An 84,693-nucleotide genomic window follows, 5' to 3' on the forward strand; every position below is an offset into this window, starting at 1 on the left:
GATGATCGTCGGGCGCGACCCGGACCAACTCGACGAGGCGGGTGTCGCCCGCGCGGCGATCGAATCCTGCGCCGAGAACGCCGCCGACGGGGTGACCGCGCCGGCACTGTGGTTCCTTGTTCTCGGCCTGCCCGGGCTGATCGCCTACAAGGCGGTGAACACGGCAGATTCGATGATCGGCCACCGGACCGACCGGCACCGGGCCTTCGGCTGGGCCTCCGCCCGTTTCGACGACCTGGTGAACTGGCCGGCGGCGCGCCTGTGCGGACTGGCGATGGCGGTGACCGCGCCGCTCTCCGGGCGCTCCGTCACCGAATGCATCGCCGTGATGCGCCGCGATGCGCCCAAGCACCGCTCGCCCAATGCCGGCTGGCCGGAAGCGGCGATGGCGGCGGTGCTGGGACTGGCGCTTGCCGGCCCGCGCGCCTATCCCGGCTATACGGTCGACGATCCGTTCATGAACGAGGACGGACGCAGGCAAGCGACGGCCGGCGACATTTCTCGGGCGCTCAAGGTCTTCCGCCACGCAATGGCGTTGCAGGCCGGCGCCGTCGCGCTGCTCGCCCTTCTCGTATTGTTGCTGTGAGGTCCGAAATGCTTCCCTTCGCCCCGTCGGCCGAGCGCAACAAGGACCCGATCCTGGCGGGCCTTGCTCCCCATCTGGCCGGGTGCCGGCGCGTTCTGGAAATCGGCAGCGGAACCGGCCAGCACGCCGTTCACATGACGCAGGCCCTGCCGCATCTCGTCTGGCAATGCAGCGACCTGCCCGACGCCGTTGCCGGCATCGCGGCGCGGCTGGAAAGCGAGGGAAATGAGCGTACCCCGCCGCCGCTCGCCCTTGACGTCGCCGCCCCGCCCTGGCCGCTGCCGGCAGCAGGCGCGGACGATGCCTTCGACGCGGTCTACACGGCGAACACGCTGCACATCATGTCGTTTGCCCGTGTCGGGCAGTTCTTCGCCCGCATCGGCGAGTTGCTGGCGCCAGGCGGGGTGTGCTGCGTCTACGGGCCGATGAAATATGCCGGCGCCTTCACCACCGACAGCAATGCCGCCTTCGACGCGCAGCTCAGGGCCGGCAATCCGGAGAGCGGCATCCGCGATTTCGAGGCGCTGGATGCACTGGCGAAGGATCAGGGGCTGGCGCTGGTCGAGGACATGGCCATGCCGGCGAACAACCGGCTGATCGTCTGGCGGCGGGCCGCCGGGTAGCGGGTGATCCGCCTCAGGCGGTCTCCTCGCCCGGGCGCCATCGCCGGATCGCCCGCAGCATGCCGGCGACCTTGCCGGGCCCGACCATCAGCAGGATGCCGACAAGCACCACGATTAGACTGGCGACAAGCCCCGGCAATTGCTCAAGCACCCAGTCGTTTGCGGCGAGATGGCGCATGTCCCCGAAGGTGAATGTCAGCCACGCCACCGTCCACAGGACGATGGCCTTCATGCCGACAAGAAAAACGAAGAGGCCGAGCAACGACACGCCCACCGTCTCGACCCGTTCCGAGATCGGGGCGGCTTTCGCATCCGCCGTCTCGAACCCCAGCCCGGCGACGAAAATGCGCGGAACAAGTACGAGCAGCAGGCAGAAGAGGAAGGCGGCGACCAGAAGAGTGGAGGAGATGGCTCCCGCAAGCCCTGTTCCGGCTCCGTAGCTCAGCGACAACGCATGAGGGAGCGACGGCAGAAAGACGACGAGCGCATAGGCAGCGAAAAGCCTGACCAGCAGCAATGCATAGGGCATGAATCAAGTCCGATCCGTTGAGGTTGGAAGGCCTCGAAAGCCCAAACCTACCCGGCACGGTTGCACTGGACAACCGTCAGCGGACAGCAATCTCCAGGGTCGCGTCGATGCCGAGGGCGCAATCGGGGGCAAGGCCCGGCAGAGGATCCGTCACGCCCCGGTGAGCCGAAACGCATGCCCGGGACAGCCCTCTCCTTGCGGCCCTTTCGGTGCGGCGAGGCGGCGGATCTAAAGCCCCGCCGCCGCCTTTCCGAAGAGCGTTTTTGCCCGCTCCGCCGTGTAGCGACCGAGGCGCACGTCCTCGGCGACAAGCGCCGGATCGCGCTCCTGCGGATCGCCGTAGCCGCCGCCGCCAGGCGTTTTCACGCGCACCCGGTCGCCCGGCTCCAGAGGAATGTCCTGCGCCTTGGACAGATGCTCGGGCACAATCGCCGTACCCCCTTGCCAGACGGTGACGGAATTGGGCTCGCCGTCCTCGCCGCCAAGCGCGCCCTGCGGGCCGAAGCGGCCGTGATCCATCACGAAACTTGCCGTGGCGTGGCCGCGCAGCAGCTCGATCTCGTAATCGAGCCCGAAACCGCCGCGATGGCGTCCAGCGCCGCCCGAGCCCTCGCGCAGGGCGTAGCGGTGATAGAGCACCGGGAACTGCTGCTCCATGATCTCCACCGGCGGGGCCTTGGAAATGCCGATGGTGGAACAGCCGTTGGAAAGCCCGTCGTGATCCGAGTTGCCGCCATAGCCGCCGCCCGAGATCTGGTACATGACGAAGCCCGCCCCGCGCGCCGGATCGACGCCGCCAAGGGCGAAGTTGCCTGAGCTGCCAGCTGGCGCGGCCGTCACCCGGTCGGGCAGCGCCTCGACAAGGGCGGCGAAGACCGCCTCGGCGATGCGCTGGCTGACTTCGGCGGCGCAGCCCGAGACGGGGCGCGGATAATGGGCGTCGAGGAAGGTGTCCACGGGACGGACGATGGTCAGCGGCTCGAAGGCACCGGCCGATATCGGCACGTCGGGGAAGATGTGGCGCATGGCGAGGTACACGGATGAATGGGTCGTCGCCAGCACCGAGTTCATCGGCCCCCGGCAGGGCGGCGAGGAGCCCGCGAAGTCGAAGGTCAGTTCGCCATCCTTTGCCGTGATCGCAAGCCGGATCTCCAGCGGCTCGTTGACGACGCCGTCGCTGTCCACATAGGCGAGCGAGCGGTAGGTGCCATTGGGAATGAGCGCGACATTGGCCCGCATCTGCGCGGCCGCGCGCCGGCGCAACTCACCAATCGACTCGCACACCACATCGTCGCCATAGCGGTCGAGAATGCGCGCCAGACGCTCCGCCCCCACCAGGAGGGCCGCGGCCTGGGCCTTCACGTCGCCGATGCGCTGTTCCGAGACACGGATGTTGGAACAGATGATCGAGTAGATCTCCTGGTCGAGCACCCCCTTCTTGAACAGGCGCACGGGGGGAAGACGCAAGCCTTCCTGCTCCACGGATGTGGCCGATGCGGAAAAGCCACCCGGCACCGCGCCGCCGGTGTCCGGCCAGTGGCCGGTGTTGGAGAGCCAGCAGAAGATCTCGCCGTCCCGGTAGAAGGGCATGGCGAAGCGCACGTCCATCAGATGGGTGCCGCCGAGATAGGGGTCGTTGACGATGTAGATGTCGCCCGGCTCGGGAGCCGGCACGCGCCCCTCGCGGATCATCCCGATCAAGGTGCGGGTCGAATACTGCATGGTGCCGACGAAGACCGGCAATCCGCCCGCCCCTTGCGCGATGAGCGAGCCGTCCTCGGCCGAATAGATGCCGTCGGAGCGGTCGTTCGCCTCGGCGATGACCGGCGAGAATGCGGCACGCGAGAAGGTGAGGTCCATCTCGTCGCAGACCTGCTGCAGGCCCGACTGGATGACGCTCAGCGTGATCGGATCGATGCTCATGCGCCTGCTCCGCCGGTGCTGCCAAGGGTGATGATGATATTGCCGTCCCGGTCCTGTACCGCGTGGTCGCCCGGTTCGATGACGATGGTGGTGTCCATCTGCTCGACGATGGCGGGGCCCGCGATCTCCGCCGACAGCGGCAGGTGGTCGCGCCAGTAGACCGGCGTCTCGCGCCAGCCGTCGAACCAGACGGGACGCGTGCCGGTGCGTGCATCCTCAAGCGTCTGCCGGCGTCCGTCCGGATCGATCAGAAGGGCGAGGTCGATGCCGGGGCGGCGGCCGATGACGGAGGTGTTGACGTTGACGAGGCTGGCCTTGATCTCGGGAAGTTCGACGCGGAAGCGGCTGAAATAGGCTGCCTCGAAGAGGCTCTGCAGCTCGTCCACGCTCGGCGCGGGACCGGGCAGCGGCACCCGCAGCAGGTGAGTCTGGCCGATGAACTGCATGTCGACCGAAAAGATCTCCTTCAGTTCGTCGATGGGCACGTTCTCCTTTTCCACGAGCGCCCGCCCCTCCTCGCGCTGCTGGGAAAAGAGCGCATGCACCTGGGCGATGTCGAGCACGGCCAGCGGCCGGTTGACCGTGTTGACGAAATCGTGCCGCAGGTCGGCGACGACGCAGCCGAGCGCGTTGGTGATGCCCGGACGCGAGGGAACGAGAACACGCGGCACGCCGAGTTCGCGGGCAATCGCGGTCGCATGAAGCGGGCCGGCGCCGCCGAAGGCGAAGAGCGCATAGTCGCGCGGGTCCTCGCCAAGGCTGATGGAGACCATGCGCACCGCCTCGGCCATGCGGGTGTTGGCGATGCGCAACACGGCGGAGGCGGCCTCCTCGGCGCTGACGCCGAGCGGGGCGCCCAGCCTGGCGGCGAAGATCGCCACGAGATCCTCCCGCGAGACGCCGTTCGAGACGGAATTGAGCTTGTCCGGGTTCATCCGCCCCAGAAGCAGGTTGGCATCCGAGATGGTCGGCTCCGTGCCGCCGCGTCCGTAGCAGATCGGCCCGGGCACCGAACCGGCACTGTCCGGACCGACCTGGAGCAGGCCCGCCCGGGTGATGCGAGCGATCGAGCCGCCGCCGGCACCGACCGTGCGCACGTCCACCATGGGGACGTGGATCGGCATGGCGTATTCGATCTCGATCTCGTTGGAGACCGCAGGCTCCGCGTCGCGGATCAGCGCAACGTCCGTGGAAGTGCCGCCCATGTCGTAGGTGAGAAGGTTGGCGATGCCGGCGCGGCGACCGGTATAGGCGGCCGCCATGACGCCGGAGGCGGGCCCGGACATGACCGTCTTGGCCGCTTCGGCTGCAACGCGGCGGGCCGAGACCATGCCGCCATTGCCGTTCATGACAAGAACGTCGTGGCGGTAGCCGTCGCGGGCCAACTCGTCCGCCAGCCGCTCGACATAGCGGCGCAGGAGCGGCTGCACCGAGGCGTTGATCGCCGCCGTCACCCCGCGCTCGAACTCGCGGCTTTCCGACAGCAGCGCGTGGCCGAGCGTCACGTTCTCGTTCGGCCAGACCTCACGGGCGATCTCGCCGGCTCGCAGCTCGTGCTCCGGATTGGCGTAGGAATGCAGGAAGTGGATGACGAGCGCCTCGCAGCCCTTATCGAGCAGCGCCCGCATGGCCGCCTTCAGCGCGTCCTCGTCGAGGGGAACCCGCACGCTTCCGTCCGCGTGAAGCCGCTCGGGCACCTCAAGGCGCAGGTCGCGCGGGATGATCGGACGGAACTCGCCCTTCATGCCATAGGCATTCGGGCGGGTGCGACGGCCAAGTTCCAGCACGTCGCGAAACCCTTGCGTGGTGATGAAGCCGGTGCGGCAGAGATTGCGCTCCAGCACCGCATTGGTCGTCGTCGTGGTGCCGTGGACGATGAGGTCGATGGCGGTGAGGTCGGCGTCCACCAGCTCCAGCGTCGTGCGCACGCCGACGGCCTGGTTCTGCAGCGTCGTCGGCGTCTTGGCGAGGCGGACCCGGCCATGGGCGGAATCGAACAGCACGAGGTCGGTGAAGGTGCCGCCGACATCGATGCCGGCGACAAGCGCGGTGCGCCCCGCCGCGTCGGTCTCTTCCGGTTTTTCTGCGTCGGCGATCGACGGGGTCATGTTCATGGACGCCTCTTTGCTATCGACATCGTGCGGCGAAGGATGATGGGGCTACGGGCCGGAGGACGCATGTCAGGCCGGGCGACTGCGGATTGCGGCAAGAACCTTGTCGGGCGTCGCGGGAAGGTTCGTGACCCTGGCCCCGCAGGCATCGGCAATGGCGTTCAGGATCGCCGGCGCGGTCGGGATCAGGCAATGCTCGCCGAGCCCCTTGGCGCCATAAGGCCCGTGCATGTCGCCGGTCTCGATGATCAGCGTCTCGATCGGCGGCACGTCGCCAATGGTCGGGATCAGATAATCATGCAGGTTTTCCGTGCGACCCGGCAGGAACTCCTCCATCAGAGCCATGCCGATGCCCTGGGCGATGCCGCCCTGCACCTGCCCCTCGACCAGGAGCGGATTGATCGCCTTGCCGACATCGTGGGCGGCGGTGATCTTCAGGAGCCGCACGGTGCCGAGCTGCATGTCGACCTCGAGTTCGGCGATCTGCGCGGCCGTGCCGAAGACGGCATAGGGCACACCCTGGCCGTTCTCATCCAGCGGCGAGGTCGGCGGGTCGTAGGTCTCGACCGCCTCGATCACATAGGCCGGGCTGTCCGGTGCAAGGTCGGCGAGCGCGATGGTGCGCCGTCCGTCCTTGTCCGAAAGCCGGATCTCGCCGTCCGCGACGTCGATTTCCGCCGTGTCCGACACGTTGCCGAGGCGCAGGAGACGGGCACGCAGCGCCTCGCCGCAGAGACGTGCCGCATTGCCGGTGACGAAGGTCTGACGGCTCGCCGAGGTCTTGCCCGCATCCGGCGTCACGTCCGTATCCGGCCCGACGATGGCAATCGCCTCGACGGAAACGCCGAGCGCGGTGGCGAAGATCTGGGCGATGACCGTGTTCGACCCCTGGCCGATATCGGTCGCGCCCTGGTGCAGCACCACGCGGCCATCGGCCGTTATTCCGGCGCGGATCGTGGAAGGATTGCTCATGGACGTGTTGCCACAGCCGTACCAGCCGCCGGCGATACCGACGCCGCGACGGAGGTGTCCACCCCGCGCGTTGAACGCTTCCGCCTCCGCAATCGCCGCATCCCAGCGCGGTTTCAGCGCGTCGAAACACTCGATGATGCCCATGCCGCGCTCGAAGACCTGGCCAGTGACGGTCGGATCGCCATTGGCGAGCGCGTTGCGGCGGCGGAACTCAAGGCGGTCGATGCCGAGCCGGTCGGCCAACTCGTCGTAAAGCGGTTCCTGGGCCAGAGCCGACTGGGGCACGCCGAAGCCTCGGAAGGCGCCGGCGGGAGCGGTGTTGGTGTGGATGCCGGCGCTGCGGGCGACATAATTCGGCGTCCGGTAGGGACCGGAAGCGTGGATCGGCACGCGGTTGGCGACCGTCGGACCCCAACTCGCATAGGCACCGGTGTTGAACGTGCCGTCGAACTCGACGGCGACGATGCGCCCCTCGGTGTCCGCACCGATGCGCATGCGGATCTCGGACGGGTGGCGCTTGGTGGAGGTCGCGATCGACTCGACCCGCGAATAGGTGACCCGGACCGGCCGGTTCAGGATCCAGGCGGCCAACGCCACATAGGGCTGGGTGGTCAGATCGAGCTTGGAGCCAAAGCCGCCGCCTGTTGCCGTCGGCACGACACGCACAGCCTCCTTCGGCAGACCGAGAAGTCCGGCGATGCCGTCGCGGTTCATCACGGGTGCCTGGGTACAGCAATGGACCTCTATCCGGTCCCCGATACGCCGGGCGAAGGCGGCCTCGGGTTCGATATAGCCATGCTCGATGAAGCCGGTGGAGAATTCGCCCTCGACCACCACCGCCGCGCGCTCCATGGCGGCTTCCGGCTCGCCGCGCCGGACGAAGCCACGGCACATGACATTGTCGCCGCGCTTCTCGTGCAGGTTGGCGATGCCGCCGGCATCGGCCGGAAGAAGGGCGGCGGGCAGTTCCTCGTAGGCGACGGGGAAATCGGACAGGTCGAGCGCATTGACGAGATCGGCCGGACCGACGATCGCCGCGACTGCCTCGCCGCGAAAGCGGATCTCCGCTTCAGCGAACATCGGCTGGTCCTCGAAGCCCGGAATGACGCCAAAACGGTTCTCACCGGGCACGTCTGCCGCCGAAAGCACCAGATCGAGCCCGCGCGAGCGCGCCCAGCCACCGATGTCGCCAAGGGTGAAGCGGGCGCGGTGATGGGGGCTTCTGACAAGGCGCAGGGTGAGCGCATCGGCGGGCGCAACGTCATCTCCGAAAAGTTCGGTGCCCGTCACCTTGGGCCAGCCGTCGACGCGCGCCATGGCCGCGCCCACGCCGCCGGCGGCCGGCATGCCGGTGCCACCGGCATCGAGCACCGCGTCGATGATCTTGCGGTAGCCGGTGCAGCGACAGAGAACACCGCCGAGCGCGTCGCGCACGGCCTCCTCACACGGCTCCCCGTCCTCGCGCAGGAGGGCGAGCGCGGACACCATCATGCCGGGAGTACAGATGCCGCACTGGGCGGCCTGGTGGCGCTGGAAGGCGCGGGCGAGCGCTTCGGCCTTCGGATCGGAGGCGATGAGCCCGGCAAGCGTCTCGACATCCGCGCCCTCGACCTGGCCAAGCGCCGTCGTGCAGGAGCAGACCGGCCTGCCGTCGACAAGCACGGTGCAGGCGCCGCAGTCGCCGGCATCGCAGCCGACCTTGACGTCGCGGACCCCTGCCCGCTCGCGCAAGGCCAGCGACAGTCGTTCGACCGGATCGGCGACAATGTGCGCCGGCTTTCCGTTGAGGACGAGGGACACCCCGGTCCTTTCCTCGATATCCGTCAGCGCCATGCTTTCCCTCCCCGCTCAATGGCCGCCATCACGGTGCGGGCAACAAGCTCGCGCGCCGCATCGAGGCGGTATTCGGCGCTCGCACGGACATCGTTGATTGGCGAAAGTTCCGCGAAGGCGGCATCCGCCAGCGCATTTCGGACCGCCGTTCCGGAGGCCTCGACCCCGCGAAGGGCGGCCTCGACGCCGGCAAGGCGGCACGCCACCGCGGAGCATGCTCCGACGGCGACACGTGCCTGGCCGATCCTCCCCGCGCCATCGAGCGACACGGCGGCGGCGACCATGGCAATGGAAATGACCAGATAGCGCCGGGCGCCGAGTTTCAGGAAATGGGTCCGGTCCGCGCTCCAGTCCGGAACGAGGATCGCTGTAACGATCTCGCCGGGGGCCAGGGCCGTCTTGCGAACGCCCAGAATGAAGTCGCCAAGCGGCAGTTCGCGCAAGCCCTGCGGGCCGGCAAGCTCGACACGGGCCTCCAACGTCAGAAGCGGGGGAACGCCGTCAGCGGCCGGCGAGGCATTGCAGAGATTGCCGGCGATGGTGCCCGCGTTCTGGATCTGGATCGAGCCGACCTCGCGGGCGGCAAGCCGCAGACCGTCAAAAAGCGGCGGGAGGTCCGCCCTCGCGATGTCCGTCCAGGTGGTCATGGCGCCGATGCGCCAACCATGGTCCCGCCGCGAGATGCCCCGGAGCGCCGCGATGCGGCCGAGATCGACGACGGGAGCCAAAGGTCTCCGCCCGCCCAGCGCGGGGAAGAAATCGGTCCCCCCCGCCAACACACGTGCCTCGCCCCAGCTGAGGAAGGAAAGCGCGCCATCCACCGTGTCCGGCCTGTGAAACTGCATCGGCACCCTCAATGGATTTCGTTTGCATACTAACAACGTTACCGCTCAGTCGAAATTCCTGTCAAGCACTCGGATGCGCCATTCCGATCAAAGTTTCATCATGCATTTTTTGGTTGCGCTTGCCGATTTTTTTCGTTTGCATGCTAACGATAAACATCTCGTCCTCCCTTTCGCAAGGAGCGCCCAGATCATGACGGACACACTCGCAGACGACCGCCCGATCCTCGCGGGCGCCCCCTCCCCCTTCGCAGTACCGGCCGGCTGCCACGCGCTCAGCGTCACCGAGGTGCAGCACTATACGGACACGCTGTTCCGCTTCCGCATCACCCGGCCGCAGGAGTTCCGCTTTCGCTCGGGCGAGTTCGTGATGATCGGCCTGCCGAACGCGGAAAAGCCTGTCTTCCGCGCCTACTCCGTGGCAAGCCCTGCCTGGGACGAGGAGCTGGAATTCTATTCGATCAAGGTGCCGGACGGTCCCCTGACCCAGCATCTGCAGAAGATCCGCCCCGGCGACACGGTGCTCATGCGCAAGAAGGCGACCGGCACGCTGGTCAACGACGCGCTGCTTCCCGGCAAGCGGCTGTGGATGTTCTCCACCGGCACGGGAATCGCCCCCTTCGCGAGCCTCATCCGCGACCCCGAAACCTATGACAAGTTCGAGGCCATCCATCTCGTCCATGGCTGCCGGACCGTCGCCGAGCTGAAATACGGCGAGGATCTCGTCGCGGCACTGCGCTCCGATCCACTGATCGGCGAGATGGTCGAGGGCCACCTTCACCACTACACGAGCGTGACCCGCGAGGCCTTTCCCCGCCAGGGCCGGGTCACCGACCTGATCAGCTCCGGGAAGCTCTTCGACGATCTCGGCGTGCCGCGCATGGGACCGGCCGAGGACCGCGCGATGATCTGCGGCTCGATGGCGATGCTCAAGGACACGAAGGAGCTTTGCCTCGGTCACGGGCTCGAGGAAGGCGCAAACAACAAACCGGCGCAATTCGTGGTTGAACGGGCCTTCGTGGACTGACCCGACCTGCCGCGGCGCGCGGCAGCGCTGCCCGATAAATCAGCGCGGGGCGCGCTCAAATCCGATTGACACCAAAATCCCGCATATGTTTGCATACTAACGAAGCGAGCATACGTGCCAGCAGGAGTCACGACGTTGACTGCAGCCGATGGAAAGCCTGAAAAGATCAGGTGTGATGCCTGCCCGGTGATGTGCTACATCGCCGAGGGCCGCTCCGGCGCTTGCGACCGATACGCCAATGACGGCGGCCAGCTCGTCCGTCTCGATCCGCTGACGATCCTCCGGCAGCGCGCCGAAAGCGGCGGCGAGGTCGTGCCTTTCCTCGACAAGGAATGGGACGGCGACATCCTCCCTTCCGAGGGCGGTTTCGTCACCGCGATCGGCGCGGGAACCACTTATCCCGACTACAAGCCCGCTCCCTTCATCGTCGCCTCGAAGGTCGACGGCGTGGACATGGTCACCGTCGTGACGGAGGGCATTTTCAGCTATTGCGGCGTGAAGCTGAAGATCGACACCGACCGGCATCTTGGCGACGAGTGTTCGCCCGTTCGCGCCGACGGCGAGGTCATCGGCCACGTGACCACCTCGGAATACGGCAGCCAGATGCTGTCGCTCGGCGGGGTTCACCACCTGACCGGCGGGTCCAAGAAGGAAGGCCGCGTCACCTGTTCCTCCATGCTGGCGCTGTGCAACGGCGAGGCGGTCGAACTGACCATCGACGGTGGCGCCACGCTGACCGTGCAGGCAGGCCAGGCGCCCGTCATCAACGGCCAGACCGAGGAACGCATGCGCGTTGGCTGCGGCTCGGCGACCGTCGGCATGTTCGCCGCCCAATGGAACGGGCTGGTCGACGAGGTGGTCGTCGTGGACGACCACATCACCGGCGTCATTTCCGAGCATCAGGCCGGCAAGGTGATCGGCTGGGCGCCGACCGGCATCCGCATCAAGGGCCGCCGCTCGACGCCGGGTCGCTACTTCCAGGTCGCCGACCCGGGCACGGGCTGGGGCGGCACCAACCTCACCGATCCGCTCGCGATCCTGGGCACGTTCGACCCGAAGGCGGCCCGCCCGGGCCTCTCCATCCTGATGGTGTCGACGACGGGCGAGCACTCCGCCTATTTCGAGCTCGACGAGGCGCTGTTGCCCGTCGAGAAGGACATGCCGGCGCGGCTCGCGCCCTCGGTCCAGAGGATCGCCGACAATTGCGAGCCGGCGCTCACCTCCGTGATCTTCATGGCCGGCGCCGGCGGGTCGCTGCGCTCGGGTGTGACCGAGCACCCGGTCGGGCTTACCCGCTCGGTGCAGGGCGCCCTCACCTATGTGAGCTGTGGCGGCGCGCCGGTCTATGTCTGGCCGGGCGGCGGCATCACCTTCATGGCCGATGTCACGCGCCTGCCGAAGAACGCCTTCGGCTACGTGCCGACACCCGCGCTCGTCGCGCCGATCGAGTTCACCATGCGCGCCGAGGACTACCAGGCGCTCGGCGGCCACATGGACTATGTGATGCCCCTTTCGGAGGCCCTGGAGGGCAAGACCGGCCGGCAGAACGACCACATCCTGAAGGGCCGGCGCGGGGTGCAGCCATCCACGGGCAATCCCTGGCCGACGGGATCGGACAATTTCCCCTGGCGGGGGCGCTCGGCATGACCGCTCCGGCCCGGATGCATGGTGCGACCGCGCGGCTTCTGGCCGATGGTCGCCGATTGCATCTCCAGCACGGGCCGATCGACCTGGTGATCGAGGCAAGCGGCAGGGCCGACGAGGTGGCGCTTGCCTACCGGCAGGCCTGCGAGGCCTTCGGTCCCGTTCTCGACGAGCTCGTCGCCGAACTGCCAAGGCTGCGCGCGCCCTCGGGTCCCCTTCCCGACGGAGCTGTCGCACGCCGCATGGCGGCTGCGATCGCCCCGTTCACGCCCGTCTTCGTCACCCCCATGGCGGCTGTGGCCGGCAGCGTCGCGGACCATGTGCTCGCCGCCCTGGTCAAGGGGCGCGATCTGGACCGCGCCTACGTGAACAATGGCGGCGACATCGCGCTTCACCTTGCGCGAGGGACATTCCGCGTCGGCATCTGCGAGGATCCGGTGGCGGGAACGGCGGGTGGCATCGTGACGCTCTCGCCCGGAGACGGGATCGGCGGCATCGCCACCAGCGGCTGGCGCGGACGCTCGCACTCTCTCGGCATCGCCGACGCGGTGACCGTGCTGGCCGAAACGGCGGCCCGCGCCGACGCGGCCGCGACCCTGATCGCCAATGCCGTCGACCTTCCCGGCTCGCCCCGCGTGACCCGGACGCCGGCCAGCGACCTTGCTCCCGACAGCGACCTGGGCGCCCGTCCGGTCACCGTCGCGGTCGCGCCGCTGTCACCGCCGGAGATCGACGAGGCCCTCGCCCGTGGCGAGGCGGCCGCCCGTGCCCATGAGCGCTCCGGGCTGATCCGGGCCGCCTTCCTTGGCCTGGCCGGAGAGCGGCGAACCGTTTCCGGCGCCCACCCTGCCGGGGCCACCCTTTCTTTCGCTTCCTGGAGGACCAAAGCCTGTGCCTGAGCCGATCCTGCGCAAGAGCGCCATCATCGTTGAGGAAATTTTTCATGAGGGCGGACCGGTCGCGTCCGTGCCGCTGAAGCGCGCAGCCGCGCTCTGCGTCATCCAGAACCCGTTCGCGGGTCAGTATGTCGAGGACATCACCCCCTTCATGGACGATCTGAAGCCGCTCGGCCTGAAGATGGCCAGGGACCTGATCGACGCGCTCGGCGGCGATCCCTCCGTGGTCGAGGGCTACGGCAAGGGCGCCATAATCGGCGCGGCCGGCGAGTTGGAACACGGGGCCCTCTGGCACGCACCGGGCGGTTATTCGATGCGCGAAGTGCTGCCGAACTCCATGGCGATCGTGCCGTCGACGAAGAAGATCGGCGGTCCCGGCACGCGGCTCGACGTGCCGATCACCCACACCAACGCCTCCTATGTGCGCTCCCATTTCGACGCCATGGAGGTCGGCATGAACGACAGCCCGCGCGCCAACGAGATGATGCTCGTCCTGGTCATGACCACGGGCCCGCGCATCCACAACCGCGCCGGCGGCCTGAAGGCTTCCGAGGTCGTCGGCAAGGACGGCCTCAGATGAGCCTGCCGGTCCGCAAGATCGTGACCCATTGCGAGGTGACGCGGCAAGAGATGGGCCAGGCGGTGACACCGCCGGCCCGCCGTGCGGTGGCGGCGGCGATCCTCGCCAACCCCTGCGCCGGGCGCTTTCATGCGGACCTCTCGCCGCTGATCGACATGGCTACCGAGCTCGGCGACCTTCTGACCCGCCGAGCGCTGGCCGCGCTCGGCATCGAGGCCGCCGCCATCCAGAGTTTCGGCAAGGCGGCCATGATCGGCGAGAACGGCGAGCTGGAACATGCCGCCGCGCTGCTGCATCCGAGCCTCGGCGCGCCGATGCGTGCAGTGCTCGGCGGCGGCAAGGCGCTCGTTCCCTCGGCAAAGAAGATGGGCGGACCGGGCCAGTCGCTCGACATCCCGCTCGGCCACAAGGACGCGGCCTATGTGCGCTCCCATTTCGACGCGGTGGAAATCCGTGTGGCCGACGCCCCGCAGCCAAACGAGGTGCTCGTCGCCATCGCGCTGTCGCCGGGCGGGCGGCCAATCCCCCGTGTCGGCGGGCTCGTCCACGGGGAAATCAGGGGTGACGACGGCTTGAGATAGCTTCGGTCAAAGGGAGAACTGCCATGGAATTCGTGCGGAACGCCTGGTACGTCGCAGGCTGGTCGTCGGAAATCGACCAGGAGCTGCGGCGCTTCACGATCCTCGACGAGCACATCGTTCTCTTCCGCAAATCGGACGGGACGGTGGCCGCGCTCGAGGACCGGTGTCCGCACCGGCTTCTCCCGCTGTCCCTGGGCAAGCGTCTCGGCGACACGGTCCAGTGCGGCTATCACGGCATGACGTTCGATGCCTCCGGCATGTGCGTGCGCATCCCCGGCCAGTCGAACCTGCCCCCCTCGGCCTATGTGGAGAGTTATCCGGTCGAGGAACGTCACAACATCGTCTGGATCTGGATGGGCGATCACGACAAGGCCGATCCGGACGAAATCTTCGACATGCCGGAGTTTTCCGATCCGGCCTGGGCCGCGCATCAAGGCGACGCGCTGCACCTGAAGGCGAACTACATGAACGTGGCGGAGAACCTGGTCGATCCGGCCCATGTGAGCTTCGTGCACCCGACCACGCTCGGCAACCCGGCATCGGAGAACGTGCCGGTGCATGTCTCGACAGAAGGCAAGGTGATCGTCGCCTGGCGCTGGATCCGCGACAGCGAACCGGTCGGCTTCTTCAAGGCCTTCGGCGGCTTTACCGAGAATGTCGACCGCTGGCACTACTACTATCTGCACACGCCCTGCACCGCCGTGATCGACTTCGGCAGCGCCCCGACCCGCGACGCGATCGGGGAGGACGAGCGCGACAGGGGCGTGCGCGTCTTCGCCCTGCATTTCATGACGCCCGTCACCGCCAACTACACGATCGATCGCTGGATGCATCTGCGCAACACGGCGCTCGACGACGACACCGCCGCCGACACGATGGACACCCTGCTGCGCAAGGCGTTCCAGGAGGACAAGTCGGTGCTCGAAGCCATCCAGGAGCAGGAGGAGCGCCCCCAGAAACGCAGGCCCATCCGCATCGCCATCGACAAGGGACCGATGGTCTACCGCAAACGCATTTCCGAACTGATCGAGAAGGAGCGTACGCAGGACCTCGCGTCCAACCCGACCCCCGCCTACGTCTACCACGACTGAGGCATGCGGTTTTCCAAGGCGCGCAAGCGAGCCGAAAACGATATAAGAATCAATAAAATGAACGGCAAAGACCGTCACAAACCAACCAGAACGAGGGACAGATGAAGAGCATGAAAACCTGGACGGCCGCAGCCGTCGCGCTTCTCTCCATGAGCACCGCCACCTTTGCCGCCGACACGATCAAGATCGGCGAAATCAACCACTACAAGCGCATGGCCGCCTTCGCCGAGCCCTACAAGAAGGGCATCGAACTGGCGCTAAAGGAGGTCAATGATGCCGGCGGCGTGCTCGGCAAGCCGCTGGAGTTCATCTTCCGCGACGACGACGGCAAGCCGGGCGACGCGGTCAAGATCGCCGAGGAACTGATGACGCGCGAAGGCGCGGTGATGCTGACCGGCACGATCCTGTCCAATGTCGGCCTCGCCATCTCCTCCTATGCGGGCGAGAAGGGCTACATCTACCTTGCCTCCGAGCCGCTGGCCGACGATCTCGTCTGGAAGTCGGGCAATCCCTACACGTTCCGCCTGCGCACCTCGACCTATGTCCAGGCGGCGATGCTCGCCGAGGAAGCCGCCAAGACGGACGCGGTCCGCTATGCGACCATCGCGCCGAACTACGCCTACGGTACGGCGGCGGTGGAAGCCTTCAAGGAGAACCTGAAGCGCCTGAAGCCCGAAGTCGAGTTCGTCACCGAGCAGTGGCCGGCGCTGTTCAAGATCGACGCCGGCGCCGAGGTGCAGGCGATCGAGCGCGCCAAGCCCGACGCGATCTACAACGTCACCTTCGGCACCGACCTGCAGAAGTTCGTCCGCGAGGGCACGACCCGCGGCGTGTTCGAAGGCCGCAAGGTCTACGGTCTGCTGACCGGCGAGCCGGAATACATGGATCCGCTCGGGGAGGAGTCGCCGGAAGGCTGGGTCGTCACCGGCTACCCCTGGTATGCGATCACCGACGGTCCGGGAAAGACCTTCGTCGACGCCTACATGGCCGCTTTCCCGGGCGAGACCCCGAAGATCGGCAGCCTGGTCGGCTACATGACGGTCGAGAGCATCGCCGCCCTCATCAAGAAGGCCGGTTCGACCGAGACGCCGGCCCTGCTCGAGGCGTTCAAGGACCTCAAGGTCGCGACCCCGATGGGCGAGATCACCTACCGGGCGCTCGACCACCAGTCGACCATGGGTGCCTATATCGGCGTGACCGCGGTCGAGAACGGCAAGGGCGTGATGCGCGACTGGTCGTACAAGGACCCGGCGCCCTACATGCCGAGCGACGAGGCGATCGCGGCGATGCGCCCGGCCAAGTAAGCCGGACGCTCCCGCCTACCTGACAGGCCCGCCGCCCGACGCGCGGCGGCGGGCACCGCCCCCCTTATCTCGAACAGAAAGATGGCCATGGGTCTCTTTGTGGCACAGCTCCTCACCGGGCTTGCGAATGCGGCAGCCTTGTTCCTCGTCGCTTCCGGACTGTCGCTGATCTTCGGCGTGACGCGTATCGTCAACTTCGCGCACGGATCGCTCTACATGATCGGCGCCTATGTGGGCGTTACCCTGATGAACGTACTTCCCGGCCATTTCGGCTTCTGGGGATCGATCGTGCTCGCCGGCCTGATCACCGGCCTGATCGGCGTCGTCATCGAGATGTGCGTCCTGCGCCCGGTCTACAAGGCGCCGGAGCTGTTCCAGCTGGTCGCGACCTTCGGCGTCATCCTCGTCATCCAGGACCTGGCCCTGATGATCTGGGGCGCGGAGGACAAGCTCGGTCCCCGGGCACCGGGGCTGAAGTCCGTCGTGCGCATCCTCGGCGAGCCGGTGCCGCAATACGACCTCGCCCTCATCGCGATCACCCCGTTCATCCTCTTCGCGCTGTGGTGGCTCATCACCAAGACGCGCGTCGGCATCCTGGTCCGCGCGGCGACCCAGGACCGCGAGATGGTCGGCGCACTCGGCGTCAACCAGGCCTGGCTCTTCACCGGCGTCTTCTTCCTCGGCTCGGCGCTTGCAGGTCTGGGCGGCGCGATCCAGCTGCCCAAGGGCGGTGCCGACCTGCTGATGGATCTCAACATCATCTCCGCCGTCTTCGTCGTCGTCGTCATTGGCGGCATGGGCTCGATCACCGGCGCATTCCTGGCCTCGGTGCTGATCTCCGTGCTCAACGTGTTCGGCGTCACCTACCTGCCCCAGAGTACACTCGTGCTCATGTACGTGGTCATGGCGGTGGTGCTGCTGGTGCGTCCCTACGGCCTGTTCGGCCGCGAGGAGAAGGCCGGCGAGCACGGCCAGGTCGGCGAACCCGACCGCCCGATACGCCCCTTCGGCAAGATGGGCATGGCACTCACCTCGCTCCTGCTGCTCGGTCTCGCCCTCGTTCCCTTCCTGGGGTCCAGCTTTGCCCAGGTGCTGATCGTCGACATCCTGATCTTCTGCCTCTTCGCCGCTTCGCTGCAGTTCATCCTGAGCACCGGCGGCCTCGTCAGCTTCGGCCACGCGCTGTTCTATGGCGGCGGCGCCTATGCCGCGGCCCTGCTGATGAGCTATGCCGACACGCCGATGGAGGTGGCCTTCATTCTGGCGCCGATCTCCGCCGGTCTCCTCGCCCTTGTCGTCGGCTGGTTCTGCATCCGGCTCAGCGGCGTCTACTTCGCCATGCTGACGCTGGCCTTCAGCCAGCTCGGCTGGTCCCTCGTCTTCCAGTGGAACGAGGTCACCGGCGGCGATGACGGGCTCGTCAACATCTGGCCCTCGGCCTGGCTCTCGGACACCACGACCTATTACTATTTCGCGCTGGTCTTCGTGACGGCCGGCATCCTGTTCCTGCGCCACGTCATCCACGCGCCCTTCGGCTACGCGTTGCGGGCGGCCCGCGACAGCGCCCGCCAGGCGGAGGCAACCGGCATCGACGTGCGCAAGGTGCAGTGGATGTCGTTCGCACTGGCCGGGGCGATCGCCGGTCTTGCGGGAGCCCTCTTCGTCTTCTCCAAGGGCTCGATTTTCCCGAACGAGCTGCAGATATCCAAGAGCTTCGACGCGCTGATCGTGGTCTTCCTCGGCGGCGTGAAGACGCTTTCGGGCGGCATCGTCGGCGCCACGTTCCTGGAGGGCGCCAAGGACTGGCTCATCCGCCTCGAATACTGGCGGCTGGTTCTGGGCCTCGTCATCATCTTCGTCGTCATCATCGCGCCGGACGGCATCGTCGGCACCCTGCGCAGGCTGGGCGAACGCCTCGGCCTGCGCCGGCAAGAGGAGTTCATGCGATGACCGCCGTCCTCAAGGTCACGGACCTCGTCAGGCATTTCGGCGGCATCAAGGCCGTCAACAATGTCAGCTTCGAGGTAGCGCCTGGCGAATTGCGGGCGCTGATCGGACCAAATGGCGCCGGCAAGTCCACCTGCTTCAACATGCTCATGGGCCAGTTGAAGCCGACCGCCGGAAAGGTCTTCCTCAACGGCGAGGACATTACCGGACGACCGCCCCGGGAAATCTGGCGCTTGGGCGTCGGACGCACGTTCCAGATCACCGGCACGTATCAGAGCATGACGGTGGCCGAGAATGTGCAGATGGCGCTGATTTCCCACAACAGGAAACTCTTCTCCGTCCTGCCGCGCGCGCACCGGCTCTACCGGGAGGAGGCACTGGACCTGCTGGAGACCGTGGGCATGGTCGACCAGGCCGACCGGGCCTGCGCGATCCTTGCCTATGGCGACCTGAAGCGCCTGGAACTTGCCATCGCGCTCGCCAACTCGCCCCGACTGCTCCTGATGGACGAACCGACCGCCGGCATGGCGCCGCGCGAGCGGATCAACCTGATGCAGCTGACCTCCGACATCGTGCGCGACCGCGGGGTCAGCGTCCTCTTCACGGAGCATGACATGGACGTCGTCTTCGCCCACTCCCACCACATCATGGTGCTCAACCGCGGCGAGTTGATCGCCGAAGGCTCGGCGGCCGAGGTGCGCGCCGATGCCCGCGTACAGGAAGTCTATCTCGGCGGGGGCACGCTGTTTGCTGCGGAGGACGCCCATGCTTGAGGTCAGCGCGCTCAACAGTTTCTACGGCAAGGCCCATATCCTCAACGACCTGAGCTTCAAGGTGGAGCGCGGCGAGGTCGTCGCCCTTCTCGGGCGCAACGGCGCCGGCAAGACCACCACCATGAAATCGCTGATGCAACTGGTGCGGCCACGTTCTGGCCAGGTGATCTTCGACGGAACGAGGATCACCGGCCTGCCGGCCCACAAGGCGGCGCGCCTCGGCCTCGGCTATGTTCCCGAAGAGCGGCGGATATTCTCCGACCTCACCATCCTGGAAAACCTCGAGGTTGGCCGGCAGCGCCCGCGCGAGGGAGCGCCCGCATGGACGCTGGAGGCCCTGTTCGAGCTCTTTCCCAATCTCTGGGAGAGACGCAACAACCGGGGCAAGGCCATGTCGGGCGGCGAGCAGCAGATGCTGACAATCGCCCGCACGCTGATGGGCAATCCGAAGCTCCTCCTGCTCGACGAGCCGTCGGAGGGCATCGCCCCGGTGATCGTGGAACAGATGGCGCGAACCATCGTGCGCCTCAAGAACGAGGGGCTGACCGTCATCATCTCCGAGCAGAACCTTCATTTCGCGCGCATGGTGGCCGACCGCGCCGTCATCATCGAAGGCGGCGAGAAGAAATTCGACGGGAGTTTCTCCGAACTTGAAAAGCATCCGGAGATCCGCGATGCCTACCTTTCTGTGTGAGACCGGCCCTCGGGCGGCTGCAAGCGGGAAGACCATGTGAACGATCGCAGCGACGATACGGACAAGGGAACGGCCGCGCCGCTTCCCGACCACGGCTATGTCATCGACGAACAGGTCGGCTATCTTCTGCGCAAGGCCTACCAGCGCAACGCCGTGATCTTTTCCGAACACATCGGCGACCTGACGCCGACGCAGCTTGCCATGCTCGCCCGGCTGACCGAACTCAGGTCCGTCTCCCAGAACCGGCTCGGGCGCAAGGTCGGTCTCGATGTCGCGACCACGAAGGGCGTCGTCGACCGGCTGACGGCGCGGGGCCTGCTTCAGCTCGACCGGGATCCTTCCGACCGCCGCCGCCAGCTCGTCTCGCTGACCGAGGAAGGCTGGCGGGTGTACCAACACGCCGCCCCGCTCGGGCTCAAGGTGAGCGAGGAGACGCTGGCCCCGCTGACCCAGGCCGAGCAGCGCACCCTCCATCGCCTGCTGAAGAAGCTGCAGTAGACCGGCTCGCGGCCGCCCCGAAAGCCGCAGCGGAGAGCCAAGACCCGCCCGGGACCTTCACCCGGCAATCGTCAGCGCCCGGCGATCTCCAGGATCGCGTCGATGTCGAGGGACGCCTCCAGATGGGCGGCAAGGCGGTCGAGCGCCGTCTCGATGCCGCCTTCATAGGCAAGCCGCGAGGCCGCGCCGAACCGCGCCAGGAAGGCGGCGCGGAAGGCATCGGAGGCAAACAGCCCGTGCACATAGGTGCCCATGACGAGGCCGCTTGCGCAGACCGCCCCGTCCGGGTGCGGCGCGTCGGTGCCTGTCGCGACCGAGGCGAAGGGCCGGGCGCAGTCCGCACCTTGCGTGCGGCCGATATGGATCTCGTAGCCGGAAAAACCCTCGCCGCTGGCCAGATGCCGGCCCGAGACCTCGACCAACCGCTTGTCCGGCGTCAGCACGGTGTCGACGTCAAGCAGGCCGAGGCCGGCGACGGTGCCGGGCCTGCCCTCGATGCCGTCCGGATCGGCAATGGAGCGCCCCAGCATCTGGTAGCCGCCGCAAATGCCGATCACCTGACCCCCGCGCCGCACATGGGCGGCAATGTCGATGTCCCAGCCCTGCGCCCGCAGGAAGGCGAGATCGCCAACGGTCGACTTGGAACCGGGGAGCAGGACGAGATCGGCATCGCCGGGCAGCGGCTCGCGCGGGCCGACCAGTTCCAGCGTCACGCCGGGCTCCAGCCGCAGCGGATCGAGATCGTCGAAATTGGCGATGCGGCTGATCACCGGCACGGCGATCTTCACCGACCCGTCGCCCTCGCCCTCCTCCAGCCCAAGCGCGTCCTCGGCCGGCAGGCGGTGGGCATCGGCAAACCAAGGCACGACGCCGAGCGGGCGCCAGCCGGTGCGCGCGGCGATCTCGCGCACGCCTTCATCGAAGAGCGACACATCGCCCCGGAATCGGTTGACGAGAAAGGCCTTGATGCGGGCCCGCTCATCCTCGGGCAGGATTGCATGGGTGCCGACGAGCGAGGCGATCACCCCGCCCCGGTCGATGTCGCCGCACAGCGCCACGGGAATGTCGGCGGCCTGCGCAAAGCCCATGTTGGCGATGTCGCCGGCGCGCAGGTTGATCTCCGCCGGCGAGCCCGCCCCTTCCACCAGGACGAGGTCGGCACCGTCGCAGACGATGCCGAAGCTCTCCAGAACCCTGGGCAGCAGCTCGGCCTTGCGGCTGCCGTATTCGCGCGCCCGCATGGTGCCGGCTCGCCTGCCCTGCACGATGACCTGCGCCCCGACATCGGTCTCGGGCTTCAACAGCACCGGGTTCATGTGAACCGACAGCGGCACGCGCGCGGCGATCGCCTGCAAGGCCTGCGCCCGGCCGATCTCGCCGCCGTCACTGGTGACGGCCGCGTTGTTCGACATGTTCTGCGGCTTGAAGGGGCGGACCTTCAATCCCCGGTCGGCGAAGAGACGGCACAGGCCGGCGACGATCAGGCTCTTGCCGACATTGGAGCCGGTACCCTGGATCATCAGGGCGGGGGTGCGGCGGGCGATCACCCCGCGCGCTCCCGGTCAGCGCCATAGGGGCGGAACTCGTCCGGCACCGGCAGTCTGGTCAGGTGCAATTCCAGCGCAAGCCGGATGGTCGGCCTGACGGCAAAGAGGATCGAGCCGATCAGGAACAGCCACGTGCCGGCGAACAGCAGGCTGTCGTAGAAGAAGAACACGCTGCCGACGACGAACAGGACGGCCGCGAGAAATTCCACCAGCGTGCGAAACAGCTCATAGCGGCGCACCAACTCGGCATGATCGGGCGAGGCGCGGCGAAGGTCGGAGCTGAAGAATTTCATGAAACCCCACTGCGCAATACGCATGATATCCTTTTAGGCTCAGGAGTCCGCTTCTGAAAGCAACCCCATCATCATTTTAATCATTCTTAATATATTCAATCAGATTTTTTGAAATACTTTTACATTGAATATCAGTTGACTCGACAATGTTATAGGGGAGCGAAATCATATAGTACTTACCAGTGGGCGGCCAATTGACATGCCCCGGGGAGCAGCGTGGAAACCCACCATCCACCTTCCTTGAAATATCGTTATGTATTATTCCCAATGTATCGAGTACGTCGGGTGACACCCCATAATTCAGGCAATCATAGGTCGCACCATCAGGTCCCATAAAAAGTATTGGGAACCTGCTTCCCGTTTGTGCAATCGCCTGCTGCACCTCTGACACATAGGGCGCCCAGGCTAACGGGCACCTGGGTCCAGCGCTATATGCAGGGTGCGTAAGCATTGAGACCGCCATCAACGCGAACATCGTCAGACGGGAAAGTTTCCAAGAAATGCCCATGCCATCACTTTCAAAAAAACCATCGAAACGCATCAGAACTCGATCCCCTCCTGCGGCTTCACGCCGGAGCGGAACGGGTGCTTGATCTGGGTCATCTCGGTGACGAGGTCGGCGATCTCGATCAGCTCGTCCTTGGCGTTGCGCCCGGTGATGACGACATGCACGTCCTCGGGCTTCTCATCCTTGAGGAAGGCGACGACCTCCTCGATCGGCAGGTAGTCGTAGCGCAGCACGATGTTCAGCTCGTCGCACAGCACGATCCGGTGCTCGCGCGAGCGGATCAGCTCCTTGGCGGCCTCCCAGGCGGCGCGGGCCGCGTCGATGTCGCGCTGGCGGTCCTGGGTCTCCCAGGTGAAGCCCTCGCCCATGCGCTTGATGGTGACGAGGTCGGAGAAGCGCTCCAGCGCCATGCGCTCGCCGGTCTCGATGCGGCCCTTGACGAACTGCACCACGGCGACCTTGTGGCCATGGCCGAGCGAGCGGAAGACCATGCCGAAGCCGGCCGTCGACTTGCCCTTGCCCTTGCCGGTATGGACGATCAGGAGGCCCTTCTCGATGGTCTTGGTGGCCATGATCTTGTCGCGCGCCGCCTTCTTCTTGCGCATCTTGTCGGCATGGCGGGCGTTGAGTTCCTCTTCGGTCATTTCCGCCTTCTTGTCGCTCATCCGGTCGTCTCCCTTTCCTCAGGCCCTGGGGCGTCGATGCCCTGGCCGTCAATGTTCAATGCGGCGCGTGTCGAGTTGCGGCGCGGGCGCCAGAGGCCCCGCTCGACCGCCTCGCGGAACCGCGCCTTGATTTCCTCAAGCGCCTTCGGATTGGCCTCGGCGAGAAACGCGCGCACCGTCTCGTCGTCCAGATAGGCATCATAAAGCTGGTCGAAGTGATGGTCGCCGACCGCGTTGGTGGTGGCGGAAAAGGCGAAGAGATAGTCCACCGTCGCGGCGATCTCGAAGGCGCCCTTGTAGCCGTGGCGCATGACGCCGGCGATCCATTTCGGATTGGCTGCGCGGCCGCGCACGACCCGGCCGATCTCCTCGGCAAGCGAGCGGATCACCGGGCGCTCGGGGCGCGAATGGTCGTTGTGCCAGACCCGGGGCGCGGCGCCCTTCAGCGTCTCAACCGTGGCGGCAAGCCCGCCCTCGAACTGGTAGTAGTCGTCGCTGTCGAGCAGGTCGTGCTCGCGGTTGTCCTGGTTGTGCAGGACCGCGTCGACCTGCGACAGGCGCGTCTCGAAGGCGGACCGCGCGCCCTCGCCCGACGCCCCGCCGCCATAGGCGTAGGAGCCCCAGGCAAGGAAGGCGTCGGCGAAATCGGCGCGGCTCTCCCAGATGCCCTCGTCGATCAGCGCCTGCAGCCCGGCGCCATAGGCTCCCGGCTTCGAGCCGAAGACGCGGAAAAGCGACCGGCGGCGGGCGTCGGCAGGTGCGAGCCCTTCGCCCTCCAGCCGGGCGGTCTCGGCGCGGGCGCGGGCGGCAAGCGGATTGGCGTCGTCCGGCTCGTCGAGCGCGGCGATGGCAGCCACCGCCGACTGGAACAGGTCGATCTGGTGCGGGAAGGCATCGCGGAAGAAGCCGGAAATGCGCAAGGTGACGTCGACGCGGGGACGGCCGAGTTCAGCAAGGGCCAGAATGTCGAATCCGGTGACGCGGCCCGAACCCGGCTCCCATTTCGGCCGGGCGCCGATCAGGGCCAGGGCCTGGGCGACATCGTCGCCGCCGGTGCGCATGTTGGCCGTGCCCCAGCATGTGAGCACGAGAGCGGCTGGATACTCGCCCTCCTCCTGGAAATGGCGCTCGACGAGCCGTTCCGCGCTCGCCGCCCCGATACGCCAGGAGGTTTCGGTCGGCACGGCGCGCACATCGACGGAATAGAAGTTGCGGCCAGTCGGCAGCACGTCCGGCCGTCCGCGCGTCGGCGCGCCGGACGGGCCCGGAGCCACGAAACGCCCCGACAGGCCGGCAAGGACGCCGGCGGTTTCCGCCTCGCCCGACGAGGCAACGGCCGGGCGGATGCGGCTTTCGATCTCCTCCAGCACGGCGGCGGTGGAGGCAAAGCCCTCCGGCGCGCGTCCCTCCGCGACCAGTCGTTCGGCGAGCAATTCCAGCCGCTCGACCGTGTCGCCGCAGGTGCGCCAGGGACTGTCGAAGAGCGTGGCGAGCCTTTCGGGGCGCGGGCCGGTCCAGGGCAGCTCGTAGGCGCAGGCAAGCGGGTCGAAGTCCTCAAGCCCCAGATCGCGGGCCAACGCCCGCGTGATCCCTTCGTGCGCCGGCCCCTCACCGCGCGGCACGCGGGTCAGCGCCACCAGCAGCGCGTCAAGCAGGGTCCCTTGCGGCGCCGCACCCAGCACATGCAGCCCGTCGCGGATCTGCATCTCCTTGAGGTCGCACAGATGCGCGTCGAGCCGGGCAAGGCGGGTTTCCTCGTCCATCTCGCCGGTGATGCCGATGTCGCGGTCGAGGCCGTGACGGGTCGCGGCCTCGAGAATGTCGCGGGTCAGCGCCTTCAACCGGCGCGGATCGACGCCCTGGGCGAGATAATACTCGTCGAGCAACACCTCAAGTTCGGCGGCAACGCCGTGGCTTTCGGCGCGCGCCAGCGGCGGCGTCAGGTGGTCGACGATGACGGCGGAGGTGCGGCGCTTGGCCTGCGCCCCCTCGCCCGGATCGTTGACGATAAAGGGGTAGATGTTGGGCACCGGGCCGAGCACCGCCTCGGGGAAGCAGTTTTCCGACAGCGCCAGCGCCTTGCCGGGCAGCCATTCGAGATTGCCGTGCTTGCCCAGATGCACGACCGCATGGATGCCGAACACCTCGCGCAGCCAGATGTAGAAGGCGAAATAGTGATGCGGCGGCACGAGGTCCGGATCGTGATAGGTCGCCTTGGGATCGATGTTGTAGCCGCGCGCCGGCTGGATGCCGACCACCGCGTTGCCGAAGCGGGTGACGGCAAGGCGGAAGGCACCCTCCTCCACATGCGGATCGTCTTGCGGCGCACCCCAGCGGGCGGTGACGGCCTCGCGCACCGCCCGCGGCAGGCGGGCGAAATGCGCCGCATAGTCGGCAAGCGGCAGCGCCGCGCCGCCATGGCGGACACGGCGAGAGGCGAGATCGTTGGTCGGCCCGTCGCTGATCATCGCCATCAGCGCGGCGGAGTCCTCCGGCGCGCCGTCGATGCGGTAGCCGTCCGATGACAGCGCCCGCAGCAGGGCCGCACAGGAGGCGGGCGTGTCGAGACCGACGCCATTGGCGAGCCGGCCGTCCTTGTTGGGGTAGTTGGCAAGGATCAGCGCGACCTTGCGCCCGGCGGCGGGTGTCGCGGAGAGACGCGCGATGCGGGCGGCCTGCGCCGCGACGAAGGCGATGCGGTCGGGTTTGGGCACGAAGCGCATGGTCGAGGACTGGGTAAGCGGATCGCGCGGCGCCTGCTCCTTGAAGGAAACGGCGCGGGTGAGAATGCGCCCGTCGACCTCCGGCATCACCACATGCATGGCAAGGTCGCGGATCGACAGGCCCTGGTCGGCGTCGCGCCAGCCTTCCTCCGACGAGGAGGAGAACACCACCTGCAGAACCGGCGCGCCCGGCGCGTCGAGCGGGGTCGGCCGGTGGTCGCGCCCGGCACTGCCGACGGCGAAGGCGGTGGCGTTGAGCACCACGGCGGGCGGCGCCTCGTCAAAGAGCGCGGCAAGGACGGCGGCGGATTCGGCCTCCTTCAGCGAGGAGACGAAGACGGGCAGCGGGTTGACACCCTCGGTTTTCAGGGCCTCGCACAGCGCCTCGACCGGCTCGGTCGCAGCCCCTTGCATGAGTGCCCGGTAGAAGACGATGGCGGCGACGGGTGCGGCCGGGTCGGTCCATGTCGCCTTCAGGTCGGCGAGCGTCGGGCGGGAGCGGCCCGGCAGGAACAGGCCGGCGCGCGGAAGGGCGCGCGGCGGATCGGGCTCGGCCGCGCCGTCGAGCAGATGGTGGGCGTAGCACAGCAGATTGCCAAGGTTCTCCGCGCCGCCCTCGGCGAGATAGCGCCAGAGCCGCTCGACCGCTTCCAGCGGCAGCGTCGAGCGGGCGGCAAGGGCCTCGTCCCAGCGGTCATCGCCCGGCAGGATCGCGAGATGCAGCCCCTCGCCGCGCGCCACCTCGGTCAGCCGGTCGACGCCATAGGGCCAGTATTCCGCGCCGCCGAGCAGGCGGACGATGACCAGCCGCGAGCCGGCAACCGTCGCCCCGGCATACATGTCGACCGAATAGGGATGCGACAGTGCCATCAGGTTGGCGAGGCGCAACGAGGGACCGTCCGCCCCCCGCATGGCAGCGACACTCGCCAGCGAGGCGAGCTCGGTGTCGGCCGCCGACAGGAAGACGATGTCGGCCGGCGACTGACCGAGATCGACCGCCTCGTCACCCTGGTCGATGCGTCCGCTGCGTCCGGCGAGAATATGCATGCCGCTACCTGTCCTGTCCTGCGGGGGGCTGCCCGGTCACGCGGCTAGCGCGTTGGCGAGCAGTCCCTCGACGCGAGCAAGGTCGAAGCCGGCAAGGCCGATGACGACGACGCGGCCCGGCGCGCGGGCGTCGCGGGCAAACCATGTCTCGACGCGCGGGCCGACCGCCTGGACCATGGCCGGCGCGGCCTTGCCCTCGACGGCGACCGCGCCCTTGATGCGCAGCACGCCGGGGACCGCCATGGCGGCGGCGACACGCGCCTCCAGGTCCTTGAGCGAGGCGAGCTGCGGCAGCGCGATCACGTGGCTGGCGAACTCGTCATGGTCGTGGTCATGATGATGGTGGTGGTCGTGATCATGGTCGTGGTCATGATCGTCGTCGTGATCATGGTCGTGATCGTGATGGCTCTCGTGATGGCTTTGGCGGCCATGCATGTCCTCTTCCGAGGCGCTCATGCGTCCAAGCAGCACGTCGGCGGCCAGCACGCCCTTTTCCGCCGTGACGATCTCCACCGCCGGACGGACGCGGGCCGCCACTTCGGCGCGGACGCGGGCGAGCGTCTCGCCGTCGACAAGGTCGGCCTTGTTCAGCACAACCAGATCGGCGCAGACGAGCTGGTCCTCGAACAGTTCCTCGATCGGGCTTTCATGGTCGAGCGCCTCGTCGGCGGCGCGCTGCGCGGCCAGCGCCGCCTCGTTTCCGGTGACCCGGCCTTCGGCGACGGCAGCCGCATCGACAACCGTGACGACAGCATCGACCGTGACCCTCGTCCTGACGCTCGGCCAGTTGAAGGCACGCACCAGCGGTTGCGGCAGGGCAAGGCCCGAAGTCTCGATGACGATGTGGTCGGGCGCTTCGTCGCGGGCGATCAGCATTTCCATGGTGGGGAGGAAATCATCGGCGACGGTGCAGCAGATGCAGCCGTTGGTCAGCTCGACCACATCATCGGCGGCGCAGTCGGGATCGGCGCAACCGTCGACCAGCGAACCGTCAAAGCCCATGTCGCCGAACTCGTTGACGATGAGGGCGATGCGCTTGCCCTTGGCCTCGCGCAGCAGGTTGGCGAGCAGCGTCGTCTTGCCGGCTCCCAGGAAGCCGGTGACGATGGTGGCCGGGATCTTGCCGGGGGTGTTGCCCGGGGTATTGGCGGTGGTCATAGACGGATCTCCGGTTGCGCAGGAGCGGGTTTGAGAACGAGCGGCAGGCCGGCGGCGACGAGCACGACGGCATCCGCGATTTGGGCAATATGACGGTTGAGGCGGCCCTGTTCGTCGCGAAAGCGGCGCGCGAGCGCGTTTTCCGGCACGATGCCCGAACCGACCTCGTTGGTGACGAGAACGACCGGACCGGCGGCGGAGCGCAGCGCATCGGCAAGACGGTCCGTTTCGGCCGGAATGTCGGCCTCGGCAAAGAGCAGGTTGGACAGCCAAAGGGTCAGACAGTCGACGAGAACGGCCCGTGCGGGCCCTGCTTCGCGGCCAATCACGGCGGCGATGTCGCGCGGTTCCTCGATGGTGGTCCAGCCCTCACCCCGCTGCTCGCGGTGGCGGGCGATGCGGGCGCTCATCTCGGCATCGAACGCGGCGCAGGTGGCGACATAGACGGGATCGCGGGAGCTGGCCGCGACCAGTCGCTCCGCATGCAGGCTCTTGCCGGAGCGGGCGCCGCCGGTGACGAGCACGGTGCGGGGGGAATGAGCGGCGCTCACGGCGTGCGTCCGCGACTGTCCACGTCGCAACAGATGCGGGAGCGGTTTACGGCGCCTGCGCGACACCGGCCCTTGAGAGGGACCTGGCCCTTGAAAGGGATCATCTGGCCTCCTGCCGTCCACCCGACGGCGCGTGACGTTTCGGGCCGGAACCCGCACGGGTTCCGGATGGTCCGGCTCGTCTCCTGGCTCGCGGGTCAAAGCCTTGCTCCTGCCCTTCCCGGCCCCTGAAAGGGCCAGTGGTTTTCGCAGGAAGGCTCGCCGCTCACAGTTGCGGGGGCAGCTGCGGATTCGGGATCCCGAGTTGGGTCCTCCCCCACCGCATTCCGAATTTCCCCTCTTCCTCGGGCTTCGCCCGTCGAAGAGGACCGGACGTCCTTCTTAACGCGGCAGCCGGCTCACAACAAGCGCAAGCACGAACGACAACGTGCGGCACGCGCGGCGGTTGAAAGAGCTCCCGCACCATCGCCCCGCGGTCCGCCCGGCAACGGCGCGCGCCGCGGCGCAAGGCGCTCTTGTGGAAAAGTTTTGCGACAAAGTGCTTGGCAAGGGTAGGATGCGTTTGCTATACGCCTCGCACCGACGCGATGGATGCCATCGCATCGCTACGTGATCCCCGGTAGCTCAGTGGTAGAGCAAGCGGCTGTTAACCGCTTGGTCGCTGGTTCGAATCCGGCCCGGGGAGCCACCGCCTTTTCTACGCTGCGAAACGAAGCAACGCGACACGGTACGCGGCTATTCATACAGACTTCGGTGTCGAGTGGCGCTTCACGAGATCATTCGAGACAGTGTCGATGATTTCACCGGAAAGTGCCGGATCGGGCACCACGCGGGATAGGACAACCGATCCTATCATCTCTGCGAGAGCGGCGATCGCTCCACTCCGCTTAGCAATCGGGTCTCCTCCTGGCACGAGCGCGGTGAGAAGCTGGATATAGTTACTGACGATGCTGCCGAAGAACTCCCGCAGCGCCGGATCGTCGTGCCGGGCCGCGTCGGCAGCCAGCGACGCGAGGCTACACCCGTGTCCCGGGTCATCCCGGTGATAATCCGAAACGTAGTGGCGCACGAGCGTCTGCAGCGGATCATCACTAGCAGCAAGACGGCGCGCCAGGTCCTCGCTCATATCGTCATAGGCCCGCTTGACGGCTTGAACGACGAGGTCGTCCTTCGACTTGAACTGCCGGTAGAAGCCTCCGTGGGTGAGCCCGGCCGCTTTCATTAAGTCGACCACGCCAATCCCGTCGAACCCTCGTTCGCGGAAGAGCCTTGCGGCGGTGTCAATTACCCGCTCGCGATTCTGCTCGACCGTTTCCTTGCTCACTTTCACGACCGCATTCCTCATTTAATGATGATGACCGACATATAAGCCGGGTGTGACTCCTTTCGCCAGATCAGGTGTCCGTCCCAAAATGGCGCTTGACAATGATTACGACCATAATCATATATCTCAATGATGTCGAACATAATCATTATAGTTCATTGAAGAAGGAATTCGAAATGGCCCAGGGTCAATCGCGCGCGACGAATGAAAAGGTCGCCCTTATCACTGGGGCATCCGGCGGAATTGGACTGGCAGCGGGGCAGGCCCTCATTCGCGCGGGGTATCGGGTGTTCGGCACCAGCCGCCACGCGACGCCTGGCGAGACGCGTCAGGGCATTCAGATGGTCCGGTGTGACGTGACCAATGCCGAGTCCGTCAAGCAGGTGGTCGCAGACGTGGTCGCGGCTGCAGGTCGCATCGATGTGCTGGTCAACAATGCCGGCCGCAGCCTGATCGGCGCCGCCGAGGAATCATCGCTGGAGCAGGCGCAAAGCCTGTTCGACATCAATGTCTACGGCATGCTGCGGACGACTCGTGCGGTCTTGCCCACCATGCGCAGCCAGCGCAGCGGCCGTATCATCAACATCAGCTCGGTGGCCGGCTTTCTGCCCGGTCCTTACACCGCGCTCTACAACGCCACGAAGCACGCCGTCGAAGGCTATTCCGAGTCCCTCGATCACGAGCTTCGTTCGTTCGGAATCCGTGTGTCTTTGATCGAACCCGTCTTCACCCGCACCGCGCTGGAAGAGCATGGGGAAAAGCCGGACCAGATTCTGAGCGTCTACGACAAGGGCCGCGCCGCAGCGATTTCGACGTGGCGCAATGGCATCGCCAATGGCGATCCGGTCGAAGCCGTCGCGGACAAGGTGGTGCAGGCGGCCACGGATAAAGAGCCAAGCATCCGCTACACGCCTGGCAAAATGGCTGGCCGCCTCCGTCTCATGCGGCGGTTCGTGCCGGAGAAGATGTTCGAAAAAAGCTTCCGCAAGCAGATGGGCGTGGTCGACTAAGCGGTCGACCGCCCCCGCCTGGCTTTCAAGGCTGCGACATGACCGCCCACGCAGCCAGATGCCCCTCCCGCAAACCTTTTCCTCCAGGAGATTTAGAAATGCCGCAGGACACAGTTCAAAAGACCCGCGCGCTGCTCGCCAATCCGGGCCGCCGCCAAGCAATGATCGCAAGCGTCGCGGCGCTCACCGCGCTTTCATTGCCCGCGCCGATACGAGCGCAAACGGTGACATCCTCAAGCGTGGCCACGCGCTTTGTCGATGTTGATGGGCGCAGGCTCGCCTATCGTTCGGTCGGCGAAGGCAAGCCTATCGTGTTGGCCCACCGCTTCCGGGGCGTCCTGGGGCTTTGGGATCCAGCCTTCATCGACGCCTTGGCGGCCCAGGGCTTTCAGGTCGTCACCTTCGACCATTCCGGCTTTGGCCTCTCGACCGGCCAGAGGTCGTACAATCCCACCTCTCTGGTGAAGGACGCCAAGGATTTGATCGACGCCTTGGGCCTCAGGGATGTCGTGATTGGCGGCTGGTCCTTCGGTGCGATTGTGGCGGAAATCTATGTGGCGATGTTCGGACCCACGGTCAGCCACGCGGTGCTGATCGCAGGCACGCCGCCGGGGCCGCTCGTCAAACCCGGGCAACAGCGCTTCTACGACCTGGCGGCGCAGGATCACGCGACCCTCGAGCAGTACACCGGCATGTTCTTCGATCCGGATGACGCGGCCAGCCGCGCCGCGTCGAAGCGCTCGTTCGATCGGATCTATTCCAGCGCGAACGTCCGTAGCCCGGACATTCCGGCCGATTGGGCGATCGCGCAGGTTCCTCGCACCCCGCCGAATCCGGTGTTTCCGTCCAACGATGTGCTGAATGCGTTGAAAAACACCAACGTTCCCATTCTGCACTTGAATGGCGACCGTGACCTCTCGTTCCCCGTCGAGAACTGGTACGCGCTGAACGGGCAGTTCCCGACCCTTAGCTTAATCACCTACCCCCGAGCCGGACACGCAGCACACTTTCAATATCCCGAACTCGCTGCGACTCACATCGCCGCCTTCATCCGCGACACGAAGAAAATCTGACGCTGCGGGCATTGGGCAACCCACCCGCTAAGCCGACCTTCGCTCGTCCAAACGCTACCCAGTCATAGGAGTGATCCATGAAATACTACCTCTGCAAATACATTCCCCCGCGCGAAGATTTCCTGCCGACGATGACGGACCAGGAGAAGCAATGGATGGCCCAGCACGGTGCTTTTCTGGACGATCTGCTCAGCAAGGGGACCGTCGTCGCCCATGGCCCCGTCATGGATCCGAACGGAGGTTATGGCGTCTCGCTCTACCGGATCGCCGACGACCAGGACATCGAGGCCTTCACCTCGCAAGACCCGATCGTGAAGAATGGCGCCGGCCACTACGAGCATCATCCGATGCTTCATCTGAAGGCGCGGGACTGACGCCCGCCTCGACCAATTTAACCTCAATACTCAACAAAGGCTTCGAGCTGTCCGCAGTTCGATGTGGAGAATAGCTATGTCCACCGCACTCATCACCGGCGCTTCTAGCGGCATCGGCGCCGTCTATGCGCGCCGCCTGGCCGCCCGCGGCCATGATCTGGTCATCGTCGCCCGCGCAACCGACCGGCTGAACACGCTCGCCGAGGAGCTGCGCGCCGCCCATGGCGTCGCAATCGAAGTTATCACCGCCGATCTCACCGACGGAGCCGAACTCGAACCCGTCCTCGAGCGCCTGCGCTCCGATCCGCCGATCGACATTCTCGTCAACAATGCCGGCGCGGGCCTGCTTGGAAATTTCGCGACCGCGAATCCCGACGAGATGTACAAGCTGCTGCGCCTGAACGTCCTCGCGCCGACCTTGCTCACCTCCGCCGTGATCGGCGGCATGGTCGAGCGCGGCAGCGGTTCGATCATCAATGTCGCGTCGGTGCTGGCGCTTCTGCCCGAATATTCCGCCGGCATCTACGCGGCGACCAAGTCCTATGTGCTGACGCTGTCGCAGAGCCTCGCGGCCGAGGTCAATTCGAAGGGCGTTTATGTGCAGGCGGTGCTCCCCGCGGCCACGCGCACGGAAATCTACGATCGCGCAGGCGGCGACATCAGCAAGGTTCCAGACGTCATGGAGGTCGACGACCTGGTCGATGCGGCGCTCGTCGGGTTCGACCGGAAGGAACTGGTGACGATCCCGCCGGTGCCCGACGTCGCGGCGTGGGATTCCTTTGAGCAGGCGCGCGGCGTTTTGGCGTCAGGTTTCAGCAACTCCAAACCAGCCGCGCGCTATCGAGGCTGAAGCGCATGGCCGGCCCCATAGATTCCGTGGCCAATTCTTATAAGCAGGCCCTCTTCACACATGCGGGCCAGGTAGCAGCGAGGGACGCCGATGTTCGTCAGGTCGCGCGTCCGCACCACGCCGCGCTCGTTCGCCAAGGCGACGGCTCGGTCCCTCAGCGAGGGTTTTGGGCCGCCGGCGAAGCGTAGCGCTTCTGCGCGATCCCGGTCTCGCTTGCGCATTTTGGGCAGCTCTGGCGTAGTTGGGAGTAGGGAAATCGAGAACTCGTAGTTCGCGTCTTCGCCGACCCCGGCGAGCCACTCCTTCTTTCTCTTCCCCCTCCCGACAGCCTGAACGCCTCCCTCGCCTCCCGCAGGGCACGGGTCCTTTCGTTCGGCGCCCGTCCCCCGCCTGTTGCGCCCATTCTCACGTCTTTCCGGCGAGCGCATGGGCGACCAGCGCGTTGGCATGGCCGTGGCCAAGGCCATGGGTCTGCTTCAGCCAGTTCACCAGTTCCATGTGCTTCATGCCGTCCTGCGCGTGGATCAGCGCGATCCACTCGCCGACAGGCCGGCCGTATGTCTTCTCGATGGAGGGGAAGTAGGAGGCCGGCCCCTTGACCTTCGGCTTTTCGTTCGATGTCGACATGATCTTGTCCTTTCAAGAAACATGCGGCGCGCGGGTGCTCACAGGTCCTGCTGCCAGATGGTGTCGCTCGGATGGATGCAGATGATCTCGAGCCTGTCACTGCCGACATTGAGGAAACGATGCGGAACATCGGCCGGGGCGACGACGATGTCGCCGGCCGTGGCACGGATGCGCTCCTTGCCGACGGTGAACTCCGCCTCGCCCCGCTGCACCACCCAGGTCTCCCGATAGGGGTGCAGGTGAAGCCCCGAGCCCTTCCCCGGATCCTTGCGCGACAGGAACATCGACACCGGCGAGGCGAAATCGCGCCCCTCGAAACGCACGGTCTGGCTCTCGCCCGTTTCCAAACGATGGTGACGCTTGACGCGGGCAACGATCATGGCAACCTCCACTTGTCTTTGCGGGAAGATAAATGACAAGGATTTATCTTTGTGTAAAGATAAACCTCTCCGCGCCGAGGGAGTGCGCCACGTGCCCACGCCCGCTATAGCTGGAACGAGCGGACAGGTGCGGCCCACAAAATGGCGAGGCGACCGGGCAGAAGGGAACGAGGATGACGGGGAGCGCGATGGCGGATCATGTCGACAGGTTACGGGCACAATGGGCGCGGGAGATTCCCGGTCTCGACACCGAGCCAATGGCGATCCTGGGCCGTGCCCGGCGGCTTTCCCTGCTGGCGTCCGGCGGCATCGAGCGGACCTTCGCGAGCTTCGGACTGGATCGCGGCGAGTTCGACGTGATCTCGACCCTGCGCCGCGCCGGAGCGCCCTACCGGCTGACCCCGACGGAGCTCTATTCGACGCTGATGATCTCCTCGGGGGGCCTGACACACCGCCTCGCCCGGCTGGAAAAGGCCGGGCTCGTCCTGCGCGAGAAATCGTCCAGCGACGGGCGCAGCCTGGAGGTCGTGTTGAGCGAGGCGGGCATCGCGCTTGCCGAACAGGCCTTCCGCGCCGACATGGCGGACGAGATGCGCCATCTCGCCCATCTAACCGCGGAGGAGCGCGAGATGCTGGCTGGCCTGCTGCGCAAGCTGCTCGCTGGCGTGGAGCACGAGGCGGACGGCGGGAGTTGACGCTCCCGCCGCGGGCCTATCGGCGGAGGCCGCCCCGCCCTGTCCTGAGTTCAGCCTGCCCGTATAAGCACCCGCGTGCCCCAGGGATCGTCGAGCCGGAGTTCGCCCTCCCCCGCGACTGCTTCCAGGCCGGCGGCCGCGGCCTTCTCGGCAAGGGCCTCAAGGCGCTCCCCGTCGCCGACCACGATCTCAAGCATCTCCAGGCCGGCATGGCCCGGCTTTCGCGGCGGCGCGCCACGGCTGTTCCAGATGTTGCCGGCAAGCTGGTGGTGATAGCCGCCCGAGCCGAAGAAGCTGGCGCCAGGGTAGCGCTTGGCAATGTCGAAGCCGAGAAGGCCGGCATAGAAGCGCTCGGCCTCGGCCGTGTCGCCGACCTGAAGATGGACATGGCCGACAATGGTGCCAGCCGGCGCGCCGGCCCACCGGGTCCCGGCCGCCTCGGCGAGCAGGCTCTCCACATCCAGCGGATCGGTCGACATCTCGATATCGCCATTGGAGTCGGTCCAGCCGGCCGGCGGCCGGTCGGCATAGATCTCGATGCCGTTTCCTTCCGGATCGGCGAGATAGACCGCCTCGCTGACCTTGTGATCGGACGCGCCCTGAACACGCAGCCCCGCCTGCGCCGCGAATGCGAGCCAGCGGCCGAGATCGGCACGAGCGGGAAGCAGGAAGGCGGTGTGGAAGAGGCCGGCTCCGCCGCGCGGCGTGGCCTGCAAGGCCGGATCGCCATGCAGCTCCAGAAAAGGCGTGCCTCCGGCACCGAGCAGATGTGTCTCGCCGCGATCCTCGGCAAGCACCAGGCCGAGCGCGTCGCGGTAGAAGCCCGAGACGCGTTCAAGATCGCGCACGGCGAGGCGGACGCGGCCGATGCGCATGGGGGCGGCAGCCATGTCGAAACGGTCTGCCGGGGCAAGGGTGGTCGCGGTCATCGTCGATCTCCGGTCAAAAGGCGCAGGTGTGACACCGGCACCAATCCTCTTGTCCGGAAATCTGGTTTAATCGACAAGCAAATACAATACCGCGATCAATGACAGCATCGTTCGAGAAAGGTGAACGATGCACCTTGACCCGCCAGGCGGACCGCCCTGACCAACGCCAATCCCAGCCGATGCGGCCGGCGCACCTCAGGCGGCCGCGAACCGGGCAAGGAATTCGTCGACGGAGGCGCGAAGGCTGGCCGCCTCCCGGTGCACGGTCCGCGACAGTTCGCGGACGGCGGCCGCGCTCTCACCGGAATGGTCAATGGCGGCGGACATCTCACCCATGGTGTCGGCCACCTCGCTGGTGCGCGCGGAGGCCTGCTGCGCGTGCTGGCTGATATCGTTGGTCGCGCCGCCCTGCTGGGCGACGGCCTCGGCGATCGAGCCGGTGAACCCGTCGATGTCCTGCATGGTGCGGGTGATCTCGCCGATCGCCTCGACCGCCTCGTCGGTGGAGGCCTGGATGGCGGCAATCTGCGAACCGATCTCTTCCGTTGCCTTCGAGGTTTGCGTCGCCAGTTCCTTCACCTCCGCAGCGACGACCGCGAACCCCTTGCCGGCCTCGCCGGCGCGCGCCGCCTCGATGGTGGCGTTGAGGGCGAGAAGATTGGTCTGTTCGGCAATCGCCTGGATCAGCGTCACCACTTCGCCGATCTTGGTGGCGCCCGCGGCAAGATGCGAAACGGTCTCGTTGGTCTTGTGGGCATGGCCCGAGGCACGGGTCACGACTTCCGTGGTGGAAGACACCTGGCGCGCGATCTCCGAGATCGAGGAACTCAGCTCCTCCGCCGCCGCGGCCACCGTCTGGACGTTGTCCGACGCGTGTCGCGAGGAACTCGTCGTGCTTTGTGAAAGCTCGCTGGACCGCTCCGTCATCCGGTCGAGCGTATCGACGGCACCGAGAAGACTGGCCGCGGCGCTATCGAGACTGTCGAAATAGGCCTGTGTCGTCTCGTGGAAGGCCTCGGCCGTCTGCTTCTGGAGCGCCTTCTGCTCGGTCGCGCGATGCGCCTCGCTCTCCGTCGCCCGGGCGGCAAGCTCGCGCTGGTGGACAACACCTTCCCGGAACTGGCCCAGCGTCTCGCGCAGTCGCCCAAGTTCGTCATTGGCCGTCCAGCCGGGAACCGGCCGGTCGGTGTCGCCATCCGCATAAGCGCGCGCCACCTTGTCCAGGTCGCGCAGACGCGAGGCAATGAAGCGCTGTATGTAGAACAGGCCGCCGAGAAGCACGGCCAGCATCATGCCGAACCCGGCAAGACCGATGACACGGGCGGTCTCCGTCTCGCGGCGCAGATCGGCAAGGCTTGCCGCCATCTGCCCGTGGATGAGTTCCTCGGCCTCGTCGGCGCGGGCGATAAACCGCTCGAAGGTCTGGTCGAAGAGCTCATCGGCCTGCGAACCGGCAGCCTCTCCGCTGTCCTGTCCCGCTGCCAGCGACGAATATCGCTTGCGCGCGACCTCCTCGAACACGTCGATCTGCGCGCCGACATCCTGCATGATCGCGCGAACCGCCGCATTGTCACTCGGATAGAACGTCCCCTCGTCGTTGCGCCCGCCCTCGAGAACGGCTTTCGCGTAGAAACGCGCCTCGCCGATCAGCCGCCAGACCTCGTCGATGCTCTCGCCGTCATCGCCGGACATGATCTCCTCGAACAGGAGATGCGCATGCGTTGCCGTCAGCTTGATCTCCATCGCCGCATCGGCGAGCGGCGCTTCCCGTTCACCAAGGGAGATGCCGTTCTCGCCAACGCGCTGGGTCGCGTTGAACGACAGCAGGCTGGCGACGACGGACACACCGATGAGAAGGACCATCGTCGCTCCCATCTTGTGCGCCACTCCGATATTCAGGCTGATTTTCCGCATATTCTCCGCTCCGGTCATCGCACCGCAACGTCAAGGTTCCGGAGAAATACGTAAAGAAGCGGTAAAATGCCGCAAGGGCAGAACAAACGTCTGTCCGATATGACAGAATCGGTGCCATCCCCAGATTCGTTCGAATCAGGGCTTTAAAAAACACGATTTCCCGGCCAAGGGGCGAAACACGGCCACGCGGGGAGAGGCAAGCATGTCTCCCCGCGCGGCCGACCGCCGCGCGCCCGCGCCAGGGCGCGCGGTGGGTCTCTTCGTGACCTGAAGCGCGGGCCTTACGAGGCCGGCAGCAGCACGGTGTCGACCACGTGGATGACGCCGTTCGACTGGTCGACATCGGCGATGGTGACGGTCGCCATGTTGCCCTGGCCGTCCTCGATCATGATCTTGCCGTCCTTGGTGCGAGCGGTGAACTCGCAACCGCCGACGGTCTTGACCGGATGGGCTCCGCCATCATCCGCGATCATCTTGTTGATCGCCGAGGACATGGCATCGGCGGCCACCACGTGGCAGGTCAGGATCCTGGTGAGCTGGTCCTTGTTTTCCGGCTTCAGCAGCGTGGCGACTGTCCCCTCGGGCAGCTTGTCGAAAGCGGCATTGGTCGGGGCGAACACCGTGAACGGCCCCTCGCCCTGCAGCGTCTCGACGAGGCCGGCGGCCTTGACCGCGGCGACGAGGGTCGTGTGATCCTTCGAGTTGACGGCATTCTCGACGATGTTCTTTTCCGCATACATCGGTGCGCCGCCGACCATCGGGTTGTCGGCGAAGGCGGCAGGGGCGGCCAGCGTGGCGGCGAAGGCGGCGGAAACGAGAAGCTTTGCAGAACGCGTGAACATGAAGTTTCTCCTGTGAATTCGTTTTGACGGTGCCGGGCGGCGGCTTGGAGCACGCCTTTTCCCGACACATCAGGAGCTACCGGAGGATGTCCGGAAAGGTTTCAGTCCGAACGATCACGGGTTCGTGAGATAACGAGGCAAGCAGCCACGGGACGGGGAGCACGACGCACGCGTCGTCCCGCCGGGATACCGGCGGCGGCTGTCACGAGATGGTTCAGGAAGCTCCGCGCCGGCCGTCAGTCGCGGATCAGCTGACCGGAATAGACGACGGGGCCTGTCGGGGCGCCGGTCGCCGACCCGCCCGCCGGCTCGACGCTGACCGCAAGCACGGCATCTTCGGCGAGCGATCCAAGATCGAGATCGGCGGTCACCCGGTGCTCGGCATCGATCACGCCGAGCGAACGGGGCTGCGCACCGGGTGCCACATACCAGAGCTCGAGATCGCGCCCCTCGGGCTTTTCCGCCGCGACCGGGCGGACGCTGACGGTGCCGGAGGCAAGGTCCACGCGCACGATAAGCGCCGGCAGGCCGGCATCGCGATTGACCACGGCGACATAGTTGCCGCCGTCGCCGGCGGGTACAGCGGCAGGGTCGAAGAGCGGGCGTGCCATGTAGCCGCCGCCAAGTCCGAGGCAGAGCGCGATGATACCGGCGAGCCAGACCGGCGCGGCTGCGGACGGGCGCGCGGATGGCACGGGAGCAGGAGCACCCGGGAATGCCGGTTCGCCCGCACGGGCGCCGGACGACTGCGGGTCCGCCCCGATCTCGGCAAGGACGCGTTCCAGGATGCCAGCGGGCGGCGCGATCTCCACGGTGCCGGCGCCAAGGGGCCCAAGCCGGTGTTCCCACATGCCGATCTCGGCGTCGAGACGGTCGTCCCCGGCACGCAGGTGCTCGACCCGGCGGCGCTCCGCCAGGGACAGCGTGCCGAGCACATACTCGCCGGCCAGGATTGTGCGTTCCTCGTCCGTCATCGGTCACCCAAACAGGCTTTCAGGGCGATCAGGCCCCGATGCAGCCATGTCTTGATCGTTCCGACCGGACGGTCGAAACGCTCGCTCAGATCCTCGCGGGAATAGCCTTCGTAATAGGCATAGAGGACGCAGCGCCTCTGGTCCGTCTCCAGAAGATCGAGGCATGCCCGCAGCGCGCCCAGATCCCATGGAGCGGGATGTTCCGTCTGGTCGGCGAGGCGTTCGAGGATGTCGCCATCCTCGGCCCCCTGCCCGTCCCCCGATGCGCCGGTCGTGGTCAGCGCGCCCGGGAGGCCTGTTCTTGCACTTGTTCGCAACTCATCGATCGCCGCATTCCGGGCAACGGCCGCCAGCCAGGATATCGGCCGGGCGCGCGCCTCGTCGAAGCTGTCCGCATAGCGCCAGATCCGCACATAGGCGTTCTGCAACACATCCTCGGAAATGCTCCTGTCCCTGCAGATACTGACGATGACGCCGAAAAGTTTCGCGCTGGTTCGCGCGTAAAGCGTCTCGAAGGCCGCACGCTCTCCCGCAGCGACACGGGCGAGCAGCACGGCAAGGTCGTCGCCGGCGGAGGCGCCAGTCGCGGAACGCGGTTTATCGGGATTGTCGCCCGGCGAAAGGGTCATGAACAGATGGCTCCAGAACGCACAATCTATGACAAGAACGGCCCGGGTGTCGATCTTGCGCAAAGCGCAAGGCCCGTCCCCGTCTTTCCCGATACGCGGCGCGGAACCGAGCGGACCTAATTCACATCGCGCGCCGTCGGGATTTTTTTCCGCCTTGTTGAAACCTTTTCCGCCACCGGCCGGTAACTAAGCCAAGCACGGAGGAAAACCGCTGCTTTCAAGAACACTTAAGTGCAAGCAAACACAGGAGTTGTCATGAAACGCATTCTTCTCACCCTCGCCCTGGTCACCGCCGCCGGCACCGCCTCCGCGGACATGGGCAAGATGGGCGTCGAGGCTATGGACCAGTCGGTCGCCAACGGCATCGTTTCCGCGGCCAAGGTGACCGCGACCGACAATGGCTGGCTCGTCGTCCACCGCACCGACGACACCATGAAGCCGGGGCCGGTTGTCGCCTATGCACCGATCCGCTCGGGCGAAACCATGGACGTCGCGGCAATCCTGACCGAGCCGGTCGCCTCGGGCGACAAGCTGATGCTGATGATCCACGGCGAGGACGGCGGCATGAAGACCGGCGCGTTCGAATACACGCTGGGCGCCAAGGAAGACGGCCCGGTGCGTGTCGACGGCAAGCTGGTGATGACCGTCATCACCGCCCAGTAAGGCCGACACGGACAGCCTGTCCGCGCGGGGCACGCCCCATCGGCTCCTCCTCCAGAGACCTCGCGCCGGCCGGCAGGGAAAGGGCGATCCGCAAGGATCGCCCTTTTCGCATTGCCGCCGCCCCGACACGCCGCTGCCCGGAACCCTGTCCAGATTTTGCCCTGAAACGTCCCTATGCTGACCGGCAAGCGCCTTGAGCCAACAGGCGCGCCGAACAACAAGGGGCCCGGAAGCGCATGAGTTTTTCCCGACAATCCGGTATTCGCGCCGTCATGGTGCTGGCACTCGCGGTCACAGGCGGGGCAACGGGAACCGCCTGGGATCGGGCCCTTGCCTCAGAGACGGCCTTCAAGGAGAAGCCGGTGAAGATCATCGGAACCGCCGCCTATCGCGAGCGTATCGCGGTGAGCAGCGACGCCGAGCTTGTCGTCGAGCTGCGCGAAAGCCCCTCGCTTGGCGACGATCCGGAAGCCGGCCGCCTGATCGCCAGCCGCAGCAGCCGCCTGGAAGGCCGGCAGGTTCCCGCCCCCTTCTTCCTCAAGGTCGACAGCACACTCCTTGTCCCGGGAACGCCCTACGCGTTGCGGATCGAGCTGTCGGATCCCGGGCAGCCCGGCTGGGAATCGCAACCGGTCAAGGTGGTGCCCCGGAGCGGCGAGGAACACGACACCGGCGCGATCACGCTGACGCGTACCGAGGCCCTTACGTTCACCTCGACGCTGGTCTGCGGCGATATCACCGCCCGGTTCGGAATGCGCGACGAGCGTCCCGTGCTGCAGGTGGCGGACGAGGAATTCACACTCCGGCAAGTGGAAAGTGCCTCGGGGGCGAAATACGAGGCGGAGGGCGATCCCAGCACGGGTTTCTGGAGCAAGGGCGAGACGGCGCTCGTTACCCTGCGCGGCAAGCAACTGCCCGAATGCGAGTTGACCGCAACGAAGACACGGGCACCGGCCGGACTGGATCTGCTGCCCGGTTCCGACTGGGTGGTGGAGGACATCGCCAAGGGCGGGATCATCGACTTCTCGCGGGTCACGCTGGCATTCACGCGCGAGGGCACGCTTGGCGGACGGGCGACCTGCAACAGCTATTCGACCCGCTTCGCCACCAACGGAGAGCGCATCTCGGTCGATCACCGGACGGTGGCGACGATGATGGCCTGCGCGCCGGCATTGATGAACCAGGAGGCGAAGTTCCTGTCCCTGCTGCCGACCGTGACGGACTGGCGGATCGACGAGACCGGCGCGTTGCTGCTTTCAGCCGGCGAGGAACTGGTCGTCAAGGCGCGCCGCGACGGATAGGGCCCGCCTCCGCCGGCCGGCCGTCAATCGGTCGCCAGCATCACCTCGGACGCCTTGACGATAACGTGCACCTCGCCGCCGACGGCGATGCCCAGATCCGCCACCGCATCGGAGGTGATCATCGAGGTGATGACGTTGCCGGCGCCGATATCGACACGAACCTGGCTGTTGACCGGGCCTTCCTTGATCTCGAGAACCTTGCCCTTGATGACGTTGCGGGCGCTGATCTTCATCTTCCATTCTCCTGTGTGAGTGTCGCAGAACCTGCGCCGCGCCTGATACGCACGCGCACAGCCTCCGCCGCCAGACCGGCGGCGAGACCGGCGAGCGCGCCGAGGCCCCAAGTGGCCAGCGCGGCGACGGCGATCACCGGCCGGCAGTCGGGCCGGGCATCGACGAGACGACGGCTGGCGAGCAGATCGACCGCCGCATAGGCAAGCAGCGCCCCGACGAGGGAGGAGGGAATGCGCGCGAGCAGCGCCGGCACCAAGTCTCCCGAAAGCGCCGCAAGAGCGCAGAGCAAGGCGAGCAGCAGCGGCGCCGCCAGGCTGCGCGCGCCGAACCGGTGATGGCCGGCAATGCCCCCTGCCCCGTGGCACATGGGCATGGCGCCGAACGGGGCAAGAAGGAGGTTGAGCGCGCCGGAGGTCGCGGCAAGCCGGCGCTCGCTCACCCGCCGCGCGCCCGGGCCATACAGCGTGCGGGCAACGGCGGCGGCGACCACCACGGCGTTGAGCAGCGTCAGCGGCAGCTGCGGCAGCACGCCGGACACAAAGGCGTTCCAGGGCGATGCGGCATGCCCGTCCGGCGAGGCGCCGGCCAGGGACATGTCGAGCGGCGCCCCTAGCGAGGGACCGAAGGCGACGGCGACCGCGACGAGCGCGAGCGCAAAGGGGCCGCGCGGCCACACCCATGTCAGCGACAGCAAGGCCAACGCCGGGACGGCGAGCAGCCAGTCGCCCCCCATCAGACGCGCGGCAACGGCGAGCAGGACCAGCCCGAGCCCCGCCTGCAGGCCGGTAACGACCGATTGCGGGATCACCCGCGCGGCGCGCAGCAGCAGTGGCGAGGCGGCGAGCGTCAGCAGGATCGCCCCGAGCATCGCGCCGGCCCACGCGACCTCTCCGCCCGACAGGCCCCCGGCCAGGATCACGGCGCCGACTGCCTTCATCGGCTGGACGGCAACAGGCAGGCGATAGACGATGGCAACAAGGAGATAGCCGGCGGCAAATCCGGCAAAGACCGGGGCCGGAGACAGGAGACCCGCACCGATGGCGACGATCACGTAAGGGAGGAAGGTTCCAAGGTCGCCGAAGGCGCCGGAAACATCTCCAAGCACACCGCCGCCAGCCCCGGCGAGGCGCTGGCGCCATCCGCTTTCGGGGAGTTGCGGCGCGTTCGTCATGCGTTCCCTGTCATTATCATGCGTTTTCCTCCAGACCCTGAGGAACCCACTGATCCAACCCGGCTGTAACTGTCTCGAAAACGGGCGCAAACCGCAATCCTTCTCTGGTGAATAGGTTTGCAAAACAAGGCCGACCGAGCCGCTGGATGGTAGATTTTGCGATGTTTTTGTGTATTCCTTCCCTTCAGAGGGAGCGAACGCACAAATGAAGGACTTCACGTCCATATTGGCGGAGGCCATCGGCCTGATTTTCGCCGGCGATGCGGATCTGATCGAGATCATCGCGTTGTCGCTGAAGGTGACGCTGAGCGCCGTGGTCATTGCCTGCCTGATCGGCCTGCCGCTCGGCGCTGCCGTCGGCGCCTTCCGGTTCCCAGGCCGCACCCTCGTCACCATCCTGCTCAACTCGCTGATGGGCCTGCCGCCGGTTGTCGTCGGCCTGGTCGTCTACCTGGCGCTGTCCAATGCCGGCCCGCTGGGCCCCTTGCAGCTTCTCTACACCCCGACCGCCATGGTCATCGCGCAGACCATCCTGGTGACCCCGATCGTGGCGGCCCTGACGCGGCAGGTGATCGAGGATCTCGACACCGAATATTCAGAGCAGTTCCGCTCGCTCGGCGTCGGCCCGCTGGAGCGGATGAAAGCGCTGCTGTGGGACGCCCGCTACAGCCTGCTGACCGTGGCGCTGGCCGGTTTCGGACGCGCCGTCGCCGAAGTCGGCGCCGTGATTATCGTCGGAGGCAACATCAACCACGTTACCCGGGTGATGACGACGACGATCGCGCTGGAGACGTCGAAGGGCAACCTGGAGCTGGCGCTGGCGCTCGGCGTCGTGCTGCTGGTCATCGCCGTCATGGTCAATGCCGCCGTCATGGGACTGCGGGCCTCGGCCGTGAGGTCCGCCTATGCGTGAAGCGCTGCAGACCTTGAGCGAACCGCTGACGGAGGTCCCGGACGCCTCGCGCCCGCCCCTTGCCGAACCTTTGCTCAGCGGGCGCGGGCTGACGCTGGAGATCGGCGGACGGCGGCTTCTCGATGCGATCGACATCGACATCCGCCCCGGCCGGAGAACCCTGGTCATGGGAGCGAACGGCGCCGGAAAGAGCCTGTTGCTGCGGGTGCTGCACGGGCTCGTCTCGCCCACCTCGGGCCACGTGCACTGGCGCGGCCGGCCACTCGACAAGGCGGCGCGACGCGCCCAGGCCATGGTCTTCCAGCGGCCGGTGATGCTGCGCCGGTCTGTCGTCGCCAACCTTTCCTTCGCGCTCGGTGTGCGCGGCCTGCGTGGTGCCGAGCGCGGCCGGCGCATCGCCGAGGCGCTGGAGCAAGCCCGCCTCGGCGACCTGGCACGGCGGCCGGCACGCGTGCTGTCGGGCGGCGAGCAGCAGCGGCTGGCGCTGGTGCGCGCGCTCGCCTGCGACCCTGAGCTTCTGTTTCTCGACGAGCCGACGGCAAGCCTCGATCCGGCCTCGACCCAGGCCATCGAGCGCCTCGTCGACGACGCCCATCAACGCGGCGTCACCATCGTCATGGTGACCCACGATCTCGGCCAGGCCCGGCGCCTGGGCGACGATCTGGTCTTCCTGCATGGCGGCCGCGTTGCCGAAACCGGCCCGGCCCAAAAGCTGCTCGATGCTCCGGCATCGGAGGCGGCCAGGGCCTGGCTCGAGGGACGCCTCTATCTGGGCGACCCCGGCATGACGACCTGAAACGTAAAATCGAGGGAGAATGCACATGTTCCGACGTCAGTTCCTGACCATCGCCGCCGCCGGCCTGATCACGGCCGGCCTGGTCGCGCCGCTCAAGGCGGAAGAGAAATTCATCGTCGTCCAGTCGACGACCTCGACGCAGAATTCCGGCCTGTTCGAGTTCATGCTGCCGAAATTCACGGAGAAGACCGGCATCGAGGTGCGCGTCGTGGCGGTGGGCACCGGCCAGGCGATCAAGAACGCGGCCAATGGCGACGGCGACGTGCTCTTCGTCCATGCCAAGCCGGCGGAAGAGAAGTTCGTTGCCGACGGCAACGGCGTGAAGCGCTTCGACGTGATGTACAACGATTTCGTCATCGTCGGCCCGCCATCCGATCCGGCCGGGGTCGCCGGCTCCAACAACGTCACCGATGCGCTCCAGAAGATCGCGAAAGCCGAAGCTCCCTTCGCCTCGCGCGGCGATGACAGCGGCACGCACAAGGCGGAGCTGCGCCTGTGGAAGGCGGCCGGCATCGACGTCAAGGGCGCATCGGGCGGATGGTACCGGGAGACCGGTTCGGGCATGGGCGCGACGCTCAACACCGGTACGGGCATGGGCGCCTATATCATGACCGACCGCGCCACCTGGATCTCCTTCGGCAACAAGGGCGAGTACAAGGTCGCCGTCGAGGGCGACGACAAGATGTTCAACCAGTACGGCATTATCCTGGTCAGCAAGGACAAGCACCCGAACGTCAAGGCCGACCTCGGTCAGCAGTTCGTCGACTGGGTGGTGTCGAAGGAAGGCCAGCAGATCATCGCTGACTACAAGATCGACGGCCAACAGCTGTTCTTCCCGAACGCCGCACCGAGCGGCAGCTGATCCCTCACGGAGGTCCGGACCGGCGCCGCTTGCGCCGGTCCGATCAACGTCACATGCGGGAGACATCAGGAATGCTGAGGCACATCGCGGCCGCGACCTTGCTTGTCGCGGCAATCACGGGAATTTCGCAAGCCATGGCGGAGACCACCGTCAGACTGCACGCAGCCGGCAGCCTCAAGGCCGCGATGGGCGAGGTCGCCGACGCCTTCGAGGCGGGGCACGCGGCCACGGTGATGCGCGCCTTCGGCCCCTCAGGCCTGCTGCGCGAGCGGATCGAGGGCGGAGAGGCGGCCGAGGTCTTCGCCTCCGCCAACATGAAACATCCGACAACGCTTGCCGCTGCCGGCAAGGCGGCCCCGGTCGTGCTCTTCGCCCGCAACAGGCTTTGCGCACTGGTGCAACCCGGCATCGAGACAGACACATCGAGCCTGCTCGAAACGATGCTGCGCGAGGACATCCGCGTTGGCACCTCGACACCGAAGGCCGATCCGTCCGGCGACTATGCCTTCCAGGTCTTCGACAAGGCCGAGGCGCTCGCGCCCGGCGCGACGGCAGCCTTGAAGGCCAAGGCGCTGCAGCTGACCGGAGGCAAGACCAGCGAGAAAGCGCCGGAAGGGCGCAACACCTATGGCTGGGTGATGGACAGCGGCAAGGCGGACATTTTCCTGACCTATTGCACCAACGCGCTGCTGGCGCAGAGCGAGGTGCCGTCCCTTGCCATCGTGCAACTTCCGCCCCAGCTCTCCGTTGGCGCCGACTACGGCCTGACCGTGATGGACGGCGCCTCGCAGGAGGCCTGGGCGCTGGCGCTGCACATCCTGTCGCCGGCCGGACAGGCGATCCTGGCGAAATACGGTTTCGACGCGCCGGGCGTCACGCAATAGCGCCGCGGCCACACGCAGCACCAGCCGGAGGACCGGGATGACGCGCCTGCAACATGCGGTTCTCGGGCTCGCCGCGCTGGCAACGGCTGCACTTGTGGCCATCGTCACGGCCCCTCCCCCGGCACAGGCGCGGACCATCGTGGATTCGGCCGGGCGCAGCGTCGAGGTGCCCGACACGGTCACGCGGGTCTTCGCCGCCGGGCCGCCGGCCTCCATCCTCGTCTACGCGCTGAAGCCCGACGCCCTGCTCGGCTGGCCGAGGGCGATCCGCGGCGAGGAACGCCCCTATATCGCGCCGGCCTATCGCGACCTGCCCGAGACGGGGCGGCTGACCGGGCGCGGCGGCGAGGCCAACCTGGAGCGGGTCCTGGCGCTGAAGCCGGACCTGATCATCGATTTCGGCTCCGTGCGCGACACCTATGTCGATCTCGCCAACCGGGTGCAGGAACAGACCGGCATCCCCTATATCCTGGTCAACGGCCGGTTCGAGGAAACGGCAGATTCGCTGCGACTGGTCGGACAGGCACTCGGCGTTGCGGAACGCGGCGAGATGCTTGCCCGCGATGTCGAGGTGACCTTCGCCGAACTCGATGCGATCCTTGCCGACGTGCCGCAGGAAAGCCGACCGCGCGTCTATCTCGCCCGCGGCCCGGACGGGCTGGAAACCGGCATGAAGGGTTCGATCAACACCGAGATCATCGAGCGCGCCGGCGGCCGCAACGTCGCCGAGGCGCCCGGCCAATACGGTCTGGTGCGAGCCTCGCCGGAACAGGTCATCCTCGCCAATCCCGACACGATCATCACCTGGGACCGCAACTTCCACCGCGCCGTCTGGTCGGATCCCCTGTGGGCCGGGATCGAGGCCGTGCAACGAAAACGCGTCTACCTCTCGCCAACCGCACCCTTCGGCTGGATCGACCGGCCGCCCTCTCTCAACCGGATGATGGGGCTGAAGTGGCTCGCCGGCCTGTTCTATCCCCAGCGCTGGCAGGGCGAACTGCGCGAGGAGGCGCGCGCTTTCTACCGGCTCTGGTACCATGTCGACCTTTCGAAGGGCGAACTGGACGGGCTTCTGGAATGGGCGAGCGGGCGCGCACCTTGACGAGGGACGGATTTCGGCGCGGTGCAGGCAGGGGCACGATCGGCCTGCTCGTCGCGGCCGTGGCCTTGCTGTCGATGGGCGCCCTGCTCGTCGGCCCCTTCCCGCTCGGCCCTTTCGAGGCGATCGGCCGGCTGCTCGACGCGATCGCCGGACGTGACGCGGCTGGGGACGCGGCCACCACCGTACTCGTCTCTATCCGCCTGCCGCGTATCGCCGGCGCATTGCTGGTCGGCGCCGCCCTCGCCGCCGCCGGCGCCTGTTATCAGACGCTGTTCCGCAATCCGCTTGTCTCGCCCGACATTCTGGGCGTCTCCGCTGGAGCCGGGCTCGGCGCGGTGCTCGGCATCTTCCTGTCGCTGCCGGTCGCAGCGATCCAGTTCATGGGTTTTGCCGGCGGGCTCGGTGCGGTGGCGCTGGTGGGCTTCGTCGCCGCCGCCATCCGCCATGGCGACCGGACGCTGATCCTGGTGCTGGCCGGCGTCGTGGTCGGTGCCCTGACGGGAGCGGCAACCTCGCTGCTGAAGGTTCTGGCCGACCCTTACGACCAGCTTCCGGCGATCACTTTCTGGCTGCTCGGCTCGCTCGCCGGGGTGAAGGGCGAGGACATCTGGCCGGCGGCCCCCGTGGTTCTGGCGGGCCTGGTGCCGCTGGTGCTGCTGCGCTGGCGCATCAACGTGCTGTCACTCGGCGACGAGGAAGCACGCGCCCTCGGGATCGAGGCGGCACGGCTGCGGCTCGCGGTCGTCGTCTGCGCGACGCTGGTCACCGCCAGCGTCGTCGCCATTGCCGGCGTCGTCGGCTGGGTCGGGCTCGTCATCCCGCATATCGCACGCATGCTGGTGGGTCCCGGCTTCGGCCGGTTGTTGCCGGTCGCCGCCCTGCTGGGCGCCGCCTATCTTCTCGTCGTCGACACGCTGGCGCGCACGATTTCCTCCGTCGAGGTGCCTCTCGGCATTCTCACCGCCGTTGTCGGCGCACCGTTCTTCCTGTGGCTGCTCGCGCGCGGACGGCGGGCCTGGGCATGAGGATCGAGGCGCGCAACCTGGACACGGGCTATTCCGGCCATCCGGTCGGCCACGGCCTTTCGATCCTGGCCGAGAGCGGCTCCGTGCTCTGCCTGCTCGGGCCCAACGGATCCGGCAAGACGACGCTGTTCAAGACCCTGCTCGGCCTGATCCCGGCGCGCGGCGGCGAGGTCCTCATCGGCGATGCCCGGCTGCAGGCCCTGCCGAGGGCGGAAGTGGCGCGCCGGGTCGCCTACGTGCCGCAGGCGCATGCGGCCCCGTTCGCCTATTCGGCCGAAGAGATCGTGCTGATGGGCAGGACCGCCCGCCTCGGCCTGCTCTCGCAGCCGGGCGAACGGGACCGCGAGGCGGCGCTTGCCGCGCTGTCGCGACTCGGCATCGCGGATCTCGCGCCCGCCGACTACACACGGCTTTCCGGCGGGCAGCGGCAACTGGTACTGATCGCCCGGGCGCTCGCCCAGGAGACCCCGACCCTTGTCATGGACGAGCCGACCGCCAGTCTCGACTTCGGCAACCAGGCGATCGTGCTGCGCGAGATCGCGGCGCTGGCGAAAAGCGGACTGACCATCATCCTTTCCACCCACGACCCCGACCATGCATTTGCAATCGGGACCCGGGTCGCGCTGTTGCACGAGGGCAACATCCTGTGCACGGGCTCTCCGGAGAAGGCGCTAACGGCTGACGCGCTTTCCACCGTTTACGGCGTGCCGGTGCAGGTCGAGCGCGCGCCGTCAGGCCGCATCACCTGCCTGCCGGATTTTGGCGACCGAACGTGAATCCGCCTCCGCGGCGTTGAAAAAAAGACGCAGGCAACGGAATTATACTCCGTTCACGAAATCGTGATGTTAAGGATGCCACGTTCCAGCCAGACCTCTGCCGCATTCCTGCCGCGTTTGAAAAGCGCGCGATATCATCGCGTTAACCCCGGAATCCGATGTTCCTTTAAAAAATTGTATAAAAAGAATCCTCGCATTTGTGATCCATATTACGGTTTCGTCAGGATGTTTGAGGGAGCATGCTTGTCGTCGGACCTAGAATAGTTGGGTGACATACACCAGATCTTAAGCTTACCGACATTCAGGCGCCCACCGGCCAAAGAACCGGGGACGCCATGCCCTGGGAGGCGACGAATGTTTAAATATATGAAGAATTTAGTTGCAATAAAGTCACGTGCCGCGACGGCAGTCGCGCTGAGGCTTGCGCTCGGACTGTCCGGCGGTATCGCCGGCGCCGAAACGCTCTCGGCCCGCGTCAGCGGCGCGGAGGCCGTCCTGCAGAAAAGCGACAGGGAAACCTTCGTCATCCCGGAGGACCGCCTGGCCGTGACGCTCGGCACCCCGCAAGGGAGCGACGAGGATGGCTCCTACGCGATCTGGGTCGGCGAGGTCGAACGCAACGGACGCAAGATCGTCTGGGTCGAACTGATCGACGACCATGGCGAGGTCATCTATGACAGCGAGGTCTCCCAGAACGAGACCCATCTGCTGCCGGACGGACGGGCCGTCGTCGTGCGAGCGCTCGGCGATGCCGAGACGGGCGGCGTCAAGGTCGCCAAGGCGGACCAGTCCCGGGTCGCGCCCGATGCCCGCCTCGTGGTAACGCGCCGGGTCGTCGACGATCCCTCCCTGCAGACGGCGATCGAGTTCATCGAACAGTCGCCGCGCGAGGAACAGAGCACGATGATGCGCATCGCCACCTTCGGCCAGGCGATCTGGGCATCCATCGTCGCCAGCCTGACCGCCGCCGCGGATGGCGTGATGGTGGCCTGGAACTGGATCACCGAGCCGTTCCGCGCCTGACGCCTCGCGCCGATATATAAGGCCGCACGCCTCCGGGCGAGCGGCCTGCCCCTCCCCGCAAGAAACCCGACCGTCACGCAAAAACGGCGTACACCCCGTCGCAAATCCGGCAAGGCCAGGCTCAGCTTCCCCGCACCTGCACCTCCCGTGACAAACACAGGCCTCCCATCCCGACCACGTCAGGCCGCCCCGGAACCGCTGTTTCCGGGGCGGCTTTTTCGCATCCGGCGCCACGGTCTCGGCGGCATACGGCCAAAAGGCGAAACCGCTAATCCATCAACGCGGAATGACCGTAAGGAGTAGGCAAACCTGCCAGCACCGACCGGAACCCGCCGACCAATGCCAGACACCGACCGCTCCGCCCCGATCCTCGTGTGGTTCCGCGACGATCTTCGGCTCGACGACAACCCGGCGCTTGCCGCCGCGCTGTCGCAGAACCGTCCGGTCGTCGCGGTCTATGTGCGCGAGGACGGCTCCGGGGCACCGCGCGCTCCCGGCGGCGCATCGCGCTGGTGGCTGCATCACTCGCTGACCCGCCTGTCCGAATCCCTTGCACAGGCCGGTGTCCCGCTCGTGCTGCGGCGTGGCGCGGCACACGCGATCCTGCAAGACCTCGTTGCCGAGACAGGCGCCAGCCATATCTTGTGGAACCGTCGCTACGATCCCTCCGGCATCGCCGTCGACACGGCGCTGAAAGCCGCCTTCAGGGCGGATGGGGTCGTCGCGGAAAGTTTCAGCGCGAACCTTCTCGCCGAGCCCTGGGACGTGGCCACCGGCTCCGGCGGACCCTACCGCGTCTTCTCCCCGTTCTTCCGGGCGCTGGTGGCGCGGGGCGAACCCGCTCCGCCGCGCCCGTCCGCCCTGCCCGCCGAGGCAGGACCTCGCGAAGGCACGGCGTCGCCCGACAGCGAGACGCCCGCGAGCCTGTTTCCCCTGCCGACCCGGCCCGACTGGGCCGGCGGCCTGCGGGACACATGGGAACCGGGGGAGGCAGGCGCCCTTCGCAGACTGTCGGCGTTTCTCGACGACGGGCTGGCACGCTACGCGGCCCAGCGCGACGAGCCGGCAAGCCAGGCGACGTCGATGCTGTCGCCGCATCTGCGCTTCGGCGAAATCTCGCCGCGCCGGATCTGGCATGCGGTCGCCCATCGCGGCGCCGATCCCTCCTCCGGCATCGGCGAGCGGCAGGTGGCGAAGTTCCAGTCCGAACTCGGCTGGCGGGAATTCTCCTACCACCTCCTGTTTCATTTCCCGGACCTTGGCACCGCCAATTTCCAGCCGCGATTCGACGCCTTTCCCTGGCGCTCTGACGAAATGCAGTTGCGGGCCTGGACCAAGGGGCTGACGGGGTATCCGCTGGTCGATGCCGGCATGCGCGAGCTCTGGCATACCGGCACCATGCACAACCGGGTGCGAATGGTCGCCGCCTCCTTCCTGATCAAGCACCTGATGCTCGACTGGCGGCAGGGAGAAGCCTGGTTCTGGGACACGCTGGTCGATGCCGATCCGGCCAACAACGCCGCCAGTTGGCAGTGGGTGGCCGGATCCGGCGCCGATGCCGCCCCCTATTTCCGCATCTTCAACCCGACCACACAGGGAGAGAAATTCGACCCCGACGGCGACTACACGAAGCGCTGGGTGCCGGAGCTTTCCGGCCTTCCGCCAAAGTATCTTTTCAAGCCGCACGAGGCCCCGCGCGAGATCCTCGCTCAGGCAGGCATCCGCCTCGGCGACACCTATCCCCGGCCGATAGTCGATCACAGCACAGCGCGCCAGCGTGCCCTCGACGCCTTCCAAACCATAAAAAACGCCGCCTGAAGAAGACAAAGGACACGCAATGCGCATTGCCGTGATCGGTTCCGGTATCGCCGGAAACAGCGCCGCCTGGGCCCTGAGCGAGAGACACGACGTCACCCTTTACGAAAAGCGTGCAAGGCCGGGAGGCCACAGCGCCACCGTCGACATCGACTATGACGGCACGCCGATGGCCGTCGACACCGGTTTCATCGTCTACAACGAGCTCAACTATCCCAACCTGACGGCCCTGTTCGGGCATCTGGGCGTTGCGACGGAGGCAAGCGACATGAGCTTTGCCTTCTCGCTCGACGGCGGCCTGCGGGAATGGTCCGGCGACACGCTCAACACCGTCTTCGGCCAGCGCCGGAACATCGTATCGCCGCGCTTCATGTGGATGCTGAGGGAGATCCTGCGCTTCAACCGGCAATGCATCGAGGACCGCGCCGCCGGCGCCCTGTGCGGCCTGTCGCTGCAGGACTATCTCGCCAAGCGCCGATTCTCGCGGGAGTTCGCCAGCGACTATCTGCTGCCGATGGGCGCCGCCATATGGTCGACCCCGCCGGCCCGCATGCTGGCTTTCCCGGCGGAAAACTTCATCGCCTTCTTCGAAAACCACCGCCTGGTGCATCGCGACCGGCCGGTCTGGCGCACCGTTTCCGGCGGCAGCCGCAGCTATGTCGAGCGACTGCTGTCTCCGCTTGCCGGCAAGGTGCGCCTGGCAACCCCCGTCGCCAGCGTGACGCGTCGCGGCGAGCAGGTGCACGTCGTCGACACGAAGGGCAACGAGGATGTCTTCGACCGCGTGGTGCTGGCCGCCCATACCGACCAGACGCTGGCCATGCTCGCGGATGCCACCCCCGAGGAACGCAACATTCTCGGTGCGGTCCGCTATCGGCCCAACCAGGTCTACCTGCATCGCGACCGGGCATTGATGCCGCGCCGAAAACGCGTGTGGGCGTCGTGGAACTATCTCGCATCGAGCGATCCCGGCGCACCCTATCGCGACGCCTCGGTCAGCTACTGGATGAACCGGCTGCAGAACCTGCCCGCCGACAAGCCCCTGTTCATCAGCCTCAATCCGGTCGAGCGCCCGCGCGAGGACCTCACCTTTGCCACGTTCGAATACGATCATCCGCAATTCGATGCCGGCGCGATCGCCGCGCAAAAGGCGCTCGGGCAGATCCAGGGTGCGGGCAACACCTGGTTCTGCGGCGCCTGGTGCGGATACGGCTTCCACGAGGACGGCCTGACATCCGGCCTCGCCGCGGCGGAGGCGATCGGCAGCGAGATACCCTGGCGCCTCGACGACAACGGCGTGGCGCGCATGGCGGAGGCAGCCGAATGACCGGCAACCGGCACCGCACAACCGCGATGTCCGCGACGACGATGGCCGACAATGGCGGTCCGCCGCCGGCCGCGGCACAGCTCTACCCGGGCACCGTGATGCATGCCCGGTTGAAGCCCTTCGGTCACCGTTTCAGCTATTCCGTGTTCACCCTGCTCGTCGACATCGACAGGTTGGCGGACGCAGGCAGGATCTCGCCGCTCTTTTCCATCGGGCGTTTCAACCTGATGTCCTTCCGCGAGGCGGACCACGGCCCGCGCGACGGCAGTTCCCTGCGCGCCCATGTCGACGCGCAGCTTGCCGCGCGCGGCATCGCGACGCCGCCGGCGCGGGTACTGCTGCTGTGCTATCCGCGCATCCTCGGCTATGTCTTCAACCCGCTGTCGGTCTATTTCGCCTATGACGAAAACAACGACCTGATCGCCGTCATCTACGAGGTGCGCAACACGTTCGGCGACCTGCACACCTATGTGGAACCCGTACGCCCCGGCCAGCTCGGCCCCGAGGGAGTTCGGCAGACGCGGGCCAAGGCCTTCTATGTCTCGCCCTTCATCGACATGACCCAGACCTACGCCTTCCGGGTGCTGCCGCCGGGCGAGGCCGTGCGCGTGCGCATCCTGGAAAGCGATGCCGAGGGCCCCCTCCTTTCGGCCGCCTTCGCGGGACGGCGCCGGGAGGCGACAAGCAGAACCATCCTCTCGCTCTGCTTGAAAATCCCGTTCATGACACTCAAGATAATCGGTGGCATCCATTGGGAGGCCACCAAACTCTGGTTGAAAGGGGCCCCCTTCCACTCGCCGTCACGACGTCCAAGGACCGTACTGCGCAACACTGCGATCCCCAGGGTCTGACGCGCCCCGGCTGTGTGACGAGGTTTGACATGTCGACTGCGATTGCACTCACTCCCGACAATGCCCGCCAGGCACTGGCCGGACTTCCCCGGCTCGCCCGGCTCGGCATGCGTGTCGCGCTGAACCTGAAGGTCGGCTCGCTCACGATCGAAACGCCTGAGGGCCGGCTGTTCCTGGTCCAGGGCCAGCAACCCGGCCCCGATGCCGATGTGAAGATCCATTCTTGGCGCTTCATCCGCCGCCTCCTGAGCGGCTCCGACATCGGTGTGGGCGAAAGCTACATGATGGGCGAATGGACCAGTTCCGACGTTACGACGTTCCTGGAACTGTTCTGTCGCAACCGCGACGCCACCGCCGACATGCTGCGCGGCAGCCCGCTGTTCCGCATGATGATCCGCGTGCGCCACTGGCTGAACCGCAACACGCGGACGGGATCGCGGCGCAACATCTCCGCCCATTACGATCTCGGAAATGCCTTCTACAAGGAATGGCTCGACCCGACGATGACCTATTCCTCGGCGCTGTATGACGGCGGCGTCAACGACCTGGAACAGGCGCAGCGGCGCAAGTACCGGGCGCTGGCGGAGGAAACCGGAATCAACCCGGACCACCACGTGCTGGAGATCGGCTGCGGATGGGGCGGGTTCGCCGAGTATGTCGCCGGCGAGATCGGCGCCAAGGTCACCGCGCTGACCATATCGCGGGAACAGTACGATTTTGCCTGCAAGCGAATGCAGGACGGGGGCCTCAACGACCGGGTTACCGTCAAGCTCCAGGACTATCGCGACGAGACCAGCCAGTATGACCGGGTTGCCTCGATCGAGATGTTCGAGGCGGTCGGCGAGCAGTTCTGGCAGACCTACTTCCAGAAGGTGGCCGGCTGCCTGAAAGCCGGCGGCCGCGCCGGGCTGCAGATCATCACCATCCAGGACACGCTGTTCGACGACTACCGCCGCACACCCGACTTCATTCAGCGTCACGTGTTTCCCGGCGGCATGCTGCCGCCACCGGGCGCACTTGCCGACCTGGGCGAGCGGACGGGCCTCAAGCTCGCCGCCGAGCGGATCTTCGGGCATGACTATGCGCGCACCCTGGAGGAATGGCGGCAGCGCTTCTGGGCGGCCTGGCCGCGCATCAGCCCGCTGGGTTTCGACGACCGCTTCAAGCGGCTGTGGGAATTCTATTTCCACTACTGCGAGGCCGGTTTCCGGTCGGGCAATATCGACGTGCGCCAGATGATCTACGTGAAGGCGTCCTGACACGTGGCGGCAGGAGCGGGACTGACGCGCGCGGGACTGACGCGCGCGAGCCTCGCCGCCTATGCGGGTCCGGCCCTGCCGCTGGCGGCGCTGACGCTGCCGCTCTACGTGATCCTGCCGACATTCTATGCCGAGAGCGTCGGCCTGCCGCTGGCCCTGGTGGGAACCATCCTGCTCGCGGTCCGGCTGGCGGATGCGGTCTCCGATCCGCTGATCGGCCTTCTTGCCGACCGCTACCGCCCGCCGCTCGGGCGCAGGCGCGGCTGGTTCCTCGCCGCCTGCCTGCCAGCGGCGCTTGCCGCCTACATGATCCTGACCCCGCCCGAGGGCGCAGGCGGCGGCTACCTGTTGTTCTGGGGGCTGGCGCTGTCGCTCGGCTACACGGCCTCGATCATTCCCTACACCGCCTGGGGGGCGGAACTGTCCGACGATTATCATGGCCGCAGCCGCATCGCCGGCGCGCGCGAGGGGATGGTGCTTGTCGGCACGCTGATCGCCGTCTCGGTGCCCGCCATCGCCGAAGCGCTCGGCGCACCGGGCCAGGCGACGGCTCTCAAGGTGCTGGCGCTGATCGTCGCCGTCGCTCTCCCGGGCCTGACGCTCGTCGCGGTCTGGCGCCTGCCGGAGCCGCGCGACACCGGCGCCGCACTGCCGCCACTGGCGGACGGATTTCGGCAGGTGACGCGCAATCGCCCGTTCGTGCGGCTTCTCGCCGCGTTCGTCCTCAACGGGTTTGCCAACGGGCTGCCGGCGACGCTGTTCCTGTTTTTCGTCGCAAGGGCACTCGCCGCCCCGGACATGCAGGGACCGTTCCTGTTCCTCTATTTCCTGTGCGGCGTCGCCGGCGTGCCGTCGTGGCTTGCCGTCTCCCGCCGGATCGGCAAACACCGCGCCTGGTGCGTGGCGATGCTTGGCGCTTGCGCCGTCTTCGCGCTGGTGCCGCTGCTGGGGCCCGGAGACCTTGCCGGTTTTGCCGTGATCTGCGTGCTGACGGGACTGGCGCTCGGGGCGGATCTCGCCCTGCCCTCGGCCATCCAGGCCGATGTCATCGATGTCGACAGGATGGCGACAGGCACGCGGCGCTCGGGCCTTTATTTCGCGCTCTGGGGGCTTGCGACGAAACTGTCGCTGGCTCTGGCCGTCGGGCTTGCCTTTCCCCTGCTGGGGCTTGCCGGTTTCGACCCAGCCGCGGCGGACACGGTCGGCATCGGCGCGCTGGTGGCGCTCTACGCAATCGTGCCGGTGGTGCTGAAGCTTGCCGCCATCGCCCTCATGTGGAATTTCCCGCTCGGGGCGAAGGAACATGCGGAACTCGCCGCGCGGCTTGCCCGCCAGACAGGCTGACCAGCCGCCGGCCAGTCACTGATCAGTCCTTTGGGCCGGGCTTGCGCGACCATCCGGTCGAGCGCGCCATCAGCGGGAAATACAGCCGGTAGGGCAACAGCCTCAGGAATTTCAGTTGGCGGGTGAAACGTTTCGGGAAAGTGATCTCGAAGGCGGTTCCCGCAAGGCCGTCGATCAGCGCGTCGGCCGCCTCGCCAACCGGCATCAGATGCGGCATGGGAAAGGGATTGTCCTTCGTCGCCGGCGTGTCGACGAAACCGGGCGAGACCACCTGGAGGAGGATGCCGAGACGGTCGAGGTCGAACTTCATCGCCTCGGCGAGATTGATCAACCCGGCCTTGGTTGCGCCATAGGCGGCGGAGGTCGGCAATCCGCTGTAGCCGGCGACCGAGGCGACGAGCGCGATCTGACCCCGGCGACGCGGCTTCATCGCTTCGACCAGTGGCACCAGCGCGTTGGCCGTGCCCTTCAGGTTGACATCGAAGGAGGTGTGGAATGCGGCGAGATCCGGCTCGGTGCCGTCGACCGGCAGGTAGACGCCGGCATTGAGCACGGCAAGGGCGACGGGGCCGTGCTCCGCCTCGAGTTCGGCGACGATCGCGGCCATGCGCCCGGCATCCGTCACGTCGCCGGGCATGACCAGGATTTCGCCGGCGCCGCCCGCCGCGCGCGCGCGCAACGCTTCGAGAGGCCCGGCCGAGCGCGCCGTCACCGCGACTTTCCAGCCCAGCGCGACGAGCCTTTCCGCCAGCGCCTCGCCAATGCCCGAACTGGCGCCGGTGATCCAGGCAATGCCGTCCCCGGGGCGTGCGGCGCGGAGGGTCGCGTCAGCTTCGCTCATGATCGCTCCTGTCGTTTCCTACCCGTTCTACGGGCTGCAACGCGAGCGGATCGCCGGGAGGCGAGAAACACAGAGCCTTTGAGGGGCAAAAAATCTCAGCCGCGCAGGAAGGGCGCGAAGAAGCGGCCGATCGGGCCGGTCAGGCGCAGACTGCCTTCAGTGACGGCGAAACAGATGCAGTCCTCGCCCTCGTCCGCGACGGGACGGTGGTCGACATGATCGTCGGCATAGGCGACGTCGCCGCGCACATAGTGCCCCTCGCCGTCGCTGAAACCACCCTCGACGACCAGCGTCAGTTCGGTGCCGTGATGGGTGTGGGTCGGCATTGCCATTCCCGCGCGGATCCACAAAAGGCTCGCCGTGCAGCCATCCATTTCCGCGACCTTGTATTCGCGCAGGCCCGGCAGCTTGGTCTTCCAGGGAAGGTCGGCGATGTCCTTGCCGATGAAATCGGCGAGCGCCGCCGGCAGGCGGGTGTCACGCGGCGGCGCGGGCGGAGCGGCAATACGTTCGCCGAGCGGCGTGTCGAAGATCGCGGCCAGCATCGCATCTCGGTTTTCGAGCGACATCGGCGCAACGCCCTCAAGCATAGACCCGCAGGTCGCCTCCAGATCGCGAACAAAACCGCGATTGACGGGCGACAGGTCAAGATGGGAACGCACGAGCAGGCGGGCGGGCTCGGCAAGCGTTCCCGCTACATATCCGGCCAGCAACGCGTCGAAATGTTCCTGTCTCTCGTCCATTCCGTTTCAACCTTCGTCACGGCACGCGGCCCTTGCGGGGACAGCTGAGTGCCGGGCCCGTCTTAGCCGACAATGAGGCTCGCGCCAATTCCGCAAACGGCCTTGCAGCGGCGCGGTATTTGGCTTTCCCGTATCATGCTACGATGGGCGGAGCGTCGCGGATCAGCGAAAACATCATATTCCAAGCCTATGTCCACTTTGGTGATTTATCGATCAACTTTGCAGAACAGGGCCGAAAGGATTATCAACGACAGCCTTACAAATGGCACGGGATCGCTTGAAGCCCCCCCTCCCGCCACCTACCCTTTCGGCCAGCCTTGCAGGGTGTGCCGGACCATCGCGGACCGGGAACCCAGCTCCCCCTTCGAACGGACCAGAGACGACCGATGGACATCAAGACCTCCGTGATCGACGCGATCGGCAACACGCCGCTCATCCGCCTCAACCGCGCATCGGAGCTGACCGGCTGCGATATCTACGGCAAGGCCGAGTTCATGAATCCCGGCCAGTCGGTCAAGGATCGCGCGGCGCTCTTCATCATCCGTGACGCGGAGGCGCGCGGCGCGCTTCGGCCCGGCGGGGTCATCGTCGAAGGCACGGCGGGCAATACCGGCATCGGCTTGGCGCTGGTCGGCAACGCGCTCGGCTATCGCTCCGTGATCGTCATCCCGGAGACCCAGAGCCAGGAGAAGAAGGACATGCTGCGGCTGGCCGGCGCCGAGCTGGTCGAGGTTCCCGCCGTCCCCTACAAGAACCCCAACAACTACGTGAAACTCTCCGGACGCCTCGCCGAGCGCATGGCAGCGAGCGAGCCGAACGGCGCGATCTGGGCCAACCAGTTCGACAATGTCGCCAACCGGCAGGCGCATGTCGAGACGACGGGCCCGGAGATCTGGCGCCAGACGGACGGCAAGGTCGACGGCTTCATCTGCGCGGTCGGATCCGGCGGTACGCTAGCCGGCGTCGGCATGGCGCTGAAGGGCTTCAACAAGGACATCAAGATCGGCCTCGCCGACCCGATGGGAGCCGCGCTCTTCAACCATTATGCCCATGGTGAGCTGAAAGCCGAGGGCTCGTCCATTTCCGAGGGCATCGGCCAGGGCCGCATCACCGCCAATCTCGAGGGCGCGCCCGTCGACATGCCGTTCCAGATCCCCGACGAGGAAGCGCTGCCGATCGTCTTCGACCTGCTCGAGCACGAAGGCCTGTGCATGGGCGCCTCCACCGGCGTCAACGTTGCAGGCGCGATCCGCATGGCCCGCGAGATGGGACCGGGCCACACGATCGTGACGATCCTGTGCGACTACGGCACCCGCTACCAGTCGAAGCTGTTCAACCCGGATTTCCTGCGCTCCAAGAACCTGCCGGTGCCGGCCTGGCTGGAGCGGTCCAGCGGCATCACGGCACCGTTCGAAGAAGCGGTCTGATCCGTTCATGCTGCGTGACGTCGACCTCGCCGAAGCCTTCGTCGCCAACCTGCCGATCATCGCGGCCTTCACGCTGGCGCTCTACGCGCTGGCGGCTGTCTGCGCCGTGCGGGAAGTGCTGAACTCGCGCACCGCGCAAGGCTCGATCGCCTGGCTGCTGTCGCTTCTGTTCCTGCCGTTCCCGACCGCCTTCCTCTATCTCGTCTTTGGCTGGAAACGCTTCGAGGATTACGGCGAGGTGCGCGCCTATGCCGGACGGGCCACCCGGGCAGCACGCGCGGGGGAACTGCGGCTGGCCGATGCCAAGACCAGCACCAGCTGGCCGGTGCTCACCCGCATCGCGCAGATCCCGTTCCTAGCCGGCAACAGCGTCGATCTGCTGATCGACGGGCCCGACACGTTCGATTCCATTCTCGCCGGCATCGCCGCCGCCCGCCGCGAGGTGCTGGTGCAGTTCTTCATCATCCGCGACGACGGGCTGGGCCGGCGCTTCGCCGATGCCTTGATCGAACGCGCGCGGGCCGGTGTCGCCGTGCATCTGCTTTATGACGATGTCGGCAGCAAGAGCCTGCCGCGCAGCTATCGGCGAAGATTGCGCGAGGCCGGCGTCAGGGTTGCCGGCTTCAACCAGCGGCACAAGTGGCTGCGGGTGACCGGGCCGATGCGCCTCAACTACCGCAATCACCGCAAGATCGTCGTCGTCGACGGACAGAGTGCCTGGGTCGGCGGGCACAATGTCGGCGATGAATATATCGGTCTCTCGGCGGATTTCGGCCACTGGCGCGACACGCATGTGCGTGTCGACGGCCCCTCGGCCATCGCCTGCGCCCTCTCCTTCTGCGAGGACTGGCACTGGGCGACGGGAACGCCGATCCGCCCCTTCCTGCCGGTGCCGATCCCGCAACCGGGCGACGAGCCGGTGCTGGTGATGCCGACGGGGCCTGCGGATACGTTCGAGGATTGCGGCATCGCGTTCTCCGAGGCCATTTCGCGGGCTCGCGAGAGGCTCTGGATCGTCAGCCCCTATTTCGTCCCGGAAGCCGCGATGCAGACCGCCCTGCTTGCCGCCGCCATGCGCGGCGTCGACGTGCGCATCCTGCTCCCCGAGAAGGCGGATCACCGGCTGGTGTGGCTGGCCAGCTACGCCCATGCCGACGACATGGTCGACCACGGCATCAAGATCTATCGCTACACGGCCGGCTTCCTGCACCAGAAGGTCATTCTCGTCGACGACGCGCTGGCCGGCATCGGCACGGTCAATTTCGACGCCCGCTCGTTCCGGATCAATTTCGAGATCACCTTGTGGTTCACGCATGAGCGCACGATCGGCAAGGTTGCCGAGATGCTGACCCGAGACTTCAAGCAGAGCCGCGCGACGACGGCGCAGGACCTTGCGGTGCGCTCCTTCGCCTTCCGCTTCATCGCCCAGGCGGCACGGCTGTTCTCCCCGATTTTGTGACGTTGCGTCAGTTTTCGCAGGAGCCTGCGGCAGTTGATTGCCCTTGCCGATCGGATAGGGTGGCGCTCCGGCCTGAATCATCGAGGACTGCCACATGACGGAACTGCTCTTTCGCGACGATGCCTATCTGCGCAGCTGCGAGGCGCGGGTAACCGCCATCACGGAGCGCGGCGGCGTGGTCACGGACCGGACAGTCTTCTACGCGACCGGTGGCGGCCAGCCTGGCGACAACGGCCGGATCGAGCTTGCCGACGGGCAGCAGATCGAGATCGCCACCACCGTCTATGGCGAGGATCGCAGCCAGATCGTCCATGTGCCGGCGGAAGGCTCCGCCCTGCCGGCGGTCGGCGACACGGTGGTGCTGCATCTGGACTGGGAGCGGCGCTACCGCCTGATGCGGGTCCACACGGCGCTGCACCTCTTGTCCGTCGTTCTGCCCTTCCCGGTCACCGGCGGGCAGATCGGCGAGGGCGAGGGCCGGCTCGACTTCGACATTCCCGAGGCCGCCCTCGACAAGGACGAGATCGCGGCGAAGGTCAACGAGATCGCCGGCGCCGACCATGCCGTCACATCCGACTGGATCACCGACGAGGAATTGCTGGCCAGGCCGGAAATGGTCAAGACGATGAGCGTCAAGCCACCGATGGGCTCGGGCCGGGTGCGGCTCATCCGCATCGGCGATGTCGACCTGCAGCCCTGCGGCGGCACCCATGTCGGCCAGACGGCCGAGATCGGGCCGCTCGACGTCACCAAGATCGAGAAAAAAGGCCGGCAGAATCGCCGTGTCCGCATCAAGCTGGCGGACTGACGCGCAACGTCAGGCCGGCCCGACCGTTCCCACAAGAGGCAGAACCATGGCGCTTTCCCCTCTCGTTTCGACACAGTGGCTGGCGGAAAAGCTCGCCTCCCCAGACATCGTCGTCGTCAATGCCTGGCTGCCGCCAGTCGGCAAGCCGAATGCCGAGCCGGAGTACCGGGACGGCCATATTCCCGGCGCGATCTTCTTCGACGTCAACGCCATCAGCGACACGACGAGCGACCTGCCGCACATGCTGCCGCCGGCGCATGTCTTCTCCTCGATGATGCGCCGCCTGGGCATCGGCGACGGCCAGACCATCGTCGTCTACGACGGGGTCGGGCTTTATTCCGCTGCCCGCGTGTGGTGGATGTTCCGCGCCATGGGCGTGGAGCAGGTGTTCGTCCTCGACGGCGGCCTGCCGAAATGGCGGGAGGAAGGCCACCCGATCGAGGACATGCCGCCACCCCCGCGCGGCGAGCGGCATTTCACCGCAAGGCTCAACAACGGCCTCGTCGCCAATCTGGACAAGGTGGCACAGGCCCTGACGAGCGGTGCCCAGGTGCTCGACGCGCGCTCGCGGGGCCGCTTCGCCGGCACCGACCCGGAACCACGCGCGGGCCTGCGTTCGGGTCACATGCCGGGGGCGCTCAACCTGCCCTTCACCGAGCTTCTCGACGACGGCCGCATGAAGCCGGCGGACGAACTTGCAAGCGCCTTCGACGCGGCCAGCCTCGACCGCTCGCGCCCGGTGATCACCACCTGCGGATCCGGCGTCACCGCCGCGATCCTGTCGCTGGCGCTGGCCGTCACCGGCCACGACAAGGCGCCCGTCTATGACGGGTCCTGGACCGAATGGGGCGGTCGCGACGACACCCCGATTGCGACCGGCGAGGCCTGACCTTTTCCCTCAAGCGCCTGAAAAGGACGATTGCGCGACGACCGCGTGTCGGATCGCAAACAGTTCCGCTCACCCGCGCCCGTTAGGATCGGTTTTTTCAATCGAACGATAGAAGGTCGCCCGGCAAGGATGGCGGCCCGTTCCGGGAGGACCATTGAGACCATGGCCAGTGACATCGAAATTGCCCGCGCAGCCCGCATGAGGCCGATCGCCGAGATCGGCGCCAGGCTCGGCATCCCGCCGGACGCGCTGGAGAGCTACGGCTCGACCAAGGCCAAGATCCGCTCCGACTTCATCTCCTCGCTCTCCCCACGCCCGGACGGCAAGCTGGTGCTCGTCACCGCGATCAACCCGACGCCGGCCGGAGAAGGCAAGACGACCACGACCGTCGGGCTCGGCGACGGGCTGAACCGGATCGGCAAGAAAGCCGCCATCTGCCTGCGTGAACCCTCGCTCGGCCCCTGTTTCGGCATGAAGGGGGGTGCGGCCGGCGGAGGCCACGCGCAGGTGGTGCCGATGGAGGACATCAACCTCCACTTCACCGGCGACTTCCACGCCATCACCTCGGCGCACAACCTCCTCGCGGCGCTGATCGACAACCACATCTACTGGGGCAACGCGCTGGGGATCGACCAGCGCCGGATCACCTGGCGCCGCGTCATGGACATGAACGACCGGGCGCTGCGCCAGATCGTTTCCTCGCTGGGGGGCGTTGCCAACGGCTTCCCGCGCGAATCCGGCTTCGACATCACCGTCGCCTCAGAGATCATGGCGATCCTGTGCCTGGCGGGCGACCTTGCCGACCTGCAGACGCGACTGGGCAACATCATCATCGGCTACCGGCGCGACCGCACCGCCGTGACGGCGCGCGATCTGGAGGCCGACGGCGCAATGACCGTATTGCTGAAAGAGGCGATGCAGCCGAACCTGGTGCAGACGCTGGAGAACAATCCCGCCTTCATCCATGGCGGCCCCTTCGCCAATATCGCGCATGGCTGCAACTCGGTGATGGCGACGAAGACGGCGCTGAAGCTCGCCGACTATGTCGTCACCGAAGCCGGCTTCGGCGCCGATCTCGGAGCGGAGAAATTCTTCGACATCAAGTGCCGCAAGGCCGGCCTGTCGCCCTCCGCCGTCGTCATCGTCGCCACCATCCGGGCCCTGAAGATGAATGGCGGCGTCGGCAAGGACGCGCTCGGCAAGGAGGACGTGGCGGCGCTGACACGCGGCTGCGTCAATCTCGGCCGCCACATCGAGAACCTGCGCCTGTTCGGCGTACCAGTCGTCGTGGCGATCAACCACTTCGTCTCCGACACGGATGCGGAAGTGGCCGCGATCCAGGCCTATGCGGCCGAACAGGGCGTTGCGGCGGTGCTCTGCCGGCACTGGGCGGACGGGTCGGCCGGGACGGAAAAGCTAGCCGAAAAGGTCGTCGAGATCGTCGAGGCGGACACCGCCCGCTTCGCGCCCCTTTACGAAGACGCGCTGCCGCTGTTCGACAAGATCGAGACGATCGCCCGCAAGATCTACCGGGCGGGCGAGGTCGTCGCCGACAAGTCGGTGCGCGACCAGCTCGCCAAATGGGAGGCGGACGGGTTCGGCCATCTGCCGGTCTGCATGGCCAAGACGCAGTATTCCTTCTCCACCGACCCGAGCCTTCGCGGCGCACCGGAAGGTCATGCGGTGCCTGTGCGCGAGGTCCGGCTTTCCGCCGGCGCCGGCTTCATCGTCGCCATCTGCGGGGAGATCATGACCATGCCGGGCCTGCCCAAGGTGCCGTCCGCCAATCATATCCGGCTCGACGACAATGGCCAGATCGAGGGGCTGTTCTAGACGAGAGCGAGAGAAGCCGCGTATCCGGACATTTCCGACACCTTGAAGTTCTCTTTTTGTTCCTATCAGCTATACTCCTTCGCACTGCAAGCCGGAGGAGGACGGTCATGACCGGGCAACAGGAGAAATTCACGCGACTGAAGGCGCTGCACGCGCAGGACGGCGCCTTCATCATTCCCAACCCGTGGGATGCCGGTTCCGCGCGCCTTCTGGCCAGCCTCGGCTTCGACGCCCTTGCCACCACCAGCGCCGGATATGCCTTCTCGAAGGGAAAACGGGATTCCTTTGCCGGGCTTGGCCGAGAGGAACTCCTGGAGAATGCCGCGGAGATCGTCGCCGCGACGGACCTGCCCGTTTCCGCCGACCTTGAGGACGGTTTCGGCCCGGCGCCGGAAACCTGTGCGCAAACGATCCGCCTTGCCTGCGATGTCGGCCTCGTCGGCGGTTCGATCGAGGATGCGACGGGCGATCCGGATGCCCCGATCCACGCGTTTTCGCTTGCGGTCGAGCGCGTTCAGGCGGCGGCCGAAGCCGCCCGCGACCTGCCTTTCGTGCTGACCGCAAGGGCCGAGAATCACTTGTGGGGGAGGCCTGACCTCGACGACACGATCCGGCGGCTTCAGGCCTTTTCGCAAGCTGGCGCGCATGTCCTCTACGCCCCCGGTCTTCCCGATATTGAGGCGATCAGAACGGTCTGCGGCGCCGTGGACAAGCCGGTCAACGTGGTGATGGGCTTGAGGGGCAAGAGCTATTCCCTCGCGGAGCTGGCGGCAGCCGGCGTGAAACGCATCAGCGTCGGAGGATCGTTCGCGCGGGCCGCATTGGGGGCGTTGATGCGTGCGGCAGAGGAGGTGAAAACGTCGGGCACGTTCACCTATGCCGACGATGCCCTTCCCGACGCGGTCGCCAGCCGGTTGATGTCTCAGGAAAGGCCCGCCACCCGGTCGTGAGGGGCGAGCCAGTGGGTAGACGCCTCACCCCGGCATGACGGGAGAGCGTGTCTCCCTCACCCGCCGAGGCTGGCGGAAACGACGAGGTCGGCAGCGGCCGGCGAACAGGCGATCGGCGTGTCGTGCAGGATGGCAAGCCGGGTCAGCGCCATCAGGTCGACATCGCTGGCGTGGTGGCCATGCGGGTCGGCGAAGAAGACCACCGCGTCGAGCTCGCCCGTGGCGATCAGCGCGCCGAGCTGCTGGTCGCCGCCGTGGGAGCCGCGCTGCAGCCGCTGGATGGCAAGGCCCGGCACGGCGTCGAGCAGCATGGCGCCGGTGCCCCCCGTCGAGATCAGCTTCTGACGGCGCAGGATGTCGGCGTGGCGCGCCACCCAGGCGCGAAGATGCGACTTGCGGGCGTTATGGGCGACCAGCGCGATGCGCCGCGGCGCGGTCGACATGCGCCGGGCAGCGAGCGTCAGCGACAGGATGGCGCGCACCTGGGCCCCAAGCCCCTCTTCCGTGGTGGCGAACTGGCCCTTGAGCGCGGCCGTGCCGACGGTGAAGCCCGCAGCGCCGGCTTCCGCCACTTGGGCGATCCGCTCCGCCCGGTCGATGCTGCCGGCCATGATCACCGGCTTGTCGCAGGCGGAGCACACGCTGCGCATCAGCTCCGGCACGTTGCCGGCGAAGCGGTAGGCGAGCAGGTCGAGACCGTGCACGCTTTCCAGCTCGGTGAGCGCGCGGGCGCTTTGCGTGATCGTTTCGACCGATCCGGCAAGAACGCTCGGATGGCCGACGATCTCGCCGGGAAACGGATAGTAGCGGATCGGATGGGCCTTCAGCATCGGCGCGACCTCGGCGGCGCGCGTGCCGCCAAGCAGGCAGTCCACCTCCAGCCCGATGGCCGCGCGCGCCGAGCGCAACTCGCTTTCCGCATCGAGGCTGACCACCTCCAGATAGACGCGTCCGCCCGCCTCGCGGATATCGCGCGCCAGAGCCTTCAGTTCGTCGAACGGCAGGCCGACATCCTTGAAGCCGATGTGACGGGCGCCACCTGCCAACACCTCCTCCAGCCGCGCCCGGGCGTCGGGAACCGTGCTGTCGTCCTCGGTCAGCATGAAGATGAAGTCGAAGGCCATCGCCGGTTCCGTTTCTGTCTGTCAGGCCTGTATCGGCACCCGTCACGGTACGCCTGTCGCTCCCGCGACTCCGCATGTCGCATTGGAGATATCGACGGGAGCCGGCTCAAACCAGTGTACTTGGAGCACCGGCCCAGTAGGGCATGGAGCCTTTCCCTCGCGCAAGTGGAGCGCCGGATGTCGGAAGAAGACGATCTCGATCTCAGGTCGCTGTCGGACGAAGACCTCGTCGAGCAAATGCATGACGATCTTTATGACGGTCTCAAGGACGAGATCGTCGAGAGCGTCAACATCCTGCTGGAGCGCGGCTGGACGCCCTACGCGATCCTCACGGACGCCCTTGTGGAGGGCATGCGCATCGTCGGCGTCGATTTCCGCGACGGCATCCTGTTCGTGCCCGAAGTGCTGATGTCGGCCAACGCCATGAAGGCGGGCATGGGCATCCTGCGGCCTCTGCTCGCGGAAACCGGTGCGCCGAAGGTCGGCAAGATGGTCATCGGCACGGTCAAGGGCGACATCCACGACATCGGCAAGAACCTCGTCTCGATGATGATGGAAGGCGCCGGTTTCGAGGTGATCGACATCGGCATCAACAATCCGGTGGAGAACTACCTGGCCGCCATCGAGGAGCACAAGCCGGACATCCTCGGCATGTCCGCCCTTTTGACCACCACCATGCCCTACATGAAGGTTGTCATCGACACGATGGTGGAAAAGGGCATCCGCGACGACTACATCGTCATGGTCGGCGGCGCCCCGCTCAACGAGGAGTTCAGCCAGGCGGTCGGTGCCGACGCCTACGGACGCGACGCGGCCGTGACGGTGGAACTCGCCAAGGAACTGATCGCCCGCCGGCACAACCAGTTGGCGGCACGCGCGGGATAAAGGCCATGCTTTCGGCCGAACAGGCAGACCGGATCGCCGACGCATCCCTCGCGGATGCGTCGCTTGCCTGCGAGAAAGTGCTGGTCATCGCCTGCGGCGCGCTGGCAAACGAGATCCTCGCCGTCACCCGCGCCAACGGGCTGTCGCATGTGGAGCTGCAATGCCTGCCGGCACAGCTCCACAACCGCCCGGAAAAGATCCCCGAGGCCGTGCGCCGGGCGATCCACACCGCACGCCCCGCCTATCGCCGCATCCTCGTGGGCTATGGCGATTGCGGCACCGGCGGCCTGCTCGACAAGGTGATCGCCGAGGAAGGCGTCGAGCGCATCGAAGGCGCCCATTGCTACGCCTTCTTCGCCGGCCTCGACATCTTCGACCAGGAAGCCGAAGTCGCGCCCGGCACCTTCTATCTCACCGATTTCCTTGCCCGCCATTTCGAGACGCTGGTCGTGCGGCCGCTCGGCCTCGACGACCATCCCGAACTGCGCGACGCCTATTTCGGCAACTACACGCGGCTGCTCTACCTGGAGCAGGCCCCCGATCCGTCCATCGAGGCGCGGGCGCGCGCCGCGGCCGAGCGGCTCGGCCTTGCCTATGACTTCCGACCGACCGGCTACGGGTTGCTGGAAACGACCTTGAAGCGCCTGGCAGGCTGACCTCCGCTTTCCCCGGACCTGTTGCAGATGCGTCATTGTGCCCGAAATGGCCCGTGATAGAGATCTCTCCCCGACGGCCAGGGCAGGTGGTGCGGCGACAGCCGCAGGCTCCGCGCGACCATCGGTTCCAGGGACCCTGGCCCTTTTCCTCTCGCGACGCGCGACACAGGACGATCTCCGTGACCAATTTTTTCGAGACCCCCTTCAAGGGCAAGCTGCTCAGCGAGCAGGTGACGAACCCCAACATCGCCGTCGGCCGCTACAGCTACTATTCCGGCTACTACCACGGCCATTCGTTCGACGATTGCGCCCGCTACCTGATGCCGGACAGGGACGACGTCGACCGGCTGATCGTCGGCAGCTTCTGTTCGATCGGGACGGGCGCGACCTTCATGATGGCCGGCAACCAGGGGCACCGGCCGGAATGGGTCTCCACGTTTCCGTTCTTCTTCATGTCCGAGGAACCCGCCTTCGCCAATGCTGAGCTCGGCTATCTGCCGGCCGGCGACACGGTGGTGGGCAACGATGTGTGGATCGGCGCGGAAGCGCTGATCATGCCCGGCATCCGCATCGGCGACGGCGCGATGATCGGAAGCCGGGCGGTCGTCACCAGGGACGTTGCCCCCTACTCCATCGTCGCCGGCAATCCCGCGCGCGAGATTCGCAAGCGCTTCTCCGACGAGGAGATCGCGATGCTGCTGGAAATGGCGTGGTGGGACTGGCCGATCGAGCGCATCGAGCGGGAAATCCGGACCCTGTGCTCCGTCGACATTGCAGGCCTTCATGCCCGCTGGAAGGCGGAGGCGGCAGACGCTGTACCCGACTGACGCCGCCGCATGCGGCCAAGACATCCCGATCGCGGCGCATTCTGCACGCCCGTCCGCTCCGAAAGGTCCGGGCGGGCGTTTCGCCTTTCCGCCCCGTCTGCGGCTTTACAGTCTTCGCCGGAACAGGATGCGGCGAAAAAGCGACCAGCCACGCGCGGATACTTTGCACCCAAGAATAACCGCAGCGACATCGCTGTCGTTTTCAGGACCGCCCGTGTCGTCTGTGCACCGATGAGCTTGGCGCGCGAAGGCATCATGATGCTTGAAAGGCGCCGGTTGGCGGCGCCGGAACGCGTGTTCGGAGCGGCGCCGTGGCGCAGAAAACCATCGTCTACTGGCGGGACATACCGGCGCAGGTGCTGGTCAAGGCCGGCCGAAAGAGCGCCCGCCGGGAACTGCCCGAACAGTTCATCCAGGCGATCGACCGCTGCGCCATGCGCGTCGGCGCGAAGGACAGCGACGCCTATCTCGCCGAATGGCGGCGCGGCGACCCGCAGCCCGTCGGCGACGACCTGGAGGCAGAGGCGGAGATCGCGCTTCGCGACCTGCTGGCCGTCTATCCCGCCGACCGTCTCAAGGCTCTCGTGCTGGCCCAGGGCCACGACACGACCCGGGACGGTGCCGGCTCCTCTTCCCCCGAGACCTCGCATACGGGACAAGCGACATGACGGATCCCCGCCTGAACCATCTGGGCTGCTTCGCCGCCTCGACCGAAATGTCGCCGCGCCAGGTGGTCGACAAGCCCGAATTGCTGTCGCTCGTTCCGACCGGGACCAGGGTCTATCTGACCGACCTCGGCAATGTCGGCGAGGACGATATCATCCGCGCCGCGCGCCGCGTCACCGATGCCGGTCTCGTCGCCGTGCCGCACATGGCGGCGCGCCGCTATGCTTCCTTCGCCGCCTTTGAAACACGGTTGACCCGGCTGGTGGCGGAAGCCGGCGTGCGCGACGTGCTGGCGGTGGCCGGCGAGGCGCCCGCGCCCGGCCCGATCCGTTCCTCGGTCGACATGATCGAGACCGGCCTGTTCGACCGGCTCGGCATAGAGCGCATCGGCGTTGCCGGTCACCCGGAGGGGGCGCCCGACATCCCGCGCGAGACGATCCGCGCGTTCCTGATGCGCAAGCACGAGCTTGCCGAGCAGAGCGATGCCCGCTTCCACATCGTCACCCAGTTCGGGTTCGACCCGCACAAGGTCAATCTCTGGCTCGACGAGATCGCCGGCTGGGGCAACCGCTTCCCCGTCCATATCGGCGTCGCCGGCCCGGCCAAGATGACGACGCTGATCAAGTACGCCGCCTTTGCCGGTGTCGAGAACTCCCTCGCCTTCCTCAAGAAGCGCGGCGGAGCAGTGGTGTCGATGCTCGCGGGCTACGACCCCGAGACGATGCTGGCGCCGCTGGAAGCGCGCGTGCAGACGCGCCCGCACACCCAGCTCCAGCAGATCCACGTATTCCCCTTCGGCGGGTTGACCAAGACCGCCGACTGGCTCGCTGCCCGCGGCAGCTGGTCCTATACCGGCGCCGGCTCCCATCCGTTTCCTGCAGAGGTAGCGCAATAATGACCAGAACCATCGTGGCCTCGGCCACGCGCGAGATCATCATCGGCTTCGACCAGCCCTTCTGCGTGATCGGCGAGCGGATCAACCCCACGGGGCGCAAGAAGCTCGCCGCCGAGATGGCCGCGGGCGATTTCTCGACGGTGGAACGGGACGCGCTGGCGCAGGTGGCGGCGGGCGCGACCATGCTCGACGTCAATGCCGGCGTCACCGCCGTCAACCCGAACGAGACCGAACCGCCGCTTCTGGTCAAGACGCTGGAGATCGTGCAGGGGCTGGTGGACGTGCCGCTGTCGATCGACAGTTCGGTGACGGCCGCGATCGAGGCGGGCCTCAGGGTCGCCAAGGGCCGGCCGCTGGTCAATTCCGTCACCGGCGAGGAGGAGAAGTTAGAGGCAATCCTGCCGCTGGTGAAGAAGTACAACGTGCCGGTGGTTGCCATCTCCAATGACGAGACGGGCATTTCGGAAGACCCGGACGTACGCTTCGAGGTCGCGCGGAAGATCGTCCAGCGCGCCGCCGACTACGGCATTCCGGCGCATGACATCGTCGTCGACCCGCTGGTCATGCCGATCGGCGCGATGGGAACGGCCGGCCGTCAGGTGTTCCAGCTGCTGCGCCGGCTGCGCGAGGAGCTGAAGGTCAACACGACCTGCGGCCTCTCCAACATCTCCTTCGGCCTGCCGCACCGGCACGGCATCAATGCCGCCTTCATCCCGATGGTGATCGGCGCGGGCATGACCAGCGCGATCATGAACCCCTGTCGTCCGCAGGAAATGGAGGCCGTACGCGGCGCCAATGTCCTGACCGGCAATGACCCCAACTGTTCCGACTGGATCATGACCTATCGCGACTACAAGCCGGGTACGGAGGCCGGACCGGCGGCGGCGGCTCCGGGCGGCGGCTCCGGACGGCGCGGCGGGCGCGAGGGACGCAGGCGGGCGAGCGTCTGAGCAGGCGCAATCGGCTCCCGACGACAAGGTGAAGGCAGAAACGCGCGCATGAGTGAAACTCCCGGAACGGCGAGGGTCGTCTTCCAGCCGAGCGGCCGGCGGGGAAATTTCCCTGTCGGCACGCCTCTGCTCGATGCTGCGCGCACGCTCGGCGTCTATGTGGAATCGGTCTGCGGCGGGCGCGGCATCTGCGGCCGCTGCCAGGTCTCGGTCTCCGAAGGCGCCTTCGCCAAGGAAAAACTGACGAGCTCGGCCGACCACCTGGGCCCCGTCACCGAGGCCGAGGCCCGCTACGCGCAGCTGCGCGAGCTTGCCAGCGATCGCCGCCTCTCCTGCCAGGCGACGATCCAGGGCGACATGGTGGTCGACGTCCCGACCGACGCCCAGACCAATCGCCAGGTGGTGCGCAAGCGCGCCGAAAACGTCACGATCGCCCCCGACAGCACTGTCCGACTGGTTGCGGTTACCGTCAGCGAACCTGACATGGAGCAACCGCTTGGCGATGCCGACCGGCTGCTGGAGGCACTTGTCGCGGAAAGCGGCGAGAGCGGTCTTGCCCTCGACCCCGCCCTGCTGCCACGCGTCCAGGCGATCCTGCGCAAGGGCGACTGGCGCGTCACCGCCGCGATCTGGCGGGACGATACCCACCCGCCACGCGTCATCGCGCTGTGGCCGGGCGACAAACAGACCGTCTACGGGCTTGCCGTCGATATCGGCTCGACCACCATCGCCGCGCATCTGTGCGACCTGCGCAACGGGCGCACCGTGACCTCCGCCGGCACATCGAACCCGCAGATCCGCTTCGGCGAGGACCTGATGTCGCGGGTTTCCTATGTGCAGATGAACCCGGCGCGCCTGCCGGATCTCGTTGCCACCGTGCGCGCCGCCGTCGACGCGCTGGTGGCCAAGCTCGTCGCCGATGTGGGCGCGACGCGCGAGGACGTGGTCGACGCGGTCTTCGTCGGCAACCCGATCATGCATCACCTCTTCCTCGGCATCGACCCGACCGAGCTTGGCGGCGCGCCCTTCGCGCTGGCGGTGTCGGGCGCGGTGCATACGCGCGCTGTCGATGTCGGGCTGGAGCTCAATCCCGGCGCACGGGTCTACATGCTGCCTTGCATTGCTGGTCATGTCGGCGCGGACGCCGCCGCGGCCGCACTCTCCACTCGCCCGTTCGAGGCCGAAGCCATGACGCTCGTCGTCGACATCGGCACCAACGCGGAAATCCTGCTCGGCAATCGCGAACGGCTGCTCGCGGCGAGCTCGCCGACCGGACCCGCCTTCGAGGGCGCCGAGATCTCCTGCGGCCAGCGCGCTGCGCCCGGCGCCATCGAGCGCATCCGCATCGACCCGGAAACGCTGGAGCCGCGCTTCAAGGTGATCGGTCTCGACGAGTGGTCGGACGACCCGGAATTCGCGGAAAAGAAGGACCAGGTCGGCGTCACCGGCATTTGCGGATCGGGCATCATCGAGGCGGTGGCCGAGCTCTATCTTGCCGGCGTCATCACCACCGACGGGCTGATCGACGGTGCACTTGCGGCGCGCTCGCCGCGTGTCGTGCAAAAAGGGCGCACCTATGCCTATGTGGTGGCGAGCGAGGGCATCGAGCTGACCATCGGGCAGACCGACATCCGGGCGATCCAGCTGGCCAAGGCGGCGCTCTATGCCGGTGTGAAACTGCTCTCCGACAAGCTCGGCAATCCGGAGATCGAGCGTATCCGGCTCGCCGGCGCCTTCGGCAGTTACATCGACACGAAATACGCGATGATCCTGGGGCTGATCCCCGATTGCGACCTCGCCGAGGTCTCGGGCATCGGCAATGCCGCCGGCACGGGCGCGCGCATGGCGCTGGTCAATCGCGGCGAGCGGCGCACGATCGAGCGGGTGGTGCGGGAGATCGAAAAGATCGAGACGGCGCTGGAGCCGAAGTTCCAGGAGCATTTCGTCAACGCCATGGCGATCCCCAACAAGGTCGACCCCTTCCCCCGCCTGCGCCAGGCGGTCACCCTGCCCGAACCGCGCCAGATGCCCGAGCCGGGAGATGGCGAAGAGGACGGAGGCCGTCGCCGCAGGCGCCGGCGGGGATAGCCGCTCAAGTTCCGGGTGACTTCAGCGAATGTCGCCGTCGAAGATCCACCGGCGCTGGTTCCAGATCTTTTCCCCGATCATGCAGTCATAGGGCGCATCGTTGCCAAGCTGGACGGGCGTGATCCGCTCGCCGCCGACATAACCGGCCGGCACGATGCGCGCCGGCTGCGCACCGGGACGGTGCCAGGGATCGCGCGGTGTACCGGGCACCAGTCCGCCGATCTCCAGCACCAGCTTGCGCCGGACAGCCTCGGCGAACTGATCCCAGCCATTGACCGGGATCATGAAGCTTGCCGGTCCCCCGATGACGCAGCGGCGATAATATTCGTCGAGATCGTCGATGCCGAAGAGCATGCCGGCACCGTCCCTGGTCATCATCGGCAATCCGTTGATGGTGATGCCCTTGCCGATCGCCCGGTCCCGTTCCAGGGTCACGGGCAAGCCCTGGTTGTTGGGCCCGTCGCCGGAGATGTCGATGACCTGGCGCTCGGACGGATATGGCGCCGCCTCGACAAGGGTGATGCCACGTGCGATTGCGCCGGAGATCGATGTGCGCCGTTCCCCCCGGCTGTCCTCCTCCAGAAGCCGGTCGGAGACCAACCGGGCATCCGCAGCCGTCTCGATCAGCGTCCAGGGCTGGATTTCGCGAGTGTGGCTGTCGGCCGCCCATTCGAAGATCGTCACGGCGATCCGTCCATGGGCACCGCCGGCTATGGCCCGCAGCACTTCCGGACTGACGATCGCCTCAGCATAACCCTTTCGCTGGATCCGCAATTCCCCGGGGGACATCGAGCGGGAGACGTCGACCGCCAGAACCAGCGCCACGTCAACGGGCGGTTGGCCGGCTTGCTGCGAAAGGACCGGCGGCGGCACGGCAAGCGCCAAGGCCGCGGCCAAGACACTCACCACGGCAGCGACAAGGGACGGGCGCGGAGTTTTCCACATTCCCCAAGGGTAGTCGAAGTGACGGCGCGCGCCACGGCAAAGTTTCGACGGCCTGGAACAGACGGCCGACGATTGCCTCCCGCGGCACGTGCGAACCGTTCACGGTCGCAGCCATCAGCCCGCTTCAGGCGCGGATTTCCGGCCTGGACCGAAACGCGGAAGGTTTTCCTCCCGCGTTCCGGTTCACACCTTCATCAGCTTGAGGGCGACCTTGTTCAATGCCTCGAGCATTGCATCGGCCGAACCGCCGGCATGTGCGCTGTCCAGAATCTGGAGGATCTCGCGGAACTGCTCCAGTTCCTTGCCCGCGACGCCAAGGGTCAGCGGCTGGTCGTCATAGGCCTCGACAAAAAGCTGAGCCGCACGGGAGACGAGAAGCCAGGCGGCCGCATTCGCCGGATCGTCGGTGATGCGGCCACGGGCGTCGCGCGCGCAGGCTTCGAAGCCGCGGACACTCGCCGCCTGTTCGTTCAGACCATTCGCAAGCTCGATGAACATATGGCTCTCCTAGTGACAGGGTCTCTTGCCGGCAGACCTGCCGGCCGTCAGGAAATATCGGGCGTGACGCTCCAGTGAAGCGGCACCATGGGATCGAAAACGGTTACGGATCCCTCCCCCGTATCGATCTTGTCCGGGAAGGCGACAGGCGCGTCCTGCCGTTTCAGCGTGATGCGCCCCTCGTTGGGCGGCAGGCGATAGAAGGCCGGCCCGTTCAGCGAGGCAAAGGCCTCGAGCCGGTCGAGCGCGTCTTCCTCCTCGAAGACATGGGCAAGGCACGAGACGGCGTTCGGCGCGGTGAAGATGCCGGCGCAGCCGCAGGCGCTCTCCTTCAGCGGATCAGTATGGGGAGCGGAATCCGTGCCCAGGAAGAAGCGCTGATCGCCGGAGGTCGCGGCCGCGCGCAGAGCCAGCCGGTGTTCCTCGCGCTTGGCCACCGGCAGGCAGTAGTAATGCGGGCGGATGCCACCCGCGAGGATCGCGTTACGGTTGATCATCAGGTGATGAACCGTGATCGTCGCGGCCATGTCGCGCTCCTGCGCGCGGACATAGTCGACGCCGTTGCGCGTGGTGACGTGCTCCATGACGACACGCAGGCCCGGGATGCGACGGCGGAGCGGATCTAGAACCGTCTCGATGAACACCGCCTCGCGGTCGAAGATGTCGATCTCCGGGTTCGTCACCTCCCCGTGCACGCAAAGCGGCAGGCCGATCTCGGCCATCCGCTCCAGCACCGGGGTGACCTTGTCGATGTCGCGCACGCCGGCATGCGAATTGGTTGTCGCGCCAGCCGGATAGAGCTTGACGGCCTTGACGAGCCCGTCCCGGAACCCGGCCTCGACATCGCCGGCGTCGGTGGCCTCGGTCAGGTACAGCGTCATCAGCGGCGTGAAGTCGTGCCCCTTGGGGAGCGATGCCATGATGCGCTGCCGGTAGACCTCGGCCTGGGCGGTCGTTACCACCGGCGGCACCAGGTTGGGCATGATGATCGCGCGAGAGAAATGCGCGGATGTGTGCGGCAGCACGCCGGCAAGCATCGCCCCGTCACGCAGGTGCAGATGCCAGTCGTCGGGCTTGGTGATGGTCAGCTGGTTCATGGTGTATCCGTCAGATACTGGTGGAGAATGTCGGTCGCAGACAGCAGGTCCGGCAATTCCATCGCCTCCTGCGGATTGTGCGAGCCGTTGCGATTCCGCACGAATACCATGCCAGCCGGCACTCCGGCGGCGGAAAACACCGCGGCGTCGTGACCGCCGCCGCTGGCCATCACGAACGGCTCCTGGCCGGCCTCCCGCATCGCCGCGGAAAGTCCGGAGACCAGGGCGGGGTCGCAGAGCGCCGGCTCGACGCGCAATTCCTCGTCAAGCTCGAAGCGCACCTTCCGGTCGCGCTCGATCTGCGCCATCTCGGTCTCGAGAAGCTCGCGCATCTCGTCAAGCACCCGCGCGCTCTGGCTGCGCAAATCGAGGCTGAAGGAAATCTGGTCGGGGATACGCGTCATCGCATGCATCTTCGGATCGGTTCCGACGATGCCGCTGGTCAGCACAAGGTCGTCGCCCTTGGCCAGGATGGTCGCCCAGCTTTCGTCGAGCCGGACCAGAAGGTCGGCCATGGCCAGCACCGGGTCGCGGCGGAAGGCGCGTGGCACGGCGCCGGAATGCCCTGCCTCGCCGAGGCAGCGCACGGACCGGTAGCGGATGTTGCCGCGAATGCCGGAGACGACAGCGGCCGGAATGCCCTTGCCGACAAGCAGCGGCCCCTGCTCGATATGCAGTTCAAGATAGGCAGAGACCCGGGACAGGTCCATCAGCGGACGGCCGGCGCGCACCGGCTCCATGTCGATCCCGAGCGCGCCCATATGCGCATCGAGCGTACGGCCGTCGCCCTTGTGGCATGCCTTCAGCTCGGAGGCGGCAAGCGTGCCGGTCAACGCCTTGGAGCCGATATAGCAGGGACCGAACCAGGCGCTTTCCTCGCCGCGCATGGCCAGCACGTGAACGGGGGTGGAGAAACGCGTTCCCCGCCGCTTGGCCCTGAGAAGGCAGAGCATGCCGGCAACGACACCCGCCAGACCGTCGAAATTGCCGCCGAAGGGAACGCTGTCGACATGCGAGCCGATAAGCGTATAGCGCTCGGCATCCCGGTCCCCCGGCAGGCAGAAATTGGCGTTAAGGCCCGTGTCGTACCAGACCTCAAGCCCCTCGCGGCGGGCGAAGTCCTCCAGGAAGGACAACGTCCGGGTCTCGATGTCGGAAAAGGCGGGACGGCTGACGCCTTCCACATCCGGCGAGAATCCGGCGATTTTCCCGAAGAGGAAACCGGCGATGCGCAACTCCTCAGCGCGGTCGTCGAGCGTGGGCTTGCGCAGCGCGGTCACGGCGCCGCCTCCATGAAGACGACGCCCTCCTTCTGCTCCTCGTCTATCACGGTGCCGATCAGGTCGCGGACGGAGGCGAGCTTCTCGCGCTCCAGGTAGCGCTCCAGCTCGGCGATGATCGTCACCATCGCGGTGGGATTGATGAAGGTGGCTGTGCCGACCTGCACGGCGCTGGCGCCGGCGATCAGGAACTCGATGACGTCCTCGGCCGTTGAGATGCCGCCGCAGCCGATCACCGGAATGGTGGTCGACTTGGCGCATTGATAGGCCATGCGCAACGCGATCGGCTTCAGCGAGGGGCCCGACAGGCCGCCCATCAGGTTGCCGAGCTTCGGCCGGCGGCTGCGGATGTCGATCGCCATGGCGAGCAACGTGTTGGCGACCACCAGCGCATCGGCGCCGCCCTCCTGCGCCGCCCGCGCCACTTCCGGCGTCTCGCCGGTGTTCGGCGTCAGCTTGGCCCAGAGCGGCAAGTGGGTCGCCTGGCGCAGCTTGCGCATGACGTCATAGGTCGAGGACGGGCGGATGGCGAAGGCCTTGCCGTCCTCCTCGATGTTGGGGCAGGAGATGTTGACCTCGATGGCGGCCACGCCCTCCACCGTCACTTCCGAGCACAACCGCGCGAAGTCGTCCGCCGTGTTGCCGGAGATCGAGACGACCAGCGGTGTTTCGTAGGCGCGGTAGAACGGCACCACCTTGTCGAGGAAGGCGGCCACACCCTTGCTCGGAATGCCGATGGAATTCAGCATCGAGCCGCCCACTTCACACACGCGCGGCGTCGGATTGCCGTCGCGCAGGTCGGCCGTGATCGTCTTGGTCACATGCGCGCCCAGGCACTCGATGTCGAAGACTTCGGCAAGTTCCTCCGAGAAGGTGCCCGAGGCCGGCATGATCGGGTTCTTGAGCCTCAAGCCGGCGACATCGATCGACAGGTCTACCATGGCATCGCCTCCTGGATGTCGAAGACGGGGCCTTCGCGGCAGACGCGCAGCTGCACGGTCTTCTGACCCTTGCGGAACGGTCGCACGCAGCAGTGGCACATGCCGAGCCCGCAGGCCATCTGCTGTTCGAGCGCGATCTCGCCGGGAATGCCGTGCCGCTTGCCGATCGTCTGCAGCAGGGTCAGTAGGCGGTTGGAGCCGCAGGTGTAGAAGGCGTCGACGCCCTCGCCCGCGATCATCTCCTCGATCAAGGTCTCCAGATGGGCGATCGACGAGGTGCCTTCCGTGTCGGTGACCGGAACGATCGTCGCGCCGAGCTCCCGGAAATAGTCGATCGACATCAGCACGTCCGGGTGGCGCGCGCTGCAGATCGCCGTCAGATGCCGGCCGAGGCGGTTCGCCTCCAGCGCCAGCGGAGCAAGCGTCGCCAGCCCGACGCCGCGGGCGACGAGCACCAGACGCTGCCAGTCGTCGTCGATGCGGAAGCCCTGACCGAGCGGACCCATCACGTTGAGCGCGTCGCCTTCGCGCAGCCGCGCCAGCGCCCGGGTGCCGGCGCCCGTCACCTTGTAAAGGAAATGCAGCTCGCCCTTGTCGGGGTAGAAGCCGTAGATGCTCATCGGCCGGCGCAGATAAGGCGTCTCGCCGCCAAGCGCCGGGCACAGGAGGTTGAAGAACTGTCCGGCCCGGCAGAGCTCGAGCAGCCCGCGCGGCGCCTCCAGCACCAGGCGCATGTATTCGCCGTTCACCGGGTCGTTGGCGAGAACCGTCAGCTCTCTTTCGAAAACAACGGGTTCCGCCCGCCCGCCGATGGCGGACGCAGGTTTCGTCAGCGCATTGGTCATCCGAACACCAGATTGGGCAGGAAGGTGGAGATCGACGGGATGTAGGTGATGATCGCAAGCGCCACGAGATTGGCGATCACGAAGGGCCATATCCCGGAAATGATCGTCATCACCGGTTTGCCGAGGGTGGAGGAAGCAACGAACAGATCGAGCCCGAAGGGCGGCGTGATCATGCCGGCCGAGATGTTGAGCGTGACGATCATGCCGAAATGCACGGGATCGATGCCCATCGCGGTTGCCACCGGATAGAGCGGCGGCACGAGGATCAGCAGCGCCGAATTCGGGTCGATGAACATGCCGGCGATCAGGAAGACGACATTGACCACCAGCAGGAAGACGATCGGACCGGCATCGACGGCGGCGAGGAACTCCAGGATCTGCGCCGGCACCTGGGCAAGCGTGATGAAATAGGAGAGCAGTCCGCCAAGCGCCAGCAGGATGAAGATGATGGCGGTCGAGACCGCCGCCCGCTCGGTCACCTTGAACAGCCTGGCGAGTGTCAGCTCGCGGAAGATGAAGAGCTCGACAAAGATCGCGTAGACGACGCTGACGGCGGCGGCCTCGGTCGGCGTGAAGAAACCGGAATAGATGCCGCCAAGGATGATCGCCGGCATGCCGAGCGCCCAGCCGGCATGGGCGACGGCGCGCAGCCGCTCGCCCCAGGAGGTCCGCTCACCGGCCGTGACGCCGCTGCGGCGCGCCTCGATGGCGACCATCACGGCGAAGACCAGCCCGAGCACGAGGCCGGCGGCCATGCCGGCGACGAAGAGGCGTGCAACCGAGGTTCCGGTCATCCAGCCATAGATGATGAAGGTGATGGAGGGCGGGATCAGCAGCGCCGTCTCGGCGCTGGAGGCGATCAGGCCGAGCGAGAACTTCTCGCTGAAGCCGGCCTTGCGCATCTCCGGATAGACGAGACGGCCCATGGCGGCGACCGTTGCCGGCGCCGAGCCCGAGACAGAGCCGAAGGCCATCGAGCCGCCGACGATCGTGTAGCCGATGCCACCCTTGCGATGGCCGAGCAGCGACTGGACGAGACCCGTCAGGCGCTTTGCGATCTGCCCCTCGCCCATCAGCTCGGCGGCGAGAATGAAGAAGGGAATGGCGAGCAGGGTCGAGTGATTGATGCCGCCGACGATCTTCTGCACCACGACGGGGTCCGGCAGCGTGCCGTAGAAGATCTGCTTGACCAGAAGCGCCGGCACGCCAAGCACGAGAAACATCTCGAAGCCGGCGACCAGCAGCGCGACGGCCAGCGCAACGATGAGGATAAGAAGGATCATGCCTCGTCGGGCTCCCGTGACGGTGTGCGCTCGATCAACCCGAAAAAGCTCAGCAGGTAGCGCAGGGCGAGCAACCCGAAGCCGACCATGGGGGCGACGTAGATCCAGCCCATCTGCAGGCCGAGCGTCGGGCTTTTCTGGCCGGACCCAAAGACGAAGAGGGTCATCTTCCAGCCGAGCCAGACCACATAGAGCGCGAAGAGAAAGCCGACGGCGTCGATGATCCGGCGGACCGGAAGGCCGGTGGCGGCGGCGATGCGCTCACGCCATGTGTCGACGGCGACATGCCGGCCGATCTCCAGCGCATAACCAATGGCGAGAAAGACCAGGTAGAGGTTCATCAGCCGCACCGCTTCCTCGATCCAGCCTAGGCTGGTGGCAAGGGGGCTGCCTGAGGCGCGCACGACGACGTTGACGAAGTAGAGGCCCACCATCGTCAGGAATATCAGGACCAGCGCCGACCGCTCTACGGTGCGCAGGATCGAGAGGGCATTGCGCATTGATTGTCTCCGGAAATCCGCTGGAGGGACCGACCTGCCCGCCGACAAGCGGCGGGCAGGAGGGGCAGAGACGGGCGCGGTCCGGGCCGCGCCCGCATGCGGGAGTGCCGGCGGTTACTTGGTCGCCGCGGCGTATTCCTGCTCGTACAGAAGGACGAGCTGCAGGCCTTCCTCGGCAGCGCCCTGCACATAGGCGTCGCGGGCCGGCGGATACATCGCCTCGCGGAACGCTACCTTCTCCTCGGCGGAGAGTTCGCGAACGTCGACGCCAGCGGCCTTGATCTCCTCGAGCGAGGCGGCGACAGCGGCCTTCTTGTGGGCGATGAGATCGGGGATCACTTCGGCGAAGGCCTCGGTGATGACCTTGCGATGTTCTTCCGGCAGGCTGGACCAGAAGGCCGGGTTGAAGAGGATCACGTCCTCCATCGCGCCATGGTTGGAGACGACGAGATGCTTCTGCACTTCGTAGAACTTCATCGCGCGGATGGTGTCGAGCGGGTTTTCCTGGGCATCGACCACGCCGGTCTGCAGCGAGGTGTAGAGCTCGCCGAAGGGCAGCGCGATGGCCGAAGCGCCGACCGCCTTGAACTGCTCGATCAGGATGTTGGAATCCATCACGCGGAACTTCTGACCGGAGAAGTCCTCCATCGATGCCAGCGGCTTGTTGGAGGTGAAGTTCTTCTTGCCGTTCGGCCACAGCATCAGGCACTCGACGCCGCGGCTGTCGAAGGAATCGCACAGCGCCTGCCCGAACGCACCCGAGCGCAGGGCCTGGGCCTTGTCGTCGTCATCGGGCAGCAGGAAAGGAATGTCGAGGATCGAGATGGCCGGGTTGAAGCCGCCGAGGAAGGCGGCCGGGGCGACCGTCGCCTCGAGCGAGCCGAGCTGGACGCCCTCGGTCATCTCGCGCTGTCCGCCGAGCTGGCCCTGCGGGAAGATCTGGAACTCGACCGCACCGCCGGTGCGCTCGGCAACCAGTGCGGCGACCTTCTCCAGATGCACGTGGCGCGACTGCTGCGTTGATTCCAGATGGCCGATCTTGGCGGTGAAATCCGCCGCGAAGGCGCCGGAGGACAACGCGACGCCGGCAACGGCAAGGACGGCCGTGGCGGCCAGCTTGCGGATTGCCAGCTTTCCAGTTGTATGTGTCATAGGGCTCCACCTCTTTTTGGCACGGGAAACATTCTTGCTTCTTGGCGCGGAACATGCGCGGAAGGAAGCAGCCTATTGAGCAGTCTGGACCATGTCAATAATTCATCTCAAAAATGAGACAATTGGACATTTGATCCAATAACTGATTATCATGCACTAATTGAGCCGTGCAATTGATCTCCGGCAACCCGACCAGGGATACGCGTCCCGGCGAGGAATATCTCGAAGTCCACGGGAACCCGCATTGACCCAGGAAGACACAATCCGGTTCAGCGACATCGGCGCCCGGCTGCGTGCCTATCGCCTCGGAAAGGGCCTGACCCCCGATGCGCTGGCGGAAAAGCTCGGCATTTCCCGCGCCGCCCTTTACCGCGCCGAAAAAGGCGAGATCCGCAAGATCGAGATGCTCAACTCGATCGCCGACGAACTGGGCGTCTCGCTGCCGAGCCTGCTGGGTGTCGGCGTCGAATATGTCAGCACTGCCATCGGCTTCTTCGAGCGCATGCGGCAGATGGAGAACGAGTGCCAGCAGATCATCGGGCTTTTCGGCCCCATGTCCTACCTGCTCACGTCCGACGCCTATGACGACATCCTCAAGGAGGTGCTGAGCGAATCCATTCCCGAGGGAACCGATCCGGACGGAGAGGCGGCGGACGCCGTCGAAAGACTTGTCGATATCCTGCGGGCGCGCAAGGAGGCTTTCCGCCTGCGCCGGCCCCTGATCGTCAGCCTGATCTCCTCCGCCGACCTGGAGCGCTTCCTCCTGCACGGCCTGATCGGCCGTCACGACCTGCCGGCCGCCACCGTCGACTGCCGCCGCCTGATGGCGCGGCGGGAGACGGAATATCTCCTTGCCATGCTGCGCGAGCAGCCGATCGGCATCCAGATCGGCATCGTGCGCGAGCCGGTACCGGCGACAAGCTTCCAGATCTTTCGACAGACCAGCCGCTCAGTGCTGGCCATCAGCCCGTTCCGGCTGGGCGAGCAGCCGAATGTGCGCCTTGGCGTCGCCCTGATCACCTCGGCGGCGGAGGCGATGACGCTGCACGAGACCATTGCCGAACGGCTGTGGGGCAATGCGCTGAAGGGGGCCGATGCCGCCGCCTATCTGGAGGCGCTGATCGACAAATACGCGATCGCGGAAGAGGCCCCCGGCAGGTAGCCGGCGCCGCCTGCCCCCTACGCCCCTGCCCCCTGC

The 84,693-nt window shown here is 66.6% G+C and carries 82 protein-coding genes, 1 tRNA gene and 1 riboswitch; of the genes, 48 read left to right on the forward strand and 35 right to left on the reverse strand.

The window, feature by feature from the left end; all coding sequences use genetic code 11:
- Together RBB46_RS18960 and RBB46_RS18965 are read left to right on the forward strand one after the other, a co-directional pair.
- A partial coding sequence (locus tag RBB46_RS18960; RefSeq protein WP_306030594.1) for a CobD/CbiB family cobalamin biosynthesis protein occupies window positions 1-586 on the forward strand: 586 nt, incomplete at its 5' end.
- A gap of 8 nt (window positions 587-594) precedes the next feature.
- Entirely contained in the window at window positions 595-1,209 is a 615-nt protein-coding gene (locus tag RBB46_RS18965; protein WP_306030595.1) for a DUF938 domain-containing protein, read from the forward strand.
- Window positions 1,210-1,222: 13 nt separating this feature from the next.
- Here the strand turns inward: RBB46_RS18965 and RBB46_RS18970 are convergent, their stop codons facing one another.
- From RBB46_RS18970 to RBB46_RS18990, 5 genes are all read right to left on the reverse strand, one after another.
- Entirely contained in the window at window positions 1,223-1,738 is a 516-nt protein-coding gene (locus RBB46_RS18970) for a hypothetical protein (protein ID WP_306030596.1), read from the reverse strand.
- A gap of 228 nt (window positions 1,739-1,966) precedes the next feature.
- Entirely contained in the window at window positions 1,967-3,661 is a 1,695-nt protein-coding gene (locus tag RBB46_RS18975; RefSeq protein ID WP_306030597.1) for a hydantoinase B/oxoprolinase family protein, read from the reverse strand.
- The gene (locus RBB46_RS18980; protein ID WP_306030672.1) at window positions 3,658-5,769 is read right to left on the reverse strand and encodes a hydantoinase/oxoprolinase family protein; all 2,112 of its coding nucleotides are present in this window, start codon (window positions 5,767-5,769) and stop codon (window positions 3,658-3,660) included. Before RBB46_RS18980 ends, RBB46_RS18975 begins: the two co-directional genes overlap by 4 nt.
- 72 nt (window positions 5,770-5,841) lie before the next feature.
- Window positions 5,842-8,577 (reverse strand): molybdopterin cofactor-binding domain-containing protein, encoded by a 2,736-nt coding sequence (locus RBB46_RS18985; protein ID WP_306030598.1) that lies wholly within the window; start codon window positions 8,575-8,577, stop codon window positions 5,842-5,844.
- Window positions 8,568-9,422: a xanthine dehydrogenase family protein subunit M gene (locus RBB46_RS18990; RefSeq protein WP_306030599.1), complete on the reverse strand. Its 855-nt coding sequence runs from the start codon at window positions 9,420-9,422 to the stop codon at window positions 8,568-8,570. Before RBB46_RS18990 ends, RBB46_RS18985 begins: the two co-directional genes overlap by 10 nt.
- Window positions 9,423-9,612: 190 nt before the next feature.
- Between RBB46_RS18990 and RBB46_RS18995 the strand changes: the two genes are divergently transcribed.
- The 11 genes from RBB46_RS18995 to RBB46_RS19045 all read left to right on the forward strand — a co-directional run bounded on the left by RBB46_RS18995 (window position 9,613) and on the right by RBB46_RS19045 (window position 20,454).
- Window positions 9,613-10,446 (forward strand): ferredoxin--NADP reductase, encoded by an 834-nt coding sequence (locus RBB46_RS18995; RefSeq protein ID WP_306030600.1) that lies wholly within the window; start codon window positions 9,613-9,615, stop codon window positions 10,444-10,446.
- A 189-nt stretch (window positions 10,447-10,635) separates the two neighbouring features.
- The gene (locus RBB46_RS19000; RefSeq protein WP_306030673.1) at window positions 10,636-12,093 is read left to right on the forward strand and encodes a 6-hydroxynicotinate reductase; all 1,458 of its coding nucleotides are present in this window, start codon (window positions 10,636-10,638) and stop codon (window positions 12,091-12,093) included.
- Between the two features lie 14 nt (window positions 12,094-12,107).
- The gene (locus RBB46_RS19005) at window positions 12,108-12,989 is read left to right on the forward strand and encodes a UPF0280 family protein (RefSeq protein WP_306030674.1); all 882 of its coding nucleotides are present in this window, start codon (window positions 12,108-12,110) and stop codon (window positions 12,987-12,989) included.
- Window positions 12,982-13,566 carry an amino acid synthesis family protein gene (locus RBB46_RS19010; protein ID WP_306030601.1) on the forward strand — a complete coding sequence of 195 codons (585 nt, stop codon included), beginning with the start codon at window positions 12,982-12,984 and terminating at the stop codon, window positions 13,564-13,566. The genes RBB46_RS19005 and RBB46_RS19010 overlap by 8 nt, the downstream gene beginning before the upstream one ends.
- A complete protein-coding gene (locus RBB46_RS19015) occupies window positions 13,563-14,147 on the forward strand; it encodes an amino acid synthesis family protein (protein WP_306030602.1) in 585 nt (194 codons plus the stop codon). Before RBB46_RS19010 ends, RBB46_RS19015 begins: the two co-directional genes overlap by 4 nt.
- Window positions 14,148-14,170: 23 nt before the next feature.
- Window positions 14,171-15,238 (forward strand): aromatic ring-hydroxylating dioxygenase subunit alpha, encoded by a 1,068-nt coding sequence (locus RBB46_RS19020; RefSeq protein WP_306030603.1) that lies wholly within the window; start codon window positions 14,171-14,173, stop codon window positions 15,236-15,238.
- A gap of 101 nt (window positions 15,239-15,339) precedes the next feature.
- Window positions 15,340-16,542, forward strand: a complete 1,203-nt coding sequence (locus RBB46_RS19025) for an ABC transporter substrate-binding protein (RefSeq protein ID WP_306030604.1) — start codon at window positions 15,340-15,342, stop codon at window positions 16,540-16,542.
- Window positions 16,543-16,629: 87 nt separating this feature from the next.
- Window positions 16,630-18,492 carry an ABC transporter permease gene (locus tag RBB46_RS19030; RefSeq protein ID WP_306030605.1) on the forward strand — a complete coding sequence of 621 codons (1,863 nt, stop codon included), beginning with the start codon at window positions 16,630-16,632 and terminating at the stop codon, window positions 18,490-18,492.
- Window positions 18,489-19,262, forward strand: a complete 774-nt coding sequence (locus tag RBB46_RS19035; protein ID WP_306030606.1) for an ABC transporter ATP-binding protein — start codon at window positions 18,489-18,491, stop codon at window positions 19,260-19,262. Before RBB46_RS19030 ends, RBB46_RS19035 begins: the two co-directional genes overlap by 4 nt.
- On the forward strand, window positions 19,255-19,956 hold the full coding sequence (locus tag RBB46_RS19040; RefSeq protein WP_306030607.1) for an ABC transporter ATP-binding protein: 702 nt from the start codon (window positions 19,255-19,257) through the stop codon (window positions 19,954-19,956). The genes RBB46_RS19035 and RBB46_RS19040 overlap by 8 nt, the downstream gene beginning before the upstream one ends.
- Before the next feature lie 36 nt (window positions 19,957-19,992).
- Window positions 19,993-20,454, forward strand: coding sequence for a MarR family winged helix-turn-helix transcriptional regulator (locus RBB46_RS19045; protein WP_306030608.1), 462 nt, complete (start codon window positions 19,993-19,995; stop codon window positions 20,452-20,454).
- A 71-nt stretch (window positions 20,455-20,525) separates the two neighbouring features.
- Here the strand turns inward: RBB46_RS19045 and RBB46_RS19050 are convergent, their stop codons facing one another.
- From RBB46_RS19050 to cobU, 7 genes are read right to left on the reverse strand one after another with little or no spacing between them, the layout of a single operon-like run.
- On the reverse strand, window positions 20,526-21,974 hold the full coding sequence (locus tag RBB46_RS19050) for a cobyric acid synthase (protein WP_306030675.1): 1,449 nt from the start codon (window positions 21,972-21,974) through the stop codon (window positions 20,526-20,528).
- A 23-nt stretch (window positions 21,975-21,997) separates the two neighbouring features.
- Complete coding sequence (locus RBB46_RS19055) at window positions 21,998-22,318, reverse strand: YrhK family protein (RefSeq protein WP_306030609.1); 321 nt, start codon at window positions 22,316-22,318, stop codon at window positions 21,998-22,000.
- Between the two features lie 52 nt (window positions 22,319-22,370).
- Entirely contained in the window at window positions 22,371-22,835 is a 465-nt protein-coding gene (locus RBB46_RS19060) for a hypothetical protein (protein WP_306030610.1), read from the reverse strand.
- Window positions 22,835-23,467 carry a cob(I)yrinic acid a,c-diamide adenosyltransferase gene (gene cobO, locus RBB46_RS19065; RefSeq protein WP_306030611.1) on the reverse strand — a complete coding sequence of 211 codons (633 nt, stop codon included), beginning with the start codon at window positions 23,465-23,467 and terminating at the stop codon, window positions 22,835-22,837. The genes RBB46_RS19060 and cobO overlap by 1 nt, the downstream gene beginning before the upstream one ends.
- A complete protein-coding gene (cobN, locus tag RBB46_RS19070) occupies window positions 23,464-27,237 on the reverse strand; it encodes a cobaltochelatase subunit CobN (RefSeq protein WP_306030612.1) in 3,774 nt (1,257 codons plus the stop codon). The genes cobO and cobN overlap by 4 nt, the downstream gene beginning before the upstream one ends.
- A gap of 36 nt (window positions 27,238-27,273) precedes the next feature.
- Window positions 27,274-28,395, reverse strand: a complete 1,122-nt coding sequence (cobW, locus tag RBB46_RS19075; protein ID WP_306030613.1) for a cobalamin biosynthesis protein CobW — start codon at window positions 28,393-28,395, stop codon at window positions 27,274-27,276.
- Complete coding sequence (cobU, locus tag RBB46_RS19080; protein WP_306030614.1) at window positions 28,392-28,946, reverse strand: bifunctional adenosylcobinamide kinase/adenosylcobinamide-phosphate guanylyltransferase; 555 nt, start codon at window positions 28,944-28,946, stop codon at window positions 28,392-28,394. Before cobU ends, cobW begins: the two co-directional genes overlap by 4 nt.
- Before the next feature lie 157 nt (window positions 28,947-29,103).
- Window positions 29,104-29,334: riboswitch (cobalamin riboswitch) on the reverse strand.
- 225 nt (window positions 29,335-29,559) lie between these two features.
- Here cobU and RBB46_RS19085 point away from each other — a divergent pair.
- Window positions 29,560-29,634: transfer RNA gene (locus RBB46_RS19085), tRNA-Asn, on the forward strand.
- Between the two features lie 51 nt (window positions 29,635-29,685).
- Here RBB46_RS19085 and RBB46_RS19090 read toward each other — a convergent pair.
- Entirely contained in the window at window positions 29,686-30,276 is a 591-nt protein-coding gene (locus tag RBB46_RS19090) for a TetR/AcrR family transcriptional regulator (protein WP_306030615.1), read from the reverse strand.
- A gap of 170 nt (window positions 30,277-30,446) precedes the next feature.
- Here RBB46_RS19090 and RBB46_RS19095 point away from each other — a divergent pair, with 170 nt between their 5' ends.
- From RBB46_RS19095 to RBB46_RS19110, 4 genes are all read left to right on the forward strand, one after another.
- Window positions 30,447-31,280, forward strand: a complete 834-nt coding sequence (locus tag RBB46_RS19095) for an oxidoreductase (RefSeq protein WP_306030616.1) — start codon at window positions 30,447-30,449, stop codon at window positions 31,278-31,280.
- A gap of 98 nt (window positions 31,281-31,378) precedes the next feature.
- Window positions 31,379-32,353, forward strand: a complete 975-nt coding sequence (locus tag RBB46_RS19100) for an alpha/beta fold hydrolase (RefSeq protein ID WP_306030617.1) — start codon at window positions 31,379-31,381, stop codon at window positions 32,351-32,353.
- A 77-nt stretch (window positions 32,354-32,430) separates the two neighbouring features.
- On the forward strand, window positions 32,431-32,727 hold the full coding sequence (locus RBB46_RS19105) for a YciI family protein (RefSeq protein WP_306030618.1): 297 nt from the start codon (window positions 32,431-32,433) through the stop codon (window positions 32,725-32,727).
- A 76-nt stretch (window positions 32,728-32,803) separates the two neighbouring features.
- On the forward strand, window positions 32,804-33,577 hold the full coding sequence (locus RBB46_RS19110) for an SDR family oxidoreductase (protein ID WP_306030619.1): 774 nt from the start codon (window positions 32,804-32,806) through the stop codon (window positions 33,575-33,577).
- On the opposite strand, the gene RBB46_RS23265 is transcribed toward RBB46_RS19110, so the two are convergent.
- From RBB46_RS23265 to RBB46_RS19125, 3 genes are read right to left on the reverse strand one after another with little or no spacing between them, the layout of a single operon-like run.
- Window positions 33,565-34,044: a type IV toxin-antitoxin system AbiEi family antitoxin domain-containing protein gene (locus tag RBB46_RS23265; RefSeq protein WP_336623181.1), complete on the reverse strand. Its 480-nt coding sequence runs from the start codon at window positions 34,042-34,044 to the stop codon at window positions 33,565-33,567. The genes RBB46_RS19110 and RBB46_RS23265 overlap by 13 nt on opposite strands.
- Window positions 33,983-34,204, reverse strand: coding sequence for a DUF4287 domain-containing protein (locus tag RBB46_RS19120; protein WP_306030621.1), 222 nt, complete (start codon window positions 34,202-34,204; stop codon window positions 33,983-33,985). The genes RBB46_RS23265 and RBB46_RS19120 overlap by 62 nt, the downstream gene beginning before the upstream one ends.
- A gap of 38 nt (window positions 34,205-34,242) precedes the next feature.
- Entirely contained in the window at window positions 34,243-34,584 is a 342-nt protein-coding gene (locus RBB46_RS19125) for a cupin domain-containing protein (RefSeq protein WP_306030622.1), read from the reverse strand.
- 173 nt (window positions 34,585-34,757) lie between these two features.
- On the opposite strand from RBB46_RS19125, the gene RBB46_RS19130 reads away from it, so the two are divergent.
- The gene (locus RBB46_RS19130; protein ID WP_306030623.1) at window positions 34,758-35,279 is read left to right on the forward strand and encodes a MarR family winged helix-turn-helix transcriptional regulator; all 522 of its coding nucleotides are present in this window, start codon (window positions 34,758-34,760) and stop codon (window positions 35,277-35,279) included.
- A gap of 50 nt (window positions 35,280-35,329) precedes the next feature.
- On the opposite strand, the gene RBB46_RS19135 is transcribed toward RBB46_RS19130, so the two are convergent.
- From RBB46_RS19135 to RBB46_RS19155, 5 genes are all read right to left on the reverse strand, one after another.
- Window positions 35,330-36,208, reverse strand: a complete 879-nt coding sequence (locus RBB46_RS19135) for a VOC family protein (protein ID WP_306030624.1) — start codon at window positions 36,206-36,208, stop codon at window positions 35,330-35,332.
- 195 nt (window positions 36,209-36,403) lie between these two features.
- Window positions 36,404-38,122 (reverse strand): methyl-accepting chemotaxis protein, encoded by a 1,719-nt coding sequence (locus tag RBB46_RS19140; protein ID WP_306030625.1) that lies wholly within the window; start codon window positions 38,120-38,122, stop codon window positions 36,404-36,406.
- 281 nt (window positions 38,123-38,403) lie between these two features.
- Complete coding sequence (locus RBB46_RS19145; protein WP_306030626.1) at window positions 38,404-38,964, reverse strand: fasciclin domain-containing protein; 561 nt, start codon at window positions 38,962-38,964, stop codon at window positions 38,404-38,406.
- A gap of 236 nt (window positions 38,965-39,200) precedes the next feature.
- Window positions 39,201-39,938, reverse strand: a complete 738-nt coding sequence (locus RBB46_RS19150) for an anti-sigma factor (RefSeq protein ID WP_306030627.1) — start codon at window positions 39,936-39,938, stop codon at window positions 39,201-39,203.
- The gene (locus RBB46_RS19155; RefSeq protein WP_306030628.1) at window positions 39,935-40,567 is read right to left on the reverse strand and encodes a sigma-70 family RNA polymerase sigma factor; all 633 of its coding nucleotides are present in this window, start codon (window positions 40,565-40,567) and stop codon (window positions 39,935-39,937) included. The genes RBB46_RS19150 and RBB46_RS19155 overlap by 4 nt, the downstream gene beginning before the upstream one ends.
- A gap of 255 nt (window positions 40,568-40,822) precedes the next feature.
- Between RBB46_RS19155 and RBB46_RS19160 the strand changes: the two genes are divergently transcribed.
- On the forward strand, window positions 40,823-41,230 hold the full coding sequence (locus RBB46_RS19160) for a hypothetical protein (RefSeq protein WP_306030629.1): 408 nt from the start codon (window positions 40,823-40,825) through the stop codon (window positions 41,228-41,230).
- A 236-nt stretch (window positions 41,231-41,466) separates the two neighbouring features.
- Window positions 41,467-42,531 carry an META domain-containing protein gene (locus RBB46_RS19165; RefSeq protein ID WP_306030630.1) on the forward strand — a complete coding sequence of 355 codons (1,065 nt, stop codon included), beginning with the start codon at window positions 41,467-41,469 and terminating at the stop codon, window positions 42,529-42,531.
- A gap of 23 nt (window positions 42,532-42,554) precedes the next feature.
- Here the strand turns inward: RBB46_RS19165 and RBB46_RS19170 are convergent, their stop codons facing one another.
- The gene (locus tag RBB46_RS19170; protein ID WP_306030631.1) at window positions 42,555-42,764 is read right to left on the reverse strand and encodes a molybdopterin-binding protein; all 210 of its coding nucleotides are present in this window, start codon (window positions 42,762-42,764) and stop codon (window positions 42,555-42,557) included.
- The gene (locus RBB46_RS19175; protein WP_306030632.1) at window positions 42,761-43,936 is read right to left on the reverse strand and encodes a putative sulfate/molybdate transporter; all 1,176 of its coding nucleotides are present in this window, start codon (window positions 43,934-43,936) and stop codon (window positions 42,761-42,763) included. The genes RBB46_RS19170 and RBB46_RS19175 overlap by 4 nt, the downstream gene beginning before the upstream one ends.
- Window positions 43,937-44,141: 205 nt before the next feature.
- Between RBB46_RS19175 and RBB46_RS19180 the strand changes: the two genes are divergently transcribed.
- The 13 genes from RBB46_RS19180 (at window position 44,142) to RBB46_RS19240 (ending at window position 57,913) form a co-directional block, all read left to right on the forward strand.
- Complete coding sequence (locus RBB46_RS19180) at window positions 44,142-44,849, forward strand: ABC transporter permease (RefSeq protein WP_306030633.1); 708 nt, start codon at window positions 44,142-44,144, stop codon at window positions 44,847-44,849.
- On the forward strand, window positions 44,842-45,645 hold the full coding sequence (locus RBB46_RS19185) for a phosphate ABC transporter ATP-binding protein (RefSeq protein ID WP_306030634.1): 804 nt from the start codon (window positions 44,842-44,844) through the stop codon (window positions 45,643-45,645). Before RBB46_RS19180 ends, RBB46_RS19185 begins: the two co-directional genes overlap by 8 nt.
- A gap of 25 nt (window positions 45,646-45,670) precedes the next feature.
- Complete coding sequence (locus RBB46_RS19190) at window positions 45,671-46,507, forward strand: substrate-binding domain-containing protein (RefSeq protein WP_306030635.1); 837 nt, start codon at window positions 45,671-45,673, stop codon at window positions 46,505-46,507.
- A 71-nt stretch (window positions 46,508-46,578) separates the two neighbouring features.
- Entirely contained in the window at window positions 46,579-47,391 is an 813-nt protein-coding gene (locus RBB46_RS19195) for a molybdate ABC transporter substrate-binding protein (RefSeq protein WP_306030636.1), read from the forward strand.
- A gap of 37 nt (window positions 47,392-47,428) precedes the next feature.
- Window positions 47,429-48,493 (forward strand): iron ABC transporter substrate-binding protein, encoded by a 1,065-nt coding sequence (locus tag RBB46_RS19200; protein ID WP_306030637.1) that lies wholly within the window; start codon window positions 47,429-47,431, stop codon window positions 48,491-48,493.
- Window positions 48,490-49,518 carry an iron ABC transporter permease gene (locus RBB46_RS19205; RefSeq protein ID WP_306030638.1) on the forward strand — a complete coding sequence of 343 codons (1,029 nt, stop codon included), beginning with the start codon at window positions 48,490-48,492 and terminating at the stop codon, window positions 49,516-49,518. Before RBB46_RS19200 ends, RBB46_RS19205 begins: the two co-directional genes overlap by 4 nt.
- Window positions 49,515-50,294 (forward strand): ABC transporter ATP-binding protein, encoded by a 780-nt coding sequence (locus tag RBB46_RS19210; protein ID WP_306030640.1) that lies wholly within the window; start codon window positions 49,515-49,517, stop codon window positions 50,292-50,294. The genes RBB46_RS19205 and RBB46_RS19210 overlap by 4 nt, the downstream gene beginning before the upstream one ends.
- A gap of 366 nt (window positions 50,295-50,660) precedes the next feature.
- Window positions 50,661-51,317 carry a hypothetical protein gene (locus RBB46_RS19215; protein ID WP_306030641.1) on the forward strand — a complete coding sequence of 219 codons (657 nt, stop codon included), beginning with the start codon at window positions 50,661-50,663 and terminating at the stop codon, window positions 51,315-51,317.
- 339 nt (window positions 51,318-51,656) lie between these two features.
- On the forward strand, window positions 51,657-53,135 hold the full coding sequence (locus tag RBB46_RS19220) for a deoxyribodipyrimidine photo-lyase (protein ID WP_306030642.1): 1,479 nt from the start codon (window positions 51,657-51,659) through the stop codon (window positions 53,133-53,135).
- Window positions 53,136-53,154: 19 nt separating this feature from the next.
- Window positions 53,155-54,459: an NAD(P)/FAD-dependent oxidoreductase gene (locus RBB46_RS19225; protein WP_306030643.1), complete on the forward strand. Its 1,305-nt coding sequence runs from the start codon at window positions 53,155-53,157 to the stop codon at window positions 54,457-54,459.
- A complete protein-coding gene (locus tag RBB46_RS19230; protein WP_306030644.1) occupies window positions 54,456-55,310 on the forward strand; it encodes a DUF1365 domain-containing protein in 855 nt (284 codons plus the stop codon). The genes RBB46_RS19225 and RBB46_RS19230 overlap by 4 nt, the downstream gene beginning before the upstream one ends.
- A gap of 29 nt (window positions 55,311-55,339) precedes the next feature.
- Window positions 55,340-56,569 (forward strand): cyclopropane-fatty-acyl-phospholipid synthase family protein, encoded by a 1,230-nt coding sequence (locus RBB46_RS19235; RefSeq protein ID WP_306030645.1) that lies wholly within the window; start codon window positions 55,340-55,342, stop codon window positions 56,567-56,569.
- Window positions 56,570-56,572: 3 nt separating this feature from the next.
- On the forward strand, window positions 56,573-57,913 hold the full coding sequence (locus RBB46_RS19240) for an MFS transporter (protein ID WP_306030646.1): 1,341 nt from the start codon (window positions 56,573-56,575) through the stop codon (window positions 57,911-57,913).
- Between the two features lie 22 nt (window positions 57,914-57,935).
- Here the strand turns inward: RBB46_RS19240 and RBB46_RS19245 are convergent, their stop codons facing one another.
- Window positions 57,936-58,754 (reverse strand): SDR family NAD(P)-dependent oxidoreductase, encoded by an 819-nt coding sequence (locus RBB46_RS19245; RefSeq protein ID WP_306030647.1) that lies wholly within the window; start codon window positions 58,752-58,754, stop codon window positions 57,936-57,938.
- Between the two features lie 95 nt (window positions 58,755-58,849).
- Window positions 58,850-59,497, reverse strand: a complete 648-nt coding sequence (locus tag RBB46_RS19250) for a ChrR family anti-sigma-E factor (protein ID WP_306030648.1) — start codon at window positions 59,495-59,497, stop codon at window positions 58,850-58,852.
- 386 nt (window positions 59,498-59,883) lie between these two features.
- Between RBB46_RS19250 and RBB46_RS19255 the strand changes: the two genes are divergently transcribed.
- The 6 genes from RBB46_RS19255 to RBB46_RS19280 all read left to right on the forward strand — a co-directional run bounded on the left by RBB46_RS19255 (window position 59,884) and on the right by RBB46_RS19280 (window position 66,863).
- Entirely contained in the window at window positions 59,884-60,924 is a 1,041-nt protein-coding gene (locus RBB46_RS19255; protein ID WP_306030649.1) for a cysteine synthase A, read from the forward strand.
- A 7-nt stretch (window positions 60,925-60,931) separates the two neighbouring features.
- Window positions 60,932-62,383 carry a cardiolipin synthase gene (gene cls, locus RBB46_RS19260; protein WP_306030650.1) on the forward strand — a complete coding sequence of 484 codons (1,452 nt, stop codon included), beginning with the start codon at window positions 60,932-60,934 and terminating at the stop codon, window positions 62,381-62,383.
- 94 nt (window positions 62,384-62,477) lie between these two features.
- Window positions 62,478-63,191, forward strand: a complete 714-nt coding sequence (locus RBB46_RS19265; RefSeq protein WP_306030651.1) for an alanyl-tRNA editing protein — start codon at window positions 62,478-62,480, stop codon at window positions 63,189-63,191.
- A gap of 46 nt (window positions 63,192-63,237) precedes the next feature.
- The gene (gene sseA / locus RBB46_RS19270; RefSeq protein ID WP_306030652.1) at window positions 63,238-64,080 is read left to right on the forward strand and encodes a 3-mercaptopyruvate sulfurtransferase; all 843 of its coding nucleotides are present in this window, start codon (window positions 63,238-63,240) and stop codon (window positions 64,078-64,080) included.
- Window positions 64,081-64,242: 162 nt separating this feature from the next.
- Window positions 64,243-65,913, forward strand: coding sequence for a formate--tetrahydrofolate ligase (locus RBB46_RS19275; protein ID WP_306030653.1), 1,671 nt, complete (start codon window positions 64,243-64,245; stop codon window positions 65,911-65,913).
- 107 nt (window positions 65,914-66,020) lie between these two features.
- Complete coding sequence (locus tag RBB46_RS19280; RefSeq protein WP_306030654.1) at window positions 66,021-66,863, forward strand: oxaloacetate decarboxylase; 843 nt, start codon at window positions 66,021-66,023, stop codon at window positions 66,861-66,863.
- A 56-nt stretch (window positions 66,864-66,919) separates the two neighbouring features.
- Here the strand turns inward: RBB46_RS19280 and RBB46_RS23270 are convergent, their stop codons facing one another.
- Window positions 66,920-67,987: a methylglyoxal synthase gene (locus tag RBB46_RS23270; protein ID WP_336623182.1), complete on the reverse strand. Its 1,068-nt coding sequence runs from the start codon at window positions 67,985-67,987 to the stop codon at window positions 66,920-66,922.
- Window positions 67,988-68,164: 177 nt separating this feature from the next.
- Between RBB46_RS23270 and RBB46_RS19295 the strand changes: the two genes are divergently transcribed.
- The 7 genes from RBB46_RS19295 to RBB46_RS19325 all read left to right on the forward strand — a co-directional run bounded on the left by RBB46_RS19295 (window position 68,165) and on the right by RBB46_RS19325 (window position 74,954).
- Complete coding sequence (locus RBB46_RS19295; RefSeq protein ID WP_306030655.1) at window positions 68,165-68,872, forward strand: B12-binding domain-containing protein; 708 nt, start codon at window positions 68,165-68,167, stop codon at window positions 68,870-68,872.
- 5 nt (window positions 68,873-68,877) lie between these two features.
- Window positions 68,878-69,528, forward strand: a complete 651-nt coding sequence (locus RBB46_RS19300) for a DUF1638 domain-containing protein (RefSeq protein ID WP_306030656.1) — start codon at window positions 68,878-68,880, stop codon at window positions 69,526-69,528.
- A gap of 179 nt (window positions 69,529-69,707) precedes the next feature.
- Window positions 69,708-70,355, forward strand: a complete 648-nt coding sequence (gene catB / locus RBB46_RS19305; protein ID WP_306030657.1) for a type B chloramphenicol O-acetyltransferase — start codon at window positions 69,708-69,710, stop codon at window positions 70,353-70,355.
- A gap of 311 nt (window positions 70,356-70,666) precedes the next feature.
- A complete protein-coding gene (locus RBB46_RS19310; protein ID WP_306030658.1) occupies window positions 70,667-71,023 on the forward strand; it encodes a virulence factor in 357 nt (118 codons plus the stop codon).
- A complete protein-coding gene (locus tag RBB46_RS19315; RefSeq protein WP_306030659.1) occupies window positions 71,020-71,916 on the forward strand; it encodes a methylenetetrahydrofolate reductase in 897 nt (298 codons plus the stop codon). Before RBB46_RS19310 ends, RBB46_RS19315 begins: the two co-directional genes overlap by 4 nt.
- Window positions 71,916-72,866, forward strand: coding sequence for a methyltetrahydrofolate cobalamin methyltransferase (locus RBB46_RS19320; protein WP_306030660.1), 951 nt, complete (start codon window positions 71,916-71,918; stop codon window positions 72,864-72,866). The genes RBB46_RS19315 and RBB46_RS19320 overlap by 1 nt, the downstream gene beginning before the upstream one ends.
- Window positions 72,867-72,914: 48 nt before the next feature.
- On the forward strand, window positions 72,915-74,954 hold the full coding sequence (locus RBB46_RS19325; protein ID WP_306030661.1) for an ASKHA domain-containing protein: 2,040 nt from the start codon (window positions 72,915-72,917) through the stop codon (window positions 74,952-74,954).
- Between the two features lie 21 nt (window positions 74,955-74,975).
- On the opposite strand, the gene RBB46_RS19330 is transcribed toward RBB46_RS19325, so the two are convergent.
- The 9 genes from RBB46_RS19330 to RBB46_RS19370 all read right to left on the reverse strand — a co-directional run bounded on the left by RBB46_RS19330 (window position 74,976) and on the right by RBB46_RS19370 (window position 83,495).
- Entirely contained in the window at window positions 74,976-75,860 is an 885-nt protein-coding gene (locus RBB46_RS19330) for a DUF1194 domain-containing protein (RefSeq protein WP_306030662.1), read from the reverse strand.
- Between the two features lie 222 nt (window positions 75,861-76,082).
- Window positions 76,083-76,397 carry a hypothetical protein gene (locus RBB46_RS19335; protein ID WP_306030663.1) on the reverse strand — a complete coding sequence of 105 codons (315 nt, stop codon included), beginning with the start codon at window positions 76,395-76,397 and terminating at the stop codon, window positions 76,083-76,085.
- A 47-nt stretch (window positions 76,398-76,444) separates the two neighbouring features.
- A complete protein-coding gene (gene pyrC / locus RBB46_RS19340) occupies window positions 76,445-77,494 on the reverse strand; it encodes a dihydroorotase (protein ID WP_306030664.1) in 1,050 nt (349 codons plus the stop codon).
- Window positions 77,491-78,774 (reverse strand): Zn-dependent hydrolase, encoded by a 1,284-nt coding sequence (locus RBB46_RS19345; protein WP_306030665.1) that lies wholly within the window; start codon window positions 78,772-78,774, stop codon window positions 77,491-77,493. Before RBB46_RS19345 ends, pyrC begins: the two co-directional genes overlap by 4 nt.
- Entirely contained in the window at window positions 78,771-79,715 is a 945-nt protein-coding gene (locus tag RBB46_RS19350; protein ID WP_306030666.1) for a dihydroorotate dehydrogenase, read from the reverse strand. Before RBB46_RS19350 ends, RBB46_RS19345 begins: the two co-directional genes overlap by 4 nt.
- Window positions 79,709-80,560 (reverse strand): dihydroorotate dehydrogenase electron transfer subunit, encoded by an 852-nt coding sequence (locus RBB46_RS19355; RefSeq protein WP_306030667.1) that lies wholly within the window; start codon window positions 80,558-80,560, stop codon window positions 79,709-79,711. Before RBB46_RS19355 ends, RBB46_RS19350 begins: the two co-directional genes overlap by 7 nt.
- Window positions 80,557-81,843: a TRAP transporter large permease gene (locus tag RBB46_RS19360; protein WP_306030668.1), complete on the reverse strand. Its 1,287-nt coding sequence runs from the start codon at window positions 81,841-81,843 to the stop codon at window positions 80,557-80,559. Before RBB46_RS19360 ends, RBB46_RS19355 begins: the two co-directional genes overlap by 4 nt.
- Window positions 81,840-82,343, reverse strand: coding sequence for a TRAP transporter small permease (locus tag RBB46_RS19365; protein WP_306030669.1), 504 nt, complete (start codon window positions 82,341-82,343; stop codon window positions 81,840-81,842). Before RBB46_RS19365 ends, RBB46_RS19360 begins: the two co-directional genes overlap by 4 nt.
- Before the next feature lie 114 nt (window positions 82,344-82,457).
- A complete protein-coding gene (locus RBB46_RS19370) occupies window positions 82,458-83,495 on the reverse strand; it encodes a TRAP transporter substrate-binding protein (protein ID WP_306030670.1) in 1,038 nt (345 codons plus the stop codon).
- 244 nt (window positions 83,496-83,739) lie between these two features.
- Here RBB46_RS19370 and RBB46_RS19375 point away from each other — a divergent pair, with 244 nt between their 5' ends.
- The gene (locus tag RBB46_RS19375; protein ID WP_306030671.1) at window positions 83,740-84,657 is read left to right on the forward strand and encodes a helix-turn-helix domain-containing protein; all 918 of its coding nucleotides are present in this window, start codon (window positions 83,740-83,742) and stop codon (window positions 84,655-84,657) included.
- Window positions 84,658-84,693 lie beyond the last annotated feature (36 nt).

Source organism: Stappia sp. MMSF_3263, assembly GCF_030733745.1.
GTDB lineage: Bacteria > Pseudomonadota > Alphaproteobacteria > Rhizobiales > Stappiaceae > Stappia.

Coding starts and splice junctions, on each gene's coding strand:
- RBB46_RS18965 (WP_306030595.1), top strand. CDS start 595: ATGCTTCCCTTCGCCCCGTCGGCCGAGCGCAACAAGGACCCGATCCTG.
- RBB46_RS18970 (WP_306030596.1), bottom strand. CDS start 1,738: ATGCCCTATGCATTGCTGCTGGTCAGGCTTTTCGCTGCCTATGCGCTC.
- RBB46_RS18975 (WP_306030597.1), bottom strand. CDS start 3,661: ATGAGCATCGATCCGATCACGCTGAGCGTCATCCAGTCGGGCCTGCAG.
- RBB46_RS18980 (WP_306030672.1), bottom strand. CDS start 5,769: ATGACCCCGTCGATCGCCGACGCAGAAAAACCGGAAGAGACCGACGCG.
- RBB46_RS18985 (WP_306030598.1), bottom strand. CDS start 8,577: ATGGCGCTGACGGATATCGAGGAAAGGACCGGGGTGTCCCTCGTCCTC.
- RBB46_RS18990 (WP_306030599.1), bottom strand. CDS start 9,422: ATGCAGTTTCACAGGCCGGACACGGTGGATGGCGCGCTTTCCTTCCTC.
- RBB46_RS18995 (WP_306030600.1), top strand. CDS start 9,613: ATGACGGACACACTCGCAGACGACCGCCCGATCCTCGCGGGCGCCCCC.
- RBB46_RS19000 (WP_306030673.1), top strand. CDS start 10,636: ATGTGCTACATCGCCGAGGGCCGCTCCGGCGCTTGCGACCGATACGCC.
- RBB46_RS19005 (WP_306030674.1), top strand. CDS start 12,108: ATGCATGGTGCGACCGCGCGGCTTCTGGCCGATGGTCGCCGATTGCAT.
- RBB46_RS19015 (WP_306030602.1), top strand. CDS start 13,563: ATGAGCCTGCCGGTCCGCAAGATCGTGACCCATTGCGAGGTGACGCGG.
- RBB46_RS19020 (WP_306030603.1), top strand. CDS start 14,171: ATGGAATTCGTGCGGAACGCCTGGTACGTCGCAGGCTGGTCGTCGGAA.
- RBB46_RS19025 (WP_306030604.1), top strand. CDS start 15,340: ATGAAGAGCATGAAAACCTGGACGGCCGCAGCCGTCGCGCTTCTCTCC.
- RBB46_RS19030 (WP_306030605.1), top strand. CDS start 16,630: ATGGGTCTCTTTGTGGCACAGCTCCTCACCGGGCTTGCGAATGCGGCA.
- RBB46_RS19035 (WP_306030606.1), top strand. CDS start 18,489: ATGACCGCCGTCCTCAAGGTCACGGACCTCGTCAGGCATTTCGGCGGC.
- RBB46_RS19040 (WP_306030607.1), top strand. CDS start 19,255: ATGCTTGAGGTCAGCGCGCTCAACAGTTTCTACGGCAAGGCCCATATC.
- RBB46_RS19050 (WP_306030675.1), bottom strand. CDS start 21,974: ATGATCCAGGGTACCGGCTCCAATGTCGGCAAGAGCCTGATCGTCGCC.
- RBB46_RS19055 (WP_306030609.1), bottom strand. CDS start 22,318: ATGCGTATTGCGCAGTGGGGTTTCATGAAATTCTTCAGCTCCGACCTT.
- RBB46_RS19060 (WP_306030610.1), bottom strand. CDS start 22,835: ATGCGTTTCGATGGTTTTTTTGAAAGTGATGGCATGGGCATTTCTTGG.
- cobO (WP_306030611.1), bottom strand. CDS start 23,467: ATGAGCGACAAGAAGGCGGAAATGACCGAAGAGGAACTCAACGCCCGC.
- cobN (WP_306030612.1), bottom strand. CDS start 27,237: ATGCATATTCTCGCCGGACGCAGCGGACGCATCGACCAGGGTGACGAG.
- cobW (WP_306030613.1), bottom strand. CDS start 28,395: ATGACCACCGCCAATACCCCGGGCAACACCCCCGGCAAGATCCCGGCC.
- RBB46_RS19095 (WP_306030616.1), top strand. CDS start 30,447: ATGGCCCAGGGTCAATCGCGCGCGACGAATGAAAAGGTCGCCCTTATC.
- RBB46_RS19100 (WP_306030617.1), top strand. CDS start 31,379: ATGCCGCAGGACACAGTTCAAAAGACCCGCGCGCTGCTCGCCAATCCG.
- RBB46_RS19105 (WP_306030618.1), top strand. CDS start 32,431: ATGAAATACTACCTCTGCAAATACATTCCCCCGCGCGAAGATTTCCTG.
- RBB46_RS19110 (WP_306030619.1), top strand. CDS start 32,804: ATGTCCACCGCACTCATCACCGGCGCTTCTAGCGGCATCGGCGCCGTC.
- RBB46_RS23265 (WP_336623181.1), bottom strand. CDS start 34,044: ATGGCCTTGGCCACGGCCATGCCAACGCGCTGGTCGCCCATGCGCTCG.
- RBB46_RS19120 (WP_306030621.1), bottom strand. CDS start 34,204: ATGTCGACATCGAACGAAAAGCCGAAGGTCAAGGGGCCGGCCTCCTAC.
- RBB46_RS19125 (WP_306030622.1), bottom strand. CDS start 34,584: ATGATCGTTGCCCGCGTCAAGCGTCACCATCGTTTGGAAACGGGCGAG.
- RBB46_RS19130 (WP_306030623.1), top strand. CDS start 34,758: ATGACGGGGAGCGCGATGGCGGATCATGTCGACAGGTTACGGGCACAA.
- RBB46_RS19135 (WP_306030624.1), bottom strand. CDS start 36,208: ATGACCGCGACCACCCTTGCCCCGGCAGACCGTTTCGACATGGCTGCC.
- RBB46_RS19140 (WP_306030625.1), bottom strand. CDS start 38,122: ATGCGGAAAATCAGCCTGAATATCGGAGTGGCGCACAAGATGGGAGCG.
- RBB46_RS19145 (WP_306030626.1), bottom strand. CDS start 38,964: ATGTTCACGCGTTCTGCAAAGCTTCTCGTTTCCGCCGCCTTCGCCGCC.
- RBB46_RS19150 (WP_306030627.1), bottom strand. CDS start 39,938: ATGACGGACGAGGAACGCACAATCCTGGCCGGCGAGTATGTGCTCGGC.
- RBB46_RS19155 (WP_306030628.1), bottom strand. CDS start 40,567: ATGACCCTTTCGCCGGGCGACAATCCCGATAAACCGCGTTCCGCGACT.
- RBB46_RS19160 (WP_306030629.1), top strand. CDS start 40,823: ATGAAACGCATTCTTCTCACCCTCGCCCTGGTCACCGCCGCCGGCACC.
- RBB46_RS19165 (WP_306030630.1), top strand. CDS start 41,467: ATGAGTTTTTCCCGACAATCCGGTATTCGCGCCGTCATGGTGCTGGCA.
- RBB46_RS19170 (WP_306030631.1), bottom strand. CDS start 42,764: ATGAAGATCAGCGCCCGCAACGTCATCAAGGGCAAGGTTCTCGAGATC.
- RBB46_RS19175 (WP_306030632.1), bottom strand. CDS start 43,936: ATGACGAACGCGCCGCAACTCCCCGAAAGCGGATGGCGCCAGCGCCTC.
- RBB46_RS19180 (WP_306030633.1), top strand. CDS start 44,142: ATGAAGGACTTCACGTCCATATTGGCGGAGGCCATCGGCCTGATTTTC.
- RBB46_RS19185 (WP_306030634.1), top strand. CDS start 44,842: ATGCGTGAAGCGCTGCAGACCTTGAGCGAACCGCTGACGGAGGTCCCG.
- RBB46_RS19190 (WP_306030635.1), top strand. CDS start 45,671: ATGTTCCGACGTCAGTTCCTGACCATCGCCGCCGCCGGCCTGATCACG.
- RBB46_RS19195 (WP_306030636.1), top strand. CDS start 46,579: ATGCTGAGGCACATCGCGGCCGCGACCTTGCTTGTCGCGGCAATCACG.
- RBB46_RS19200 (WP_306030637.1), top strand. CDS start 47,429: ATGACGCGCCTGCAACATGCGGTTCTCGGGCTCGCCGCGCTGGCAACG.
- RBB46_RS19210 (WP_306030640.1), top strand. CDS start 49,515: ATGAGGATCGAGGCGCGCAACCTGGACACGGGCTATTCCGGCCATCCG.
- RBB46_RS19215 (WP_306030641.1), top strand. CDS start 50,661: ATGAAGAATTTAGTTGCAATAAAGTCACGTGCCGCGACGGCAGTCGCG.
- RBB46_RS19220 (WP_306030642.1), top strand. CDS start 51,657: ATGCCAGACACCGACCGCTCCGCCCCGATCCTCGTGTGGTTCCGCGAC.
- RBB46_RS19225 (WP_306030643.1), top strand. CDS start 53,155: ATGCGCATTGCCGTGATCGGTTCCGGTATCGCCGGAAACAGCGCCGCC.
- RBB46_RS19230 (WP_306030644.1), top strand. CDS start 54,456: ATGACCGGCAACCGGCACCGCACAACCGCGATGTCCGCGACGACGATG.
- RBB46_RS19235 (WP_306030645.1), top strand. CDS start 55,340: ATGTCGACTGCGATTGCACTCACTCCCGACAATGCCCGCCAGGCACTG.
- RBB46_RS19245 (WP_306030647.1), bottom strand. CDS start 58,754: ATGAGCGAAGCTGACGCGACCCTCCGCGCCGCACGCCCCGGGGACGGC.
- RBB46_RS19250 (WP_306030648.1), bottom strand. CDS start 59,497: ATGGACGAGAGACAGGAACATTTCGACGCGTTGCTGGCCGGATATGTA.
- RBB46_RS19255 (WP_306030649.1), top strand. CDS start 59,884: ATGGACATCAAGACCTCCGTGATCGACGCGATCGGCAACACGCCGCTC.
- cls (WP_306030650.1), top strand. CDS start 60,932: ATGCTGCGTGACGTCGACCTCGCCGAAGCCTTCGTCGCCAACCTGCCG.
- RBB46_RS19265 (WP_306030651.1), top strand. CDS start 62,478: ATGACGGAACTGCTCTTTCGCGACGATGCCTATCTGCGCAGCTGCGAG.
- sseA (WP_306030652.1), top strand. CDS start 63,238: ATGGCGCTTTCCCCTCTCGTTTCGACACAGTGGCTGGCGGAAAAGCTC.
- RBB46_RS19275 (WP_306030653.1), top strand. CDS start 64,243: ATGGCCAGTGACATCGAAATTGCCCGCGCAGCCCGCATGAGGCCGATC.
- RBB46_RS19280 (WP_306030654.1), top strand. CDS start 66,021: ATGACCGGGCAACAGGAGAAATTCACGCGACTGAAGGCGCTGCACGCG.
- RBB46_RS23270 (WP_336623182.1), bottom strand. CDS start 67,987: ATGGCCTTCGACTTCATCTTCATGCTGACCGAGGACGACAGCACGGTT.
- RBB46_RS19295 (WP_306030655.1), top strand. CDS start 68,165: ATGTCGGAAGAAGACGATCTCGATCTCAGGTCGCTGTCGGACGAAGAC.
- RBB46_RS19300 (WP_306030656.1), top strand. CDS start 68,878: ATGCTTTCGGCCGAACAGGCAGACCGGATCGCCGACGCATCCCTCGCG.
- RBB46_RS19315 (WP_306030659.1), top strand. CDS start 71,020: ATGACGGATCCCCGCCTGAACCATCTGGGCTGCTTCGCCGCCTCGACC.
- RBB46_RS19320 (WP_306030660.1), top strand. CDS start 71,916: ATGACCAGAACCATCGTGGCCTCGGCCACGCGCGAGATCATCATCGGC.
- RBB46_RS19325 (WP_306030661.1), top strand. CDS start 72,915: ATGAGTGAAACTCCCGGAACGGCGAGGGTCGTCTTCCAGCCGAGCGGC.
- RBB46_RS19335 (WP_306030663.1), bottom strand. CDS start 76,397: ATGTTCATCGAGCTTGCGAATGGTCTGAACGAACAGGCGGCGAGTGTC.
- pyrC (WP_306030664.1), bottom strand. CDS start 77,494: ATGAACCAGCTGACCATCACCAAGCCCGACGACTGGCATCTGCACCTG.
- RBB46_RS19350 (WP_306030666.1), bottom strand. CDS start 79,715: ATGGTAGACCTGTCGATCGATGTCGCCGGCTTGAGGCTCAAGAACCCG.
- RBB46_RS19355 (WP_306030667.1), bottom strand. CDS start 80,560: ATGACCAATGCGCTGACGAAACCTGCGTCCGCCATCGGCGGGCGGGCG.
- RBB46_RS19360 (WP_306030668.1), bottom strand. CDS start 81,843: ATGATCCTTCTTATCCTCATCGTTGCGCTGGCCGTCGCGCTGCTGGTC.
- RBB46_RS19365 (WP_306030669.1), bottom strand. CDS start 82,343: ATGCGCAATGCCCTCTCGATCCTGCGCACCGTAGAGCGGTCGGCGCTG.
- RBB46_RS19370 (WP_306030670.1), bottom strand. CDS start 83,495: ATGACACATACAACTGGAAAGCTGGCAATCCGCAAGCTGGCCGCCACG.